A 113160-nucleotide genomic window follows, 5' to 3' on the forward strand; every position below is an offset into this window, starting at 1 on the left:
GTGCGCCACGCCGTAGCGAATCGTGGGCGCCCATCAGTGCCGCACGCGCCGGTGTATCGCATGTGGTGCCAAAGCCTATTAAGAACAAGCTGAAGTCGTCTAAATCAGTAACACCATCAACGTTGATATCTGTAGGGCATATTCCGAGTAGTTCACGCAGGGCATCCAGATCGACGTTATCAATAACACCATCTGCGTTAACATCGCCTACGAGTTGGGTAGGCATCCACACGCTCTTGATCTTTTCAAGAATGTTCATGTCCCCTGAAAAAGGAACTGGAGTCAGCGGATCGATAGTTACTCCGCCTGCAATTGCATCCCAACTGTCCCAACCGCCACAGAGGTTGACAGCTCCATTTACGGTGTAGGAAACATTGCCAATCTGAAATGTGTTCAGACCAAAGTAGTTTTCTGAACCTACTTTCCAGCGGTCATCTACCCACTGGAACCAAGCAATCCCTTTGAAATCAGGACGGTTGTCCAGTAATTCCTCAGAAGCTACAGCTGCACCACCAAGCACTGACTGAATACATGTTTGAACATCACGGTTGGAATTCAGCTGATTTCGTAGGCTTCCGATGTGAAATGCAATTGCCAGTTTGGCGATCGGGACTGTGCCACGTGATGTTGCTGCGTTGAGACTCTCTCAGGGCTCATCCCTATAGAGGATGAAACTGACCATCGGCCTAAATTTCAAGAAACCATCCAGTGATTTGGACACCATCAGTCTTTTATCAGTAGAAACCCCGTGTCAAACCCAATACAAAATAAAACAGAAAGCAAAGTTCTCTTTCACGACAAACCGATGAAGATGGCAACTGAGGCAGCCACTAACAATGCATATGAATGCAATCAACTCCAACCTGAATGGTTTGACCAACACCTGGGCTTCATCGCTGCCCTTTTGGATCATCTTCGCAAGTCTCATCCTATTAAATGTTTGGGCTGTGAATTCGGTCTCGATCAAACCTTTTCCAGACACAGCGAACCACTTAGCAGCGGCCTCAATCATTAGTCAATACACGGAAGCAGGAACACCGTATCAAGAACTATTTGATCTTGATGTAGGCATACGGCCTAACACCCTGCACTTACATATTGTTTCCTCAGGATTTTTGGGCCACCCAATGACTGCCGCCCACATTATTTTCACGCTCTTTGTGATCGTGACGCCCTTGTTGATTTGGAGCATCATTCGAGTCACCGGAGGCAACCAATGGGCTGTTCTTCTTAGCTTTCCGTTTCTCTACAGCTTCACGGTGGCTTATGGCTTCACAGAGTTCATGATGTCTATTCCTTTTTTATTAGCGACCATTCTTGCCCTTTTCATTTGGATCCAGCGACCATCTTGGCTGTCTTGGATCGCTCTGGCACTTTTGTTTTTCTTAGCCTCCTGGGCACACGTCTTCGTTTTTGTTTTTTCCGCAATGATGATCGTTCTTACGATCTTAATACGTTACAGAAAGCAACCCACTCTCTGTTTTCTTGGCTTCGCTTCGATCATTCCAGGGACCATCATGATCGCCATCTGGTATACCAGTCGAGAGTCATCTCCGACCACCTTGATTTCACTGCTTTCGTATTACAAACGGATTTATTGGTCAACACTGGGCACGAGATTTTCTGACTGGCTCTTCCTTGACAATCGAGTGCTCATTAATCCCTCAATCGGACCATACATTGGCCTTTTCTTTAAGGTAGTGGTATTGAGCGTGGCGGCATGGCGAATGATCGTATGGCTTCGCGCTCGCACGAAAGACGCTGGCGATCATTGGCTGAAACGCCTGGCTCAAGCACCAGCTTTGGTCCCGGTATGCGTCACCGCCACTGCCTGCTTCGTAGTGTGTTTTGGACCGTTTAATTTGCCGCCTTCGGCCATGTGGGTTTATCAGAGATTTCCTTTCATGGTGTTCATTGGATTGGTATTACTTTTGGCAATGGGACCTTGGTCACGACGAGATCAGCGCATACTCATCGTCATTGGATGCTTTGTTGCCTACCTCTACACTGGATTATGGATCGAACATTTTGCCGGCTTCCAAAGCGAGCAAGAAGACTTCCTTGCTGTTCTACCAGAAGATCATAATAATCAGGTTGTGGGCTTCTACATCGAAGACCCCACCTACCGCGGAGACCCAGAAGCTCTTATTCACTTCGGTAACTACCTCACAACACTGCATCAAGGTATTAGCGTGAATGCAATGTATGACTATCCTCTGTGGCCAATTCAACGAACAGTTGAGTCAGATGTGCTGCCGATCTTTTGTGAGACAAACGAGCTTGATGCCTATCTTGCGTATCCTCATATTAAACAGATTATTTATCGCGGCAAGAGTCAACCAAGCATCCAATTTCTTTCACAATATGAGCTCGCCAGGCAGTATGGGCAGTGGGAACTCTATCAAGCGATCCAAAACAACACGCCTGAAACAACACACCCTTAGTAGAATCTCTAGGCGCGTAATGATTTGAAGCACTGATCACCATTTCAGCACAGTGGCGAACATGCTTGCGAACAGGCACCAATACCAGATCACAAAGAACAGCTTCCCTATAGACTTCGATGAAGGCTATCAGTTCAGTAGCATTACCATAACCAGACAAGGACTGAGCTTTGTCTTAAACGGCTTACACGACATGTCGTCTAGAACAACAATTCAAAATTACGATGCACACAGCCCCAGCGTTGAAGCCGGGGCTGCGTATTTTGTGCATTCTTTGACCAGTTTAAGATGGCCATCTTAATACAATGAATCAGCTATTTTTATCAGGGACATTCTCCATCAACGCCTTTCATCGCTCCTCCGACCGGACCGGCCGTGACCGGGTTTACTCCAGTCAAACTAATGACTTGGCAAGGCGAAGTTGGAATCCATGAATAGACTGGACTGACTTGGCCGGTCATAAATACACGGTGGGCAGGAAATCCATCATGCGTACCAGTGATACGGTAGGTTGCTGTCAGCATCCCGGCCTGTGGATCACACTGCTGCATGACCTCAATATTGATCTGTCCATCAATATGTGGAATCACTTTAATGTCGATATAAGGCCCCCAGATAAGCACTCCAGGGAGCCAAACGAGAGCTGTAGGTATTCTGATTCGCCTAATATTAAATGGTGCGGAATGTATTTCAAACAGGAATTTAGATGATCGAAACAAGATCCCTTGGTTTAAATGACCTGTGAGTCTACCACTGACGAATGTGACATTGGTATCAGCTGTGTTCGGTCTGACCGGACATCCTGTAAAGATTGGGTAACGAAGCCATTTGGTGATTGGTGTGCAGTACTGCATTCCAGCCGGCATTGGTTTGGCATACCCCAAACCTAATGTCGATGGTGTCACGGAAGCATGCCATTGGCTCATAATGTTAAAGTTGAACCAGGCATTGGCCGCAATTTCTGCACCCACCAACACGCGATCTGTTTGCAACCCAGGCCCATCGCCACCACCACCGATGACGAGGGTCCCGAATGTACTATTGTCAACAAGTGGCTTTGGCATGATAGGCAATCCCAACCATGGAATACCAGCACGGTATCTAAATTCACCACGGCAATACTTCTGCACAGTTACGTCCCATGAGTAGACACAACCGTTGGCATCGGTGGCCTGTACGGTCACCACACCTTCTACATCTTCGAGTGCTTCGATGTAGTAAGCACACTTGCCACTATATGGATTGACGGTGTCAAGATCATTAAACAAAAGATTCTGACCCGAGGTAACTGCCCACTGAATGCTGCTACAGCTCTGACCGCAGGTGAAGTCAATATAAATATCATCTTTATCACCCATGTAGCGTGGCCCATCAAGACAAGGCGCCGGACATTCACAATCGTCGGGTACCCCATTGCCATCTAGATCTTGCTCGCATTCATCGAGAATACCATCTCCATCACAATCATTTTCAGGACCGGTGACTTCACATACATCGAGCACACCGTTGTTATTACAGTCATTGCCTGGAAGTTCACAACTGTCTTTGACACCATTGCCATCGCAATCATCATCTGAACCACCAGTACCACCCTCTTCACATTCGTCAAGTACACCATTGTCATCACAGTCGAGCTCTGGCTGAGATTCATCAGGAATGCCATCTTGATTGCAATCAGGGGCACCATTAAAGATCTCACACGCATCGATGATGCCATCGCCATCGGTATCTTCGATGGGCGTTCCTTCGGGAAGAAAAATATCATTAATACCATCGACACCACAATCAAATGCAAGACCACCAGGTCCACCGCTTCCACCACTGCCGTTACCATTACCACTACCTCCTCCCGCACCACCACCCGGTGGATCGGTCTCATCAGGCTCACCTGAACGAGGCAAGCAGTTGTTGCATGGATCACCTGGATCAAGAAGCAACTGCGAGGGCCAATCCACTAATGCATACATCTGACTTGCAATCTGGTAAACCAAGTCTGCTTGATGAAGATGAGGCCGCTCACCTATTGCATCCATTAATCTATTTATTGATGTGAGACCCAGCAATAGATCATCAGGATCAATGAGGCCATTTTCATTGAGATCGAGCTGCTGTCGATGTTCGATGCCTGACAACACCTCATTATTCATCCAACCAAGTAGCTGCCCATCAACCATATCCCACACAGCAACCACAGGTGCATAGGTCTCAGGTGTTTCTTGATACCAACCACCTACAAGAAGATCATGATGGCCATCTTGGTTGTAGTCTCTTACCACCGACATATGAACACCCAGATTAAACACGAGCGGATGTTCAATGTTGATATGAAACGAAGGCGTTCTGCCAACAATAGATGCTTTGTTTCTTACATCTAAATAGACCATTACATTTCCTGACGTGCCGAGCTGGCCAGGATCTGCCACAAGAAGATCTTGAATACCATCTCGATTGACGTCGGTGATCAGATGGTTTATCGATTGCTGTTGACTTGCATCACGAAGAGATGAAGTTGTCGTTTGCGGCTGGACCACCTGACTAACCACGAACTGAGATAGTGATAATGCAAGCATGCCGGCCATGAGGCCAATTTTGTGCCTTGTCATACAACCATTTTGATGGGATCTGCTAGAGATGCTTTCTTGATAATGATCCATGCCTTTATCTCCATATGCTGACGGCTTTGTTCGTGAGTCGATTGCCGTCTTTCACCATAAAGAGCGAAAACACCTACCTTCGAACGATTGTCTTTTTTTGTAACGATTGTGAAAACACACTGGCCTAGCGCTTTATGGGCCTCAAAAAAAATTTTAGCGCTGCTTTAGGCAATGACGCGAGCGATCAGAGATAAACTTGGCCCATGGCCTCAAAAAAGGCTTCGGCAAATGATCTGATTCTATGACATCAACACTGTGGCTCTTTCAAGTACTGGATGCGCAGAAAACATCTTCACTCCGGAAGGAGTAATAGGTCTTAAGACACAAGCAGTTTTATATTGAAGGTCAACGAACGATGACAGGCCTAGACAGCACTGCCATGCTCATGCCCCAACGCCGTGAGTGATTTTTGTAGGCGATGCCAACACCTCAAAGTCGGTCACTGTCACGTTGGCGAAAGCTGGGTGATTCTCAATTCCATCAAAGAGTTCTGACTTCTTGTAATCCAACATTGACTGCTCGTCTTTCCAGACGTACACGCCGCCATAGGTATTGGTCTCTTCGTTGGCAAGCCAGTATTTAGAGATGAGACCTGAACATTCAGCAAAATCGCCCGCGACTTCGTCACAAACTGCTTCGTACTCGGGGCGACTCACACCATTCAAATTGAAGTTGATGACTAATATATGCATGGGTCAATGTTACGACGACACAGATGACACTGCAACATGCTGCAGCCCTGCGATTGTCGCCCCCCGCTGGCGAATCAAACCACCCATTCCTTCAAAATTTATTGAGGCAAGGTCAGGACAGTCTTACCATTCTTATCTGCCAAGATGAGGCCGCCATCACCACCAGCTGTTGCAGCAATACCACCAATAGCTTTGCCATTTTTATTGAGTATTGACACTGATCCGTCTCCATTGGTATTACATGTCAACGCTGCCACCGTCTGACCTTCATTGTTACGAACCATCACGCCCCCATTGCCTTTGGGCCCAGCGCCTAAACCAACGACGGTTTCCCCATCATCACCGCGAATTTCCAGCCGACCCGTACCTTCGCCTTCTTCTGCCACCTTCAGAGATGCGACGGGCATGCCATGCTTGTTGAAAATGCTAATCATCCCAGTGCCTGAAGCATGCACCCCAATACCCACAGCAATCATGCCTTCCTTATTTCGAATCAGCAGCTCCCGAGCGGTCAAGCGGTCAGAGGAAGAAGTCATGGAGGTGCCCGCCAGTAATAAGGCCAGCAAACCAATACCACAGGCGGCATAGAGGACTCTTTTGAGAATACGAAGCTGAGATTCAAGGGCGATGATTCGGTCTGCAGCGGTGTTCATTTTCGAGGGCTCCTTTAGAGTTGATATGTGGTAACGATACCTCAGACATCCGCATGTGTTGTAACGGCTAGGTAACAGGCTCCCCGAATGGGGGCGATGGCATTATGGATAAAAAACCGCTGGCATGCGTTTTAACATGCGGCGCATGGTTCCACCATTGGACAAAATTAGCCGTTGTTTTCCAATGATCTTCTCGCCGCAGGGTATGAATATACGTGCCAAAACCATCTCAGCAGCATAGGAGACAATTGAACATGAAACGATCTCGGAACATCTTGTTCGCTAGTGGAATAATAGGCATCACAACCTTCACTGCACTGGCTGACTCCAATAATATTGTGGCCTCATTTGATTCATTGGTACTCGATAAATCTTCTCTTCTCGCAAAGGATCTCGACGGCGATTGTAAGATCTCACCTAATGACCTCGCCATCGCACTCGCGATGCGCATTGACCTTAATGCAGAGAGATCCACTGACCTTGATGGGGATGATTTCTATTCAGGTGCAGATGTCTTACTTTTGATTCAGAAGTCAATGCTTACGAGCATCAATGATGTTGATGGAAATGGAACTGTCAATGGACGCGACTTAGTGAGGCTGACTTCAGAATTCTCGAGCACCAATGGTCAGGCTGATGTTAATGGTGACCAAAAAGTTGACGCAAGAGATCTACGACCCATCCTTGAAAACATTGGGCATACCGTAGTATCAGATGTGGAGTTACTGTCCTATGCGGTCTTTGACCGCTTCATGCACTACCAAGAGCAAAAAGCTTCCGGCCAACTGAGGATTGCATCTTGCAAGGACCCCGTACCTACACCCTGGGAGAGCTATGCCAACAGAAGCGCTGCATCTTCTCCTGGTGGTTCTGGCGCATCAGGCAACTCCGCAGGTATCTCTTCTGAAGATAGCGATACTTGGCCAGACAACGATCACTCGATTGGAGTGAGTCGAACTTATCCGCCAAATACACACCATTGGTGGACCAGTTTGTGGACAACAACACACATGTGGTACTCAAGCGGAAACTGGCCAGGAAATCACCTATACACCTTGACGATTAACTGGCAACCGACGCAGGTGGGAAGCCATGGAACGTTGAATTCTGAAAACGAAGCATGGCCATCGAATCACACGTTCTTAGTTTCCAAAGACTGGACACCACAAGTTCCTGTCGGCCATGGACTGACCCATAGTGGTGTACCAATTCACCAAACAGAGGTCAGTGAACGCTGGCCACCTAATCATGACCGCATTGCAAGCAATACTTGGCCACCTCCTGAGCATGCCTCTGGTCCATCGGGTCAGACTGTTCATGACAACGCGGTCTCAGGCCTTTGGCCACCAAGCCACCATTACGAGGAATCTAGACTTGGCATCGGACCTGTGATAGGTGATCACACCCAACTTGTTTCTAATAGCTATGCCCCGCATTTGAAATCTATCAGCCGAAAATACCCGCCGAATCATGGCCAGTTAGTATCGAGCACGTGGAATCCTGGCGCCCACAATGGAAATATTAGTGATAACTGGCCCGCAAATCACTCATCACAAGCGTCAAACTACTGGCCAGATATTTATCCAGGCATTTGGCCACCCAACCATAACGTTGAACAATCAAATAGTTGGGGTGAACCACAGCCTCCTGGGCCAGGCCCCTTCCCGCCGGATCACGCATGGATACCAAGTGCCAATCAGGTTATGGATCTTCTTCCTGACATTCCTGTGATTCCCGATGGCCCCTGATTGAGACTTAATCTGTGGCATGTCCTTCATTTCATGATCTTCATCGAGGTATCAGTCCATGCATTTACTCTCTCTAGTCATCTCGACCTTAGTTATCACCGCGATCGCTGTTGCTCAACCACCCAGTACGGTACTACTGAATCAGGATTTGCTCGAACATTGGTGGGAAGGCACAGAGCGCCAAGATATGACGTTGGATAGCTCTCTTTCCTCTGAAGGCCAAGCCTTACGTGCTGCCTCTACAACTCTGACCCGAACCGTTGATTTCAACGAACCTCGATCTGTCTTACGACTGATCCTGGAAACCACTGGTGCTCAAGCAACGGTTTATCCCACAGAGCGATACTTCTATTACAAGTTCGATCTTGGGCATCGTCGTGTTAGTGGCAACCTTCGCTTTACAGAAATTGAAGATGGCTTTCTGCATATAGGCTACTTCGATGACTTCATGCCGCGAGGTGCCATTCAAATCGGCACCTTCATCGATGGCCAAGACATTTCGATTGAAGATGGACCGCTTCCCAATCAATACATCGTGAGCTTTGAAGACTTGCGTACGGTCTTTACTCTCAACACCCTACCATTTGATAGAGCTGATGAACTTTCCATACTTGAAGGCGAAAACTACATTTCAGGCATTCTCGATGAGTCTGGGCATACATTACACCTTCTCTATAACACCATCGATCACATGTTCTTTTATGTTCGATCAGTCTCTGCTGCTCAACCAGAGAGCTTTACCAACTACAAGACTCCCGGCGGAATGGATCTAAAGATTGGGACGCGATCTCGCTTTGTCTTTTATCTCGATCCAGAGACCCAACGTGAAATCTTGGTTGGTGTCCTCAATGCCAATGTCCAAAGCAATGGCTATTTCGATGGCCCTTTTGATCAAGTACCACCTCGCCTGGATATCAAACCACTTCTAGAGGCAGCGTATCCCTATATAAAACTCGGAAGCGGCATTGATGCCCACGGGAACTTTTTGAATGGTCTCTCGCAGCGAGTAGCCATCTCTCCCTACCAAGCATATGACTCTATTGAAAAGCTCGCGACCACCCTCGATCAACTCTACCGGCCAGCGAGCGATGGTCCATTGCGATGGACATTTCTGTGTTATGAGTGGAAACGAGACTATCACAAGCAGTTGGCAGCTATGGAAGCACAAAACAGAACTGCCGCTGAGAATCGTCAGGCAGGCGACCATATTCACAACCGAGCGACCAGCCAATCCTGGCCGGCAAATCATTGGGGCGATGCGAGCCGGCAATGGGTCGGGCACACGCTCGATTCCAGTCGCTCTTGGACGCCTAATCACAAGGTGGATACGAGCAAGACATCAACTACACCCGATGTTTCCGAAGATCCGGAACAAAAAACTCTTGCTACGGCAGTGGTCCCCTGACCCCAAGGCCATCTGCCATGACCATCGACTTCTTCTCTGAGAGATCATTTGCGAGAATAACGCAGCCAGCCGTCTTTAAATGATCTTCTCACATTGATTGATCACCAAAAAGAAAGCCGCGGCGAACATTGAACCTGTTCGCCGCGGCCTGAAGTAAAGCTCCACGTATCAATCATTCGATGGGTGCTGCTTAGATCATGGGCATGTGCCTGCAACGCCGATCATTCGCCCCGTTCTTGCCGGCGCAATCGGAATATCCAATGTGCCTGCTAAATTGACGATTTCATTAGGCATTGCTGGTATCCATGAGTAGACCGGATTCGCTTGACCTGTCATGAATACGCGATGTGCAGGAAAACCATCATGATTGCCAGTGATGGTATACGTTGCAGGTAGCATCCCGGTGTTTGGATCACAACGCTGGGCGACCCTAATCTTAATTTGCCCATCGATTGCGGGAACAGGCCCCACATCTAATGCCGGAAGAGTGACAGGTATCCCCCAAACCCATATTCTAATCGGAGGCGTCACAAGGTTAGGTATGTTGAATGGTGATCCATGGATCATAAACTCGAAATGTGATGATCTGGCCAAGACACCATTGTTGAGATGGCCTGTGACAAATGGACCAGCCACAAGTGTGACATTCGTATTGACTATCGCCGGTGGGATAACTGGTGCAACATAGACTGGAAACGCAAGCGTGTTGGCAGGCCAAGGACACGCAGCTGAATTCGCTGGCGTAAATGGAACGGCATAAGGCGGCGGACCACCACCCGCAATGTGGCCGAATCCAACCGCAGAGCGACGATAAAAGTGCTGCCCATTTTGCCCCGCGGGGCTGAGTATTGAAAAGTTGAACCAGCCATTGGCGGCAATATCCGAGCCCACCATTAGTCGATCTGTTGTGAGGGCCAGCCCATCACCAGAGACACCGAAGGCATAAGAACCAGATATGGGAATCGTGCCAGGTATGGGATGATCCGCCAGAGCGATCCCCGCAATACCACTCCAGGGAATGCCTGCACGATATTTGAACTGACCTTGACAATACCGCTGTACTGTAATTGTCCAGGTATACACACATCCAATTGAATCCGTTGCTTGAACCGTCACTGAACCTGCAACATCTTCGAGCGCTCGAATGTAATAAGCGCAGTTACCCGAATATGGATTTTGCACTGGTTGATGGGCATCAAGAAGTTCAGCACCACTGATTATTTTCCACTGGATTTTGTCACATGCTTCCCAGCAGGTGAAATCGATATACACATTATCTTTGTCACCCATATACAACGGCCCCTCGAGACAATCTGCAGCACAAGCACAATCGTCAGGGATGCCATCGCGGTCTAAATCCTCTTCACATGAATCCGGCACACCATCGCCATCACAATCTTCGATGGCAATACCAACTGGCCATGAGGTGTCAGGAATTCCATCCCCATCACAGTCAACGAGAATTTCTTCAGGATCCACACCATCGCCATCACCATGCTCATGGTCATCTGGCTCCCCACCATAATCAACATCCTCACCACCAGACTGATCGTTTTCATCGCCAACTTCCCAAGGTTCTGGACAGTCGAAACAATCAGCTAAGGGACTGACCTCAGGCGCTTCGACCACGCTTGAGTACATGTGCATCATGATTTCATTGGCAAACTCGCCATACTCAAGATCCAGCGACGCGCCGATTGCTGTGTTTTCTTGAGTTGCAAGCGTCACAGATCGAACCAAGTCATCTGAATCAATAAATCCATTCTCGTTGAGATCAAGCTGCTGTCGTTTCTGCATACCCGCCAGGCTCTCAGCATCAAACCAACCCAGGAGCTGTCTCTGATGTAGATCCCAGACTGCAGCGACCGGCGCGTATACGTCTACAGCCGTCTGATGCCAGCCGGATACCAGCAGATCGTTGTAACCGTCGTTGTTGTAATCCCTCTCAAAAGAGAGATGAGCCCCGAGGTTCACCACCACTGCATTCTGATTATTTTGGATGACCAGATCAGGCTTGCCTTTCGCGACCGCGTCTCGACCATTGGCCCCGAAATAAACTGACACTTGGCCGATTTCGCCGAACGTGCCGGGATCAGCCAATACCAGGTCCTGTTGACCATCTTCGTTGACATCTACGTGCAACACGGTGCTCGACGATGGCTGCGCAGAGAGACGCTGATTGACTGTCGCATCCCTCTGGCCAAAGGAGGAATGGGACAATGCCAAAACCAGCGAACAACCGATTATTCCGCTGATGACGCTTGAATTTTTCAATTGGATATGTTGGCCATGTGGAATGGCTTCTGAACACTTCAACATTTTCTTTACCTCATTTCTTCAGACTTTTAGCTAGGTATCTTTTGGAACCACTTCAAAAGTTCCTGCGATCTACCTCACAGTCAGAGGACAGAGAAAATGTTTTTTTATTTCTGCTACAAAACAAACCGTTCTTTTTTCTGTGATGAGGCAATGAGCCGTCTTTAAATGATTTTCTCACATTGATTGATCACAAAATACCTGAAAGCCGCGACTTCTTGCGCAAGGCGAGGGCCCCAGGGTCATATCTATAGCTATGATCCAATTCTCTGAATCACGACAGAGGAGCCATTTACGATGCGACGAATTCGAACATTCTTCCGAACCCTGCTACGTGAGTTTTTAAAGCTCTTCTAGCTCACCTGCCGCCATTACACGTCTGCCGTCATGGAACAACCACCATGCGACGCCGGCATTTGCCAGGGCTCTTTGGGCCGCTCAAAAGCGCTCTTTGTTGGTGGCCGGAAAACTCCACCAGCTTTAAACCGCTGGAATCACAATAATGACCGTATTTGGCGCAAGCTCTGACGCCGAATCGCTAAGGGCGACTTGGTGCCATGTTCACAGGAACCAACTGGCGGCGCTGAAGTGCACGCTCAGCGCCAGTCACAGCCGCTCGCACTGGAGCATCGCAACTGTTGCCAAAGTTGATTAAGAACAGCGTGAAGTCATTAAGGTCAACCAAGAGATCGCCATCGAGATCGGCGAGGCACTCCGCTGGACAATTGAGCTCCGCGCAGGTGGTGTCATCACCAGCATAATAGCCTGGCGCTGCGAAGCACTCGGCTAAGGTCACCACGACACATCCACTTCCAATACAACACGCGCCGGTCGCAGGTGGAATGGAACAATCAATCGCCTCACATGGTGAGTCGGCCCCCTGCCACTGACCGAGCAGTGCCAGGCAAGTTTCTTCAGTGAGGCTGGCGCAGTTGCCGCCATAACAACACGCCCCTGTAGGTGGCGGTGGTGTGCAAGAGGTGGTGCCGCAGGTCACAAAGGCGCCTTGGAACGCACCGCCGAGTGCGGTGCAGACTGTTTCCAGAGTAAAGGCGCAGTTGCCATCAAGACAGCAGGCGCCCATTGCATTTTCATCATCACAGTCGATTTCGTCGCACATGGTGTAGGGGCCGGCGAAGACACCACCGAGCAAGGCGCAGTGGTATTGGTTGTCGACATCGACACATCCGGTATCGAGACAGCAGGCACCGCGCGGCCCACTTTCACTGTCGCACTCATCTGAAATCAGGTTGTTCGAGCCGGCGAAGGTGCCAACTATCTGACTTGTTTCATTCCCACAGATCACAGAATTTTCGAGCGTAAAAGGCCAATCTGATCCCAGACCGCCTAAGGTGTTGCAGCCGGCCGTGGAAGTACCTACCACACTGTTGTTGCGTATAAGTAAATTTTCAATTGAACAATATTGACCTTGTATATAAATTCCTAAACCACCACCGCTGCAATCATTGCTGCATGTTTGATTTCCATCGACCGAACATCTAATCAGCTTACAGTGGTCGGCGGAGATAAAAACACCACCGCCTTCGCTAAGCGAACAGTTGTCACATCGATTTCCCTGAATAAGTACATTTTCTAAGAGACTGCTTTCACCACCGACATAAAGACCCCCTCCGTATAGAAAGTTATTCCCACTTTTGTTGCTAACAATACACTTTAAAACTGCAGCATCGTAAAGATGTATGGTGTTCTCTGCATAAACACCTCCACCCAACCAATCAAAATCGATACCTATAGTTCCGAGATACCCCTTCTGAAAAGTGATCCCACTTATGGTGGTCACACCAGTGACATTCTCAATAATTAAACAGCGCCCATCAAACTGGGCATCAACAATGGTGGCGTCTCTTCCAGCAAGACCGACCAGTGTCAGTGTCTTGCCATCAATCGCTAAGTTCTCGAAATAGGTACCCGGCCCAATCTCGATGGTGTCGTTTTCAACTGCTGCATCAATGGCCCCTTGAATGGTGTCATACGTACAGCCACTAGGACAGACATCAAGCGTGTCCGCTTGGGCCATCACCGTCAAAGCCATCACACAGACACCGACTGCTTGCCAAATAACTTTCGACATCGCTCACCCTCTTTTTTAATTGTGTCCCGAGTCTCTCTTCTCGAACGTCTCCGCGAGCGGCCATCAGCAAAGCAGCCAAGGCCACGGCCAATTGTACCATGGCTTTTTGCACGCCTAGCGGGCCTCAGAGGTGCCATGATCCAACTGGCGGCGCTGATTAGTCCATCAACCAATCGCCAATCTCAGATGGAAACACAAAGCGAATCACCACGTAGGCGAAAGCAATATTGGCGACCGCGATGGCCAACACAGTCAGAAAACAACGACCTCGACGTGGCACCTTCGCGATGCCCTTAGAAAGGACAATTAGCATCACGACGGTGGCAAGCACTGCAAACGGTGCGATGATTATCAAGATCATGGTCACCCAATAGCAAAAGGTGACCAAGCCATTATTGATGTACTTGGGATCATCTTGATATGGAACGGGCCAATGCCCCAGCACCAACGCCGCGACACACCACGTCACCAGAATACTGATCATCAACATCGATGGTATCGAAGAAGCAATAATGGTGAGCCATGACAGAGGCCCCAGCAAGCGATCGGTTGATAGGGCATATGTTTTCGCATCATCGCGATTGAAGGCGCGGCCACATTCAGGACATGGCCCTGTGCTCGTCGACCGGAGGTTGTAATGGCACGCCTTACAATACATGAAGCTTTTCCTGGCCAAGACCTGGGAAGAGTTTCATCGGCTTATCATCTATGCACTATTGAACCTTTAGCCTGCCAACACACGTCCCACCTGTCCACGACGTTTCTGCTTCGCTGGGGCCGGCGCCGCCCGCGCTGGAGCATCGCAACTGTTGCCATAGTTGATCAGTAGCTGCGAGAAATCTTGAACGTCAACCGTCAAATCACCGTTGATATCAGCAGACAAGCCACTGCCACTTTGACCGAACTGAATCAACAGCTCACTAAAGTCTGCAAGGTCGACCACCAAGTCGCCGTTGATGTCAGCTGGGCAGATTACTGGACAGTCTTCCAGAAATTCGTTGGCGACATCACTACTAAATAGGCCTTCAATGTCGTTGGGCTGATTCTCACAGAATGTTGAACCATTAATGGTTGGATCACCCAAGAACGTGAAGATGCCACCACCACTTTTGAACCCAGTGCTATTGCGTTTGAACGAGCAGTCTTGGATCAGTGGGCTGCCATCTAAAATGTACATAGCGCCGCCCTGACTTACTGAATGATTCTCAACAAAGTTGCAGTGACGCACCGTTGGGCTACTGCTTTCAGCATACACCCCGGCACCATGAAAGCTTGAACCATTGGTAATGGTAAAACCTTCAATGATGGTCGCTGCGGTTTCGCCTCCGACGCAATTTACGACGCCAAACGTAGCCTCACCATCAAGAATGGTTTGGGCAGCACCATGTGAAGAGCGAATGGTGATTGGCTTGCTACCAGTGGCAATGACTGCGGTGTCGTCGCCAGAGACCGTCCATGTACCTGGTCCAACCAGCACTGTATCTCCATACCCTGCATCAACGATGGCCTCTTGAATGGTGTTGTATTCGCCAGGCACATGAAGAACACCATCACCGGTTGGCGACTGACAGTGATCTGGCACCCCATCACCATCAACATCATTACAGCCAAAGTCAACACACGCCCCGCCACCGTCGATCCAATAGCCTCGAATTTGTGGGCCGACATTTCCACATAAGACCGTATTGATCAGACGGGTCGATCGATTTGTGAACAGTCCACCACTCAGGTTGTTGACGACGCGGCAATCTTCATAGGTGGCCTGGGCAGGACCAATGTCCCAGATACCCCCACCACTATTTTTTTCGATATCACAACGCTCAAACAGAGGCACTTCACTACCGGCGGTAAAAATCGCAAAGCCACCGACCTGATTGGCCACCTGACAGTCTGCAATGCTGCCGGTACAGCTACGGACGTACATCGCCGCGCCATAACTCAAGGCTGTATTCAAAACGAAGTTGGTATTGTCCATCGCAAGGCTGCCACCATCAAAGTAAAGACCGCCACCCTGACCTCCCTGCGATCGATTGTTTTCAAACTGGCATCCAGAGATCGTCACAGCGCTCGATTCACTGCGCAATCCGCCACCATAGAGATTCCCATAGTTGTTTGAAAATACACATTGATTGAGCACCACTTGGCTCACGGTCACATACATGCCACCACCATGATCGGTGGCCGAGTTGTCATTAAAGATGCACCCGTTAAAAGTCGGGCTACTGTCATCGCTGTACACCGCTCCACCAGAATCAGTACTCGATTGATTACCCTCAAAGACACAGTCAGTGAGCGTTGGCGAGCTGCTTTGCCCAATGTATAAAGCCCCGCCAGAAAAGCCGCCCCAGTTTTGTTCAAACTTGCACTGCTCAAGTTGAGCTGAAGAGTTCAACATCTCGACCGCGCCGCCGACAGCGCTGGTGTTTTCAATAAAGCTAACATTTCGAAGTATTGGACTCGAGTTATGGATCAGCATTCCCGCACCTGCAGGCGATACCAAACCATTGGCAATATTGATATGTTCAAGGATGGTTGATGCCGATTCGCCGCTGGTGCATAAGACAACCGTACCATTGTCCTGGCCATCAATTGTAACCAACGAGGCGCCCAGCACATCAACTGCGCCGCGAATGGTGACGGCCCGGCCACTAAGATCAACATTAAACTCGTTATACGTGCCTTCAGCAATGAGAATGAGATCTCCATCAACCGAAGCATCAATGGCGCCCTGAATCGACGTGTGATCAAGGGGCACATGAATAGTGTCTCCAGCAGCAGAGACAGATAAAATGACCGTAAAGATTGAAGCTACAAGATATCGCACGCGGACATACTCCTTCGGTACCTAAGCGTCCAGGCAAACCTCGCCTGCCGCTTTCCCACTGAACAACTCGCTTCATCACCCCACCAAGCCTGAATGACATTGATTCCATCTATAGATGTTCTGTAGGAACAGGTATATTGCAGCAATATTTGAGACAAAGGCAAGCCTAAGCCACTGAGAATCAGGCTTTTCCTTTAGATTCCCAAGAATAAAGATGATCACTAAGCCTTGCTAATCAATAGTATTGCCGCCGTATTTTGTGTTGCCACACTATCTACCCATCACTATCAGAAAATTGTCGAACCATTGATCACAACAACGCAATTCTAAGTCGATCGATCAACCAGAAACTTGTAGCGCGATGAGCTCCAAAAGATTGTTGATTTTCTCATCGATTAGTGTGGCGAGGGATGGTCACAACTTTCCCCAAAGTAGATCAAGAGCCCCGTAAAATCAAAGAGATCAACTATGCCATCTTGATTGAGGTCAGCATTCAAGCTCTTACCCTCTGCCCCATACTCCAGCAGCAGAATCGAAAAATCATCTACATCAACAACGCTGTCATCATTAAAATCACCATGACAAATTGGCCCTGGCTCTTCCGGAACACCTAAGTCTATTTTAGCCAGTTCAGTAGCCATGTATCGCCACACTGAATCAGATGTGTACTGACTATCCCACGCGTCCCGTTGCTGCTTACGCGCTCCTGCCATAAACGAATTGAGTGTAGGCGACTGACCAATCGACGCCTGATACGCCTCGATCGTTAGGCTGTCCCATCGACCGGCAAGGTGAGCTTCATTAACGCTACCAACATCATTCGCAGAGGCCTGCCACTGGCCATAATCTAGCCACTGGTTCCCAATCCAAGCGAAGACCGGAACGGAATCGACATAGTAGGTGTTGTCCTGGAATTCAATCTCGCTTGCAAGCTCAGTCTCATTTAATCGCAGCACAAAGCTCTCGCCAAGGCCCGCCTGGTAATACCCGTCAAAATGATTACGTTTGATTTTTAAATCATAATCACTCTCGCCAATCAAGCTAACTTTCATCGTGGCACCCAGCCAATTAAAGGCATAGTTATCAATAATATTTAAATTGTCACAGGCACTTTCATTACTGATCTCAACACTGATAGCAACGCCATATGGCTGTGTTGTATTATGTGCAATTACATTATCTTGAACGATCGTGTCTTTACAATTTGCAAGTTGAATACCATAGCCACGAGGCGTCGATGAATTGATTGGCTGACTACCAAGAACGATATTGTTTTGAATGGTTGACGTCGCACCAACACCAGAAGATGCACCCGTATAACCACAGAGAAGGGCCAGTGGATTTTCCAAGAAGAGGCAATCCTCTACAGTACCACCACCAAGCAACTTCAGGGAATGACTACCTGCATTTGCGAAGATTGAATCACGAACGACAATATTCTTCGTGTGCAGCTGACAGTACACATTGTGACTATGTATGCCTGAGATATCTAGATTGGGATCCTGCGAACGACCATTGTGATCAAAGACACAGCGCTCAATCAATGCACCATCAATATGATTTAGAAACAGGCCCTGCGTCGTGGTGCCTGTGTCTTGGGTACCATCCTGTAACAATCGCACCGCATCGACACTCACCACGCCTCGTATTCTGAGATTCCTAAACACAAGGCTGTCGTTTACTGCAGACAAGCCAATGTTTGGATCAAATCCCGAGATATAAAGATCTTCGAGCAATAAATCTTCACCATCGCTACCACTTAAGTGCATATATACACCACTGCCATACTGCGAGTATTCCGTTCTCGTAATGCGCAAACTCGTGATCCACAAGTGCCTTGGACTTCCCAGCAAATAGAACCCTTTATTTGGCGGCCGAAGATGGGGCCGCTCGGTTCCAGACCCGTAAGCGCCAACGATCATTGGCTCACTCTCAGACCGACCAGACAATGTCCAAGTACCAAAACCTTCGTCCCAAACATCACCTCGCTTAAGCAACAGCCAATCAGGAAAACCATCACGCATTCGCGACTCCGCTTCCTCAAGCGTACGCACAGGATCGTTTTCACTAAAACCACTGTTTGAGTCACTGCCCTCTGATGAGCTGACATAGATCACTCTGGTGTCTGCACTTAGATCATCCTCAGACCAAACTGGCTCTTGATTGATGACCTGAGCTAAATGACGCGATGGTGACTCTTCATCAATAAGAGACGAACAAGCATCTCGGCTCGCCCCATCGAATGTTACCTGTGCCTCTACGGTTGAACAAAGTGCACCCCCAAGCATTATTTGTATCAAGACTATAGAAACCGACAGAATCGGTGAACTGCTCATTGTTAACCTTATCTAGTTAGATGGATGTCATTGGAGGGGGTAGACGGATTGCGGACTCTCTTTGTGGCTCTCTGTTCTTCTTCTCTGCTGCTTGTGCACCTGTTCGCCCGGTACGCTGACCTAGCGCCACTGCGCTTTAAGCACAACCCCGACCCTCGGCCTCATCGTAGTGTACTAAGCACCTTGAAGCCGATCATCAAGCGAAAACACATCCGTATCCCAAAGGACATTACTGAGTGGTATTTCACCGCATTTCATGTGCACAAGGTGTACGAGCTGTAGCCGACCTATTGGCATTGACCAGCATTCTTTAGGAAACCCCATTGAAATGCTAAAAACTGTCATAAATCACTTCACCTATTAACAAGGCTTCAGCAAAACAGATTTCCGCTGCATCAAGACTCTTCCAGATTTCGGCCTTACTTTTTCAATCAGTTTTCATTTGTGACTTCAATACCGTTAATGAACACTTCTGTTGGTTCACTGGCCTGACCAGCACCTTCAAAACCAATTTGTGCACTTTCACCACTTTGCAATGTGTCATCCCATGTCGGATGAATAACCGTGACCACACCATTGACTTGAGATTGGAACTGAGAGGCCCAAGCATTAACCACGGTGTAGTTGGCATTCCAACTGGCAGTCCAATCTTCAAGTGGCTGATCGGAATTATTGGTGATAAACAAGTCGGCTGTAAATCCGCCCTGCCATACATCATTTTGCACAAAGCGATAAGTGATACCACTGATCTGACATGCATCAGGAACGCCATCACTGTCACTGTCATCTAATCCATTGGTAATGTCACAGCTATCAGGAACACCATTTCCATTACAGTCTGCCACAAGTCCCTGAGCAATCGCGCAGGCATCAGCAGTGCCATCGTTATCACAATCATCGAATGATTGGCAGCCATCTGGAATCGAGTCGCCGTCACAATCGGCGTCTCCGTTCGCTATTTCATAGCTGTCAGGAAGACCATCCCCATCACAGTCTGCTTGACACTCATCAAGCTGGCCGTTGCCATCAATGTCCGCGGCGCCACTGGCAATCTCATCAACATCAGCAATGCCATTGTCATTACAGTCAAGTAGTCCCTGCTCACCATAAATGAGAATACCAGCATCGTAGACAGGTATCATTTCAGTTTTTGCAATGGCTGACTGACCAAAAGGCAAATCAGCCAGTGATGGGTCATTGCTCGAATCCCAAACATCTGCGGCGGCATTACTCAGGCCAATAGTAAATTCAGCATCTCGACGATAGCGATTGCCGAATCCCGGCGTGATGTCTTGCCCAGCGTAGGAGACCTCAACGAAGTAAAGATTGCTTGAGGCATTCGCGATCACCAAGGAACCGAGGCTTCCACCATCAAGGAAGCCACTGTCAATGACGACATCTTCTACGTCATATCCTGCACTAAATACTTCTGAAAGATCAACATAGATGCGATAGGCCAGCGATTCACTGGGTCGCGCCGGAAAATTACTGCGGTTATTAATGCGGCATCGAATGGTTGTTGATGAGTTGCCATCGGAAATGATTGAGGCTTCAACAAACATCTCCTTGCCATAGGGATCTTCCTTGGGAGGAAAGTTCGGTAGCGTTGTGCCATTATATTCTCGCGCCATGCGACCAAGCGCTGCGACGAAGCCGGCGTTGTAATCACACGTTACTTCATTCCGCACATAGTCACTTCGCACATCAGCAAAGTCATAATCGTCTGCAGAGGCAGGGCCACCGACCAAAGCACCCCATAATTCATTGCGGTTGGGATCTGGATCCTCGATCCAATTGTTCCACGATCCATGAGCACTACGGTGGTGAGGCTTCAGGGGCGGATTATTACCAAAACCACACACGTAACTTGAGTTGCGAGGATTGTCACCCAACATGTAGTTGATTTGCTGTTCACCAAACTGCTGGTAACGCCCATCAGGATCTTCAACCGTGTCGGCATAGACAAAGGCAATGAACGCTGTATTGGCAGCATACCTGAGTGATCCCCATTCACTAAGCCAAGCAAGCCCACCAGGTGTGTAAGCCACACTGCCACCTGGCAACCAGTTGCCAAGGTGATCTTCCATATAGTCTTTGTACTCTTGCTTGCCGGTCAGTCCAGCGAGCAGACAAGCAGCGCCGTTGGTCTTGCCATCCCATGAATGTGACCAGTTCGGATCTTCATTGGCTGAGTCAAAATGAGCCTCTGCTTGATCAAGATAGGTTTGCTCGCCGGTTGCTCGGTAGATCCATGCCGCCGACCAAGCAAGTTCATCAAAGTATCCAGTCCAAGAGTCATAGTAGTTGTCAATTTCTGGAATCGAGTCGGTGTAAGTTCCACGATAGGTATCCGCAAACGCGTACAGTTCACGTGCGTGCTGCAAAAGCGTGGCGGCATAGTCAGGATCAGTCTCTTCAAAGAGAATTGATGCCGCCGCAAGAAATGCAGCTGACTCACCGGCTGGTTCAGAGCCTGGATTTTCTGCGTTGAGCCACCAGACCCATTCCAGCGGGTAATAGTAGCCATCCTCTGGCTGAGGCACATCGGGTTCAACTGGTCCCCAGGCAATGTGCGACGGCGCTCCATCACCAATCTGACCACAAAAGACATTGGGCTCTGGATGGGCTGCAATACACCAGTCGGCATGCCATCGCAGCGTTTCGAGAAGTCGATCCATTTGATCAGAGGCGTTGAAGCCATCTCCGAATTCAATACCACCCCACGCCATAATGGTCATCGCTGAACTAATTGGTAAAACAAACGTCGAGGTGTCACCAGCATCCATATAACGATTGATAATCGCTGGATCAAAATCATATTGTCCATTGCGCTGCTGAATAAGTTCAATTTCGTCGTAACAGTCACCGCGCCAGTTCAGTGAATAATCGTCAGGTAGATCACCGGAGCGCTGGGCATCATAAAAGGTAACTGCTTTCTGCAGAGCCTCGTGATAATTAAACGGCCCCTCAACAATCTCTGGGCATTGACCGAATGCGACTAAAAACAGAGAAAAATCGCCGAGATCAACCTGCCCACTATTATCGAGGTCGTAAGTTGAATTTGTCGATCCCCAGGCAACCAAGAACTGACTGAAATCGTTGATATCTACAGCACCACTCTGGTCAAAATCAGCGGGACATGCTGATTGACGACCATCGGCCCTTAAGCCATGTGTCGAAAATGCGATAGCAAAAGCAGCCATGCCACTGGTGCAATACAAGCGATTGAATTTTTTCATCATTGCTCCTGTACCCCACCAACGTCCTTCTGTCTCTCTTCGAGGCTTCCTCATCCTCAGGGATCACTCCATGTCCTTTACGATTCTGGCCTCGGTGTGTTCCTAGAGATTGCCAAAACACCCCTCACACGCTGAAATTGAATATTGAGCCAGCGAGTTGGATCTAGAGAGAATCTACTGAGGGTCGATTTAAAAGCAGCCCAGGCAAGTGGAAAAGCTTTTTATGTTGGTTAGAACGCAACGGTGGTCGATTTCATCGCTGCATAGCATGTAAACAGTCGTTTACTGAAGCGGCAAGATTTGTTGCCAAAACCAACCTCATTGTTGATTTTGGAAACTCAGCTACAGCAGTCATAAAATGCCAACAGCGCTATTGTGACACGCTAGCTCGCTTGTTTCGCTGCTGGTTTTGGGCGTTTGAAAATGAGTTCAAACTCGGAGCCTGCTTTCGCATCCAATCGATACCCCTCAAGATCGAAGCCTGCCAAGTCTTTGACCTTCTTCACACGAGCGATCGACATCCATCTGGCCATGAGACCTCTTGCTCTTTTGGCGAAGAAAGAGATGAACTTGTCTTGCCTTCCATCACGCTGCAAGAATTTGACGTTGACAATGGGCACGCCGAGTTTTTCTTCATCAACTGCTTTGAAATATTCGTCGCTGGCAAGATTAACAAGCGTTGTCGCTTTGACTGCCTTTAGGTCTCGCAACAAGATCTTGGTGATTGCATCACCCCAGAACTCGTAGAGCGATTTTCCAGCGTCTGTCTTAAGGCGCGTCCCCATTTCTAACCGATAGGGTTGAATGACATCCATTGGCCTAAGCATTCCATAAAGCCCACTGAGAATACGGATGTGATCCTGGGCCCAACCAAGGCTACGCTTGTCTAACGACCATGCCTCAAAACCCTGGTATACATCACCGCGAAAACACAACGCTGCTGCCCCACGCTGATTCGCTTTGGCACCAAACTGATCCCATCTTTTAGCATTAAGTTGCGCCAACTTGTCGGAGATCGACATCAGTGAACTGAGACGCTTCGGTGTGTAGCTTTCTAGAACGGCCGCTAACTGCTTGGTCTGACTGCCCAATCGAGGCCGCGATGTTGCTGATACCAATTGTGTTTCACCCATGTCCATTGTCTTGGCGGGCGAGAGAATAGCCATTAGGTTGCTCATGCCGTACAGATTACTGCATTCGCTGCCAGATAAGCGGAAGCAACCAACTCTTTATGATGATGCCTGGTCACGCTCAGCTTGCCGAGCTCTCGCTTGAGCTCTGCGCTTCGATTGAGGCGGAACCACCTTACTCGCCAGGCCAAAAAGCTCTAGAAGTTTGATCTCGTAATAGGTGATATCGAACTCCCACCATCGATGCTGATTGCATGCGCTTGCTGGATCGTGGTGATGATTGTTATGCCAACCTTCACCAACGGTCAACAGAGCGACTAACCAGTTGTTGGTGCTGTGATCATCTGTGTCATGACTCTGGTATCCAAACAGATGCGAAAGAGAGTTCACCGACCACGTAATATGCCAAACAACCACAGTACGGACGAGAACCCCCCATACAAAGAGGCTGACACCAAACTGCAGAGCAGCCATACCGGTGCCATCAATAGCCCAACCGAGACCGTAGCCAACTGCAAAGAACAGAAAGGATTGAACAAGAATAATCCAGGTCCACTTCTTGCTCTTTTCGAGTCTCATATAGAAAGGATCTTTAAGGATATCACTCGCATACTTTTGATAGGTGTGAATATTGTTGGTACGTTTGTTGGTCACGAGCAGCCAGCCAACATGTCCCCAGATAAAATTAACCAGTGGACTGTGAGGATCTTCGTGTTCATCTGAATGCAAGTGATGATAGCGATGAACCGCCACCCATTTTGCTGGCGTGTCCTGAAGACAACACAATGCCATGAGTGCAAATAAGTGCTCAAGCCATTTCGGTAGTACACAACTCCGATGCGTCAGGACTCGGTGGTAGAGCAAATTGATTGCCTGACCAAAGACATGCACACCAACCACCATCACAATTAATCCAGTCCAGCTGAATGTCCATGGCCAAATAGCTGCCAGTGCCAGAATGTGAATGCCAACAATTGAGATTAGATATGGCCAGTTAAGCTCACCCTTAACGACGGTGTCGGGCAGCGGCAGAATTGGCCTACCGCCAGGTTCTTCAATTGGTACGGGTATGGGCACGGCCTCAGAGACTGGAGACGATCTCGCAGGCGGGACATCAATAACAGCCGGTTTATTTGGCAAGAGACTACTCATCTAGCTCCCATCCGTGGAAGTTCGGACGAGTCACACGGTTTCAGAAATTCTTATGCCGGTGCAACTGGTTTATGCCCTATGGCCGTTTCAAACAAATTCGATACGAGCGGTCATTGTAGCGGCTTAAAAGTGCCTAGGCTTATTGATCCCGAACCTCGAGATACCGATTTGACCGATTGCTGATGAGCTGCATTGAGAGCACTCCCGACTGCAGCACGCAGTGGCGCCTCACAGCTTGTCCCAAAACTCACCAGAAAAACAGAGAAATCGCCCAAGTCAACGATTCCGTCTCGGTTGATGTCCCCATCACATATCCCCAGAGTGGCACTCAGAAGAACATGATCCGCGGTATCCACCGTGCCATCCCCGTTCATATCCCCAGTTATACAATTTGTGCTAATTTCAATCATAGCCATCGAGAAGTTCGCCCCGGCACTAATCTGACCGATGCTAGGGAGTCCAGTAGGCACGATCTGCTGGCCATCAGCATTCGCTCCCCAGGCCACTACTGTGCCATCCATTTTCAAAGCAAGAGAATGATTCAGGCCAGCAGCGATCTGTTTCACCGAGCCAATATCAGCTGGAACGTCAGTCTGCCCCGAAGTATTCAGCCCCCAGCTCACAATGGTGCCATCCGACTTTAAAGCCAGTGCGTGTGAGCCACCTGCCGCGACCTGCACCACATCCGTCAAGCCTATCGGCACTAATGACTCACTGTTTAGATTGGAGCCCCAAGCGACCACCGTCCCGTCCCGTTTGAGTGCAATAGTGAAGTTCCCCAAGGCCGAAACACTAGCCACACCATTGAGGCCAACTGGCACATCTCTTTGGTTCGACCCATTCTCACCCCAGGCAACCACAGTTCCATCACTCTTGACTGCAACAGCATGCTGATCACCTGCAGCAATTGCAATCGTGTTACCAAGACCAGCCATTGCTGTCGCCTGGTCAATGTACTCAAGCCCCCAAGCAATGAGATCACCTTCTTTTGTGATTGCAAAAGAACTCAGCGATCCACTTTCAATCGCAACGACGTCAGTCAAATCTGTTGGCACAGCGGTCTGAGCGAAAACCGCCCATCCCCAAGCATCAACCGTGCCATCTGCACGAAGCGCCAGCGTATGCCAGCCTCCAGCAGACATGGCTACATGCCCACTGAGAATGGACTGCTCATTGCTTTGACCATATTCATTATCACCCCAACCAACCACAACACTGAGATCAGCTGCCCAGCTTCCTACAGAAAAACATAACAAGGACAGTGTTGCAATTAAGTAATTTGGCATCAAGCGTGTCAGTGGTGACCTCCCCATCAGCATCCTCCCTCTCTAAAGGCCGCCCCACAGACCATCAAACTTGCGTCTATTGAATCAAACCAAGTGGATTGACACAAGCCCCTACCCTCTAAATAAAAGTGCTCATGAGATCTTCCATAGGAATAAGCCCCCTCAAGGGGCTAGATAGTTCTTTTACCATTCAAGACGTTCAGATAAAAAAGCTCAGAACAAGGTTTTATCTGAGATCGCGCGCCCCATCACAAACTTCTCCATACCTGATGAGAAACAAAGAGAAGTCCTGAAGGTCAACATCAAGGTCTTGATCAAGGTCCGCTTCTAAATCAGCACCAGTCTGGCCGAACTGAATCAGGAAAGTTGAAAAGTCTGCAAGGTCGACCTGTAAATCACCGTTGAGATCACCGGGGCAGTCAACTGGGCATTCGTCCTGCACCGTGTTGCCGCCCCCGTCATCCCAGGTGCCTTCGATCGCTGCGGCATCGTTCTCGCAGAAAAGCGTGTCCGACACCATCACCATGCCTCCAGATCCCCAGGCGGAAATCGCGGCCGTTGCCGTGTTGTTGCGGAACGTGCAGTCCTGGATACCGGCGGTGGTGAATTGGATCTGCGCGATTGCCTGCCCCTGATTGTCCTCGAAGGAGCACTTAAGGACGAGCAGGCCTGGGTTGTCACCGGAGATGGACTTGTTGAAGAGGATGTTGCCGGAATCGCCCGCGTCGTTGCCCACGAAACGGCAGTCCTCGATGAGCGCCTCGCTGTCGCTGCTCCAGATCGCTGCGCCCTCCCACTCGCTGGTGATGCCGGTGAAGGTGCAGTTGCGGATGGTAGGAGCGTAGTGGTAGATCCACAACGCATTGCCTATTGATCCCGTAAAAACGATGTTCTCTACGGTCGTGCCTGACGCATCAACCGCACCGATAGCCAGCAGGATATCGGCGGTACCTTGACCATCGAGTATGACAGCGGGAGAACCGTCTGCATTGGTCGCTCCGCGGAAAGTAAGGTTTGGGGTCGTCGGAAAGAGACTGGATTCATAATAAGTACCCGCCCCAATTTCAATGATGTCACCACTTTGCGCCGCAACCATCGCCGTTTCAATGCTGCTATAGGTACAGCCACTGGAACAGACCTCAAGCGTATCCGCCTGGGCCACGCCGGCTAAAGATATGACACCAATAGCCAGCCATCTACATTGCCAAAAATTCATCCAAAAAGACCTCTTACTTTGACCTGATAACTTATTTACGAGCCCCTACGAAGGCCTTCTGATAACAGTATATGTCCTCGCCATTGTGAAATATTGCACTATCTTTTTTTAAAATAAACGCTGCCTACTGATGCAACTGCGGGGCCTTCCATCAACAAAAGAGGACCACATTATTGCCCTGAAAAATTGTGCCCACAGCGAATAACGATCACCAAAAAAGACTTACTAGTGGATCTAGCTCTCGCGAACGAGCGGATGATGCCAACAGCGGAAACCACCGCCTTGCCAGTGGATCCCGTCAATCGGCATGGTGATGACTTCCGTGCCTTGCTGCCGCAACGCATCGATCAGTTCAGGCATGTCCTCCCCCACGAGCATCGTCTTGTCATCCAAGACGAGACCATTGCAGCCAAGCTTCCCTTCAGCGTCTTGGGCAGAGACATCGATCAATGTCCAGCCTTGGAGGAAGTCCGGAAGACCCTCCCCGAACCCCTCACGACAGATGATCGCTAGTCCCGGACGTGGCGTGGCAAGCACGCAGTCGAGGTGTAGGAAGTGGTTACTAAGCGGAACCGTGTGGACGCGATAATCAGGGCCAAGGAAGCGCTGCAACCACTGAATACCTGCCATGTTTGATGCGTTACCAGTAACACCGACGTAGATGTCCGCCCCCAACACGAAGACGTCGCCTCCCTCAAGGAACGGCCCTGGGCCATAACCTCCATTCTTATCCGCTGGGAACGGCTCAGGCTGCGGCATGGAAACCATCACAGCGTCGCTGTTGGCCACTCGCTCGCCGATCGCACGCCGCACCGCGAAGCGCTCTCTCCGGCGATTGGGTTCATACATGGCGGTCTCGATGACGTTGTTCCCGATGACCAGCATCGGATCACGGGGAAACGTCTGAAACACCGCATCGTTCATTCCTGCAAGAAACGCCTCTTCCGACGGCAGGTGCTTCTTCACCTGGTGGACAACGATGCCACGTTCTTCAAGGAACTTGATGATCGCATCGATCTGGGCGATGAGCTTCTTGTTCAGTTCCGGATTGTAATCCTCAAGTGTTCTGCCGGCGTTGCGCTCGATGATCTCGATCGTTTCCTGCGACAAAAACCTCTTGGGTGCCTCCGCCAGTTTGCTGGGCAGGCGCACGTTGGGAAATCCAACCACGACTTCCTTCAGCGCCCCCCATTCATGACGCACTATGATCGGCTTGTCAGACACGTTCTAATCCTTAGGATCACCTGATGGAGACCGACTTTGTGGTGGAGGCAGGTTGCCAGCAACTACAGCAGCAACCACGGCGGTGGCTGAAGTCTACAAGAATGTGTGGCGCGTTGTTCGCGTATACGTGCCTTTAAAAAACATCTTAGGGCTATATGCAGATGCATCTGAATGTGACTCGAGGACCTCAGATAATCAACATCGGCAAAGGAGACGGAGCTTCAAGATAAGGTTTCCGACCGTTCGCTTTTTTAAGGACGGATCTCCGGGAGCGTTACCAGCTGCTTCACTTCTTTCTCTGTGATCATGACATCCTGCCCTTTCTCGCTATTGATGCTTTGCGACTTCGCTGACGCTGCACAGTGGCTGATCAATCTGAATATGCCCACCGTAGCCCGTCAATCCCCTTTCAGAGAATTTTTGCGAAAAAAACCACCAGATTGAGGGGAAGGTCCGGACCGCTCGTGCACGTTGATATGTGCTCGTCAAACCCTTGTTCGATATGCGGTATGTCGAATCAATGAAAGGGGCGGCCTCAAGGACGTAGTTGGCTGGGCATCTTGATCATTGACTTCTAGTTCTATTCTGAAGAAAGGGGCATCACAATGAACATGTTGAAGTATCGACGTTTCTCGATTGCGTCTATTGGAGCTGTCTTTTGTGCAACATCGTTGATGGCTGGAGAGCTCAGCGTCAGCGCAGATATAGGAGATGGACAATACACCACTATCCAATCCGCAATCAACGCTGCCAACAATGGCGATCGAATTAAAGTCTATCCAGGCACATATCTAGAAAACATCGATTTTCTTGGGAAGCGTATTCTTATCTTCAGTGCCAAAGGTGCGAAGAAGACCAACATCGATGGTCAGTTTCTTGGGCCAACTGTTACATTTTCTTCTGGGGAAAATCGTAACTCCGAACTCAGAGGCTTCACGATCCGCCATGGCTCAGGCCGATGGGCCGCTGCTGATGGCGATTCAGGCTATGCAGGAGGCGGACTCTTCATTTCCGGTGCTCACCCGCAGATCATTGATTGTGATATTCGAGATAACTACGCCGAGTTTGGAGGCGGTGCCGGTGTGGGCTTCGACGCAAAACCACTTTTTGAGGGTTGCACGTTCCGAGACAACTACACCTACAGCAATGGACTTGGCGGTGGCGTATACGCTATTTACAGCAAGCCAGTATTTGTTGACACCGTCTTTAAGGGAAACCACTCCGCCCTCGATGGAGGCGCCATGTATACCAACCAATGCGATGTAGAGGTAGACGGCTGCAAGTTCTTGAAAAATACTGCAGAGCAGGATGGCGGTGCAATAGACAATTACCTGTCCACCCTCTTCGCGGTAAATACTCTGTTCAAGAAAAATCAAGCCGCATCTGCAGGTGGAGGCATCGCTTTAGACGAGTCTGATGGCGTACTAAAGAAGTGCACTCTTCTCAAAAACACTGCAGGCGCCGCTGGCGGCGTGGGCGTCCTCGAAGGCTCCCTAAAGGTCGTTGATTCTAGAGTTAGCAAGAATAAAGCAAATGGTTACTACGTTTATATCCCAGAGTTTTCAAACTTTGCTGGTGGCATCGGAATCTATATGTCCAGGTTTGATCTAGAAGACGTCACCATCGATCGCAATCGTGCCGATCAGGCTGGCGGAGTCGGCATCTACGATAGTGTGGGCGTCATTGATAATTGCGAAGTCAAAGACAACAATAAGACTGGCATCCATGTTCTTGACAACAATGGTAAAGTTGACATAAGAAACACCAAAGCCTGCCAAAACAATGGAAAAGATGTCAAGGGTCCCTTTGCTAACCTCGGCGGCAACAACATCTGTGATCGCTAAACCACACCCTGTCAAGAAGTGATACTTGGCAGTCAAGACAAGTCAACATACAGAGAGACCCCGGCCGTTACTGTCCGGGGTCTCTTGTTGTATGCGAGCAGTTGATCTGCGTTCAATAGCAATGCCATTTCACCAAGATCATTCATAGGGTTTATCACTGTGGCCACCAACATCCATCTCAGCCCAGGAGCATGACGACTCTCTATTTATCCACAAAAACACCCTACGCCTTGCCCTCTCACACCGTCACGCTGGCTCAATGGGGCTTTGATCCTTGTCGTGGCTCTGTGCAATTCACGCTCATCAGGCCGCTCTTGATAAACTTATTAGGCCATGGCTTGTTTGTGGCGTATGAGTTCGGGGTTACAAGCTTCACTTATTAAGGGTGCTGAAATGAGAGATACACTAAATCGAAGACTGTTGTTCGCAGCGATCACACTCGCAATAGCGACGCCAGTGGCACTTGCTAAAACCTACACTGTTAACTTTGACGGTAGCCAGGACTACACAACAATCCAAGCTGCTATCAATGCTGCTGGCAATGGTGATAAGGTCAAGGTCTATCCTGGCACGTATCAGGAAACCATCGATTTCAAGGGAAAGCGCATCACTGTCTTTGGTAAGGACGGCGCCAGTGACACAAAGATAGACGCACAGTTTCAAGGCTCAGCTGTGACCTTTGATTCAAGCGAAGGAAGAAACTCTGAACTGCGCGGGTTTACCATCATTCACGGTAGCGGTACTTGGGGCAGCTACAACGGCGACTCTGGCTACGCAGGCGGAGGGGTTTACATCTCAAGTACTGATCCAACTATTCGTGATTGCGTGTTTCAATACAACCAGGCCAAGTTCGGAGGCGGCGCTGGCATCGGCTTTCAATCGGAGCCACTCTTCAAGAACTGTACGTTTCGGGACAACCAAGCATACGGCGGTGGTCTTGGTGGCGCGGTCTACGCACTTCTAAGCAAACCGACTTTCAAAGACACGTCTTTTAAATTTAACTCCTCAACACTCGATGGAGGCGCCATCTTCACCAACAACTGTGACATCAAGATCGACAAATGCACGTTTTTGAAGAACACGGCCGATCAGGATGGTGGAGGCATGCAAAACTACTATTCCGACGTCGAGATCGATGACAGTAATTTCAAGAAGAACCAGGCAGCTTCTGGTGGTGGTGGCGTGGCCTTAGATGAGTCGGTTGCCGAGATCAGAAAAAGTAAATTCCAGAAGAATATTGCTGGCGCAGCAGGGGGCGTTGGTGTGATTGAAGGCTATCTTGAGATGGTCGACTGTGATGTTAAGAAGAACGAAGCTGATGGCTACTACGTCTACGTACCAGAGCTTTCAAAGTACGCGGGCGGGGTGGGGATTTTTGACTCGGGCTTCAAGCTTCAAGATACGAAGATCACCAAAAATTCAGCAGATCAATGTGGTGGCGTTGGCATCTATGACAGCATCGGAAAAATAAACGACTGCACTGTCGAAGATAACGGCAAACACGGCATCTACATTCTGGACAACGGCGGCAATGTCGACTTAAGAGACAGCAAGGTTTGTGATAACAGTGGCCAAGATGTCAAAGGCCCCTTTGATGACCTTGGCGGCAACAGCATCTGCGACGAGTAAGACAACGACACTGACAATATTGAAACACGCAAGAGCCCTGTAGAGTCACCCCTACTGGGCGGGGGCGTTAGATGTTGAGTTCCGCTGAATCGTCCGCAAAGTCAACGACCGGACTGCGATAGAGCACAAATCGGACCTGGCCATCTTCACAACGTTCGATCAGCCACTCTTCTTGAACTTGGGTTTTGATCCGACCCGGTCGCCCGTCAACAAAAGAAGCATCCCAACTCACAAGGGCCGCCACATGCACACGCTCTGGATCTTTCCAGACCGGTTTAATTTCAATTGTTTTCCAAGCATGCACTTCATCACACAGTTGACGATGCATCTCTTGATGTGGTTCAAGATCCATACGCACGCCACCAGGCACCATCACATGCCCCTGGCCGATAAAGAAATGCTCCATCTCAGCGCCAGGCCGGCCACTGCGAACATCATGCCAGAATGACTCGACTAGCTGCTTCACTTCTTTCTCTGTGATCATGACATCCTGCCCTTTCTCGCTATTGATGCTTTGCGACTTCGCTGACGCTGCACAGTGGCTGATCAATCTGAATATGCCCACCCTGTTGGTACCAAGCAATCGCCTCCACAATGGAGTCCCGACAGCTCCGCATTGGCATCAACTGCAACTTCTCAAACGACTGGCGTCCATCAAAGTGAAAACGACGCTGCGTCAGTCGCACACCCGTCACGGTCGCCATTGGAATACCATTGCGACGCACCCGCATCAGTAACTCTTCAAAATGGGCATAAGCCAAAGCAACTGCATAAGGAACCCGCAACTTTGGCGGCTTTCGATCAAGCAACGCAGCCAGATAATTGATTAACTGCTGAACCGTCCAGTTTTCATTGACAAGCAGATAAGGCTGACCAGGTGTTCCGTGCACAGCGGCCGCCCAAATACCTGCCGCCACATCACCCACATCGATGAGGTTCAGTTCACCAGCCATATATCCTTTAATGCGCCCATTGATATAGTCACACATCATCCGAGAGAGCGGCACCATACCGCGATCGCCAGCGCCAACCGGAATACTTGGCCGAACGACGATGACTGGCTGCCCCGCTTGAGCCGCTTCAAAGGCAGCCTGTTCAGCCTGCCATTTACTGCGGCAGTAGGGACCAATCATTTCATTGAGCGTCGTCACCGTGTCTTCGGTGATGACCCCCTTCAAACCCGGAGGCGCCAAGATTGACTCTGTTGAAACATAAACCGTTCGCCGCGCTCCTTGTTGATGAGCTGCTGCTAAGACATGACGCGTACCTTGATGATTAACCTCTTCAAATGTGCGTGGATTTCGATCCCAAAGATTAGGATTGGCCGCCAAATGCAAGACCACATCACACCCCTTCGTCGCCTGCATCACCCCTTGGGGATCACAAATATCAACGTGGGCAATCTCAACTCGATCAGTTGGCAAGTGACTCACATCGACACCTGGCTTATCCAGTACACGAACCTGTCGCCCCGCTTGAACAAGCTGCTCAACAAGTTGGGTGCCAATAAAGCCAGCGCCACCGGTCACTAAAATAAGACCCGGCTCTTTGGTCATTGAACCCCACCTTCTGATTCAGGTTGTGAGACTGAAGCGACACTTGCCATCTCATCGAGAAAATGAAGTGCCGGAGTTGCTCGCACCGCCGCCATGCGCTCCACAAGATCACAGGCGCGGCGATTAAGCTCACAAGGCTCGTGTCCAGCCACATCAATGAGATGACCATTGAAGTTACGGATTTCTGTTTGTCCACGCTCAATATCGCCAGACATCGAACAATAGGTATTGCGCAGTGAAGCAGAAAATGGCACCGCCATGGCCCTCGCTAAGAATGGCACACTCAAAATACGATTGACGGTCTGCGGATAAAACGGACCAACTTTGCCCAACTCAATACCCGCCGCTTTGAGAATACGGTAGTTCTCACGCAAAAACGCAAAGAACAGACGTCGCGCGGGACCCAGCGTCAAGAGTTTGCTGTTATCGAGACCAGTCACCGCCGCCAATGGACTAATGGCGGCGTTATACATCACTTTGGCATACTTAAAAGGCCGCACGTCATTAACCTCGAGCACGTCAAAAGAACCGTGCTCTGAAAGCACCTGCGCCAGTGCCTCTCGCATTGGATGCATGATTTGCGACTGACAATCACCACTGCGCCCAAGATGAAGTTCACCTTTTCGTGTGATCCGCGTCTGAGTTTGGCCTGCGTGACACTCAGATACAAACGAAGCGATTCCTTCATGATTCACACGATCCATAAGTTGTCGATCAAACCCATTTTGAATCGGAACCACATCAGTCTCTTGGCAAAGACGGCTCAAGACCAACTGATTGTCATAGCATTTCGTGCAAAGCACGACCAAACTATCCTCAGATGACGTTGGCGGTGACCATTGCTCAAATGAAACGATATTGATGGGGAAACATGACTGACCATCGATGCCGACGCCATTGGCCTTGCCCCAACGTACTTTCTCTGCGTCGCTTTCGACCAGCGTGATATCAACATCACCAGCTCTCAGCGCATGAGCAATCGCGCAGCCAATGCCACCTGCTCCAATAACGCTGACATTCTTCAACACTGCGTGCGACATGATTGCTTGCTTTCGTGCTTCACCGAGCCAAGACTTCACTGGATCTCATCCGCCCTTCGATACCTGGCGGCAAGAGAACCTATTTGGCCTCTGGCAATCCAACGAATCCCAGCACGAATTGTACTGAGATGTCGATAAGAGCGGTTACTATCCAGATCCAGCGACTATCATATAGAAGCGTGACGAATGCTTCTTATCGCATGATTTGGAGTCCTTCTCTTAACCATGAAACATACGCAACTCTCTCTTCTGCTGCCCTTTTGGCTGGTGCTGCTGATCACATGCACGGCTCATGGACACCATGCAGCGTTCTATAAGAAAACATTCGAAGCAGTGCGTAGCGCTGACTTTACTGGTGTTGAGAAGCTCTTTGCACCGGAGGTATGGTCCGGCCAGGCTGGCGAGATGACCCCGCAGCAGTTGCAGCAGCGAATAAGATCGGGGACGGTCAGCAAACTCTACGAGACCATGAGCAGGAGCGAACGTGAGCACCGCGTCTTGGTCACTTTTCTCATCACATATCCCGATCAGCGCCCCGATGAGCAGATCCTGCTGCTGGCAAAACGGGTTGGCCAATCGGGCAACACAGATCCCTACGCATGGCAAATCGTTGAAGTATCAACCGATGTCGCCCACGCTGAAACATTTCTGACCCGTGCACTTCCCCGCTTTGCTGAAAAACCAGATCAGGCCCCTCCAACATCATCAGCCCCCAACATCATCATCATTGTCTCAGATGATGCGGGCTTCGCTGACTTCTCTCTGCATGGCAGCAAAGACTTCCCCACACCCAACATCGACCGCATTGCTGAAACGGGCGTCCGTTTTAGTCAGGGTTATGTCTCCGCATCGGTGTGCAGCCCCAGCCGCGCCGGCCTTTTGACTGGTCGCTACCAACAGCGATTTGGACATCACCACAACATTCCACCCAAATATTCTGAAGTCAATGGCCTGCCGGTCGAAGAAGTCACCATCGCCGATGCATTAAAAGCCCAAGGCTATCGCACCATTGCACTGGGTAAGTGGCACCTTGGTTATGCGCCGCATTTCCATCCCTTATCCCGTGGCTTTGATGATTTCTATGGTTTCTTACAAGGCGCGCGCAGCTTCTATCCAACGACTGGAAAGAAGCACACCAAGCTCAACCGACTGCTTCGCGATCGTGAGCCAATTGATGAAGACTTCACTTACATGACTGATGCCCTTGGCCAAGAAGCCGCGGCTTATATTGATCGACATGCTCAAAAACCTTTCTTTATGTACTTGTCCTTTAATGCGGTACACACACCACTACACGCGACCAAAGAGAAGCTTGATAAAACCAATCCCGAGCTCAGCGCCAAGCGGCGCAAGCTAGCGGCCATGACGATGTCGATGGATGATGCGGTTGGCAAAGTACTCCAGGCGCTTGATCGCAACCACATTGCAGACAATACCATCGTTGTCTTCCTCAATGACAATGGTGGACAGACCTTAGCGGGCGCCGACAACACGCCTTTGCGCGGAAAGAAGGGACAAACTTATGAAGGAGGTATTCGGGTTCCATTCGCAGCGCGGTGGCCAGCGACCTGGCCTGCTGGCGTTGTGTACAAGCATCCGGTCAGTGCCTTAGATCTTTTTCCAACCGCGCTGAACGCTGCCTCCGTTGGCTATGCAACCCAAACACCTCGGCTCGATGGTATTGATCTGTCTCCCATGCTCACTGGTGATCGCGAGCTGGCTCCCAATCGCGCCCTCTTCTGGAAACAAAAGAAGAATGCTGCGGTCCGCCAAGGTCACTGGAAGCTGGTCCAATTCAATGGCGGTGATTTCGAGCTCTACAACCTCACTGATGACATCAGCGAAGAACATGATCTTGCCGCAAGTCAGCCCGAAGTTGTCGAATCACTTAAGAAACTCAAAGATGATTGGGCTGAGGATCATGAAGACCCCCGCTGGTAAGTACCAACGGGAGCCATTGAAGTCGTTTCGTTCACTTGAAGACAACTCGTTGATCAGTTGCAGGGATTACCCCAGTTAATCAGGAGATAAGTGAAGTCCTGTACGTCAACCATCAAGTCTCCATTGATATCTGCGGGAGACACACCCTCATGTCCAAAATGAACAAGCAAGACGCTGAAATCATGAACATCGACATAACCATCACGGGTGATATCAGCAGGGCAATCAGTGGCACAGAAGTCTTCAAATGAGTTGCCACCTAAGTCCAACCAGGGGCCTTGCCGTTGTGGCGTTGCATTACCACAAAAGAGCGTGTCCTCTACCGAAGGCAGCGATGTACTGTGGCTGTCAAGTCCTCCACCTGCCATCGCTGTGTTCTTCTTAATTGTGCATTGTTTAATCGTCGGTGACGCATAGTTATCACAATGGATGCCACCACCTGTGGTCCCAGCTTCATTTTCAACGAAGCGTGAAAGCTCGATATCAATAACGTGAGCGAATATATGGCCTAGATCTTCTTCATAGTGTGAGATATACATGCCTCCACCTTCGAGCATTGCACGATTCAAATTAACATCACTGTCATGCACGTATAGAAAGATGCCGTTTATACCAGACTTGGCAAATATCCCACCTCCCTGACTGGCGGTGTTGCGCTCAAACACACAGTGCATGACCAGTACCGGCTGCCAAACAGTTCCATAATACCAGAGGCCTCCACCAGATTCGCCCGCCTCATTGTCGGAAAACAAGCAAGACTTGAAGGTCCCCTCGCTCCGCCCAATCCAAACACCACCACCTTGATGTTCAGCAGTGTTGCCTGTGAATTGACACTCGTAAAAGGTCGGCCCGTTGCCATCTTCACCTGACAGTAGAACCGCTCCACCAGCTCCACCATATCCATCGAGACTCATGGCACGGTTGTCTACGAAAGTACAATTCTCAAACACTGGGGTGCTATACATTCCCCAGTCTGAGAAATAGACGCCGCCGCCGCTCGCCCCTTGGTTGTTTATAAAGTGACAGTTGCGCAGTGTCGGTCCTGCCATGCAATACATGCCACCGCCACGATGTGCATCCCCATCACGAATAATCAGATTCTCTAACACGGTATCTGCACCTACAATCCCACTGCAATGAATAACACCGCCTTCGGAGAAAAACTCCTCTGCAGGGGCCACATCCCAACCACTGATTACCGTCAGTGGCTGACCACTAGCATCTGTTTCACCACGAATCGTAATTGTTTTATTAAAGATTGTAATCACTGCCAATGGAAAATAATTGCCTGCCGCAATTTCGATCACATCACCATCACTGCTTGCATCAATTGCTGATTGAATGGTCCAGTAGCGAGGCGATGGACAAGTTCCACTCGCGCAGACATACCGTGTCTCCGCATGAGCTACACTTACACAAAGACTAATACAGAGTGTGGGGAGAAGGCGTTTCATTGGCTTGCTCCTGAAAAATTGGATCTGCGAGATCCGCTCTACCAGGAAACGCGAAAGTACCGCCTCTCAGAGGCAAAGTTCTACCCCAGTTTTATCAAAACCCTCCCTGGCAACCAAAGCATCAAGAATTTCAATCGTGGGATCTCCTGAATTTTCGATAATTGACCAATAAGAGGTTCCTCAGCTCACCTCTGCCATGATGCGCTTCGGAAAGAGGCGGGCCAATCCCTCACTGACGCGCTCTAGACCTGCCGCAAAATGGTCTGACTCCATACCGATAGCGAAGCGCAGATATTTGTCGAAGCCAAAGCAGTCACCGGCCACCACAAAGACACTCTCGTTGATACGCAGCTCATCCGAAAGCTCTGAAGAACCCATCGGCAAGTCATACTTCACAAAACCCATCCCTCCGGCCTTCGGTGGCAGCCATGAGAAGACACCTGGATAGCGGTCCATCCAGTCCTGGAAGATTTTGATGTTTCTGCCCAACACCGTACGACTGCGATCACAAATGCGCTTGCGCGTCGTTGGCTCAAGTACATACGTCGCAATCGCCTGGCACAACGTCGAGCTGGTAATTGAAGTGTAGTCTTTGTGATGCCAGCATTGATGAATAATGTCTGGCTCTGCAATAACCCAACCAATACGCAGTCCGGGTAGTCCCATGGTTTTCGAGAGTCCACCAGTAGCCAATGTATGCGCACCGAGCTCGCGCACTGATGGTGTGTCTGTGCCACTAAGTTCTGAACCACGGTAAATCTCATCGGCGTGCAAGTAAGCGCCGTGCTTCTGAGCCAAGGCACCCAAAGCTTGCATGATCTCCGGCGGCATAATTTGACCGGTTGGATTATTCGGGTTGCAGATACTAATCATGGCGGTGCGATCAGTGATCAGTTTTTTCGCTTCATCCATATCCGGCAGCCAGTCCAACTCTGGGCGCAACGACAATGTCTTTACATTAATATCTAAACCGCGCGTCAAGCCATCGATTTGCATGTAGTTTGGACCCATTAAGACCAACTCGTCTCCTGGGTCGAGCATGCTGAGCATGATGACCATATTCGCTTCGGCAGAACCGTTACTCACCATCACGTGATCGGCCGTCACATCACTGGGATACCAGTCGGCGATGCGCTGACGCAGATCATGCTTACCGTGGCTGTACCCATAACCCAACTCGAGATCGATCAGGCTCTCAATCACCTCTTCCGGTACCACTTGGCGAATAGAAAGTGGATGCCATCCACTCTCAGTGAGGTTAAAGTCAACGTCATTTTCGTAAAGCGATTGCATTCGCTCCATTACAAACTGTTTGAATCGCATGTCTTGTTATCCCAATGCTTCTACGACTGCTTTGGCAATCTGAATATCCTGATGAGCGACCCCCGTCAGGTCGGCCACTGTTATTTGGTTTTCGGAAGTTCGTCCCAGTTGTGGATCTTGCACAACTTGCCCAAGTTCAACGGCTTTGTCTAGTTCAAAGATGCCAGCCTGCACCGCTTTGGCAATTTCGCCTCGCTCAACGCATTGGGAGCGACTATCGGCGACCACCACATTGGCCCGAGCAATAACATCGGCAGCAAGCTCCTGCTTCCCTGGCGTGTCAGAGCCCATCGCAGTGATATGCGTACCAACTTGTACATCATTGGCGTGCAAGAGCGGTTTTTCAGATGGCGTCGTTGTGACAATAAGTCTGGCTTGCGCTGCGACATCGGCGGGCGTATCGCAGAGCGTCACGTCGTAGCCCTCTCCTTGCATGGCTTCCAGATAGCGCATGGCCCCAGCTGGCGATCGTCCCCAGACTGCGATTCGTTTGCAAGGCCTGACGTCTGTCAGTGCGAGGACTTGCATTCGTGCTTGGACACCCGTACCAAGCACACCTATCACGTCAACTTCTTTTGGCGCCAGGTATTTTGCTGCAATGGCACCCGCCAGTGCGGTACGTACATCAGTGAGATAACCTTCATCAAGCAAGATTGAGCACAGCTGGCCCGTCTCCTGACTCAACACCAGCATGCATCCTGATCCAGACTCAAGTCCGCGGGTTGGATTTTCATAAAATCCTGAAGCAATCTTGATCACAAAGACATCATCATCTTTGATATATCCATATTTGATATGGGTATCACCAGGTGGATCCTGAAAGGTCAACTCACCAACTGGTGGCACGACCACCCGCCCCTGCGCATGTGCAACAAAACCATCTTCAATGGCACCAAGCAAAGGCAGATTGGCGACCACCTTTTCGATCACATCACGTTGGTAAATCGTTGCCATAATTGATTCCTTAGGTGTCCATGGTAACGCGGCGCCAGCCATCTGGTACGCATGTGCGATATACTCAACACCCCAGTGGGCACCCCGAGGGGCATAGACACCATGAGCCATACATTTCACCAAAAAACAGCTTTGATCACTGGCGCCTCTGCTGGCATCGGCGCTGAGTTTGCACGCCAACTCTCAGCCCAAGGAGCCAATCTTATTTTGGTGGCGAGGCGTGCTGATCGGCTCGAAGATCTGGGCAAAGAGCTCACGGAAACACATGGCATCAAGTGCACTGTCTTGGCGATGGATTTGGCTGATACCACATCCTCTGATGCACTCTTTGAAGCCACCCAGAACATCGATGTCGACATTCTTGTCAATAATGCAGGCTATGCGTTGAAATCAACCTTTTCGAGGGTGACCGCCAAGGACGTTGCGGATCAACTCCAAGTCATGCTCGTATCACTGACCGAACTCTGTCACCTTTACTTACCAAGTATGAGACAACGCGAATATGGCCGCATTATCAACGTCGCCTCTCTGGCTGCCTTTACACCTGATTTTTCCGGCAGCCTCTATCCACCGATCAAGGCGTACGCACTGCGACTTTCTCGCTCTCTCTCACTTGAACTACGCGGAACCAATGTGCATGTCACAGCGCTCTGTCCTGGCTATACCTATTCTGAATTCCATGATGTGCAGGGCACGCGCGACAAAATGAATCGAATGCCTCGATTCATGTGGATGGATAGCGACAAAGTTGTTCGCCAAGGTTTGCGAGCTGTTGAACAAGGTAAACCCGTACACATCAACGGCCTGGTCAACCGTTTGATCGCTGGCATGTGCACGGTAATTCCACATGGCATGATGCATGGCATGATGCCAGGCGGATCAACCTCGCGAAAACGGGCCAAGCTCATTAAGCAAAGAAAAAACCAGAAGTCTTCAGGAGAGAACACTTGAGCTCAACTCCACCACCTTATGACGCGATCAAAACAACACGCGACGGCGTTGAGTTATTGGAGCTTGTCTGCAATCACACCAATACATGCGTCTCGATTTGCCCCGCTGCTGGCATGTGTGTTGTTGGCATGACCGTTGCAGAGAAAGAATACGTCCATCTACCTCTACCACTCGGTGAATTTGTGGCCAGCCAGCACACAGGGGGCATCCCCCTGCTCTATCCATGGGCAAACCGCTTGCGCAGTGACCACTACGAAGTAAATGGCCAAGCCGTCAATCTGGCTGACCATGCCTTGGTCCACCGTGACGGCAATGGATTGCCCATGCATGGCCTCCTCGTACGTTTTGATCAATGGAAGATCGACTCACTCACTGCAACTGACAAGTCCGCCGACCTACATTGCCACATCGACTGGGCTGAACATGAAGCGCTCATGGCCGCGTTTCCTTTTGAACATCGTCTTTCATTAGCAATGTCTCTAAAAAAACAAACACTAGCTATTGAGGTCACCGTCACACCAACAAGCAAAAACAGTGTGCCGATTTCATTTGGCTGGCATCCGTACCTCAAGCTCGCTGGTTCAAAACGCGATGATTGGAAGATGACCACCCCTTCACTAAAACAAGTGACCTTGGATGCCCAGAATCTACCTGTTCATCCACTAAGCGAAAAACCGGCTCCAGACTTCTCTGGTGAGTTTGCTCTAAGAGGACATCAGTTCGATGACTTGTTTGCGGGCATGGGTGATGATTCAACGGCCCATATGAGTGGCCCAGACAGTTCAATAATGGTCGCCTTTAAACACCATTACCAGTGGATGCAGATCTTCTCACCAACTGATGCAAGTTACTGCTGCGTTGAACCAATGACTTCACTCACCGCACAACTCAGCGACAATCCCACTGGACTACCCCAAGCTCAACCAGCGGCTCCCTGGTCTGCTCGGTTTGAAATTTCAGTTAATAAAACCGACGTCTGAACACAGTCCGTATTCAGACGCCGGTCATCGCCTTGAGATCTAGAGTGCTGCGTCCCCACCCCATAGAGGAGCCCATTTTTCTACGCGGAACACTCACCACCCCAAGTAATCAAAAGCATCGTAAAGTCAGAGAAGTCGACTATCAAATCACCGTTCAGATCAGCATCACTTACACCGACCTTACCCCAATCTATTAAGAGAATGGTGAAATCTAAGATATTGACAATACCATCACCAGTCATATCAGCATCACATGCATCTGCGGGACATTCATCGCCAACAAGATTACCGCCCAGATCCAGCCAAGCACCACTTATCTGATTTGGCATATTGCCACAAATCACACTGTTCAATACTTTTGGGGTTGCAAATGGACTACTCCACATACCACCGCCAGTACCAACAGCGTCTCCATCAACATCAGCAGTGTTGAACTTGATCGCACAGTCGTCGATGAGCGGATTGCTTGCTTCATTGGCAATACCACCGCCGTTACCTTCTGCAATATTTCGACGAACTCCTGTCTTATAAAACTCGGGATCGGAAAGGTAGTTGTAGATGCCACCGCCTGCATCAGACGCGGAATTAACCCGAAATGCACACTGGAGCAGAATGGCATTACTTTGCACGTAGTTCGCCATGCCACCACCACGAATGGCTTTATTTTCATCAAAGACGCATGATTCTAAATAGGGCGTATCGTTGCGTAAGTTTGCCATGCCGCCACCTTCGGCTGCGGTGTTAGAGAAAAAATTACATTTCATAAAGTGGCCATGACTGGCGCCTTCGTTACCAACACCGCCACCAGCGCTAATCGCCTCATTCAAATCGAACTGACACCCCTCAACCCAAGCCGCATTCGCGATGTTGTGCATACCGCCACCGTTGACGCCAGCTTTATTTTCAAGAAAATCACAGTCATGCACAGATGGCTTGCTGCCCTGATTACTAAAGATGCCTCCACCACTACCATCAGCGAGATTCACTTTAAAGACAGTATTGCTAATCACTGGTGACGCATCAGAATCATTGAACATTGCACCGCCATTAATCTGCGCGAGGTTTTCAGTAAAAAGCGACTCTGTAATCATGGCCGTTGTTGGCATCATGGCATCGCCGCTATTGAACATGCCTCCACCATTTCTCGCTGAGTTGACTGTGAAGTGCACCCGCGCGACAGTAGGACTTCCCTTCTCACTAAACATTCCACCGCCGCTATTGGAAGCCATATTCCAAGCAAAAAGTGAGTCTTTGACGACCGGCGAAGACGTGTCTGCGCTATATACACCAGCACCCGAATTGGATGCCATATTCTGTAAAAATTCAGTGTCGTAAACACTTGATGCACTTGCCAACCACTCGTACATACCCGCGCCATCAGCTGCGGAGTTTCGAATAAAACGACTGCTAATCACGATTGAAGCAGACATGTCACCGGTGAAGAGGCCCCCACCAAGCGTCGCATTATTTTCAGTGAACTCACAGTCATCAATCAATGGATTGGCTGCAAACAAACTCTGCATTCCACCGCCTTCAATCGCCGTGTTCTGCACAAAAAAACATTCTTCAAATTCGCCCATACTGCCTTCGTTATAGACACCGCCACCACCAAAGGCCGCGATATTGCCATGGAATTCACTTCGGTAGACTTGCGGATTAGATGATGTCATAAACGGTACTGCCCACGTATTGGACATGCCGCCGCCAAGTGGCGCCTCATTGGACCAAAAGAAACAACGATCGAGATATGGATCACTCTGCACATTGAGCATGCCGCCGCCCATTTCATAGGCGTAGTTGTAATCGAACTGACAATTGATGAGCCGAGCATTACTTTTTATTTCATTGGCCATACCGCCACCGGTTGGTGCCTGATTATTCATGAACCAACAATCTACAAGTATTGGATTACTTGATTCACTATTGAGCATGCCGCCACCGCGTACTAATGCGATGCAGTTTGTAAACCAACAATTGCGCATCAAAGGGCTTGAATTCCCGTTGTACATCCCCCCACCATTAGCAGACTGGCCCCGATCTATAATTAAGTTAATAAACAGAGTTGTTGACGTCTCAAATGAAACACAACGCAAAACCTGAACATCAGCTGTACCGTTGTTATCTGTATCACCGCTCAAGACAGTCACTGGATGCCCCATTGCATCAACTTCACCAACGATTGCGATCGCTTTTCCAAGCGTGTTGATCGGTGCCGCAAGGTGATAATGCCCTGCCTTAATCTTGACGGTATCTCCTGGAACAGCCGCATCAACGGCGAGCTGAATGTTTGTGAATGCACAGCCAATCGGACAAACTTCGTGCGTTGCGGCAGACGCAGAGACCGCCCCCATTCCAAGCGCACTAAGAACAAACAAAGATTGGGTGATATTCATAAGCATTCCTTTCACTATCAAACGACCCAATCTAGACCGCGGTAATTCCGGGCCAGAGAGGCAAAAAAGTGGCTGATATCTGCTGCTTTGCCAAAAAGCCCATTTTTTGGCCCCTAAACGATCATTTTGGATATAAAAGTGCCTTTTTTGCCTTGCTGAGTCGCATGAAAGCAGGGTCTTTTCATAACGAACATTGAGAGCGCCCCTCAGGGCGGATATCCTCAACGATCAAGATCCTAGATCTGGCCGCGGATGATCCTGAGGACATCACTTATGGGCTTTAAATGGCCAAAAATAAATTCGATATTGAGCATTCTTGCCCTTGGTAACTGCCTGGCACTGACTGCCTGTGATGGCATTGAGCGGACCGATCCAGGCAAGGCAACCACGCGAGCCAATGCTGTCAACGCGTCAGATCTACCACCTATCATGCGCGGCACTGTTGGTGAGCAAACTCGGATCGTTGGCTATTCCCCCGAAGACGCACCAGGCTATCAACCTCTTGTGGTTCGGGGCTATGGGCTTGTGGTTGGCCTCAACGATACCGGCTCGCAAGATTCTCCTGCTCAAGTCCGAGCCCACATGATTGCTGAGATGTCACGATTGGGTGTCGGCCAAACATCAATGGGGCTGGGACATATCTCTCCAGAGAAAATGCTCGATTCCAAGGACACAGCAGTCGTCCTGGTTGAGGGTGTCATCCCTCAGGCTTCAACTGGCCGCCATGATCCAACCACCCCGCTTGATGAGCCACAATACGGAACGCGTTTTGATGTCCGTGTTTCTATCTTGCCTGGAAGCTCGACGACCAGCCTGTCTGGCGGGCGTCTGTATACCACTGAACTTCGCCCAGGTCCGCTTCGCACTGGCAGCCGACAAGCGAGAGCACTGGCACAGGCACATGGCGACCTCTTCGTCAATCCATTTATCGATCCCGATGAATCACGACGTGGCGGAGGCCTCACCGTGGGTACGATTCTCAACGGTGGCGAAGTGCTGACTGACATGCCATTGAAGCTCATACTCAATAACCCCAGTCATGCCAGAGCGACCATGATCCGCGATGCGATCAACCGTCGTTTCCCAATGGAACCTGGCCAATCAGAACCGACATCAAGGGGGATCAGCCAAACTGCACTCCAGTTGACCGTACCACCGTCTCAAAGTGATGACTCGGTACATTTTATTGAACTCGTTCGCCATACCACATTAAGGCATAACCAAACCGACCGCGTCGCCGACTCAACCAAGCGATACCTTGTCGCCAATCCATCGTATACCGATATTGCCGCATGGCGATGGGAAGCACTTGGCGAGCGATCAGTGCCTGCCGTGCGTGAGCTCTATGACCATCCGCAAGAGCCAATTCGGATGACAGCCCTGACCACTGGCGCCAAGCTCCAAGACGCTACCGTCATCGACCATCTCATCGAAGTCACACAGAGTGGCGCTGCTCAAAACCGTCTCGATGCCATATTACTTTTCAAATACCTCCCATTTGATCCCTCGGTCAATCAAGCTCTGTATAAATTATTAGATGATGATGATGTCGATATTCGGCTCGCTGCCTACGAAATTCTTGCTGAACGCAATGACCCCCGTCTTCACCGACGCATCATTGCAGAGAAGTTCATCCTTGATGTCGTCCCCTCAAAGAAGCCCATGATCTACATTGCTCAGACAGGCTTCCCGAGAATCGCGATATTCTCCGATGACCTACAGCTTGTATCGCCCGTGCTTTTCAATACCTGGGCCAATCGACTGATGATCAAGTCACTCTCCCAGAATGCTCAGTCGCCAAGTGAGACCAGTCGGGCCAGTACATTAGTGGGCACCGAGGAGATGAAGGAAGACTCTGATCGCGGCCAGGTCGAGGTCTTTTTTCGTGCATCAGCTGCTCATCTGCCACGCACACAGGCACTCTCAAATAGCGTGGCAGACCTAACCATATTCTTAGGGAGTGGGATGGATGTCACTCAAACCCATCCTGGCCTCGATCTCACCTATGGCCAAACAATCAATGCACTTCATAGCTTATGGCGAGAGCAGGCAGTTCTGTGTGATTTCAAGGCTGAACAGGATCGAATTCTTGCTGAAATACGACGTAATCAACGTGATCCGCTGGTGACCGCGCGGCCTGACTTCAACCAGGCAACCACAAGCCCAGGTGGCCGATGGGTCTCTGATGTCTACCAGCCAACGCCCCTCAATGGCCCGACCAGTGACCAACTGAGCACCACACCGGGGCTTGAAGATCTACAGGCTGAAATCTTGCCACCAACCAATCAGCCAGTAGCTGCACCTATTCGCCCAATCGTAGATGATTCCCTCAGAGGGAATGTGCCACGATAAGTAGGCAAGCAGCTTTGACCAATACCAGTAACGACATCCAGACTATGTCTCAGTTTTCGCAACACACTTGCTCGATTTCACCGATATCATATGTAGTAACCAAACGGAGGGGTTGTGCACCGTGGGTGTTCTTGGGGAGGATAATTTTAGACCGTTACGACCGACCGCTCGTGGGAATAAAAGTCGTGACGAAACAGTTCAGCCGCATCAGCGGGTGGGGGTACCAGGATGGACCCCGAACACGACAGGAGGTCAATGCCGCATGCGCTTGAGCCAGATCTCGATCGCCGGTTTCAAATCGTTCGCCGATCGTACCGATTTTTCTTTTACTGAACCAATCACAGGGATTGTTGGACCAAATGGTTGCGGCAAGTCCAACGTGGTCGATGCTATTAAGTGGGTACTTGGCGAGCGTAGTGCAAAAAGCCTGCGCGGCGAAGCAATGATGGATGTCATTTTTGGTGGCTCCGCAGCTCGCAAGCCACTTGGTGCTGCCTCTGTGACACTGACTTTCGATAACCCAGTTATCAAGACTGATGCCGCAAATCCTTCTGAAAAGAGAGCACTTGGCATTGATGCCGAAACGGTCGCCGTCAGTCGTCGACTCTTTAGAGATGGACGCAGCGAATATATCATCAACGGACAAAAGTGCCGTTTGCGCGATATCAAAGAGCTCTTCATGGACACCGGCATCGGTACACAAGCCTACTCCATCATTGAGCAGGGCCGTGTTGATTCCATGCTTCGAGCCAATCCCCAGGAACGACGCGCCTTGTTTGAAGAGGCCGCTGGCGTCGCCCGCTTCAAGGCACGCCGCGTAGAATCAACACGCAAGCTCGAACGAACTGAGAATAACCTGATACGTGTTCGCGAGCAGTTAGCAAGTACTGAGCGACGACTTCGTATTGTTAAGAATCAAGCCGTCAAAGCCAAACGTTTTATTGAGTTAGACACATCAGCCAGCGAATTGCGAACAGAGCTCACGCTGGACCAGTACCACGAGATGTGCCAGCGACTGGTAGGCCTCACGAGCCAAATTTCCTCACTTGAGGAAGAACGCAATCAATCTCTTAGTAGCGTACAGGAAGCGGAACAACGCAAACAAGATGCAGAGCTCGAACGCCACGAAGGACACCAACGACAGCGAGATTTAGACCGGCGTCACCAAGAACTGCTGGCCAATAGCCAAAACGCCACGCAACGTCGCGAGCTCACGAGTAAGGCACTCGCCCAAATCCAACACCAACTCGATGAAGAACGACAGAGGCAGTCCCAGTTCAAACAACGCGTTGATGAGCTTGAAACTCAAGCAACAAAAGCTCAACAAGAACTGACAACAAGCGAACATCGCCTTGAACAAGCCCAAAAGGAAGTCAACGAACTCACTGAATCTGGAATAGTCCGCAGACAAGAATTGCTCGCCAAAGAAGGCGAGGTCAAGAACGCTCGCGAACATCTAGACCGCGTCGTTCATGACCGAGGGCACTGGCGAGCGCAGGCTGATTCAGCACAAAGTCATATCGACGCCATTGCCGACCAGATTCAGCGACTTGAGGCACGACATAGTGAGATCGAAAGACAACTAAAAGCAACGGCTGCCCAAGAAGAGTCACTGGCAAACCAGCAAGATAGTGCTCGCTCAACAGTCACTCGACTTGAATCAGATCTTGAGAACCACGATCAAGCGGCTGCCAAGCTAAGCGATCGGCATGCAGCTGTTGCATCGCAACTCGCAGACGCAAGACATCAGCGAGCTTCCATCGGATCACGGCTCCATCTCCTACAGGAAATGCATACTGCTCGAGAAGGTCTTGGCGAAGGCGTCAAACATGTTCTTGAAGCGAACCTTGATGGTGTTGAAGGCCTGCTCGCAGATGCCATTGAAATCGACACCCAACATGCCAATATGGTTGAAGCAGCCCTTGGCAGCAACCTTCAACTGCTCGTTGTAAAAGACACCAATACAATTGAATCTGTAAAGAACGCGATTCAAGCGACCGGTCCGGTTGAGATTATTTCACCGATACAAGTCAGATCAGAGGAACTCCCAGAGCCACCTGAGGGCACACGGGCGCTGATGTCATTGATTCACGCTAATTCTATTGCAACTGAACCACTCAGACGCTTGCTTGGTACCACCGCAATTGCGGACTCAATCTCGCACGCACTACGTCTGAGTCACAGCCACCGTCATTGGCGATTCGTCACCCACGATGGTGACTTAGTTGAAGCTGATGGGCGCATTCGCCTGGCCTCACAACAAGGTGGGGAGCAACGAGACGGCTGGCTCGCCCGTAGAATTGAAATGGGTGAGCTCAATCGCAAGTTAACTTCAATCGATGATCACATCGATGAACTTGATCGACGCCTCAGCAACCTTTCCGAGGAATCTACGCAAGCCCAGGATGCGCATCGCCAGGTGATGGCCCAACTTAACCAAGCTCGTGAGGACGTCGTTGACACGCAATATAAACAGCAGCGTCTCACTGATGAACTTGATCGGATACGGCGAGAGTTTTCTTCAACAGCAGGTGAACTCAATGAGCATGCCGTCCGCTGCAATCTGCTCAAGCAGGAACATAGTCAAGCCACAGTGAAATTGGTCGAACTCGACCAAAATCACAAACAGGCCGGACTTGATTTGGAAAAAGCCGAAGAGACGCTTCAAAAAGCTGTTGCCGAAACCCGATCAGCCGAAGACGACCTCACACAATCGCGGATTGATCTTGGCCAGGCTCGCGAAAAACATGAATCGAACCGACGTGAACGCCGCCATTTGCAAAGTGCCAAAGATGAGACCAATCGCCAGCTTGAGCTATGTACTCAGCAAGCCCACACGCGATTAAGCCAGATCGAACAGCACGAAGGCGCCATTCAAGAGGCTGTCGAAGAAGAGGCTGATGTCAAAAGCCAAATTGAGGATCTCGCAGGCAGTTCTGCCCTGCTTCAAACAGAACTCGCGAACTTCAATACGAAAATGGAACAACTCGCTGAGCATCTTGCGTCGATCCGGACAAAGGCCAGTCAGATTGACCGAAACTATCACGCAATTGAGATGAGCCGCCGTGAAGCTGAAATTAAGCGAGAAGGAATTGAGGAGCGTGCCCTAGAAGAGATGGAGATGAACCTTCCAAATGAGTACGCCTCTTATGAAGTCAAGCGAACATCAGAAGATTTCGAACCCCTTGATCGCGAAGCAGCTCAAGTCACACTTGATGAGCTACGCCTGGAACTACGCAAACTCGGAAATGTGAATATTGATGCAATCCAAGAAGAAGATGAACTAGATCGCCGCAATGAAGATCTCATCGGCCAAGTCACTGATCTCGATGATGCTCGAACCCGACTCGAGGAACTGATTGAACACTTTGAAACAGCCAGTCGCGAGCGGTTTGAAGAAAGTTTCAAGGCGATTCGGGAACACTTTGCGAGCAAGGATGGAATGTTCCGCCGACTCTTCGGAGGCGGCAGCGCCGATCTTGTACTCGTCCCAGATGAAGACGGCAAGATTGATATCCTCGAATCTGGTATTGATGTCAAAGCGAAACCACCCGGCAAGGAACCTCGGGTCATCAGCCAATTATCTGGTGGTGAAAAAGCAATGACCGCCGTCGCACTTCTCATGGCAATATTTAAATCAAAGCCATCGCCCTTCTGTATTCTTGACGAAGTTGACGCAGCCCTTGATGACAAGAATGTCGAGAGATTCTGCCGCAACCTCTCGCCCTTCTTAGATAAAAGCCACTTCATCATCATTACGCACCACAAACACACCATGCGATCCTGCGACTCACTTTATGGCGTCACCATGCAAGAACGAGGTATCTCTCGCCGTGTGGCAGTACGAATTGAGGATGTTGGAGCTAATGGGGTGATCGCATCCACCGCTCTTGAGGCCAATGTAAAAGAGGTTGAGGAACGACCTGAGCCGCCGCTGGTTGAGGTGTCCCGAGATATCACAAGCACGACAGATCAGCGACCAACCTTAGCATCATCCTAGACAACAGAAGTCAGTATTTAGAACTGGTATGGCAGTTGATAGCGTTGCGCATCAATGATGGTCAGATCGAGAACATGCTGGCCACTTCGATTAAGAGGCAGCGTCCGCGCCGAACCAAGTGACTCGAAGTAAGGCCCCAGGCGCGTATCCGCATCGTGCATATTGTCCTGCAGCCCAATCAGAACAGCATCTTTCCCTAAAAAATCTTTCTGGTCGTACCGATATAGAAAGTGCTTTGGATGAGGGTGGAACACAAGCACTGGCACGCGACCACGAAGCGCATAGTCAATCTTGCCTGCATCGATCCAGTAAGGCGCCACGATAAATAGGTCGTCGCGATCCAGATACCCCTGTTCATCAAGCACATTGGCCAGCTGCGTCCAATCCAATACATCAACAGTGGGATCTTTCTCAGCAAATATAAATGGAGCAATTTTCACAAACAGTCCTGTTTTCGCATGAACCGCCAAACCGATCATGACAAGCAAAATAGCCGCCACTGAAAAACGGAGCCAGTAGATAACGCCGCGATCAAAGCCGGCGATCTTAAGTGTGGCCCAAGCACCCAGTATTGGCAGGAGAAATAAATAGCCGGGCGCTTGCCAGTGTGGCAATGCTCTGGAACCCCACACAGACACGCTCGTGAATAAGAGGATTGGAATAATTGCGAGGCAGACACAAAACCACTTCTGCGGATGCCGCACTCCCGCTCGCAAACCCAGCCACAACATTCCAATCAGTGGTACCCAAATCCAAGGCAAGATAAATGCCATCTGGCCCAAAATATTGGTCATCAGACGATCTGGACGGATTCCCTGATTTGCAGCACGCCCACCTTGATAGGCAAAGGAAGCACCTTCATTCTGAATATTCCATAGCACCACTGGCATAAACATGAGTAGCGCAATGGCAACACCAACATAGGGCGCGGGGTGACGCAGCCATCGTCGATGAGCTGGCGAAGAAACAACAAATAACAACGCACCAGCGCCAAAAAGAACCGCGTGATACTTAGAGAGCATTGCGAAACCAAGAAAAATCCCTGCCGCAATCCACCATCCCCATATTGCGATCTGTGACAATTGCTGCTTCGGAAGGATGACCACAGCCATACAAAGGGCTGACATCAACAAGAAAAAAATCAATGGGCCATCTGGAAGTACCCAGCCACCACTACTCATTGAAAACACGGCACTACAGTTGAGCAAAAGGGCTGCCCAAGCGCCCGCCCAAGCACCGAAGAGATGACGTGTCAGAAGAAAGATGGCCACTGTACTCATCGCAAAGAGCACAATAAAAGGCAGTCGCACGACAGCGGCTGCCTCTGATCCAAAGAGATACATACTTGCACCCGACAACCAGAAAGAAATTGGCGGATGATCAAAGTAACTAAGACTGAAATGACGAGATGTGCTCACCGCATAAGATTCATCAATGCCAAGGCCAACCATAGCGCCAGTCAAAATGCGTACCGCAAATCCAACCACCACGATCACCCACAGCAACATCCACGGTGATTGAAACCACATCTGCCTTCGTCCAACAGAGCCACCAGAAGGAGGACGTCTTTTTGGGAGCTGAGCATCAAGAAACTGTCCTGCCATCGACAAAAAAGCTGAGAGCTGGGGACTCGGGGCTTCCTCGATCGATGCCGGATTCGGGGTATTGAGGACATGATTTCCATCCCGCAGCAGTACCAATGTTGCGGATTGTCCACCCGATTCAATGGCAAGAGAGAGAACTTCAGCTGCCTCCACCGGCACGGCCTTATCATCCTGGCCATGCACAATCAGTGCAGAACAGGGCAACTGTTGAATCAGTTGCTCAAGGTCGTGACTTTCAGGATCATCAAGCTGCTCCTGAATAAAGGATGCCCCAACTCGAAGTTCCTGTTTGGTACGAGCGGATGGGGATGCCATCCAACCCACCTTAAGTAACTCGTCACAGAATTCTGGCGAATAACTATTACAGACACATGGCGATGCAATCGTGATGACTGCTGAAGGTTGCAATTGCCCTAGATCACGAGTCCCCCGAGCCGCTGCCAAAAGTACTGCAACCCCACCACGAGAATGACCAATCAAAATCAGCGGTAAATCGGCACCTTCTAACTGACTTGTGTCAATCGCATCCATGACGGTCCGCAAATCAAAGACCTGCTTATTCCAAGTATCGGATTCAAATAGATCAGGCCGCTCAAAGGATTCCGTGCCTTCGCGCATACCGCTATGGCTGAGATTAAGACGGTGAACAATAAAACCCGCGTTGCACAAGTGATGCGCAATAACCGGAAACATGCCATAGTCTTTGTAGCCTTTGAAACCGTGCACAAGAACGATAACACCGCGAGGGTCCCCAACAGGGACATGACAATCGCCATGTATAAGCTCGCTATCGGCGCCAGGAAGAGTCCATTGCGTTGGTTCTAACACAGAATTTTCGCCTAAATCCTATCGATTACAGCTTCAGTAAATTGACTGGTTGTGAGTTTTCCACCAAGATCTGCCGTCTTCTGACCCGCCGCAAGACATGCGCTATACGAGTCTCGAACACGGTTTGCCGCATCCTCGCATTGAGCATCACCCGTTTTTTCGTTTAGATATCGAAGCATCATGACACCGGTCATGATTAACGCCAGAGGGTTTGCCTTGTTTTGACCCATAATGTCAGGAGCAGAACCATGAACTGCTTCGAATACTGCACAATTTTTGCCAAAGTTTGCGCCCGGTGTCACCCCGATACCGCCAACAAATCCCGCTGCTAAATCTGAAAGCAAATCTCCATAAAAGTTCTCACAGAGGATCACATCAAAGAGGCTGGGATCTTGCACAATCCTCATACAGGCAGCATCAATAATCATCTCTTCATATTCAACTTGGTCACTAAAATTCTCATGCTCCTCACGCGAACATTTGATGAATAGGCCATCACTGGCCTTCATAATATTGGCCTTATGAAAGACTGTGACCTTTGATCGCTTACGCTTGATCGCATACTCGAAAGCAAAGCGTGCAATCCTACGAGAAGCCTCTTCTGTCACGAGCTTGATGCTGGTCACAATGCCTGCCTTAATAACATTCTCGATACCGGCGTAGAGTCCCTCTGTGTTCTCTCGAACAACAACAATGTCAACATCGGAATAACGTGTTTCCAAGCCTTTCAGATTCCGAATTGGCCGTACAGCTCCATAGAGATCCAGCCCCTTCCGTAACGCCACGTTGACTGAGGAAAAACCATCTCCAATTGGCGTTGTACAAGGACCCTTCAAAGCCACGCCGTGATTTCTTATCGCCTGCATCGTCTCTTGCGGTAATACGGTATCACTGCCTGCATCGATTGCCCCTAGGCCAGCTTGATGCTCAAACCACTCGATATTCACTCCAGTGGCATCAAGGACAGCCTGAGCCGCCTGAGCAACCTCTGGGCCAATACCATCACCTGGAATAAGAACCACTTTGTGACGCATGCAAAATTCCTTTCCCTATCAATGAGCAGGGCCAAGATACCCAAACCAATAGGCCAGTGTCGGCTCACACCCAGAGTTCTTGATTAAAGGCCACAGCGGTTCAAGTTCTGTGAGAGCTTCCATGACCAAATCAACCTATCTTCAGCAATCAAGGGCAAAAAGTCCGACAATGACCAGCCTGATCGACTCGCTTAACGCTAATAAGCAAAAATGGCTTGATATCGTCTTGACGATGATCACAGCGATACCGACGATGCACTCTTATGCCTCCTAAATCTACCACATCAAACATCGACACGGTCATCTTCGGAGGCGGGGTTTCTGGCTTGTGGCTGCTGGCGCATCTTACAAAGCTGGGGCATGCAGCTGTGCTTCTTGAATCTCATGAGCTCGGTCGTGGGCAAACAGTCGCCTCGCAAGGGATTGTTCACGGTGGTTTTAAATACTCCCTCAGTGGTCTGGTGACCCGCTCTGCTCGGCAAGTCTCTAATTTACCTCAAGTCTGGCGGCGGTGTCTGGCAGGAGAACAGCACCCAAAGATCAGCAATACACGCATGCGCGCAGAATTCTGCTATCTCTGGCAAACACAATCACTCAAGAGCCGTCTCAGTATGCTCTCTGCCCGAGCAATGCTAAAAGTATCACCCACGCGTTTGACCCATGAAGCAACGCCTGAAATTCTCAACAATTGCCCTGGTCAGGTTTATCGACTCGACGAGCAGGTACTTGAACCTGCCAGTCTTATCGCTGATCTGGCAGATCAGATGAATGATCGCATACTGCGTATCAATACTAACTCTGGACTTGAAATTGTCTGCTCGGAACCAGGACAGGTTCGTCTGATTCGCCTCATGAATCCAGATACTGGTGAACCATTAGACTTGGAACCGCGAAATGTGATCTTTACAGCTGGCATAGGGAATGCTGCTTTAAGGCGCGTTGTTGGCCTCGATGCAGCAACCTTGCAACGACGACCTCTTCACATGGTGGTGGCAAAGGGGAACCTCCCCCGTCTCAACGGCCACTGTATTGACGGAGGTCGCACCAGAGTCACGATCACTACCACACAGGACTTTCGCCAACAAAATATTTGGCAATTGGGTGGTCAGATCGCAGAACAAGGCGTGAATATGGAAACAGCATCACTTGTTGAACACGCTATACAAGAATTGTCCAAGATACTTCCAGCATTTGATCCCACTGGCACTCAGTGGTCCACCTACCGCGTCGACCGTGCTGAGGAACGCTTTCGTGGCCACAGACCAAGTGACGCATGCGTACACCGACGTGGTAATGTCATCACCGCGTGGCCAACAAAAATGGTTCTAGCGCCACGTTTGGCAGAAAAAGTAGTTACTTCACTGACCAATACCAGTTTATTAACGCCTGCCAACAGTATTAATATTCCTGCCCGTGATAAATGGCCTCGACCTGATATTGCAATGCCACCCTGGGAGACACCACTGCAGTGGATCACCAACGACTAGGATCAACCGGACTTCAGGTAAGCCCTATTGCTTTTGGTGCGTTCAAGATAGGACGCAACCAGGGCATCAAGTATCCAAGTGCCTACCAATTGCCAAATCAAGAGACTGCGAACAAGCTGCTTAATAACGTGCTTGACCTAGGCATCAATCTTATTGACACAGCACCTGCCTATGGCGTTTCTGAACAGCGCATCGGCGATGCTATTGCTCATCGACGTGACCAGTACATTCTTGCGACTAAAATTGGCGAGCAGTTCGCAAACGGTAAATCATCATATGACTTTTCTATGGCAACCCTTGTTTCCAGCATTGAGACAAGTCTTCGACTTTTAAAAACCGAGACTGTCGATCTGCTCCACATTCATTCTGATGGTAATGACATGGCCATACTCAATGAAACCGATGCTGTTGAAGCCATCAACACCTTCAAGACGCAGGGTAAGGCTCGCTTTATTGGCTTCTCCGGAAAAACCATTGAGGGCGCTCTCGCTTCATTGGAATGGGCGGACACGCTGATGGTCGAATACAACCAAGAACAAACTGAGGCCCGCCAATTAATTGACCAGGCGGCCAGTCAAGGGGTCGGCGTTTTGGTTAAGAAGCCCCTTGGAAGCGGGCACTTAGAGCCACAGACTGCGATCGAAGAAGGTCTCTCTGTACCTGGCGTCTCCACTCTGGTTGTGGGAAGCCTCAATGCGGCACACCTAGAGCAAAATCTGCAATGGGCTCGGGCTGCCCATTAACGTACACGCTTCCCTAACGTCGAAGCTTCAGGTGCATACCGACCTTCAAATTGTCAGGATCGCTGCCAATGACATCTCGGTTCATCTCCCAGAGCAGGCGCCATTGCCGCATTGAACCCAACTTATCCTGGGCAATTGTTGTCAGAGAGTCTCCAGATCGAACAGTGTAGATGCCAGGCAAATCCCCCTTGGGTGGGGCGGATGCAACGCGCCGGCCAGGAGAAGCTGGCTGGAGTTTTGCAGGAAGCGTAATCCGATGCCCAACCCGCATCCGCTTCGGATTGAGTCCAGGGTTTGCATCTAAGATGTCCTGCCAGCGCAGTGACGTACCGAACCACGCGAGAGAGATATCCGAGAGCGTGTCCCCTGGATTAATGGTGTAAAGACGCCCCGTGACTGCCGTGTTTGAAATCTCGATCGACGCACCTGGATTAGACACGACCGCTGACACGCGTCCGCCAGTTGTCTCAGAAACGCGACTGGTGGCATAATATTCCAATTCCGAAGCTGGCTCTTCGTCATTTTCAGCTGATGACACGATTTGCCATGTGACATTTGAGGAAGGTCCCCCCACGGTGGCCAACGCCACAGTCGGAGGCATGAGCGTTGCCAAAATCGGCGTTGCTGGCGGTATCACCGCCGCTGCTGGTACTGCCCTAGAATTTTCCAGCAATGTCGCATCGGTGCCGAGAATGGCAGCATCTTGCACTTGCCCTTCCGACATCTGAGGGTCCACTGCTCTGATAGGCAAATCCCCTTGAGGAACAAAGACCAGGAAATAAACCACAGCAAGCAACACAAGTGCTACTGCCAGGATCACGGTGAGCTTGGCGCCAGTCGTCATACATAAACTCCATTGTTGAACTACCCCACCGAAGTACTACATCGACAAGACAACCAAATCAGTCCAAAATAAAATGCTCGCGAGAAAACTCGCGAGCATTTTTGACGTTTCATAAAATGTATCAGACCAACTACCCGCTCGTAGCACTCAGCGCAGGTGGTGCCTCATAACCATCACCATCCACATCACCGTCAGCCTCTGGTGATGATGGGTTGCGGCGTGAAAAGACGATCGGTGATGCAATTGCAATTGAACTATACGTCCCTACCAAGATACCCACGAGCAGACAGAATGCGAATGGTCGAATTCCAGTGCCGCCGGCAACAAAGATAATCATGACTGCAAGCAGCGTTGTAAATGATGTCAACACCGTACGACTGACTGTCTGATTGATTGAGTTATTAACAACTGCAAGTGTTGGCAATGGCAACTTACCACGATTCTCTCGAATACGATCAAGAATCACGATTGTATCATTCAACGAGTAACCAATAACCGTAAGCAATGCAGCAACAACACCAAGATCAATCTGAACTGCCTCGAGCTGCAGGCCGCCGGAAGCGACCGTCTTTGCACCAATATAACCCGTCAAAGCAACTGCTCCGACCGTAATCAGCACGTCATGAACCAAAGCCACAATTGCAGCCAGAGAGTAGCGAAGTGAGCCAAAGCGAATCCAGATATAGAAAAGAATACCCAGGAAGCTAAGCACTACAGCAACAATTGCATTTGCCTTGAGTGTTCGGGCAATCGCTGAGGAGAAACTACTTACTTGCTCGAAGCTCGTCTCACTCTTCAACGCCTCGCGAATAATCTGCCACTCCATCAACGCCAGCTTTTTATCAACGATTTCAGTGCTGGTGTTCTCATAACTCATCTGCGGGTCATAAATCGTCACTGCAACTGATTGATAGCCCTTACCATCTTTTGCCTGATCTAAACCAAACACTTCCACCAACCGGCCTGAAGCAACTTGTGAAAACTCCGGCTGGCGTCGCATTCGATCGAGTCGTTCTTCAAGATCATCGAGCTGGACTGGTGGCGCAATGTCTTCGACAAGAACTGCCACGCCACCAAGCTCACCGCGAACTCGATCAGTTATATCGGGCCGGTTGATATTCTTCCCAAGCATGCGATTCGAAATACGGAATGTATATTCACGCACCGCTTGCTCTGCATCGATATTCTGATCACGAAAACTTAATGACGGTGAAATATCGAGCTCAGATGCAAACTCTTTAACTAAAGCGTTCTTGATCGCATTCGTAATATCTTTTTCGTTACTAATCTGAGGCGGATTCGCAACTTTCACTTGAAAGCTATCTGCCTCGACACCTTGCGGCCCTGATGTTGTCTGACCGACAGTCAGCACCTTTGCATTACGCATCTGTAGCAGAATACGCTGGCGCGTTTGCTCTGCCTCAGCTGTATCCAGCTTGGCTTGAGCTTCGCTCACCATCTGATCAGCCTCTGCCTTAGCCTGCTCCTCAGTTGCCTGAGAGGCCTTCTCTTGAGCCTGCGCAAGGGCTGCCTTGGCTTCCGAAACTGCTTGGTCTTGACTTGCTGGATCAGTGTCGCCTAAGGATTTGACACGCTGATTCACCGAATCAGGTCCGACATGCAGCATCAGGAGTCGATCTGAGGAGGCATCACCGTCTAATGTCGCCAGACGTGTGCGCATCGTAAGTGTGACACCGCCGCGGAATTCGGTGTCAAAAAGCTCGGCCCCACGGCTCACAATCAACACCACCGAGACAACGCCTGCACAAATACTCGCCGTCCAGAAAACGCCTCGAAGACGAACCCAGTTCACATTGGGGTGGAGTGCCCGCGAAAGCGCTGGCACCACCATTGGTAACATTCGAAGAGTCCGTATCCCCAGAGCAAAGGCATACAAAGTAAAGATGACTCGGGTCACGAAGAGCGCGGTAAAGAGCGTTGCACAGATACCAATTGAAAGTGTTGTGGCAAATCCTTGAACTTCAGCAGTCGCTGTTTTCCAAAGTACCAAACACACAATGAGATTCGTAATATTGCCATCGATGATGGTGCTAAAAGCTTTACGGTAACCCTCTCGAATTGCAGCGCGAAGATCATTATCGTTCTCTCTAAGTTCCTCACGAATACGCTCGTAGATCAGCACATTTGCATCCACTGCCATACCGATGGTCAACACAATGCCAGCAAGACCTGGCAATGTGAAGGTTGCATCAATCATCGACATCACGCCAAAGATGATCAGGCCATTACAAATCAGCGCCGCATCAGCAACCAACCCGCAGAAGAAGTAATAGAGAATCATGAAGATGCCGACAGCAATCAACGCAGCAATAAATGCCCAGGCACCGCGGGTCAAGTTATCAGCGCCTAATGAAGGCCCCAGAATATTGATAGAGATAGGCCGATCACTCAGCGCCGCTTCGAGTGAACCTGCGGCAAGAACTCGGGTCAGGTAATTAATCTCTGATTGCGAGAAGCTGCCTTGGATAATACCGCTGCTTGTAATCTGGCTATTGATGTTAGGTGCTGAATAAACGGCACCATCGAGCACGATTGCCATCGGCTCTTTGGTATGAGCACCAGTCAGTCGCCCCATTAACCCGGCACCACTTTGATCAAGGCGGAAAGACACAGCAGGACGACCGAGTTGGTCGCTGGCAGGCCCAGCGCTCAGGATTGACCACTGCTTATCGCCTTGATGGGTGATACTCTCTTGATCAGTGGTATAGAGCAGAAGATAGAACTGCCCATTACGCTCAGCGGCAACGAGTTGCCGCGTGGTTGAAAAATATGTTTCTGGATTCGCGAGCAAGCTCTGAAGCTCAGATGGCTTGTCATACCACTGCTTTAGATCTTCGATGGGGAACCAAGCGGCCACACGCGACTCGGTATTATCCGGCCCGCGTTCTTTGAGCTGTTCCCGCATCTGCTGAATGTTGACGCCCTCAGGCCGGCTCGACATGACAGCAATATAAAACTCCAACACACCTGCACCCTGAAGAAGACGCATCAGATCTTCTGGGTCATCAAATCCAAGTCGCTTCGATTGATAGGTATCAAACGATGAAACAAGATCGTCTAGTGATTGACCACCTTGAGCAGGTTGCTTGTCAGCGTCATCCGCTTTTGGTTTGGCATTGAGATGCGGGTAATCCTCAGAAATCGCCTTAAGTTCTCGTTCTCGTGGCGACGGCGTCATGATGGGCTGGCCAGCATCATCAGTCTGCCCACTATTACCCTTCTTCGTCGAAAGCTGAAGTGCTTTGGTAACCCGACCTCGATCGAGGTGCTGTGACAGCAACTGATCATAGAGATCCTCGAAGGTCACTTCTGCTGCGGCTGCCTGAGCTTGAGTTCGGCGCATTGTTGCAGCGTCAGTGCTGCTATCAGCCTGCATCGCTTGCAAGGATTCGAATGCCTCAGCTCGATCGTTATAGGATTGCTGCAGATTACGAATCAGATTACTTCGCTTAGATCCTGCACTTCCACCAAATTTCTCAACCAGGTTCCCTTGGCGCAATGCTTCATCAATCTCAACGGGATCAACTTCAGCCCGAGACATGAATGCCTCAAGAGCCTCTCGGTACGTATCCCCAAGCGCCTTGACCTCATCAGTCGGCAAGGGCATCACAATTTCAATACGACTACTACCCTGAGGCTGCATCGAGATATCGAACACACCATTGGGATTAATTCTCTTTTTGAGAACGTTAATGGTCTGATCAAGCATCTGTTGTGACTGTTGCTGCGTGACGTCTTCCGGCATCGCAACCGAATACACCAAGCTCACACCACCGCGAAGATCCTTACCTAATCGAATCTTCTCAGATGGTGGCATCAAGGCCCAAAAGCTACCGCCCACTATGACGATAATCAGGATGATCTTCCAACCCATATTCTGCATGATTTATCAACCGCTCACTTGGACGAATTGCCGGACGGTACCGAACCATAAACGCTCAAGAAACCGTCTCCTCCTCCAGGTCTTCGATGCTCTGCTCTTCTGCAATATCACTTGCGTCTAGTACTTGCTGCACAGACGCTCTTGCAAATGAGATTCTTGTATTAGATGACTCATCCACTTTCAATATGACGACTTCAGGTTTAATTTCCATGACAGAACCAATCACACCGCCAATGGTCTGGACGCGATCATGTTTTTGAATACCACGGAGCATGTCATCACGCTGTCGCTTCTGTTTTCGTTGATTCATGATTGAAAAGAAGAACAGCACGCCCAGTCCCAGCAACATAAAGATAAAAATGCCGCCACCGCCAAAGGCGCTTTGCGGCGCCGCGACTGGGGCTCCCGCTACACCTGGAGCTACTGCTGTACCACTCGCCCCACCTGCCGAAGGCGCAGCGCCCGGCGTCGGTACAGCAGCCGACATCACAAGAACGGATGGCATTTGATTTAGCAAACTAATCATAGAGAGGCTCGTTTCTTATCCTTTAGAAGGACAAAGCTATTTCGGGTTAAAACGATGCGCCGCAGGACGCATCCTCAATGCCAGTTAGGCTGGCTCATTCTGACATCCACGCTTCCGATCCAGGACCGGCCATCGCTCATAGAGTAAAGACCAGGAATCTTCCTTGATCGCCTCCCGGATGTCCAGCATGAGGCTCTGAAAGTGATGGATGTTATGCAAGCTGACTAAGATCGGGCCAAGCATCTCCTGGGCCATAAAAAGATGCCTCAAATAAGACCGGCTGAATCCACCCTCCTGATGGCCCGTAGATGGCCGACATGCCACACATTGGCAGCCTGGCTCAATGACCGACTGATCATGCCTACAAGCTGCATTACGGAGCCTAAGTGGGCCTTTACGGGTGAATGCATTGGCATTGCGGCCATTACGAGTCGGCAACACGCAATCAAACATATCAATCCCAGCCCTCACTGCGGCCAACAAATCAGCCTCATAGCCCACGCCCATCAGATAACGGGGCTTATCCGATGGCAATAGAGGTGCCGTGTGCTCAACGACTCTTCTTATCTCAGTTGGCCCCTCACCAACTGCCACGCCACCGATGGCATACCCGGGCAAATCGATATTGCAGATCGCCTCAACGCTCGCTGAGCGAAGATCCAGATCGGTGCCGCCCTGGATGATTCCAAAAAGAGACTGTTCTTCAGCGCGCCGATGAGCCAACACACAGCGCTCAAGCCATGCCACAGTCCGCTGATGGGCAATCTGGAGTCGCTGGGCGTGATTCACCTGATCTCCCCGGCCAACTGAGCCACCCATACGGCGTATGACACCCGCAGATTCCTGAGGGTCGACACTTGGCGGACAGTCGTCGAAGGCCATGATGATGTCTGCTCCCAGATTATTCTGGACGGCCATTGAAGATTCAGGGCCGAGATGAACTGATGCCCCATCAATGATTGACTTGAATGTGACCCCTTCGTCATCGACTGAATTGATATCCGCCATCGAGAAGGCCTGATACCCACCTGAATCCGTCAATATGGGCCCATTCCAGTTCATGAAGCGCTGCACACCGCCGCAGTCTCGAACCAGCTCATCACCAGGCCGCAGCATCATGTGATACGCATTATTTAGGACAATTTCACAACCCGCCTGGCGGAGCTGCTCTGGAAGCAGACCTTTCACCGTCCCACGCGTCCCAACAGCCATAAAAGCCGGCGTCGTAAAGGCCCCATGAAGTGTCTGAACCTGCCCCACGCGAGCATCGCAAGAATGACTTTGATGTTCAACTGAAAATGAAAGTGCCTGGGCCATGGCTCTACCACTCTTACGTGTTATCGCGACGACGATCAGAGGCTTCATGCAGCAAACGCTTCTCTTTGGACGTCAATGCATGAACTCCTTCACGTGAGATTTTGTCGAGGACCCGATCAATCTTGGCTCGATCAACAGTGCGATCTAAGCGACTACGTGACGTTGGATCAACACGCCCCAAGATGTCAAAGAAACCATGCAAGAGATGTGGCCGGCGTATGAAGTAAAAACCTGCAGCTGCGCCTCCAAGGTGAGCCGCTTCACCGCCTGCATTACCTTTGCCCAGCAGGACCCACACAATTGAGAGTATCACAAGGCCCCAGGCCAACTGGGCGAGTTTCATTGGAATGATAAAGAACAGAAGCACCGTCACCTTTGGTGCCAAGAACGCCCCAGCCAGCAAGACTCCAAAGACACCAGCAGACGCACCGATAAGCGGCGTATCTGTTGAATAAAACAAGAGCCCTGGCACATTGAAACCTGGCCACAGCAAGTCAACGATATAACCACCGAGATTAAGAAACAGGTACAAGATGGCGCCGAACATGCCACACAAAATATAGAACGCCAGGTAACGCTTACCTCCGAGGTAGGCTTCCACGATTGAACCGAAAAAGAAAAGTCCAATCATATTGAACAAGAGATGATTGAAGTCAAAATGTAGAAATTGAAATCCAATGAAGCGCCAAAACTCGAAGCCTAAAAAGCCACGACTCGTAGAAAAGTGCCCCCACTCCATCAACGGATTAACGGGCCTATTGCCGAGTACCAATTGGTACCCGAGTACCTGACGGGTCTGCCTTTCAATGATCGGATGTCCGTACCCAAGATTTCCCGGCGCTAACTCGACGGTACTGCTGATCTCATAATCAACATCATTAAGGCTCGGCAGCCCTTGCACCAATAGTATGGATCCCGTTGGGGCCCAACGTTTTAAACCAGCTTCTTCAAGTCCCAGACCAAGCAAATAGACGGCGACACAAATCAGAATCAACCATGTATTGACTGAACGCAAGCCTCTGGGGGAGGCTTGGCCAGGTCCGCGAGAAGTTGCGGACCGCCTTGGCCCAGGACTTCTCAAATAGTCTCGATCGTAGATACCCATACTAATAAACTGCTATTGCCTCAATTGAAGTCGAGTGACCATTCTTCGTAGATCCCATTCTACGCTTAACTGTATAACCCGGTGATCCAATCATCTGCCACCTGTTCTCTCGTCTTTGGCTCGCCGGCGATCCGTATCTTGTTGAAGCAAACGCTGCTCACGCGCGTTGAGTGAATGTAAGCCATCTTTGGCAATTTTATCCAGAATCAGATCGATCTTGTCATTGTGTGCCTTTTTCTTTTTCGCTTCTTGCGCTTGCTGAGCTGCAACACGGCGTAGCTTTCGTTCTGCTCCAGCATCGACGGGCTGCTCATAACCAATATCCAGCATTGCCTCGTCAGCCATCTCTAACTGCTTAAGAGTTTGCCAACTCGTCAGACCACAGAACACGGCAATAATGACAACGGTCCAACCACCGATATCGATGAACACCACGCCAAACACTCCGAGTGCGATTGCTGCTACCAAACCGATGCGGACAGCAAGACGCTTGGCATGAATGGCTGGCATACGTCGAGCAAGAAACAACTCTAGCAGTCGCCCACCATCAAGTGGATAAGCAGGTATCAAATTGAATACCAACAGCATCAGACTGACTAAATTGATTAAATATAAACCAACGTACACCCACGATAGGCTGATCACTGTTTCTAAACCCGTTCCTAAAAACGGGTTTGGCAAGGCCACACCCCACCACTGCCCCGTGATAAAACCGAGCAATGGAATCGTGACAATACAAATGGCAACATTGACCAGTGGACCAGCAATGACTGTCCAAAAACGACTCGACCAGTTGCTTGCTGGCATACATGAAGCCAGCCCACCCAGTGGCCACATCAAAATGTCATCTGCTTGCCCACCAGTCAGTCGGCTTCCCGCGCAGTGCCCAAATTCATGCGCCAAGACGACAACGAACAAACAGGCCAACATGGCCAGCATAATGCCAGTCGGCAATGTAAAACCACTGTCAATTAAAGAACGGATGAGTTCAAGAACAATGTAGATAATAAAGATCAAATGCAGACGTATGCGAATGCCTGCAATCGTTCCGATGCTGAGAGCCCAGCTCCAAATATCGTTAAACCGCGGTGATGAAGAACCACCACTGGCCCATTCACGGCCTTCCCAATTCATGGCGAAGGCTCCATCGACTCAAATCGTTGCAAAAACAAGAGACCCGCGAGCGTTTTGGCATCCTGCACCTGACCTTGGGACAGAAGCTGATCAATTTCATCGCGCCGCAACACCATGACTTCAATATCTTCTCCTGGCTCAAGCGCTGTCGAACCCGCTGTGAGGCCACGGGCAAGAAAGACATGCATCAATTCATCGGCAAAGCCTGGGGAGGTATAAAAGGTGCCCAATCCATCCCATTGCAAGGCCTGGTAACCAGTTTCCTCAGCCAACTCACGCTGAGCTGTTACCAGAGGTGCTTCGCCTGGCTCAAGCTTGCCTGCAGGAAACTCCCAAAGCCGCTGATCAGGGGCAATCCGATAGTTCCGAATCAAAACCAGGCGGCCATCGTCTAACTGCGGCACAATCATGACGGCTCCTGGATGGCGCACCATCTCACGCCGCACCGGCCTGCCCTGCTCATCAGACCATGTCGCCACTTCGACAGAAAAAAGCGTCCCATTGAAAGGACGCTCAATGTGTTTTTCTTGATTCATGGCCATCATCATATGCACGGATGCCGAAACATGAGCGCAACAACAGAAACCATCTCCTACACGGGAATGAAACAAGCACCAAGAGGTGACAGAAGAGGCTTAACCCGCGACGACAATAATGTCGACACGCCTCGATTTCGCCTTCGAGCCCTTGCCGCGATACGGCCCATAGCTCTCTATACCAATGCGGTCTGCAGGCACACCTCTTGATATCAAGTACTCGCTCACAGCAAAGCCGCGCTCGAAACCGAGATGCCAATTGGTCTTATGCCCACTCTTGCGAATGGGATCTGTATCGGTATGACCTGCAACTAGAACGTACTGGCCGTTGTAGTTGCCCTTGAGCAAGGAAGCGACCTGATCCAATGAACTTTTGGCCGCAGATTTTAAACGCGTGCTCCCTGAATCAAAAAGCAAGTCCGATGCGATCGACGCTGTGATCTGCTTATCGGTGACCTGAGTCGTCACACCAGGAATGGCATCAAATGGATTGGCTCCTGCTGCCTGGGGTTCAGCTGCTGGCTGCTGCCTAAGAGCACGAAGCTCTTCACGGAGCTCTGTAACCTCTTGTCGATGCGCCGAGTTCTCATCCTTCAGGGCCGTACGAAGTGTGCTCACCTCGTCCATTAGAAGAGCATTCTCGTCAGTTTTGTTTTGATCGCAACCAGTCAGTGCGCTTGCGCCAACAACAATTGCCAAACATCCAATCTTAGTTCTCCATAACATCCGCATGCGGTCAATTCCTTTTTTTAGCCGCCTGTAAAAAACAACAAGATCACTCCATCGACCCAGTTGTTAGAGATCACTGTCTAAAATCTAACCCCCCTCGTCAAATCATTACTCTGAAAGCCAGTACCCTCAAATTCCACTCGGCCCTGCCCCACCATTTCTGGCGAGTGAACTAGCTCAGCCTTCGGATATGCAATGGTCGGAAACATGACCATCCAAACCCGCTCAATTGGCCCCCGACAGATGATCACCACCAAGGTAGCGACCGCCAAATGTGGGCCATAAGGCAACTCTCGACGTGGTCGTTTAAACACGCCTGCAATCCCCATCGACACAGCCGCCCATGCAATGCCAGAAAACGGGGCGATAAAGAAAATCAGGATGGGATCAAACCAGCCAAGCACCGCTCCAACCGCCGCCAGAAGATGCACATCACCCAACCCAATTGCCTCACGCCCAAAGGCCAGCGTCCCGAAGATTCTTAAGGCCCAAACCACCCCACCGCCAACTAAATAGCCCAGGACGCTGCCGCCAATGGACTGAAGGATGACCGGTGGCACGAGCCCAGGGTTCAGACTGAGACCAACCACCAGACCAATGGCGAGCCCAATAATCACTGGGCAGAGGTAGAGGGTCTCGACACCCATCTCCCGCCTGGCAAAGGGATAATCGCCAAGGGTGTCACCTTCTTCTACATATTCGTGATAGTCCCTGAAGCTGTACTTCGTAATACCCAATCGAAGCAGGCACCAGGCGACAGCAACACCAAAGCAACCTCCCATGGCGATTGCGAACCAGAACCAATCAACCCCTGGCAGCGGCCATTGCTCAAAGTTACTAAAACGCCGTGAAGTCAGCGGCTGAATGAATGCTGCCACAAGACCCACCGCTGTAATAAACAGTGGAATCTGAATGGGAATGGTGTAGGTCCGGGCATCAATCACCGTCATGGCAATAAGCCCGCTGATCAGAAACGCGATGGCTAAAAAAGCTGGCCATGCTCGATAAAACTGATTGTAACTCCACCATGGCCCACCAATTTCACCCCAGAAGGCGGTCGAAGAGTCCACCATAAAGTAGATGACGTAGAGGCCAAGAAAAAGCAGTCCCACAATGAACTCAATGAGTGGGTAAACAGGACTGATCTTAACGTGACAAGTGCGGCATCTTCCCCTCACAATAAACCAGCCCAAGATCGGTAGGTTCTCACGAAAAAACTTCAGTTGAACACCACACACTGGGCAGCGGCTTGATGGCGTTGTCAGTGTGAGGCCTAACGGAAGTCGGTAGATCACAACATTGAGAAAACTTCCAACACAAGCGCCAAACAGAAATACAAAAATCGCCCCTGGAAGGAACATCAACAGTGAGGTTCCGATGGAATAGGCGATCACTTGATTCGTTACTCTCTTTCGACGGTTCAGCGAATGATGCCGCTGAATATTTGTTTACTTGGCTGATGTCGTGTCAGTACCAGGCGTCTCAGGTGTCACCTGCTGCAAACTCTGTTGCGCCTTATCAAGCACGGCCTGGCAACGGACAATCAACGTTTCACCGCGGCGGTGAGCTTCAAGACTTTCCTCAAGTCCAACTTCGCCGCCCTCCATGCGTTCAATAATTGACTCAAGCTCCGCGACAGCTTCTTCGAAAGACAGTGAAGAAGGTGACTTGAGCTTGCTTTTTGTCTTCTTAGATGTGGGCTTTGCACTACTGCCCATGTCAACATTCCTCTTTCTCGCTTTGCTTGACTCTCTTTGTGAGAGAGCAGAATTGTGGACCACGACCGAGAAGACCTTACTTGGATCCGTCAAACAGGTCCATTTGTGGGGGCGATCCCGACCTTCTTGGCTTTCTTGATCCCGCCCCCAAATCCACCGCCGCTGAGGCATCCTCTGCATGCTCGCTGCCAGTTGTTTTTTCAACCCGAGACTCGACTTTGCCCTGAGCCAGCCGAGTGGTCAGACGGGCGCCAACAGACAACCCTGTCGTGCTTCGAAGCACGCGCCCCTGTTCATCCTCGGTCAGTGAATAGCCACGAGCCAAGACGCGATTGGGAGAAAGTGCGTCCAATCGCCCAGAGGCCGCCATAACCCGATACTTACTACCGGCAATTCGCTGAGAAACAGCCTGACGCAGCCGCACCGTCGCGGTGGCCAGTTGCCCTTTCTGATCAGCAATCTGAGTCTTTGGTAAATGCCTGGCGAGCCTTGCCCGATGGTGGTCAAGTTGCCGTTGAGCATTCGCTAAACGGCGCTGCATCGACTGCGTCAGGCGGGATTCACATAAGGAAACACGTGACCGCAATGGCTGGAGTTGCCCCTGAGGATCGCGAAAAAAAGCATGCCTTGTGATTGCTGCCAGTCGCTGCTTACCTCGTTCAATCAATTGTTCAACAAGACGACGCAAACGCTGGGCATTGAATTCAAGCTGCTGCTGCCATGCATCACGCTCTGGCACCATCAACATTACCGCTTGTGTCGGCGTCGCCGCTCGCACATCAGCGACCAGTTCGATGATTGTTGTATCAGATTCATGCCCAATGGCTGCGACAATCGGTAAGTGGCATGCAAAGACCGCATCTGCTACTTGGCGTTCATTGAATGCCCAAAGATCTTCAACTGAACCGCCACCACGTGTCACTAAGATTCCATCGAGCCCACGTGCTTCTGCCTGGGCGTCCATTTGTGAAATCGCAGCAGCAATTGCTGGGGCTGCAGAGGCGCCCTGTACCGGCACATCAACGATGACCAACTCGACGCCCGCAAATCGTTTTGCTGCAGTACTAATGACATCTTGAATGGCGGCACTACCAGCACTGGTAATCACTGCAATTCGAGATGGAAAAGTTGCCAGCGGCTTTTTTATTGACTGTTCAAAATAACCTGACGCCCTCAGTTCTTTACAAAGCGCCTCAAAACGCTTTTGCAATGCACCGACGCCAACAGGCATGATTTTCGACACATATAGTTGAGTGCGACCTTGCGGTCCATAATGTGAAATCTGGCCGGTCGCAATCACCTGATCACCATCCTCAGGCTGTATGGTGAACGACCGTGCCACAGATGCCCAGGCCACACAGGAGAGTGTCGCCTCTTCGTCTTTGAGGGTGAAGAACCAGTGATTCCGACTGCTCAGATTGCTGATCTGGCCCACCACCTCCATTGAGGCAGGCAGACCAGAGGCTAGGGCGGACTGGATCAGCCCAGTGGCCTCTGAGACGGTGAACCTTGTCTCTGGCGGCTGGTTCGTCGTTTCGGATATCGGTCTGGTTGGGAACTTCATCTTTAAGCCATGGTTCTTCACTGGACGCCGGGGTTTACGCACGCGCGCATGATATCGTTATGAGATCTGAATTCGTCGTAGAGAACAATATGTCCATAAACCCACAACAGACAAGCTCCAGCACCCCCACTATTGAGCTGATCACGAGTGTTGAGTCAATTCCAGGGGTCACTGAAAAACAGGCCACTGAGCTGCGCCTGCTGGGCCTACGCTGCGTCGCTGACCTATTGCTTCATATGCCACTGAGATATGAAGATGTCTATGAGCCCTGCACGATTGCCCAGGTCAGTCAGATTGTTGAGCAGTCAGGGGGTGAGGCACCAGGTATCTTGACAACGACGGGCGAAATCGACCAAGTCCAGCTTCGGTTTGGCCGCCGCAAACGAGTCGAAGTCGAAATATCTGATGGTGATGGCAGCATGGTGGCGGTTTGGTTTAACACGCCCTGGATACATCGTCGCCTTCATCCTGCCATGCGCATTGAGGTCACTGGGCGTCCTAAATACCAAAAAGAGACACTCACGATCATTAATCCTCGCCTGCGTATTCTTGATCAGGACAGCGAAGACCAAGAATCTCCATTGACGGCTGAACAAGAAACAGCGCCAGAACATGCAACCCAGAGCATCATGCGCCCGGTGTACCCTGCTTCGGAGCGTCTCAAGTCGAGTGCTATTGCCGAAATCACGGGATCAATTCTCAGTTGTGCAATTGAGCGTATTGAAGATCATCTCCCCGACACATTCCGCAAGCAGCGATCGATGCCTCCACTCGCCGATGCCTATCGGATGGTCCATCAACCCAAAGATCAACTCGAGGTTGACGAGGGACGTCGGCGCCTGATCTATGATGAGTTTCTACTGCTTCAACTTGGCGTTTTTCTTAAACGACATCATCGCCAGCAAACACTTCGGGCCATTAACTTGGGCCGCTCTGAAGCTATTCATGAGCACATCCTGGCAAGATTTCCATTCAAGCTCACTGAAAGTCAAAACGAAGTCATCGAACAACTCTCAAGTGACTGCGGCCAATCAGTACCAATGAACCGATTGGTTCAGGGTGATGTGGGTTCAGGCAAAACCGTCATCGCTTTATACGCACTATTGCTCGCTGTTGCCAACGGTCATCAAGCCGTTTTGATGGCACCCACAGAGCTACTGGCTGAACAGCATAAGAGTCTTCTTAAGAGCTGGCTCGCAGACTCAAAAGTCCGCGTTGAACTGCTCACCAGCTCACTCACAACACGAGATCGAAACCACATTTTGAACGCTATTGAGTCTGGCGAGGTTGATATTGTGGTGGGGACACATGCCGTCCTGACCGATGATGTTGCTTTTCGATCCTTAGCCGTGGTGGTGACAGATGAGCAACATCGTTTCGGTGTCCATCAACGTGCTTCACTTCGAAGCAAAGGTGCTGATTCTGATTTAGTGCCACACTGCCTTGTCATGACGGCAACACCCATTCCTCGAACTTTGTCACTTACTATTTTTGGTGACCTCGATGTTTCAACCATTCGCGGCATGCCTCCAGGGCGGCAACCTGTTCAAACACTCGCCGTACCACCAGAAGCTGCCTCTCGGGTTTACACCCGCGTCGCTGAACATGTTTCTCAGGGCAGACAAGCCTATGTGGTCGTTCCTGTCATTGATGAATCCAACACTGGCCTGAAAGATGTTGCCAGTCATTGTGCTGCACTTCGCGATGGGCCTCTCGCAGGCCGTCGTGTGGAAGCAATGCATGGAAGGCTCAGTTCAATTGATCGCGATGTACTGATGCAAGAATTTCGCCAAGGCGACATCGATGTCCTTGTTGCCACAACAGTGATCGAGGTCGGTGTTGATGTACCCAACGCAACCATGATGATCATTGAACACGCTGAACGTTTTGGGCTCGCTCAGCTTCACCAATTAAGAGGACGCGTGGGACGCTCTGATCAGCAGGGACACTGTGTTTTGATCTCGCAAGCCACCACATCTGAAGCCATATCTCGCATCAATGCTTTAGTGGAAACTGCCGATGGATTTGTGATCGCGCAGCGTGACCTGGACATCCGTGGCCCAGGCGAGCTCTTCGGCGCTAAGCAAAGTGGCTTGGCGCCCTTCCGCATCGCTCAGCTACCCGCTGATACCGAGTTGCTGCAGCTGGCAAGGCGGGATGCCGCTGAGCTCGTCGAACAGGACTCACGCCTGACAGATCCAAGCCATCGCCTGCTCAAAAGACGCCTTCTGAAGGCCCATGGTTCAGCCTTGGGCCTTGGTGACGTCGCCTAACAGGCATCTTTACGATCTTCGGCGACAAGCATCCGGAGAAGTTAAACTCGTTGGTCATGTCAAAGAACCAAGAGATTGCCACGCTGTTTGAAGAGATGGCCGACCTGCTCGAGCTCACAGGCGCCAATGCCTTTCGTGTGAATGCCACGCGCAGAGTGGCGCGTACACTTGAAGAATTGCCCTGCGACATCGCAGAAATGGACAGCGATCCAAAACAGATCACCGCGATCGATGGTATTGGTAGCGGCAGTGCCGGACGTATCATCGAATATCTGGAAGAGAGTCAGATATCAGAACTCGATGCACTTCGTGCCAAAGTGCCAGCTGGCTTGAAGCAGGTTCTTCTTGTACCTGGCTTAGGGCCGAAGACGGTCGCGACGCTTTGGAAAGAGGCAGACGTCACAGATCTTGAATCACTGCGCAAAGCGATTGACAGCGGCGTGCTGGAAACGCTACCGCGCATGGGTAAGAAGACAGTTGAAAATATTCGACAGTCGCTCGACTTTGTTGCAACTGCAAGCACACGCTACCGGTTGGACCAAGGATTAAAAGAAGCAGAGCTAATAGTGGCAACGCTGGCAAGCACGCCCGGGGTTGAAGAGATGACCTATGCTGGTTCTCTGCGAAGAGGGCGCGACACGATTGGTGACGTCGATATTATTGCCACGACTTCAAAACCTGAGCTACTTGCTGATCGCTTTACCGACTTACCTGATATTGCAAAAGTCCAAGCCAAGGGACAAACCAAGTGTTCTATTCGCAAGAGCAATGGGCTCCAGATAGATTTGCGCATGTTTGAAAAGCATCTCTACGGCGCTGCGCTCCTCCACTTTACTGGCTCGAAGGAACACAACGTCGTAATGCGGCAACGGGCCATTGATCGCGGACAGCGACTGAGCGAATACGGCCTCTTTGAGGAGACTGATGACAAGGCGCCTAAACAAATCGCTGCTGCAAGCGAAGAGGCGATCTACCAAGCACTCGATCTTCCTTGGATTCCACCTCAACTTCGAGAAGATCGTGGCGAGTTCATCGAAGAACTTCCCAAGTTGATTGAGCTCGACAATATTCGGGCCGATCTCCATAGCCATACCATTGCCTCTGATGGAAAGCTATCGATCGAAGAAATGGCGAAGGCTGCAAAAAAGCGAGGCCTCAAGGTTCTCGCCATTACAGATCACTCCCGTTCTAGCTTCCAGGCCAATGGTCTGGATGTCGATCGTCTCAAGACACATATCGAGGCAATTCATGAAGCCAATGAAAAGATCAAAGGCATCACACTGCTTGCAGGATCAGAAGTGGACATCCATGCCGAGGGAAATCTTGATTACGATGATGACACCCTCGCCCTACTCGACATTGTTGTTGCCTCACCACATATGCCTGTCAAACAAGAACCAAAGGCAGCAACAAAGCGTTTGATAAGAGCGGTATCCCACCCACTGGTCAATATTCTCGGCCATCCCACAGCCCGAATCATTAACCGCCGCGCGGGGCTTGAGCCAGACATGGCCGCTGTCGCCGCAGCTGCTGTTGAGGGAAACACGGCTCTTGAAATCAACGCCAATCCCATGCGGCTTGACCTTCGAGATATACATGCGAGATTAGCCATGGAGGCGGGCTGTATGATAAGCATTAACACCGATGCCCATGCAGCTGAACAATTCGATCTGCTTCGCTTTGGAATTATGACTGCTCAGCGCGGCTGGGTCACAGCAGATCGATGTATCAATACTTGGACCAACGCAAGACTACTCAAATGGATTGCGGCAGGGCGCTAACAGCAATGACCACAGACCAACCGAACAACACCATGAAACCTAATCAAATTCACCACGGTGACAATCTCAGGGTACTCCCAGAGCTCACTCCTGAATCGATTCGCCTGATCTACATTGACCCTCCTTTTAATACGGGCATCCATCGTCATGGACTGCGAATGAAGGCACAGCGTGATAGTGAAGGCGATCGAATTGGATTCGGTGGAAATCGATATCGGACAGAGACCATGCGGACACATGGATATGCCGATCAATTTGAGGACTATCTTGGTTTCCTCATGCCTCGAATTGAAGCGGCACTGCCACTACTGACCCGTGATGGTTCACTGCTTGTGCACCTCGATCAGAATCAAAGTCACTATGTGAAGGTCGCACTTGACCAGCTCATGGGGCAAACCCATTTCATGAACGAAATCATTTGGGCCTATGACTTCGGCGGCCGCTCTAAGAATCGCTGGCCAGCCAAGCACGACACGATCCTCTGGTATGCCCGCAACCCCAAAGATTATGTCTTCGATCTTGAGGCGGTTGATCGTATTCCTTACATGGCTCCAGGGCTGGTTGGCCAAGAAAAGGCTCAACGCGGGAAGACGCCCACAGATGTCTGGTGGCATACGATTGTGCCGACCAATGGAAAAGAACGCACTGGCTATCCAACCCAGAAGCCTCTGGGTGTCCTCAATCGGTTCATTCAAGTGCATACGCAAAGGGGAGACCGTGTCCTAGACTTCTTTGCTGGCAGTGGTACGACTGGCCAGGCAGCCGGGCAGCTCGATCGCCAATTCGATCTCATTGATCAGAATCCAGACGCCATCGCCATCATGCGTGAACGCCTCAAGGGGTTCAAACCGGACCTGATTGCCCACCATATGCAATCCGATTCCACTGAATCCGCAGCCAGCGTCTGAAGTGATATCATCTCGCCTCTCAGGTGATCATCAAAGAGACACCCCTGACATGGAAACCTATGTTCGACTCACTTTCAGACCGAATTAACGGCGCCTTTCGTAAGATCTCTGGCCGCGGGCGGATTTCCGAATCCAACGTGCGTGAAGCGATGGACGATGTACGTACGGCGCTCCTTGAAGCCGATGTCCATGTTGATGTCGTTCAGGCATTTTGTGACGAGGTCCTCTTAGAGGCGAGTGGGCTCGACGTCACAAAGAGCCTCAAACCTGGCCAAGAGATGATTGGCATCGTCAATCAGCGTCTGATTGAGCTGATGGGGCCAATCGACAGTCATCTTCTGCTGGTTGACCCCCCACCCACCATCATCATGCTCTGCGGTCTTCAGGGTTCAGGCAAGACAACGACTTGCGGCAAACTCGCTGCTTATCTCAAGAAGCGAGGACAGAGCGTGTTGGTCACTGCTGCAGATCTACAACGCCCCGCGGCAGTTGAGCAGCTCCGTGTGGTCACAGATTCGGTGCAAGAGAATTCACCCGGGCAAGCAAAAATTGAGTTCTATGCGGAGCCAGATAAGTGCGACGAATATGGCAAGGCGGTTGGCGTTGCTGTTGATGTCTGCCGGCGAGCCGTCGCCCAAGCAACACGAGATAAAATAGATGTGGTGATTCTTGATACAGCTGGTCGCCTACACGTCAATGACGACCTCATGTCTGAGCTTGGCAGCATCCAGCGCACCGTCAAGCCACATCAGATTTTTCTGATTGTTGATGCCATGGCTGGCCAGGATGCTGTGAACTCTGCTCGCAGCTTCAACGAAAAACTTTCTGTCGACGGTGTCATTCTGACCAAGTTCGACTCAGACACCCGCGGTGGCGCGGCACTGTCCGTGAAACAAGTCACTGGCGCACCGATTAAATTTATTGGCGTCGGTGAAAAATCAGATGCACTAGAGGAGTTTCATCCTGAACGCATCGCTGGCCGCATCTTGGGGATGGGTGATGTCGTCTCACTCGTCGAAAAGGCCCAGGATAATGTTGATGAGGAAGAAGCCGAAGCGCTCGCCGCCAAGATGGCGAAGGGCCGCTTAACAATGGATGATTTCCTGAAGCAGATCCGCAGCATTAGGCGGATGGGGCCAATGAAACAACTTCTTGGCATGCTGCCAGGCGTGGGCTCGGCGTTAAAGAATATCCAGGTTGATGATGATCAATTAGATCGCATTGAGGGCATCGTCCATTCCATGACGAAGCCAGAGCGAGAAGATATCAAGACTCTTAACAAGTCTCGAATCAAGAGAATCAGCCGAGGCTCCGGCACGAGTATTGGCGAGGTCAACAAACTCACCAAGCAATTCGACATGATTCAAAATATGACCAAACAGATGTCTGGAATGGGCGCAGGCGCTAGAGCGCAAGCCATGAAAGATCTCAGTCAGTCAGATGCGGGCATGATGCCCGGCCTTCAGGGCCTTCCCGGAATGGGTGGTCGTGCGTCCACAAAGACGTCAAGCCGCAAGCGTGGTTTTAAACAACGCAAGAAAAAACGGTAGTCACACCTTCTTGCCACGATCGCGTGGATGCTCCAGTGGCAGTGGATCGGTAAGATCCCCTCTTGCCCAAGCCCGCACTCTTGGCAGAAAGACGTCAGCAATAATGATCTTGAGGCAGGCCGCCACTGGAATCGCCAAAAGCATTCCATAAACACCTAATACTGATCCACCTGCTAATACCGCCACAAAGATTGTGACTGGATCAAGCTTGGTTGCTCGGCTACCTAACCATGGTGTGAGAATCCATGCTTCAAGTGTGGCAACAATACACCAGACCACACTTGGCCAGAGCACGATTTGCCACCACTGCATTCGCTGCGCTTCATCCAGACCCACTTGATCTACAAAGAGTAGAGCGATCGCAATTGGTAAGCCAACAACCCCAAGATAAGGAACAACCCAAATGAGACCAATTGCGAGTCCGAGCACGATGGCGTACGGCACACCGCACATCATCCAACCAATCGCCAGCAAAATACCAATGATCAGGGCGATGATCAGGCGAATACGCACAAAGCTGGCAACAGCAAGATCCATCTTGTGAACAAGATCCATGGTGTGATCTCGTCGACTAATCGGAATAAGCTCCGTAAAGAATCGCGTCACGCTTGGATACCACATACTGAAGAAAAAGAAGTAAAAAGGAATCAACACCAACAGAAACCCGATCCAGATAACAATTCGAAGCACGCTCCCAAGTGCCTCGCCGGTTGTTTGAACCCAGGTCACCCAAGCCCATGGCCCCTGGTTCTCAACCTGAGTCGTCACATTGTTTGAAATGGAGGCGTCTCGAATATGAAGATCAATCAAGGCATTAAGTTGCTGGCGGTCCATCTCCTGAACACTGGTGCTATCAGTCAGCCCAGTGGCCGTTGTAGCTTGCTTGGTAGCTTCTGTTTTCTTGCGATCTTGATCCGAGTTATCCGAAGACTGGCTTGCTAATGAACTTGTCTGGGTTGCAGTACTACTTTCTTGATTGCCTTTGTCATCAACCAGACCACGTTTGTCCGGATCGCGTTTGGTCGGCAAGTAATCAACGACATCCTGAAATTCTGGCTCGAGTCCCTCTGGGGCATACTCTTGCACGAGCCGCGACAATCGATCATGGATCGTTCCGCTTTCAATCGCACTGATAAACGACAACGTTTGCCCTAATAACAACGGAATCACCAGAAACATGGCGACGAGAAAAATAATGATGCTAATGACCAGTAGCACCGTAATCGCGGCAATACGATTCAAAGGAATCCAGGCCGTTCGAGCTGCCCAGCGAATGAGGGGCTCAAAGAGGTAAGCAAGTAACAAGGCAACTAATAACGGAACGGTCACGCTCCGCATTTCATAGCCGACCCAGATTGCAATGATGATTAAAGCCAACCAAAGCAGATCTCTGATTGGTTGAATCTGCCAGAGATGCAACATCGCCACTGGTTCAAGGAGCGGCGCATTCTCAGCGTCATTAGAGCCGATGCCAACTTCTGATTGAGGTTGTTCAGGATCAGCCCCAGGAGGCGTCGGCAGGTCAGTCATGGCCAAGAGCCTAATGGGCACTGCCGCTGGCGGCAATAAGGCGATCTCTTAATCAAGCCTGATGCACACCAATTGCGGCACCCAGAGAGAGACGCTACACACTCATTTTGATATTGAAACTGCCCAGAGACCCCGGTACAGAGCATCAACCGGCACTAATCCGATCAAGCAGGGCGTCGCGGCTAAATGCCTCATCAAAGTCATAGACACTGCGAAAATCTTCAAAGTCATCTTCATCAGTATGGCTCATCAGTCCCGCATCGATCATGGCAAATACGATCCGACCGAAGTCATCGGTCCGCTCAATCTTCCAGTGATCCATAACTGCTCGTGCCATCAGCCCATACTTACGTATCGCAAAGTCACGAAGGCCTAAGCACAGCTGCTGCCCACTGACATGGCGTTCCAGCTCTGGCAAGTGTTCATAGTCTTTATGAATTCGAAGTGTGGTGAAGTGAAGACCTTCACGAATGAAGTCAAACGCTTCAAGGGGATAGGGACCAGCTCGTCGCATTACCATTTCCCAGTCAATGTAAGCTTCCTGTTGTGGCATATTGCTAGAGTCGCCTCCGATTCATTCCGACAATCCTATCGGCTGTCGGGCAAGTATTCCCCTAAAAACGTTCAACAAAGTGATTTGTGGGCTGAACTAGCGATTCACAGTCACAGAAACGTTTGGGTTGCCAATGATCGAAAAACGAAGTTTCCTCTTCTTCCATGAACCTACCTGTCCCAGACCGACACGGGCACTGGCAGCAATTAGATGCCCAGGCAAAGCTCGTTGTCTCACTTTCTCTATAAAGAGTATAGGACTGAAATCACCCGCGCGCCTCCTTCCTTTTTGCGGGTTTGTTAACAACAAGCCATCCAACGTCCGATCAATTTTTAGGGCCTGAGACAACTTTCCAGGCCCATTACACAGCTCCAGCAGCAATTTTGACACATTTTTAGGCCTTCCTGGCGTCTCGAGCCCCTCCTGAATCAGGTCAAATTTCCTTCCCCGGGATCGTGCCATCTCCGTAATCCCCTCCTCTGGCTCGAGAGCACGAATGAGCACCGCTGCTGGTTCATCTGGGCCACCACAAACCACATTGACACAGTGATGCATCCCGTATGTGAAGTACACGTAGACATGACCACCTGACAGGTACATTGATTCATTACGGGCCGTTCGACGCCCACCGTATGCATGACTCGCTCGATCTTGAACGCCCACATACGCTTCGGTCTCAACAATGAGGCCGGATCGGCGTACCCCGTCGACAATTCGGACAAGACGTTGTCCTAACAAATTCCGCCCCAACCTGATGGCATCGACTGAACAGTCGATCTCACTAACTGCCAAGACGCAAGCTCCCATCGATGTCAGCATTTTGGGGCGGTAAGACCCAGACTGGTTGTTCATCACCAGCCAACACATCCTGTAAAGCTTCATGCCCAATATGCTTGACACCAGGAATCGCAATCAACCCGGCCACAGGCCCCTTATTTAAGAGGACCAGTGAAGGATCAAGGTGCAATCCCACAGCACCGTTGACGGTTGCCATCTGGAGAAGCCGAACTGGGTCAATCCCATCACGCCTCCAAAGGAAACGCATTTCATCCAGAATGCTAATCCGATTGGGCGTATCAAGACAAAGCAGGCTGTCTGTGCCTAACCCAACACGAATACCACGCTCTACTAATTCGCGATATGGGTGATTCTCCGGCTGGCCATCAGGATGTCCAAAATAAGCACTGGCCCGCGGACAATAAGCAACCGTGACAGGCCAACGGGCTAACAAGTCACAGGCATGCTGATCGAGATAGTTGACATGCGCAACCACACAGGGCGCCCAGGACAAGACCGATGAAAGAGACTCGACGGGATGGCAATTTTGGGGCTCGATCGATTGATCCCACTTCCCCAACCGATGCAGGAGTTCAGCAAATGGCCCCTGGGCCCGCGCCACAAAGTCGAATTCGGCGCGCGTCTCGGACAGATGCGTAGCCATCGGTACCCGAAGCTGGGCGGCCGCTTCATAAACTGACAGCCCACAGGAGTAAGGAGCATGTGGCTGAGCACCCAACTTCATACCAGCGCCGCCAGGTTCTCTCGAATCACTGTCTGAGACATTCGAATTGGTCACCGTTGCAGCAGCGGCCGAGGCGTTGATGCGAGTAGACAGCATATCCACGGCTGCCTGGGCATAAGATCCATGCCCAAAAACCTCCATATAGCTCACCCCCAGCAAGCCACTATTGAGTAACTGCTGAGCCGCCACTGCCCTGCCCAAACCGGCAATATCGCCAACGGCAACAGTGCCGCCGGCAAATGCGTAGCTCACGCCTAGATCAACTGAAGCCGCCAAAGAAGACTCATCTTCAACACGTTGATCCCGAACGAGATCCACCCAAGAGACAAAGTCCCCGTTAAAGGGCACTGGCCCAATATGCGACAAATCCAGATGGGTGTGCAAGTTGACAAGCCCAGGCATCAATAAGCTTGAACCGAAATCCTCTCGCTCAAGACCCTCAAGACTCTCAAAGTCACTGATTGGGCCCACTCCCAACACACGGTGCCCGTCGATCAGTACGCCTCCGGGTGATGCCAAAATGCCACTGGCATCTGCCACTGCGGCTGCGGTAATGAGTCGTCGCATTCCATCACTCCTGATGATATTCAGAGATCAATTGAGATAGCATGTAGCATATCTCTGACAGGCCGTTACACTAGGGGCAGAAGAAATTGTGCTCGCTTTTATCGACCCAAGGATGAACAGAAAGGGCTGAGCTATGCGCCATACATTCATCATCGCATTAACCGGAACAATTGGAAGTGGTTTTCTATTCGCTTCCAGCGGCTGTGTCCAACAGGACAAGTACGATCAGCTGCTCAAATCTTACCGCTCGACGCAGGAGCAACTTGTCGCGTCAGACGAGGAACGTGATGTTTCTCGAGCCAACGCAGAGACGCTGCGTCGACAATTGGCTCTAGCGCTTGATGAGCTTGATCAATCTGGTCAACAAATCGAGTCGCTCCAGTCAACGGTCAACGAACACGCTGTGAGTACAGACCAGGCCCTGGCACGTATTAGCCAGCTTGAGTTTGGGAAGCTGCCAGCAGATGTGAGCGTGGCACTTGAAGCCCTTTCACGGCAATATCCTGATCTCATTCTGTTTGATCCACAGCTAGACATGCTCAGACTCAAGAGTGATGTCACGTTTTCACCTGGCAAAACAGCGCTCACTGAAGAAGCAAGAACAACGCTGATAGAAATAGCGCATATTCTTTCTACTGATGGTGGACAACAACTAGAGGTCACGGTCGTAGGTCATACTGACGATGTGCCGATTAGTGCGTCACGGAATAACCACAAGACAAACACCCATCTGTCTGTACATCGAGCAATCTCAGTACGTGACATCTTGGTAGAAGGTGGCGTCAGCCCACAGAACGTCATGGTTGCCGGGTTTGGCGAAAATCGACCGTTGATTGCCAATGAAGTTGGTGGTACACAGGCAAATCGCCGTGTTGAGATTTTCTTAGCACCAATGGCCGAGCCAATGACCAGCATGGGTACAACCACTGAAGTGGAATTTGCTGCAAATGAGTCAACGGCAATTTCCAGTACTCCACAGGAGAGTGATTCCAGTAACGAACCGATGAAGTAGACTTCAGTCGCAAGGAAAACGTCCATCCGGTGATGGCCGGCCTATGATGTACTTCTAGCTAATCGTTTGACCAAGCTAGATAGGATTATGAGCCCATGCGACGAACGCCCTCTTTTACTTTGTCACTACTGGCTCTCTTTATCACAACAATGATCAACAGCTCCGCTTCTAGCGGAGCTGTTGTTGAATTGGCGATTCACAACAGCGCTCAACCAAATCAGACGGCCCCTGCGACTGCCGCACCCACTCCGGCTGAAGAGATCATCCCAATACCTGTACCTCGGGTGCCTCTGATACTTGAGAATCGACGAACACTACATCTCGACTTCAGTGTCCAACTCAATGCCCTCTACGATACGGCGGCACTGAGACTGCAGAGAAGAGAGATAAACTTCATAATCGCTAACCAATTCAACAATATCACGCTGACCAATGCCCTCATACTGATGCCATTGTTGACAAAAGCACCCACCAGCCAAATCTTGACCGAGACACTGACAACCACATTGAATATTGGGGGCCGTGCTCAGCGTCAGATAAATCAACTGACCAAAGTCACCCCCAACTACCTTTATGGTGATGACCTACTCGAACTATCGATTCCCCAAGCCGATACAACGAACTTGACTTGGAAGTTTTCAATAGATGTTGATACCTACTCGACTTATGTCGATGACGCAGAACTTTACACACTGACCTGGCCAAAGAAGTATCCCACTGATGTAATCGAGGGACTCAAGCCGCAGCTGTATATTGAGTCTGACCGCCAAATCTTCCAAGACGCGGTAACAGAAGTGATGGGAAATGAACTTCGCCTCACCGCTCCATACTTGGTCGTCAAACGTCTACTGCACTACTGCCTCAAACATTCACAAGTAAGCGGCAGCACAACCTTGCGCGGCGTGGCTGCGGATGGGCGAAGTGTCGACAGCATCATTGGCATCAATGTCAAAGGTGCCGTCTCGATGACTGAACACCAGGGCCTGGGCACTGCCCCAGACCTTGTCTGCCTCTGTATCGCTACACTTCGTGCAGCAGGCATTCCTGCAAGACCAGTCATAGGCGTTGAAAAAAAAACCGGCATCAAAGATCGAGTCGTTTTCATTGTCTGGGGCGAGTTTTATCTCAATGGATGTGGGTGGATCCCATTCGACCCTGAACTCATGCGCCGCAGCGGCGTGGTAAGTCATTCCATCCAGTCAAAGTGGAAGGGTCTTGGCTCTATCAAAGAACTTAACACACGCATACCGTTGGGGTACTACTTTCAGCCACCTGGGCGAGCGACCATTCCATTTGCGCCCGCTGTGTGGGGATGGCTACCCTCACCACACAACAAGCTTCAGATGCCTGCGATTATCAATGCCAAGCTCTATACGGCTACACAACGCGGCCCTCGCCCCTAATGGACTATTGATTCAATGATGGACCAAGGCCCTAGCGACCAAGATATTGAACGCTTTAGCGACGAAACTGGCCGCTGCCCAAACTGTGGCATAGAAGTATGGGATCAGGCAGAATTCTGTCCGGAATGCGGCGATCAAATTGGCAGCGACATCTCTCGCCGAGCGCCACTTGATCACGATATGCGAAACCGCATCTTCATTCTCATTATTGTCCTCATCATTGTCGGATTTGCATTGATCACGATCTTCTAAGTGACATCCTGTTATTTCGACTACCGACATCACGCAATAAACCATCAAGTGACTTCATCTGCATCACTAACACGTGCACGACACCATCCCTGCGCTCAATTTTACCCCAAACCAAACCTGCGACTGCATGCCGAGCAGCCAAACGATTGGACTCGTACACATCAGGACGCAACACCAAATTGACGACGCCATACTCATCTTCCAATGTAATAAAAACAACGCCATTGGCTGTCGATGGTCGCTGTCGCAACAATACTAAGCCAGCCACGATCACACATGATCCATCAGCCATTTTTTCTTGACCTGCCCCTTCACTGACAACTCTTGAATCTACACATCCTCGCTCATTTAACCAGTCCCGTATAAATGAAATTGGATGCGATTTCAGTGACAACCCTAATGATCCATAATCATCAATCACCTCATCAAATGCGGAACATTCTGGCAACGAAACCACCGCTGGTTCACGCAAAGATGTATCAGCAAAGATTGTGTTATTGACACTCGAAAAACCAACTCCCAATCCACCAACCTGCCACAACGCCTGCCGTCTGTTCAAACCCATCGAATTAAAAGCATCAGCCTTTGCTAATGGACGAAGTTGTGCCCCACCAAGACCTGCCGCTCTTGCTAAGCCCACAATCCCAAATCTATCTTTTGCCTCATTAGCTCGAATCGCCTCAATGACTGCCTCAGCATCTTTACGTCGCAACCCCTTCACCAATCGCATACCCAAACGAATCGCCTCACAACCATCATCACAAACCTCTAATGTGCAATCCCACTGGCTACGCAAAATATCAACTGAAAGTACTTGGACACCATGCGACTTAGCGTCACGAATAATCTGAGCCGGAGCATAAAATCCCATTGGCTGGCTATTAAGTAATGACACCGCAAAAATTGCTGGCTCATGACACTTCAACCATGCTGACACATACACGAGCAAAGCAAAGCTTGCTGCATGCGATTCTGGAAAACCGTACTCACTAAAACCCTTAAGCTGATCGAAGCAACTATCTGCAAACGATTTCTCATAACCACTTTGCAACATCCCTTCATGAAAACGTTTTGCGAACGCTTCCATTTGATTTCCTCGACGCTTCCATGACGCCATTGCCCTTCGTAATTGATCTGCTTCTCCGGGCGTAAAACCCGCCGCCACAATTGCCAAAGACATCGCCTGCTCTTGAAAAAGCGGCACGCCTAATGTTTTTTCTAATACACGTTGCACCGCCTGGCTTGGGTATACCACTGGCTCCTTCCCCTGCCGGCGCCGTAGGTATGGATGCACCATCTGTCCCTGGATCGGACCTGGACGGACAATTGCCACCTCAATTACCAAATCATAGAAACACGATGGCTTGAGTCTGGGCAACATTGACATCTGCGCTCGGGATTCAATCTGAAATACGCCCACAGTATCGGCTCGACAAATCATGTCGTAAACAGCTTTATCTTCTACTGGCACAGTCGCCAATGACATCGACTGCCCTCGATACTCTTTGACGCTATCAAAACACTTACGAATGCAGGTCAACATCCCCAATCCAAGTACATCAACTTTCAACATTCCCATCGCATCAATGTCATCTTTATCCCATTCAATGACAGTTCGATCGCGCATAGCTGCATTTTCAATTGGAACCAACTCGCACAACGGGCGATCTGTAATAACAAATCCACCTACATGCTGCGACAAATGACGAGGACTTCCGATTAAGGATTTGGCCATCGTGATAAGTCGGCACACGCTAGGATCAGCGGGATCAACACCTGCCTCTGCCAAACGACTCTCAGGTACATTATTCGACTGCCACCAATCACCACTCTTCGCCATTCGATCAATACAGGCTTCTGAAAACCCTAGCACTTTACCCACCTCGCGAACGGCACTCCGCCAACGATAGGTAATAACAACTCCCGTCAGAGCTGCTCGCTCACGTCCATATTTACGATAGATGTACTGAATTACTTCTTCACGGCGTTCATGTTCAAAGTCAATATCAATGTCAGGAGGTTCATCACGCTCCCGACTAATAAAACGCTCAAACAACATGTCAATTCGCTCTGGATCAACTGATGTAACCCCAAGACAAAAGCAAACAGCTGAGTTTGCTGCGGCCCCACGGCCTTGACACAAGATTCCATGCTCTTTTGCAAATAACACCAAATCGTGCACTGTCAAAAAGTATGATGCATAGCGAAGCTCTTCGATAAGACTCAACTCATGAGCCAAACGGTCACGCACCACACCCGTTACACCCTTTGGATAACGATGCTTGGCACCCTGCTCGACCAGATATCGAAGATACCCATGAGGTGTCTGCCCATATGGAACCACCTCTTTTGGGTATTCATATTTTAGTGAATCTAAATTAAATTCTAGAGAGCGATGGGCAATCTCAACCGTTCGAGATACCGCCGCCATGCCATCACGAACTCCCAGAAGCCTTTTATATAAAGAAACCATCATCTCAGCCGACTTCAAATGACGCTCAGAATGCGCCCGCAAACGAAAACCAGCCTGCTCCAACGTACAACCATAACGAATACATGTCACTACATCTTGCAAAGCCTTTCGCTCAGGAACATGATGCACCACATCATTAATTGCTACTAAACGAATACCAGCATGCGAACTTAATGATCGCAACTGGCTCATCCACTGACGATCATTGCCATTCCAGCCAACACAAGCACCCAACGACAATCGATCATCAACAAACGTTCGCTTCAGGCCTTCTAGCAATTCAAGAAAACGCTCACCTAAGACTGGAGGCGGCAAAATAACTGCCAACAACCCTTCATTAAAAGCGATGAGATCGTGGGTCCATAACAGGCACCCCCCTTTAACCGTGCGGCGTTTACCTAACGTCAACAAACGACACATTCGGCCATATGATTGAACATCCGTGGGATACAAAAGAATTGAACAACCACTTGCCTCTGGGCTTATTCCTTGAATAGTTTCTCCATCAAAAGAAGGACCAACACTATCTAGCAACGAAATACGTGTACCTACCACAAACGGAATGCCTGCACGCTTTGCTGCAATGTGACCACGGACCACACCAGATACGGTGTGCATATCAGTTAATGCGATGGCATCATGACCCAGCAACGCCGAGCGATCGACTAACTCATCAGGATGACTTGATCCTACGAGAAACGAGAAATTACTGGTGACCTGAAGCTCAGCCCATTTGGATGACACGTCACGCCCACCATCCATGCAAGTACCACAAACCATCTTCAATGAGATTGGACCCATTTGTTTGAGTCCAAAATATCCATAGCCAACAACCTGACGCATCTTGAACGCGAAAATAAAAACGCCCGCGAGGATTACCAAAACCTTGCCACCAAGCCTCTGAAATGACTTCAGGGCCATCGCTTAAAATGCATTTTGTTTCAATGCCACGCCAACGCCAATGCTGAGGAACACCACCATCGCTGAACTTTAGAACCTCAAGCAATTCAGGAGATTCAAGCATTAATGAAGGGCGGAATAGCTTGTTATCAAAAATGTCACCTTCAACATCTACACTTCCTGAAGCATCAAACCATGACACATTCTCAGGAAGATGAGTTGCAACCGACTTCATTGACCACACGCAATCATCGCCCACGCGACTACGCAGACTGTCAGCAAGAAATCCAACATCACCTTTTAAAAGACTGCCACTAATACAAGAGCTACCGAAACCATCTGCGCCACCTACCAACGAATCCTTTTCTAAAAAGGCTCCTTGCTCGTAGGCCATTAGTTCCCATGACAATACTTGAATGATGATTTCTTCAACACCACCAGAGCCTCCTCCAAAATTATTTTCCTTACAAAAAAATTCTAATGCCTCAAGCTCTAATCGCAGCAAAGACCACCAATGCTCACCATCACAAACTGGCTGGCTCACACATAATTCACGGCGGATTTCTAATTCATCTGAACCAAGGCATAACAACAACAAGCGAACTGCTCCACGTGAACGCTCATGCAATACACACGACAGCTCTTTACATAAATTGTGCACCACGCAACTCATTGTTTCCAAAGACGAAACTGGACCAGAAAAACGCTGCGACACATATGGCAAGGCATCGTCATCAAGCCATGTCACGACCTCAGCACCGATACCTAATGCCTGATCTAAACGCCGAACCAACGTCAAACCAAATCGATCTGCCAGCTCAGCTTTAGGAATACCCCACAACATTCCTATGTCATATAGTCCGACCTCATGCAATGAAGCAACACACGTCAAATCTAAACGCAAAGAAGTCACTGGACATGAACTCAAAAAAGAACGCTCACCACCAGGCTCAACACACTGCCCACCTTTATATCTCGACGCGGCCCACGCACAACCAATTGTTCCCGCACAGCCAACAAACGAACGCACGCAAAATCTTTCAAGTGATGTAGCTATTTGCTCAACCATCACCGACATTCCTCCAAACAGATGCGTACAACCTGTCACGTCCAAAATAAGACCTTCACCACATGAGGGACTCTGGTCAATCATGACTCGTGGCGAATAACGTTTGGCCCACCGCGCCAAACGAACCATCGCAAGCGCATCTTGCCGCTCGTCCAAGGTGTTTATAAATAGTTCTTTGTCGCGATCGCCAATCAAAGTCCGAGCATGAGAAACTGACATCCCTGGAACAATGCCCAACTGACAAGCTTTTTGGCAACATCGCACCACTTCATCTTCTAAACCAGCGATGACTAACAGCACGATTGTTTCATTTGACAACCGTTTCCGGCGACGCATTACATCAACTGACCAGTCAGGCAACCACACGCAAACCATGCGTTTCATTGCAAAACCCCTCAACAATACACCCTTCTGTATTTATCATCGAACGAAAACCAACACCACAACCTTTCATACGCATTAACTCAATACGCCACCGCGGGCAATATTCCTGACTTTGGCACCATGAAACACGCCAACGTGTTGATGCTGCAGATAAAACTCCATATTCATTTGGCGAACGAGCCAATAAACATAATCCCCCACCTTCCTCGGCCGCGAGCTGTAAACGACGACTTGCGGCCATACTTAAACCACGACCATCAGCGATCACAACTGAAGCTGAATGACATCGCAATGCCATCTCAACAGCCCAGACAAAAACGCCTTTGCTGAGACTGGCTTGATTTCCTAAATCGACAAACAATGACAATCTTCGCACTCGATTTGATAGCAGCCGTGCATATGGCCACACACTGCGACCAAACCAAATTGCAACCCCTTTTCCTAAGGCGCGCTCAACACAATGACTCAATACAGCCAATGGTGGTGCCCAAGGTTTCACTTGCGATGTACTACTACCAAAAACCCCAAACCACTCATGCAATCGGCCCCGACACAATCCACCACCTAAAAGCTGGTCAAAGACATCCCAGCCAGTACTCACCCGCGCAAGACCATCATGATCTTCACGCCCGACACCACAGCAAGAAACACCGGCTTCAATAGACTGCACCCGCTCAACCAACCGATCCAAAACTACGGATCGACCACGCACACCAGCCATATCGCCTGTCATCACAGCCATCTTTTTATGTTAGGGTTTTATTCGGTATCCTGCAAGGGCTCTAAAACCCCCGGCCCCTCAAAACCTACATGGTTCATCTGTGGACTGACCGGGTATGCCTCCATCGCTAATTCATCAAATGGCTGGGCAACCCTATCAATTAATGCCTCAACATCAGATACCTCAGTTATTTCTGGATCAAGCCACTGACTAAAATCTGAGTCATTGAGAATCACAGGCATTCGATCATGAATTGCCCCCATCAACCTATTTGGACGTGTTGTCAAAATTGAGAAGGACTCAACCACATCTCCTGAAAGATCTGCCCCAGCTTCCTCAAATAGCCCCCCAACTTGCCCTAAATCACCCTGCCAGCGCTCCCAAATACCGGCAAATGCAAACAACGAACCGCCATGCATGCGAATGCAATAGGGCTTTTTGATACCACTCGACAATTTCTTCCACTCAAAAAATCCATCAGCAGGAACTAAACAACGCCTATGACGAACCGCCGAGCGAAAGGCTGGCTTCTCACAGACTGTTTCAGAGCGAGCGTTAATCATCCTTGCGCCAGCCTTCACATCCTTTGACCAAGATGGAATCAAACCCCACCTTAAGCAATCTAAATGTGGCCCAACTCCATCCTCTAGGGGCATCTGGGACGCACGAACGACTGGCATCATCTGTGTTGGCGCTACGTTATATCGCGACGTCCAAATAAAACCCGCCCCAAGCCCAAAGAGGCTTAGGAGAGCCGAACTATCAACTGTCAAGCAATACCTACCGCACATAACCATCACCATAACGACTCAGTAATTTGATCCAACGAACATTCCTTTAGATCCTTTTGACCTGAGATTGCGTATTACTCTTCAGAGCCCTCTTGACCGAACCGAAAGAGACTCTGAACCTGGCTTGAAATGGCACTCAGAGATGCCTGTCTATTGAATCCTAGACCTCAAACGAACGAAACAACTACGACTCCTAAATCTGACATCAATACAAACCTGTCAGACGACATCTCAAATCAACATCCACCCGTCTGACTGCCCTGCTTCCCATTGGGCAATTAGACATGGCCGGCCGGCAAGATGCCGGCCGGCTGTATAAAATCTAATCATGGCAAATGAAACAGAGACACGACGCCCCCCCACGAGCGTCGTGCCTCTCCTCGCTACTACCTTCATAAAAATGAGGTAGTCCCCTAAAACGGCCCCAAAGGCACCCCAACCAACTTCCCTGCAATGTCAGCTAGGGTGCCAGTGTTCCTTCTTATTCATTCTCAATACTCATCGCCGCCGTACATCTCATCATCACGGTCTGGTCGCGGTGCGTCCTCACGCGAGCTTTGCTCAAGCAACTTTCGCAAATAACCGTTCTCTCGACGTGTCGCCTCAAGGTCAAAGACCAAGTACTTCACACTTAGCCGTAAGTAATCCATTGAGTCCTGCAACTCAGAAACAGCGCCATGGAGCCGACGTCTTCGATCTGCCGTATGGGCTGCCAATTGTTCCAAAGACTTCCGATGCTCCTTTGGCAAGGTCTCAATCTTGTCTAGAAGCGATTGCAATTTCACTTGAAAGTTCTGCTCGTCCATTTTTCTCTTCTCCAATCGGATGGGCATTCGATGCCTCTACTAGAAAGAGAAACAATCACCGCGCCGCGCGCCAGCTCGAAGGACGCTCCGCCGTGCCAATATCAACAAAAAGTGAGATAAACCGTCCTCAGTAGACGCTCAAGCCGAAAACTCTCGGACGTACATGAAATACGCAATGATCAGGCGGCTGAATCAAGCGATGACCTGGGAGGGATGTTGCACAAAAGCAACATCGCTGTCGCAGCAATTCAACACTTGATGCAACAGCACGCAACCAGCTGCGATCGCTCTATCCCAACGCTCAGATTATTTAACACCCCATCGAAGGATCAGCGGATCGCAAGGTCTTTCCGCACACGCTTCTGAGCCGCGGCTGGAGCACTATCCAATATGCTCTGCAGCTGACTTGACGTGATTCCACCTTCTCGAAGTAACTGGCGAAGATGCTCATTTCGCACCTCCTGCCAACGCTCATAGAAATGTTCAAGCTCATGACGCTGGAATCGATCCATTGGATCGTCAAGTTGTGATTGGGCGGTCGCCCAGTCCAGCAAGCCATGACCATTTTGCTCAAAGCGATATAAACCTAAGGTGGCAGTCAATCGCTTCGCTGGCTGAGAAAGAGGATCAACAGCCTCTTCAGGCAGTGCAATCATCAATTCCTCAATACGACGCTTGGCATCCCCACCCAGCCAGCCATTCTCAGCCAACTGGTCAAGCTCTGCCAATTGCGTAGCCACACCCTGATCATCCAATCCACTACCTGGCAAAGAGTCAACATGAGCTTGCTCTAATTCGGCATGAGGCGAAACCATGGTTTTCAATCCAGCATTTGCAAAGCGAATTGCCAACCGCCTCGCTCCTGGCCCAGCCTCTGGGCAAGGCTCAGCCTTAACGACACGGCCTGTTCCCCATTCGGGACGTTTTCGATGTCGCAGCTCATCACCAAAATCAAAGTTGGTCATTCAGAATCTCTTCTCTTAGAACACCAGAACCATGAGATGTTCAATCACATCGGATGGACCGCAGAGCAGCACATCTGGAACAAAATTCAATCACGTGTCGTGCAATACTCACGAGTCTGCCGAAAATCAGTCCGCACCCTTTTACCAACAGGCGAGGAGATGACCGAGCAGGCCTCGGAGCACCAGAAGTATACCAAAATACCTATTCAAACAATCAAAAAACAGTGCTTTCTGACCCAACCCCTATCGCACACTCCCCATCAAACGCGATGCGTAGAGTGCCAACAAAATGGTGTCCTGGCTGGATACTGCGTAACTAGACAACACCTTGTGCCAACATCGCCTTTGCGACCTTCAAATATCCAGCAATGTTTGCACCATGCCGCGTATCGCCTGAACATCCATAAGTCTCAGCTGCATCAACACACTGATTATGAATATTCTTCATGATGTCCTTTAGTTTGCTATCGACTTCAGCACGACTCCACGACATTCGCTGAGAACCCTGAGCCATTTCAAGTGCTGACACTGCGACACCACCAGCGTTTGCCGCTTTTGCTGGCCCATACAGCATTCCACTTTCAATACAGAGGTGTTGACCACCTGCGTTGGTGGGCATATTGGCGCCTTCAGCAATCAAGATTGTGCCGTTCTCAATCATATTTGTGACATCTTTTTCATTGATCTCATTTTGCGTCGCACATGGCAATGCACATTGAGAAGGAACGCTCCATAGTGGGTTGTGGTCTAAAGCGCGATCTGTCTCTGTGTAAACCGCCTTCGGATAAGCATCAACGTATTCACGAATACGACCTCTGCGATTATTTTTAAGGTCCATGACAAAGTCGAGCTTCTCGCGATCAATACCAGCCTCGTCATAGATAAACCCACCGGAGTCAGACAAGGTCACGACCTTGCCACCAAGCTCAATGATCTTCTCTGTGGCATATTGAGCAACATTACCAGAGCCTGAAACCACGCATGTCTTACCTTTTATCTGTTCACCACGTGTATTGAGTTGCTCAGCAACAAAGTAAACCAAACCGTAGCCAGTGGCTTCAGGACGTATCAGGCTTCCGCCCCATTCCAGGGATCGCCCAGTGAGAACGGCTGTAAATTCATTCCGAATACGCTTGTACTGGCCGAACATGTATCCGATCTCACGACCACCAACACCGATATCACCGGCAGGCACGTCGGTATCTGGACCAATGTGACGACAAAGCTCTGTCATAAAGCTCTGACAAAAACGCATCACCTCATTATCAGAGCGTCCCTTTGGATCAAAGTTACTACCACCCTTACCGCCGCCAATGGGCTGGCCGGTCAGCGCGTTCTTAAAGATCTGCTCAAAACCGAGGAACTTAAGAATGCTCAAGTTCACCGAAGGGTGAAAACGTAAGCCACCCTTATATGGGCCAATGGCGGAGTTAAACTGCACCCGATAGCCACGGTTGACCTGGATCTCACCTTTATCATCAAGCCATGGCACGCGGAACATAATGACCCGTTCAGGTTCAACAATTCGCTCCATGATCCTGGCCTTGGAAAACTCTGGATGACGATCAACCGTTAGCTCCAACGATTCCAATATCTCTTCAACAGCCTGGTGAAATTCAGGCTCCTGTGGAGATCTCAGACGTACTTCAGTCATTTTTGCTTCGACAAAGGCACTTTCATGTGTCTGGGTATTCGTACGTTCTTGGGCTAGTTCTTCCACCACCATGGGTCACAATCCTTCTTATGCAACATCGATATTCGCCCTTCCAGCACCACGCTGGGGGACGGTGTAAGTCGGTATCATACAGAACCAAAGGTCCAAAGGTTCACTAGTTCGGCTCAATTCAAAACCCCTCTAGTTGCCCCCCAAATAGACGCCCTGGCCCAGTGCCATCTATACCGAAGAAAAGTCCCTTTTTTGAACCTACCCGCTGAAAATCACCGTAGATAGTTCCCATGAAACCTGAATCAAAAGATGACGCTCGCCAACCTCGGCCACTGCCGGTCCTTCGGGAAATGATTGATGCTGTGGATCATCAGATTCTGGAGCTCATGGCTCAACGCAACAAAATTGTCAATGAGGTCGCCCGTTTCAAGCGTACCAATGCCGTGCGGATTCGCGACTTTAGACGTGAACGGGAACTGCTTTCCGACCGCCGCAACCGCGCCACCGACCTGGGTATCAATCCTGATGTCGCAGAGAGTTTATGGCGACTTGTGCTTTGGGCCAGTCGTGATCGCCAAGCAGCGCTAAGAGCAGAGGTTCCACCCAATTTGGAAGGGCGCACTATTGCAGTCATCGGTGGGAACGGCGCTATGGGGCGGTGCTTTGCTGGCCTCTTCCAAGATCTTGGCAGCAAAGTCATGGTTGTCGATCAAGATACAAAGCTCAAGGCCGCAGAAGCTGCGGCCTGCGCTGATGCGGTACTGATTAGCGTCCCTATTGATGCCACACTTGACGTCATTGCAGAAGTGGGCCCACACCTACGAAAAGAGTCATTGCTCTTTGATCTGACCTCTATCAAGAAGGCGCCTGTCGAAGCAATGCTTGCATCTTCGTCAGCAAACATTATTGGCACCCACCCACTGTTTGGACCGAGTGTTCACTCACTACAGGGACAGCGTATTGCGCTCACACCAGCTCGACTTCATCCTGATTCAGATTGGCTGCAATGGCTCACACAGGTCCTTGAAGCTCGTGGCATGCAGATTATTAATACGACGCCAGAGCGTCATGATCATGTGATGGCCATCGTGCAAGTGCTCACACACTTCTCAACCGAGGTACTGGGCGCCACTATGTCCAAACTGGGCTTTGACCTCAAAGAGACGGTCGCATTTACCTCACCTGTCTATCTCATGGATTTGTATCTCACCGCTCGACACTTTGCGCAAGACGCAAGTTTGTATGCAAGCATTCAGCATTCCAATAGCTCAACAGAGGAAATTACTGGTGTCTTTGCAAAGGTCGCAACTGATCTCAACAACATTGCATCGAATCGTGACGAAGTAGCATTCAACGCTATGTTCGACCAGGTGCGCAGCTTCTTTGGTGATTTCACAGACGAAGCGCTTGAACAATCAAGTTTCTTAATCGATCGACTTGTCGAACGAACCTAAGGCGACTCCTTTGGATTCCCCCATCCGCCGCCGCCTGGAGTCTGCAACACAAGCACATCGCCAGTATCGACCTCGGCACCATCCACCGAGTTAAGATCAACGCGGCCCCCCGCAGCGCGTTCAATCCACTGTTGCCCCACGGCGCCATCGCCTCCACCTTTGAGTCCAAAGGGAGATACGATCCGATGTTGCGTCACCATTGAGACACTCAACGGGCTCAAGAAACGTATCCGACGCTCTACGCCATCACCACCACGCCAATGCCCAGCGCCACCCGAGCCAGTTCGAATAGCAAACCGCTCTAGTTGCACCGGATATCGCAACTCAAAAATCTCTGGGTCAGTCATTTGTGTATTGGTCATATGAGAGTGCACACCAGAGGCCCCATCGAAACCACTGTTCGCACCTGTCCCCCCGCAAATCGTCTCGTAGTAACCAAATTCTTCGTTACCGAATAAAAGATTGTTACACGTTCCTTGACTACAAGCAGACAACTCCAAAGCCTTCAGAATCGTGTCCACCAAACGTTGAGATGTTTCAACATTGCCGCCGACCACAGCGGGCGCCTTTGCAGGATCCATATCAAAGCTTGGATTCAGCATGCCTTCTGGAATGATCATTTCCACTGGACGCATAAGACCGTCATTCAAAGGGATTCTTCGGTCAACCAACAATCGCAACGCATAGATGACTGTGGCTCGAACAATCGCAGGCGTTGCATTAAGGTTCCCGGGATGAACTGCTCCAGAACCCGTGAAGTCAAATCTTGCCTCGCTACCAGTAATATCAATGGTGACTTGCAGCGGCGTCCCATCATCCAACTGCTCACATGCAGTTCGCCTCCCATCGGGCAGTGCCCCAATCGCTTCCCTCGCTAGACGCTCAGCATAAGATTGAAGCTGTGACATCTGATTGGCAATCTGCTCAGCACCATGGTCTTGTATTAATCGCTCCAGTCCAATGCGACCTCGTTCATTCGCTGCAATCATGGCTTCTAGATCAGCAATATTGTCACCAAGACCGCGCGTTGGCCATGGCCCGCTGGTGAGCTGGGTGACGACTTTGGCCCGGTCAAAGGCACCACCTTGAACAATCAGCTGCGGCGGAAAAACCACGCCCTCCTCAATAAGACTTGTTGCATCAGGCGGCATCGAACCAGGGCGAGAACCGCCAATCTCGGCATGATGGGCACGACTTGCCACAAATCCACATGTGTTGCCATGTTCATCGAAGACACCCGTAATCACCGTCAAATCAGGTAAGTGTGAACCACCAAAGGCAGGATGATTGGTAAGGGCCACATCACCTGGCTTGAGTTCAAGCTCTTCCAAAACACGTTGCACACATACACCGAGCGAGCCCAGGTGCACTGGCAGATGCGGCGCATTGACGACAAGTTGTCCTTCTTGGTCAAGCACTGTGCAAGAGTAGTCCAGTCTTTCCTTCACATTGACAGAAATGGCGCAGCGTTGCAGCACCTGCCCCATCTCAAGCGCCACTGCTGCAAATGCATCCGCAAAAAGCTCTACCTCACCAGCACTCGCTTGCACGAAAGCAGTGGTATTTTCCTGCCCATTTTTGAACACTGCCCGAATCGTCCCATCACTCCCCAAGACTGCATCCCAGTGCTGTTCTACGATAAAAGTGGTTTGTCCCTCACAGATCATCGCTGGGCCAACAACACAATCGCCTGTGCTCAAATGACTGCGTAGATAGACAGGCATATCTAACCACGAGCCTTCAGAACGAACACGCCTTGTTTCTGTTTGGCACACCGCCTTACGAAGCACTTCGAATGAGACTGGATCAGCTGCTTCTGCAATGGTCCCGACTGAAACCCTCAGAGACTCAACTTCAAGCTGTCGATCTGGCGGTTGATAACCATACAACTCCTTAAAGCGATCGGCGAAGCCCTGAACAACATCCATATCACTGGTGTATTCAACCGCAATCGTGGTCTCTTGACCAGACAAACGCATGCCAAGAATCTGTCGCCTCACTTTTGTAACAACATTGGCACCCTCTTCGCTCTCAATCTGTTGACGGGCGTCATTTTCCAAAGCCGTCAAATAAGACTCCAGTTTCGGTTCTACATCAGCCCACGGCTGGATCACCTGCCGATGACCAAACCGCTCGATCACGCTGGAAGAAAGCCCCTGCGCGCTCAATACTGAAGCAGCACCAGGCACGAATACAGTTGTCATGCCCAGTCGCCGAGCCACAGCGCAAGCATGTTGAGGCCCAGCGCCACCAAAAGCGATCAACGCATAGTTCGCAGGATCATATCCTTGCCGTGCAGATACTTGTGAGATGGCATCTGCCACACGCTGATCCGCAATCGCCAGCAATGCATCTAACATTGCTTCTTGTGAGTTCGATTCAAGACGAGTGCCAATCTGTGCTTGCAACCCTGCCAACTCCACCACGGCAGGCTCTGAAACAACCGGAATCTCCATTGCATCAATGTCGAGTCGACCGGACAAGAGATTGACATCAGTCAACGTCAACGGACCACCTCGTCCATAGCATGCCGGGCCAGGATCACTACCACTACTGCGCGGGCCAACAGTCAGGCGCTGATCAACCACATCACAAATAGAACCACCACCAGCAGCCACCGTTTCAATATCAATTGCAGTTGTCGCTAACGAAATGCCGCCAATATTTTGCTCGTATCGGTAAGAATAACCCCCATCAAATCGAGCCACGTCAGTACTCGTACCGCCCATATCAAATCCGATGAAGCGATCACAACCACATCGCCTTCCAATAGCGGCTGCACCAGCAACACCAGCGGCAGGGCCACTAAGCAAACTATCACGAGCGTTGTAGTGTGACGCTGCCACAAGACCACCAGCACTGGTCATGGCCTTGAGACTAGTCTCCTTACCAGATGGACTCATTAATGTCCGCCCGACATCATCGAGGTATTGGCTGACGATCGGTGTCAAACATGCATCCACAACAGCGCCTTGGGCCCGAGGCACTATTTTGATTGATGGCGATAGCACGCTTGAAAGTGTGACGGAACGAAAACCAATTTCATACAAGATGTCAGATACCGCTCGCTCATGCGCATCATTACGATAAGCATGAAGAAATGCCACCGCAGCAACTTCAATACCACGATCGAGTACCTGCTGCGCATCAATGCGAAGTTGCTGCTCATCTAAGGGACAAAGTTCATTGCCTTGTGCATCCATCCGCTGATTAACTTCTACAGTGGACTGATGAACAGGCTTGGGTTTACGAACCACTCGCGCAAAGATATCTGGACGCTGCTGTGTTCCAATTTCAAGTAGATCACCGAACCCCCTGGTCACAAAGAGAGCGACAGGCGCTACCGCTCGCTCAAGTAGCGCATTGGTACCACGTGTTGTTGCTATTCGCATCGCAATTGATGGAAGTTGCTCTTGAAGCCCAGTGCCAGTGGCTAAGCGAGCTGCTAAAATAGGGGCTGGCTCCCCACCGCTGAGCTCTATTGGTTGGGGAAACGTCAACTCAGAAGGCCAGGGCGCGTCTAGGGTGAGTTCGCCATGGACAAGATCATGCCCAACAACACGTGACTCTACTCGTTGACCAAGAATACTCAACGTATATCCAACCAGAGAAGCATTACTCATCCAGGTTGACTTGACGACAATGCAGTTGGGGTGCTTTTGTTGAGTCGCCACCCCACGCAGCACACCAGAACTCAGTACCTTGATCACACGCTGGCTGCCGTCAGAGCCATTCGCAACACAATCAGTGAAAGTGCCCCCAGTATCGACCGAGATTTCCCAAGAATCTGCGATCATTACAACGCCTCCCCGCCACTAAGAACGATGCCAAGCAACGCGCTTAAAACGCTCCGCTGTATCCTGCCCATAGTAAACACGCATGACGTCGTATAAATCTGAATGCTGGCTCTGCATCGCAATTGGATTAAAGAAAAACGCTTCTGTGCATACCGCAAAAAACTCGCCCACATTCGTAGCGCCATAGGGCCGCAAGACTGTCTGGCGCCCCTGTTCTACTGCTCTGCATAATTGTTGGAACGCTTCAGTCATGACTTGATGCCAACGCTGATAATCTTCTTTTTTTCGCTGCGGCGGTGTTCCATCAACATACCCAGACAGCATATCAAGCTTATGCGCAAACTCATGGATCACCAAATTATGACCCGTGCCTAAATGCTGGCCATTCTGTTTCGCATCTGCCCATGACAAAACCACGGGACCACGAAACCAAGCCTCACCTAAATTACTTGAGGAATCTGATGTTGGGCCTTGCGACCACATATCACGCTGTTGCTGGACATAAGCGCCGGGATAAACCAAAATTGACTGAACGTTGGGAAAAAAGTCGTGTTCCATTCCAAGTAACAAAAGAGCCGCTTGAGCTGCAATCGTGACTTGAACTTCTTCATTGATGGCCTGCCCTCCGCAAGCTTCCCAATACTTTTCAGCGATAATCACTTGCGCCATGCCTCTCAAACGCTGGCGTTCATCAGCATCCAGAAGACGATCGTAGATAAAGTTGTGTCGAATAATTCGCTCAAACGAATCTGAGACGGGCTGAGAAGCCTGCTTGCGGCGACGTGATTTTTGAGAGAAGAAAGGCATACTGAATCAGATTGAAGAGTTGGCTTAGTCAGTGTCATCCATCGCAGTGACAGTGTAGGCATCACCTTCCAAACGCAATCTCACACGCTGCCCGATTTTCTGATCAGCCATCCAATCACCCCAGACTGGCCACATTCGAGTTTGTCCATCCTCACCAACGACATGGGCCGTGATGACGGGAGGATTGATGTCCTCCGCAATGGTTGTCTCGGATTCCTTGACCTTCGGCCACTGAAGTCGCTGGAGGGTACCTGTCATTTCTTCTGGTGTTTCTGCCATGATCTCAGTGTATCTCGATCATGGCTTGGACGGGAAGGCCTGTTTGCCATTACTGCCTCCAATATGGACATTTATGGATCAAAAATGCTCCTTTTCTGCCCATAAAAGGTCTGCAACGGCAATACAGAACTCGTTGTCTGAACCGATAATGGATAGGCTGCGTAACGAGCGAAGGGTTCCTATGCCAAGTCATGAGCATCACCCCAAGCCAACACTGATTTTTAGTCCATCAGGCCACTAATTAGAGAGCACCGATCGATGACCGCAACTTCCTCCGACATCCAACAAATATCACAGCAAGTCCAAGCTGCCAGCCAGCCTTTTCAACAACTTAGAAACCACATCCACCAAGTGGTTGTGGGCCAGGATGATCTCCTGACGAAGATGATGATTGGCATGCTTGCGAATGGTCACCTATTAATTGAAGGCGTTCCTGGCTTGGCAAAAACGCTTGCCGTTTCATGCTTAGCTAAGGGTGTTGATACAGGATTTCAACGCATTCAATTTACGCCAGATCTTCTGCCAGCCGACCTCATTGGCACGCTCATCTATCGACCAAACGATTCAGAGTTTGTTGTCAACAAGGGACCAATTTTTTCAAATATCATCCTGGCCGACGAAATCAACCGCGCCCCAGCAAAAGTCCAAAGTGCTTTGCTGGAAGCAATGCAAGAGCGACAGGTGACCATCGGGAAAGACACTTTTCCTCTACCTGATCCATTTCTTGTGCTTGCGACTCAGAATCCAATTGAGCAAGAAGGCACCTATCCGCTCCCAGAAGCTCAGGTAGACCGCTTCATGCTCAAAGTTGTTGTTGACTATCCGACTCAAGATCAGGAACGCAAGATCTTAGACCGCATGGCTTCAACAGAACCAGCCACTGATATCACGCCGGTCATGGAACCATCCACGATTGCTTCGGCCCGTCGTATCGTTGATCAGATCTATATGGACAAACAAGTCGGCGACTACATTGTCAGCTTGATTATGGCCACGAGAAACCCCGAGACAATCAATGCCGAACTCGCCGAATTGATTGACTACGGTGCTTCTCCCCGTGCAACAATTTGTCTGGCCCTCTGTGCCAAAGCCAATGCCTTCCTCGATGGACGTGGCTACGTGGTACCTCAAGATGTCAAAGACATCGCCATGGATGTCTTACGTCACCGCGTACTGCCCACCTATGAAGCTGAGGCCGAAAACAAGACCTCCGTCGAATTAGTCCAGACCATTCTCGATCACGTCCCAGTTCCCTAAACCGCTAATACCCCACGAGTTTTCTGATGATTCCTGCTGAGCTCATCAAGAAAGTACGCCGGATCGAAATCCGGACCTCTCATATTGTCAACGATGCCCTGGCGGGTAAGTACCACTCTGCCTTTAAGGGTCGTGGCATGGAATTCGAAGAGGTCCGGCAGTACCAGATCGGCGACGACATACGCACCATTGACTGGAATGTCTCTGCGCGCATGAATGACCCTCATGTGAAAGTCTTCCATGAGGAAAGAGAGCTGACTGTGATGCTACTGGTTGATCTCAGCCGCTCTCAACAGTTTGGAACAGAGGAGCAGTTCAAACGTGAACTTGTTGCGGAACTATCTGCGACGCTCGCATTCAGCGCTATCAAAAACAACGACAAAGTAGGCCTGATCTGCTTCACTGATCAGATCGAGAAGTTCGTGCCACCTCGCAAGGGTCCAAAGCATGTCCTACGTGTCATTCGCGAACTACTCGCCATTGAGCCCAAAGGCCGTGGCACAGACCTCAGCCTGGCACTGGACTATCTCAATCGCATTCAAAAACGAAAGGCCGTCGTCTTTCTGATCAGCGACTTCCAAGACGTCGCATATGAAACACCTTTAAAAATCGCTCGGCGGCGCCACGATCTTATTCCTGTCATTATCTCAGATCGACATGAACAAGAACTCCCAAATGTGGGCCTGATTGAACTCAAGGACAATGAAACTGGCCAACAAATTCTTGTCGACACTTCGAGCAAGACTGTTCGCGATAGGTTTCAGGAGATGGCCAGAAAACACAAAGAACACCGCGACCACTGGCTGCGTTCCAATCGCATGGATGGAATCCACTTGCATACCGGGGAACAATTAGTGGAACCTTTAGCTCGATATTTCAAACGCAGAGAAGCACGACTCGAACGATGACTTTTTCTAGACAAACAAAACAACTTGAGATGCCTTGTTATGTGCTTTGCGCCATCACTTTTGTCATTTTATCAATCGTTGTTTCGTCTGGATTTGCTTCCAATCGACAGGTTGTCACACAAACTCAGACCACAACATCGCAGGACGACACTGGCAAGATCACATTGTCATTGCTCACACCCAGCGTACCTGTTTCTGCAGGCCAGCCTTTTAACGTCATTGTCACAGCGATCGCGCCACCAAACACACGCCTCTTGTTTCCTGAACTTGGCGAACAGGTGGGCGCCTTCAATCTATTGGAGATAGAACGCCAACCCGACATACCCACTGACAATGGCCGACAATTTCGATGGAAACTCCTTCTCGACAGTCTGGAGCCAGGCCAACAAGAATTACCGGCGTTCGCGATAGAAATCCGCACCGTTGAAGGTGAGGAGGATGGATCTGTCTCAACCTCCCCCGTCACACTGACAGTCAATACAAGCCTTAGCACAATACCAGAAGAAGCTGAACTTCAAGATATTAGAGGACCAATCGACATCTCGTTGAGCAAGCCGTGGCCCTGGTGGGCCTGGCTCATCATTGGCTGCAGTGTTGCGATCGCAATCATTGCATTCCTGTTGATTCTGGCAAATCGCCGAACCGAGGAAGCAGCACTTCCAGTTGCTCAACTTTTACCCGCTGACATTGAAGCAATGGCAGCTATAGACAAGCTTGAATCAGAACAACTACTGAACAGCGCCAGATTTCACATTTTCTATACACGCCTAAGCACCATCGTGCGCCGTTACATCGAACGACGATTCAGTGTCATGGCACCAGAGCGCACCACAGATGAGTTTCTACGCGAGATTCGCCATCAAGCCATTTTATCCGGCGCTCAAAAAGATGCTCTTGAAAGTTTCTTAAGAGCCGCTGATATGGTGAAATTTGCAAAGCACGAGCCACTTCCACAAGAAGGAAACGCAGCACTCTTGGGGGCTCGTCAATTTGTGGAACAGACCAGACCACATGAGCTTGATGAATCCGATCAGATTCAGGAGGTGGCATAATGTCTGACCTCGGCTTTGATGCCTACTCAGTTTGGTATCTCCTTCTGCTGCTGCTGATTCCAGTACTTTGGTGGTGGTGGCTGCAGCCTCGCAAGCGAACAACAATCAGCTATTCATCAATCTCTATTCTGAGCAAGATGCCGCGAACCTGGGTTGTCAAAACGCGGTGGATTATTCCCACGCTTCGCACTGCCGTGTTGGTGCTTCTCATTGTGGCCCTGGCTCGTCCTCAAAAAGCAGATGCCCATCGTGCAGTCCATGCTGAAGGCGTGGCCATCGAGATGGTCATCGACCGTTCAGGCTCGATGCGTGCGGATGACTTTGTCATCAATCGGCAACGCGTCACACGACTGGAAGCAGCCAAAGCAGTCGCCGAAGACTTTATTCTTGGCGTTGATGAACTCCAGGGCCGCCCTCATGATCTGATAGGAATTATTACCTTTGCCAAGTACGCAGATTCACTGGCTGCAATGACCTTTGACCATCGTTTCTTGAGTGAAAAACTGGTGGCCTTGAAACCACTGGCACCGCGCGATGAAGAAAGCGCAACAGCCATCGGTGATGCCGTTGCTCTTGCCGTCGAAAGACTTGCGAGCCTTGAAACAAGCCGCGAGATGAACACTGACAAAAAAGTCACCTCCAAGGTCATCATTCTGTTGACAGACGGCGAAGACAATGCCAGTGAGATTGGACCACTCAAAGCTGCAGAAATGGCGGCAGCGTATGACATCAAGCTCTACACCATCGGCATTGGCACTGATCGTGGAGAAGTTCCGGTCGTTGAGCGTGATGCCTTTGGACGCACAAGAGAGGTCCGTATGCGTGTGGAGCCCGTAGACGAAAAGCTTCTCACTGAGATGTCTGAAATGACAGGTGGACAGTATTTTCGAGCATTCAACACTGATTCTCTTGTCGAAATCTACTCGACGATCGATGACCTCGAAAAGAGCGAGCTCTTTGAAGAGCAGTTTGTTGAACAAAGTGAGCTCGCAGTTGAGCATGTTCGTTTTGGCTCACTGTCAATTCCACCCCTCATACTGGCCGCACTGATTCTACTCCTTATCGAAACAACCCTTGCAACAACACGCTATCGAATCCTTCCTTAATCAAGATCTATCTATCCTATGTTTGACGGCATCGAATTCATTTCCTTGGCAAAACTGAACTGGCTCTGGGCTGTACTTTTTGCGTTGATCCTGATCATCATTGCATTCAAGCAACGCCATCGAGCCCTTTCTCGCTTCGCGTCACGCCGCTTAGAGCGACCATTAACTGCTTTCACGAGTCTTGGCCGCCGTCGCTGGAAGGCGGGACTCCTCATTGCCAGTATGGTTTTTCTGGTTGCCGCACTTATTGACCCACGCTGGGGCACGCGTTATCAAGAGGTGGAACAGCGTGGCATCGACTTATATGTGCTGCTAGATATATCCAAATCGATGCTTGCCGAAGACGTCAAACCCAATCGCCTCGATCGAGCCAAACACTACATTTCAGATCTTCTTGAATCAACTCATGGCGATCGCGTGGGTTTGATTACATTTGCGGGCGTTTCCCAAATTAAGACACCCCTGACCATTGACTATCGTGCCATTCGAACGGCGCTTGAAGATGTCAGGCCGCAATCGGTGACGCAAGGTGGCTCCAAGCTGGGAGATGCCATTCGCTTGGCTGCAGATTCATTCACCGATGACATCCAAGACTTCAAGGCCATACTCGTACTTTCCGATGGTGAAGACATGGATAGCTTCCCTGTGGAAGCAGCTGCCTCAGCATTTCAGGACCAAGGCGTCCGTGTGTTTACGGTCGGCCTTGGCGATCAGGCACAAGGATCGCGAATCCCAATCTCTATGGGCGGGAATACGATCTACCTGACCTATCAGGGAGAAGAGGTCTGGTCACGGATGGATCCCAACATGCTGACCCAAGTCGCCATGGCCGCTGACGGACGTTTCTATGATGTTGGTGTCAGCAATGTTGATCTCGGCGAGGTCTACAAAACTTCTTTGGCCCCCACTGCAGGCCGCGTCTATCAATCTGAACGGCTCGAGCGGGCTATTCCTCGCTACCAGTGGTTCGTTGGCATTGGCCTGCTGCTCCTGTTCATCCAGTCTTTTCTTGGCGAGCGACGAAGCAAACCATCAAAGCATGCGGAGCTCATGGCATGATCACCCATCTTTCCATACCAGTCTTGGCAACTTACTTGGCGCTGGCGGCACCGGTAGCGCCAATCTCTTCGGAATCAGCTTCAACGACGCAAGAACTTCCTTCACCGAGCGCGTTAGTGGCTGAGGCTCAGGCGGCAATGGATTCAGAAGACTTTGCCCGAGCTGCCGACGCTTATCAACAAGCACAAAATCAACTGACGAATGAGCTCGATGCACCGCTCGCTGAACTCGCATATGACCAAGCTGTTGCGGCTTATCGCATGGGTGACTTCGAACGTGCGGCTCGTGCATTTGGACAGGCAATGGGACTGACGCAACAACCCGAACTACTTGCTGATGCCGCCTACAATCTGGGCAATGCCCGCTACCAAGAAGCAATACAGACGCTTCAGGCTCCGCAGCAAGGCGATGAACCTATTTCCGACCAGCGCCCAATCAAACAGATTGATATGGCAGTAAAGCAGCTTAACGAAGCGATGAATCGCTACCGACAAACACTGCGGACCGACCCCAAACAAGCTGACGCATTAGCAAACACAGAGCTGACCTGGCGCACCATTCAAGAACTGGAAAAAATCAAGGAACAGCTCAAGCAACAACAGCAGCAGAATCAAGATCAACAGCAGAATCAAGATCAACAGCAGAATCAAGACCAACAGCAGAATCAAGATCAGCAGCAGAACCAAGATCAGCAGCAGAATCTTGATGAACTCATGGATCAGCTCGAAGAACAGCTTGAGCAAGATGAGCAGCAGCAAGATCAGCAGCAGCAAGATCAGCAGCAGCAAGATCAGCAGCAGCAAGGCGAGCAGCAGCAAGATCAACAACAGCAAGGCGAGCAGCAGCAAGATCAACAACAGCAAGGCGAGCAGCAGCAAGATCAACAACAGCAAGGCGAGCAGCAGCAAGATCAACAACAGCAAGGCGAGCAGCAGCAAGATCAGCAGCAGCAAGGCGAGCAACAGCAAGATCAGCAGCAGCAAGGCGAGCAACAGCAAGGCGAGCAGCAGCAAGATCAGCAACAGCAAGGCGAGCAGCAGCAAGATCAACAGCAGCAAGATCAGCAACAGCAAGATCAGCAACAGCAAGGCGAGCAGCAGCAAGATCAACAGCAGCAAGATCAGCAACAGCAAGGCGAGCAGCAGCAAGATCAACAACAGCAAGATGAGCAGCAGCAAGATGAGCAGCAGCAAGGCGAGCAGCAGCAAGATCAGCAGCAACTAGATCTCGATCGACTGGAAGAGTTACTAGACCAATTGAAGTCACAATTGGAGCAGCAGCAACAAGAAGAACAGACATCGGAACAACAACAGACCAACCAAAATGCTGAGAATCTGCTTAACCAAATGCTCGATGCATTGGAAAACCAGCAGACGCCGCAGTCCAAAGAACTTCAAGACAAGATCCGTGACCTCCTTGAGCAATTGCAAGATCTCAATCAAGAACCGGAAGAGCAACCAGAACAACCACAAGAGCAGACCGAGCAGCAAGATCAGCAGGAGCAACAAGAACCATCAGAATCCGAGGCAGAGCCTTCGGGTACTGAGGGAGAAATGACAGAGGAAGAAGCATCTCGACTCTTGCAACAGGTCAGAGATCAGCAAAAGCAACGGCGAGAAGAGATGGAACGCCGACGAGCCAGAGACTATGTACCAACATCCAAGGACTGGTAGCAATGAAACAAGCAACTAGAAACAACAACTTACGCGCCGGCTCACTCCTTGCCTTGATCGCTGCGCTTTTCGTCAGTGCTGTCTCACAAGCGCAGCCGATGACGATTGATGTACTTCCACGTGGCTATGTGGGAGTTCCCTTGCCGGTCAAAGTTCGATTGGATTACACACAGAGCTATCAAAGACCAATCGCACCCACTGATATCAAGGGGGCCACCCTCACAGAGCAAGCTGGCACCAGCCAAGGCTTCGAGATGATGTTCGGACAATCAAGTCGTTGGATTGAGTACAGGTGGCTCCTCACGCCTGAAAAGGAAGGCCTCTTGATTGTCCCCTCCTTTGTCGCGACCGTGGACTCAAAAGAAGTTAAGACCAAAATGACTTCGATTCAGATCGTATCGCCAGGCATTAGTGACATTGCGGTGATGGAAGTGACTGCTGATCCCGAAACAGCTTATGTTGGACAACCAATAAAACTCACATTGAATTTGCTGATCGCACCTTTTGAATACCAGACCCGACGTGGCTTGCAGCAATTGTCTTCAACTGCCACTTTCAATCAAATACAAAATTCCAGTCAATGGGGCATCTTTACAGCGTCTATTGAACGCCTTCTTTCAGCTGGACGGGTACCAAGTGATTGGGGCCGACTTATCAAACGCACCAACGACAAAGGTGAATTCGAGACGTTCTACCGCTACCCCTTCGAAACCACCTTTATTCCAGACAAACAGGGGCAACTTGATATTGGTGAACTACGACTGGTGATCAATTACCCCCGTGGCGTAACCCAAGACTTTTGGGGCGCGATCGTACCATCATCAACCACTCCAGAAATCATTACGGCAGATGTACCTTCTATCGACATAAAGTCGCCTCCGCGGGAAGGGCGAGTTCCTGGTTACACCGGCGCTGTTGGGCAATATGCCTTTCGCATGAGTGCACAACCTCTTGATGTGGCAGTCGGCGATCCAATTACACTCACAATGAAAATCACTGACCTCTCTGCCTCGCAGAGTGATCTAGATAGATTGCAACCACCAGATCTAGCGAGCATTCAATCACTGACAAAAAACTTCAAGGTGCCAGACGAACTTCCCGCTGGAACGATCCAGGGCCAAAGCAAAATTTTCACCCAGACGATTCGCGCCACATCAAAGAATGTCACTGAGATTCCTGCGATCCCTTTTACGTACTTCGATCCTGCGGAAGAGCAGTATGAATCATCTCGATCAACGCCGATAGCAATTTCTGTCAAACCGGCCACTTCACTGACACTTCAGGATATTGTCGGTAACAACGCTAATGATATGACGCCTTTACAAAGTCTCAGCGAGCAGTCAGAGGGCATTGGGCACAACTATACCGGGCCAGATTTATTGACCGTTCAATCAACACCCATTGCATGGATTTTCTACCTCGCACTGTTGTGCCCACCATTGCTCTTTGCGGTCGCTGCCAGCACACAGGCCCATCGCAGTCGACTTGCCAAGGATCCATCGCTTGCTCGCCGTCGCACTGCACTTCGCCGCGCCATGGCTGCCCTCAATGAGGCGAAGCGACTTGACGACCAACATCGCCCCGAAGCTATTGCCATCGCATTGCGTATCTACATCGCCGATCGGCTTGGTATTCCCGAAGGTGGCCTCACTGGAAATGAGGCAGCCGCACAACTTCTCGCGGCCGGAGCAACGCCTCAGAGCGTCACGATGGTCACCAATGTCTTTGCGGCAACTGAACAAAGTCGTTACGCAGGACAGACATCAACCCATTCTTCTGATCTCATCACCGATGCAAAATCAGCAATCAATGCGATTGAACAGGAGTCTCTCAAATGAAGATTCCACAACTTTTCAACACATCACGTAAGTGCACCACTCTTGTATTGGTGTTTCTATTTTCTCTTGGCATGGGGCACACCAGATTAGATGCTGCTGATGTAGAGCGACTCGACACGAAGCAGATGCTCACTGTGCTCAACGAGGCTGAGGCTGCCTATAGCAAAGCGATCGCAGAGAAGCGAACGGACCCGACAGCTGCTGCAGATTCATTTACTCGAGCAGCTGATCGCTTTGAGCTGCTTATTGATGCTGGCGTTGTCAATGGCAAATTGCTCTACGATCTTGGAAACACCTATTTTCAAATGGACGATCTTGGAAAAGCAATCTTAAACTATCGCCGTGCAGAACTACTACTTGGCAACGATGCCAATCTTGAATACAACCTGGAACAAGCCCGAAATGCGGTGACGAGCCAACTGCCGCGCCACGATGCTGATGTACTTTACGAGCGGCTACTTTTCTGGCACCACAACTTTTCATTCTCACTCAGGCTCACAATCTTTGCCATTTGCTGGATTGCCTTATGGGCGGTGCTCTATGTATGCCTCAGACGACCAGTCGCTTATTGGAATTATTGGGCCGGCTGCTGCTTTACAATTGCACTGCTGTTTGGAGCCTCGCTCGCCTACGATCTTTACGCCACACCAGGCAGCGACCAAGGGGTCATTCTCAGCGACGATATCGTGGTTCGAAAAGGTGACTCCGAGGGATATGAGCCCAAATTCAATGAACAGCTCAATGCAGGTGTTGAGTTCGATCTCCTGGAGAGCCGGCCCAATTGGCTGCATATTGAATTGACCGATGGACAGTCTGGATGGATTCCTGCGACTGATGCCGCCATGATCTCGATGGTTTTTCCGAGCAACCAAAAAACAACCTAACCATGCAGTCTCGCCCAGGCAGTGCTACACTGACTCACCATGGAATGGACGCACGCGCGGCTAGGGTATGACGAAGCATTTGACGCCAAAGGCCAGGTACGCCCTGCTTACCATGACCTCATCGCAACCCTAGAGACACTACCTCCCGACGAGCTGCGTCGCCGCGAGCAATTGCAACGCGTCAGCCTGATCAATCAGGGAATCACTTTCACGGTGTACGGGCAAGAGGAAGGCGTTGAACGGATTTTTCCGTTCGACTTTGTCCCACGTATCGTTACTTCTTCAGAATGGAAACATGTCGAACGTGGACTGATTCAGCGCGTCACGGCGCTCAATCTCTTCCTCACAGATATCTACGGCGACCAGAAGTGCCTTCGTGATGGCATTGTTCCATACGAACTCATATTCCGATCAGGCGAGTACTGCCGGCAACTTGTTGGCACACGACCAAGGCATGATGTCTTCACGCACATCATTGGTACCGATTTACTGCGCGATGAAAAAGGCACTTTCACTGTGCTTGAGGACAACTGCCGCTGCCCCAGTGGTGTCTCGTATGTGCTCGAAAATCGCAACTTGCTCTCTCGCGTATTCCCCGAGTTCTTCGAGAAACACGCCGTTCTTCCGGTAGATCGCTACCCTCAATTACTTCGAGAAGCCTTGACGCATGCCGCACCTCGCGGCAGACAAGATCCTGTGGTCGCCATTCTGACACCTGGGCTACACAACTCAGCCTACTTTGAACACTCTTTTTTAGCACGAGAAATGGGTGTCGCCCTGGTTGAAGGCCGTGACCTGATTGTTGAAGACGACCAAGTCTTCATGCGTACAACACGAGGGAAACAGAGAGTTGATGTCATCTATCGTCGTATTGATGACGCCTTCATCGACCCTGTGGTATTTGATCGCAAAAGTATCCTGGGTGTGCCAGGCCTTGTCCATGCATATCAAACCGGAAATGTAACAATCGTCAACGCGCCCGGATCGGGCATTGCCGACAACAAAGCAATCTATCCATATATTCCAGACATTGTCCGTTACTACATGGACGAGGAAATCATTCTTCCACAGGTTAAAACCTGGGTCGGAAATCGCCGCCATGAAGCCGATTACATTCGGCAGAACATGAAAGATCTTGTTGTCAAACTCACCGACGGCGCAGGCGGCTATGGCATGCTGGTTGGCCCCGCTGCAACCAAAGAGGAAATTAGTCTATTCAAGGAAAGCTTTGATGCTCGACCTGAGCACTACATCGCGCAGCCTCTGATCGAGTTTTCACAACATCCAACCCACATCAATGACAACTTTGAACCACGGCGCGTCGATTTGCGACCTTTCATTTTGTATGGCGAGACAATAAAAGTCTTACCAGGAGGCCTCACGCGCGTGGCTATGGAAGCTGGTTCTTATGTCGTCAACTCATCACAAGGTGGCGGCAGTAAAGATACTTGGGTCCTTGCGGAGCAGCCATCATGAGAGGCATGCTTGCACGGGCAGCAGAGAATATCTACTGGCTTGGACGATACCTGGAACGTGCTGGAAACATGACCCGCTTCCTGCTGGTCACTGAGCAACTGAGTGTCGAACTAAGAGGCCTGGCCCCGGGCTTAGCTCGAAGCTTGTGGATGGATCTACCGAAGGTATACCCAGGCGCTATCGTCATTGTTGATCCTGAATCCGCGACAGAAGAAGTCGCGAAAGCCCATCTACGTTCTTTTCTGCTGGCAACTGATAATCAACTATCGATTGCTGCTTCCCTTCGAAGTGCACGTGAAAATGCCCGCGTCGTGCGAGAAAATCTCACTCGCGAATCATTTGAACAACTGAATCAGACCTACCATCGCATCCAGACACTGACCAACCAGCCACTCGATACAACAATGGCTCTCTGTGATGTCATCAAAGAGGTCCAGATGCAGATCTTCGGCGTAAGTGGTGCTGTCGATCGCACCTTTGCCCGCAATGAGGGTTGGTCTTTTTTTAATCTGGGAACAATGGTTGAGCGGGCCTACCGAACACTCAAGCTACTCGAGACCAAAATTCCCAAGCTCATTGATGAGCCCGCAGCTATTGAACTCCCAATCTACTACGCTCACCTACGTAGCATGCTTCGAACCGTTGCATCATGGGAAAACTACCGACATGTCTTTGGACTTGATCTCGATGCACTGCAAGTTCTTCGATTTCTCTTGTTTGATCAGTACACTCCCTCTTCCGTTCGAGCCTGTGTTCATGCACTACAACAAAATCTCATCTCTCTGAGCGATTCTGAGCTGATGACTGTTCCATCCCGTATGCTCGGAAAACTTTCTGCCAAACTCATGTATGAAGAGCACGAGATCATGGCTGAAGAAAAGCTCGACCACACCTGCCGTGATCTTGCCTCTAGCTTGATGGAAGTTCACGAGTCCATTTCACGACTCTACTTTTCTGTTTAAAAAGGAATCTTTCAATCCGTGTTGCTTGAGATTGAACATCACATGTGCTTCAGTTATGACCGATTCGTACGTGAATCTCATATGGAGCTTCGCATTGAACCGCGATCACAGGCTCAGCAAACCTTGCACGAGTTCAGCCTCGCAGTCGGCCCACCTACCAGAATTACCCGCCATGAAGACTGGATGGGTAATACCGTGCACTGGTTTTCGATCACTGATTACCACAAGCGAATTGAGTTACTCATTCGTTCTGTCGTTGAAGTTCATCCGGCAAACATATTCGCAGATATCAACGATCCGCTGCCCATGGAAGAGCTTCATAACCGCGAACAGATGACGCTCTATGACTTCACGCTTTTTTCCGGACCAATTATTGATACACCAGCATTACGAGATTTTCATAAACAGCTCAAATTACCTGAATGCAAGACGCTTGGCACACTCGTCACGCAACTCGGCAACGGCCTACACAGCCAATTGACTTATCAACAAAATGTAAGCAACTATGCATCTACAACTCAAGATCTTTTGGATACCGGCGCCGGCGTTTGCCAGGACTTTGCCCATCTTGCCTTAGCGCTCTTTCGACTTAGTGGTGTGCCATGTCGATATGTCAGTGGTTATTTGCATATAGACCAACAATCTGAAACACCATCCCAGTCACATGCTTGGATGGAGTTCTTTTCGCCATCAAAAGGATGGATCGCTTTTGATCCAACCCATAATGTATTCCCCAATGACTGCTATGCCACCGTTGCTTATGGCCGCAACTACAATGACGTGCCGCCAAACAAGGGCATCTTCCAGGGCAATGCTAGTGAAACTCTTGAGGCTCATGTCGTCACCCGACCCGCAGTTAGAACTGAATCAGTTCAGCTCCGCCAAGAGACCTATCTAGATCTCCCTGTCTATCAAGAGATCCCTGAAAGTGATCGATCGAAAAACCAACATAGCGCTGGTGAATCAGCCGCTTCGCAACAACAGCAACAACAATAAATGCCGAGGCGTTCACGTTATTTGATAATCGACTAATCAGCACATCCTAAGAGCTGGAAAAAATGCTCACCATGTCCTACTGGGACTCACCAAGGACACAAAAAAACGCCACTCCGTTCGGAGTGGCGTTTTCATTTTGTTTTGATCTCATCAGAATGCCGGATGGCACCCTGAAAAGTAAACAGCCAAATTGCTTTCCCTACATTTTGCAATGTAAGTATCCATCAAAGATGGACTCGGTTGTGCTGACTTGCCCGGTGCAGATTGCTCTGCCATCGATCGGGGTTGCCTTCCATTCCCAATTGAATGGTCGGATCCGATTGACAACCGGGTCTAAGGAAATCCCTTAGAAAGGAGGTGATCCAGCCGCAGGTTCCCCTACGGCTACCTTGTTACGACTTAGTCCCAGTCACCAGTCTTGCCGTGGGCACCACTGAATTGTGGCGACTTCGGGCACTACCAGCTTCCATGACTTGACGGGCGGTGTGTACAAGGCTCAGGAACGTATTCACCGGGGCGTAGCTGATCCCCGATTACTAGCGATTCCAACTTCATGCAGGCGAGTTGCAGCCTGCAATCCGAACT

The 113160-nt window shown here is 50.2% G+C and carries 81 protein-coding genes and 1 rRNA gene; 31 read left to right on the forward strand and 51 right to left on the reverse strand.

The window, feature by feature from the left end; genetic code table 11:
- Window positions 1–520, reverse strand: a 520-nt coding sequence (locus P8J86_12825) for a hypothetical protein (GenBank protein ID MDG2055573.1), incomplete at its 3' end; no start/stop codon positions are given.
- Between the two features lie 316 nt (window positions 521–836).
- On the opposite strand from P8J86_12825, the gene P8J86_12830 reads away from it, so the two are divergent.
- Entirely contained in the window at window positions 837–2444 is a 1608-nt protein-coding gene (locus tag P8J86_12830) for a hypothetical protein (GenBank protein MDG2055574.1), read from the forward strand.
- Window positions 2445–2767: 323 nt separating this feature from the next.
- Here P8J86_12830 and P8J86_12835 read toward each other — a convergent pair whose 3' ends face one another.
- The 3 genes from P8J86_12835 to P8J86_12845 all read right to left on the reverse strand — a co-directional run bounded on the left by P8J86_12835 (window position 2768) and on the right by P8J86_12845 (window position 6443).
- Complete coding sequence (locus P8J86_12835) at window positions 2768–5047, reverse strand: hypothetical protein (protein ID MDG2055575.1); 2280 nt, start codon at window positions 5045–5047, stop codon at window positions 2768–2770.
- 434 nt (window positions 5048–5481) lie between these two features.
- Entirely contained in the window at window positions 5482–5790 is a 309-nt protein-coding gene (locus P8J86_12840) for a YdhR family protein (protein MDG2055576.1), read from the reverse strand.
- 98 nt (window positions 5791–5888) lie between these two features.
- Window positions 5889–6443 carry a hypothetical protein gene (locus tag P8J86_12845; GenBank protein ID MDG2055577.1) on the reverse strand — a complete coding sequence of 185 codons (555 nt, stop codon included), beginning with the start codon at window positions 6441–6443 and terminating at the stop codon, window positions 5889–5891.
- Between the two features lie 254 nt (window positions 6444–6697).
- Between P8J86_12845 and P8J86_12850 the strand changes: the two genes are divergently transcribed.
- Both P8J86_12850 and P8J86_12855 read left to right on the forward strand, forming a co-directional pair.
- Window positions 6698–8191, forward strand: coding sequence for a dockerin type I domain-containing protein (locus P8J86_12850; protein MDG2055578.1), 1494 nt, complete (start codon window positions 6698–6700; stop codon window positions 8189–8191).
- Window positions 8192–8249: 58 nt separating this feature from the next.
- Complete coding sequence (locus P8J86_12855) at window positions 8250–9596, forward strand: hypothetical protein (GenBank protein ID MDG2055579.1); 1347 nt, start codon at window positions 8250–8252, stop codon at window positions 9594–9596.
- Window positions 9597–9791: 195 nt separating this feature from the next.
- On the opposite strand, the gene P8J86_12860 is transcribed toward P8J86_12855, so the two are convergent.
- The 12 genes from P8J86_12860 to P8J86_12915 all read right to left on the reverse strand — a co-directional run bounded on the left by P8J86_12860 (window position 9792) and on the right by P8J86_12915 (window position 28411).
- A complete protein-coding gene (locus tag P8J86_12860) occupies window positions 9792–11915 on the reverse strand; it encodes a hypothetical protein (GenBank protein MDG2055580.1) in 2124 nt (707 codons plus the stop codon).
- Between the two features lie 535 nt (window positions 11916–12450).
- Window positions 12451–14004 carry a hypothetical protein gene (locus P8J86_12865; GenBank protein MDG2055581.1) on the reverse strand — a complete coding sequence of 518 codons (1554 nt, stop codon included), beginning with the start codon at window positions 14002–14004 and terminating at the stop codon, window positions 12451–12453.
- Between the two features lie 157 nt (window positions 14005–14161).
- A complete protein-coding gene (locus P8J86_12870) occupies window positions 14162–14662 on the reverse strand; it encodes a hypothetical protein (GenBank protein MDG2055582.1) in 501 nt (166 codons plus the stop codon).
- A gap of 66 nt (window positions 14663–14728) precedes the next feature.
- A complete protein-coding gene (locus P8J86_12875; protein MDG2055583.1) occupies window positions 14729–16828 on the reverse strand; it encodes a right-handed parallel beta-helix repeat-containing protein in 2100 nt (699 codons plus the stop codon).
- Between the two features lie 395 nt (window positions 16829–17223).
- The gene (locus P8J86_12880; protein MDG2055584.1) at window positions 17224–19164 is read right to left on the reverse strand and encodes a right-handed parallel beta-helix repeat-containing protein; all 1941 of its coding nucleotides are present in this window, start codon (window positions 19162–19164) and stop codon (window positions 17224–17226) included.
- Window positions 19165–19338: 174 nt separating this feature from the next.
- Window positions 19339–19509, reverse strand: coding sequence for a hypothetical protein (locus P8J86_12885; GenBank protein MDG2055585.1), 171 nt, complete (start codon window positions 19507–19509; stop codon window positions 19339–19341).
- A gap of 86 nt (window positions 19510–19595) precedes the next feature.
- Window positions 19596–22406, reverse strand: a complete 2811-nt coding sequence (locus P8J86_12890; GenBank protein ID MDG2055586.1) for a glycoside hydrolase family 9 protein — start codon at window positions 22404–22406, stop codon at window positions 19596–19598.
- Window positions 22407–22786: 380 nt separating this feature from the next.
- On the reverse strand, window positions 22787–23581 hold the full coding sequence (gene yaaA, locus P8J86_12895) for a peroxide stress protein YaaA (protein ID MDG2055587.1): 795 nt from the start codon (window positions 23579–23581) through the stop codon (window positions 22787–22789).
- A 51-nt stretch (window positions 23582–23632) separates the two neighbouring features.
- Window positions 23633–24685 carry a fatty acid desaturase gene (locus P8J86_12900; GenBank protein MDG2055588.1) on the reverse strand — a complete coding sequence of 351 codons (1053 nt, stop codon included), beginning with the start codon at window positions 24683–24685 and terminating at the stop codon, window positions 23633–23635.
- Window positions 24686–24795: 110 nt separating this feature from the next.
- Entirely contained in the window at window positions 24796–25998 is a 1203-nt protein-coding gene (locus tag P8J86_12905) for a hypothetical protein (GenBank protein MDG2055589.1), read from the reverse strand.
- 199 nt (window positions 25999–26197) lie between these two features.
- Complete coding sequence (locus tag P8J86_12910) at window positions 26198–27187, reverse strand: right-handed parallel beta-helix repeat-containing protein (GenBank protein MDG2055590.1); 990 nt, start codon at window positions 27185–27187, stop codon at window positions 26198–26200.
- A 234-nt stretch (window positions 27188–27421) separates the two neighbouring features.
- Entirely contained in the window at window positions 27422–28411 is a 990-nt protein-coding gene (locus P8J86_12915) for an arginine deiminase family protein (GenBank protein ID MDG2055591.1), read from the reverse strand.
- Window positions 28412–29016: 605 nt separating this feature from the next.
- Between P8J86_12915 and P8J86_12920 the strand changes: the two genes are divergently transcribed.
- Window positions 29017–30255 carry a right-handed parallel beta-helix repeat-containing protein gene (locus P8J86_12920; GenBank protein MDG2055592.1) on the forward strand — a complete coding sequence of 413 codons (1239 nt, stop codon included), beginning with the start codon at window positions 29017–29019 and terminating at the stop codon, window positions 30253–30255.
- A gap of 393 nt (window positions 30256–30648) precedes the next feature.
- Complete coding sequence (locus P8J86_12925) at window positions 30649–31884, forward strand: right-handed parallel beta-helix repeat-containing protein (protein MDG2055593.1); 1236 nt, start codon at window positions 30649–30651, stop codon at window positions 31882–31884.
- Between the two features lie 67 nt (window positions 31885–31951).
- On the opposite strand, the gene P8J86_12930 is transcribed toward P8J86_12925, so the two are convergent.
- The 3 genes from P8J86_12930 to P8J86_12940 are packed head-to-tail and all read right to left on the reverse strand — an operon-like array spanning window position 31952 to window position 34519.
- Window positions 31952–32368: a hypothetical protein gene (locus P8J86_12930; GenBank protein MDG2055594.1), complete on the reverse strand. Its 417-nt coding sequence runs from the start codon at window positions 32366–32368 to the stop codon at window positions 31952–31954.
- A gap of 19 nt (window positions 32369–32387) precedes the next feature.
- Window positions 32388–33440: an NAD-dependent epimerase/dehydratase family protein gene (locus tag P8J86_12935; protein ID MDG2055595.1), complete on the reverse strand. Its 1053-nt coding sequence runs from the start codon at window positions 33438–33440 to the stop codon at window positions 32388–32390.
- The gene (locus P8J86_12940; GenBank protein MDG2055596.1) at window positions 33437–34519 is read right to left on the reverse strand and encodes a ketopantoate reductase C-terminal domain-containing protein; all 1083 of its coding nucleotides are present in this window, start codon (window positions 34517–34519) and stop codon (window positions 33437–33439) included. Before P8J86_12940 ends, P8J86_12935 begins: the two co-directional genes overlap by 4 nt.
- Before the next feature lie 186 nt (window positions 34520–34705).
- Between P8J86_12940 and P8J86_12945 the strand changes: the two genes are divergently transcribed.
- On the forward strand, window positions 34706–36421 hold the full coding sequence (locus P8J86_12945; GenBank protein MDG2055597.1) for a sulfatase: 1716 nt from the start codon (window positions 34706–34708) through the stop codon (window positions 36419–36421).
- 53 nt (window positions 36422–36474) lie between these two features.
- On the opposite strand, the gene P8J86_12950 is transcribed toward P8J86_12945, so the two are convergent.
- The 3 genes from P8J86_12950 to P8J86_12960 form a co-directional block, all read right to left on the reverse strand.
- Window positions 36475–37875, reverse strand: coding sequence for a right-handed parallel beta-helix repeat-containing protein (locus P8J86_12950; GenBank protein MDG2055598.1), 1401 nt, complete (start codon window positions 37873–37875; stop codon window positions 36475–36477).
- 180 nt (window positions 37876–38055) lie between these two features.
- On the reverse strand, window positions 38056–39198 hold the full coding sequence (locus tag P8J86_12955) for an aminotransferase class I/II-fold pyridoxal phosphate-dependent enzyme (protein MDG2055599.1): 1143 nt from the start codon (window positions 39196–39198) through the stop codon (window positions 38056–38058).
- A gap of 6 nt (window positions 39199–39204) precedes the next feature.
- The gene (locus P8J86_12960) at window positions 39205–40263 is read right to left on the reverse strand and encodes a hypothetical protein (GenBank protein ID MDG2055600.1); all 1059 of its coding nucleotides are present in this window, start codon (window positions 40261–40263) and stop codon (window positions 39205–39207) included.
- Here P8J86_12960 and P8J86_12965 point away from each other — a divergent pair.
- Both P8J86_12965 and P8J86_12970 read left to right on the forward strand, forming a co-directional pair.
- The gene (locus tag P8J86_12965; GenBank protein ID MDG2055601.1) at window positions 40255–41103 is read left to right on the forward strand and encodes an SDR family oxidoreductase; all 849 of its coding nucleotides are present in this window, start codon (window positions 40255–40257) and stop codon (window positions 41101–41103) included. The two genes, P8J86_12960 and P8J86_12965, sit on opposite strands and share 9 nt — an antisense overlap.
- Window positions 41100–42083 (forward strand): aldose 1-epimerase, encoded by a 984-nt coding sequence (locus P8J86_12970; protein ID MDG2055602.1) that lies wholly within the window; start codon window positions 41100–41102, stop codon window positions 42081–42083. The genes P8J86_12965 and P8J86_12970 overlap by 4 nt, the downstream gene beginning before the upstream one ends.
- Before the next feature lie 80 nt (window positions 42084–42163).
- On the opposite strand, the gene P8J86_12975 is transcribed toward P8J86_12970, so the two are convergent.
- On the reverse strand, window positions 42164–44476 hold the full coding sequence (locus P8J86_12975; protein ID MDG2055603.1) for a hypothetical protein: 2313 nt from the start codon (window positions 44474–44476) through the stop codon (window positions 42164–42166).
- Between the two features lie 273 nt (window positions 44477–44749).
- On the opposite strand from P8J86_12975, the gene P8J86_12980 reads away from it, so the two are divergent.
- Both P8J86_12980 and smc read left to right on the forward strand, forming a co-directional pair.
- Window positions 44750–46828 (forward strand): flagellar basal body P-ring protein FlgI, encoded by a 2079-nt coding sequence (locus P8J86_12980; protein ID MDG2055604.1) that lies wholly within the window; start codon window positions 44750–44752, stop codon window positions 46826–46828.
- A gap of 262 nt (window positions 46829–47090) precedes the next feature.
- Window positions 47091–50828, forward strand: a complete 3738-nt coding sequence (gene smc / locus P8J86_12985) for a chromosome segregation protein SMC (GenBank protein MDG2055605.1) — start codon at window positions 47091–47093, stop codon at window positions 50826–50828.
- Between the two features lie 17 nt (window positions 50829–50845).
- On the opposite strand, the gene P8J86_12990 is transcribed toward smc, so the two are convergent.
- Window positions 50846–53260, reverse strand: a complete 2415-nt coding sequence (locus P8J86_12990; GenBank protein MDG2055606.1) for an alpha/beta fold hydrolase — start codon at window positions 53258–53260, stop codon at window positions 50846–50848.
- A gap of 11 nt (window positions 53261–53271) precedes the next feature.
- Window positions 53272–54294: an isocitrate/isopropylmalate dehydrogenase family protein gene (locus tag P8J86_12995; GenBank protein MDG2055607.1), complete on the reverse strand. Its 1023-nt coding sequence runs from the start codon at window positions 54292–54294 to the stop codon at window positions 53272–53274.
- 263 nt (window positions 54295–54557) lie between these two features.
- Here P8J86_12995 and P8J86_13000 point away from each other — a divergent pair, with 263 nt between their 5' ends.
- On the forward strand, window positions 54558–55781 hold the full coding sequence (locus P8J86_13000) for an FAD-dependent oxidoreductase (GenBank protein ID MDG2055608.1): 1224 nt from the start codon (window positions 54558–54560) through the stop codon (window positions 55779–55781).
- Entirely contained in the window at window positions 55763–56524 is a 762-nt protein-coding gene (locus P8J86_13005) for an aldo/keto reductase (protein MDG2055609.1), read from the forward strand. Before P8J86_13000 ends, P8J86_13005 begins: the two co-directional genes overlap by 19 nt.
- Before the next feature lie 13 nt (window positions 56525–56537).
- On the opposite strand, the gene P8J86_13010 is transcribed toward P8J86_13005, so the two are convergent.
- The 11 genes from P8J86_13010 to xseA all read right to left on the reverse strand — a co-directional run bounded on the left by P8J86_13010 (window position 56538) and on the right by xseA (window position 69901).
- Complete coding sequence (locus P8J86_13010) at window positions 56538–57368, reverse strand: LysM domain-containing protein (protein MDG2055610.1); 831 nt, start codon at window positions 57366–57368, stop codon at window positions 56538–56540.
- Between the two features lie 130 nt (window positions 57369–57498).
- The gene (gene secD, locus P8J86_13015; protein MDG2055611.1) at window positions 57499–61272 is read right to left on the reverse strand and encodes a protein translocase subunit SecD; all 3774 of its coding nucleotides are present in this window, start codon (window positions 61270–61272) and stop codon (window positions 57499–57501) included.
- Window positions 61273–61327: 55 nt separating this feature from the next.
- Entirely contained in the window at window positions 61328–61798 is a 471-nt protein-coding gene (gene yajC, locus P8J86_13020) for a preprotein translocase subunit YajC (protein ID MDG2055612.1), read from the reverse strand.
- An 84-nt stretch (window positions 61799–61882) separates the two neighbouring features.
- Window positions 61883–63163 (reverse strand): tRNA guanosine(34) transglycosylase Tgt, encoded by a 1281-nt coding sequence (locus tag P8J86_13025; GenBank protein MDG2055613.1) that lies wholly within the window; start codon window positions 63161–63163, stop codon window positions 61883–61885.
- Window positions 63129–64220: a rhomboid family intramembrane serine protease gene (locus P8J86_13030; protein MDG2055614.1), complete on the reverse strand. Its 1092-nt coding sequence runs from the start codon at window positions 64218–64220 to the stop codon at window positions 63129–63131. Before P8J86_13030 ends, P8J86_13025 begins: the two co-directional genes overlap by 35 nt.
- A gap of 90 nt (window positions 64221–64310) precedes the next feature.
- On the reverse strand, window positions 64311–65354 hold the full coding sequence (locus tag P8J86_13035) for a site-2 protease family protein (protein MDG2055615.1): 1044 nt from the start codon (window positions 65352–65354) through the stop codon (window positions 64311–64313).
- Complete coding sequence (locus P8J86_13040) at window positions 65351–65890, reverse strand: NUDIX hydrolase (GenBank protein MDG2055616.1); 540 nt, start codon at window positions 65888–65890, stop codon at window positions 65351–65353. The genes P8J86_13035 and P8J86_13040 overlap by 4 nt, the downstream gene beginning before the upstream one ends.
- Window positions 65891–65989: 99 nt before the next feature.
- The gene (locus P8J86_13045) at window positions 65990–66616 is read right to left on the reverse strand and encodes an OmpA family protein (GenBank protein MDG2055617.1); all 627 of its coding nucleotides are present in this window, start codon (window positions 66614–66616) and stop codon (window positions 65990–65992) included.
- 83 nt (window positions 66617–66699) lie between these two features.
- Complete coding sequence (locus tag P8J86_13050; protein ID MDG2055618.1) at window positions 66700–68013, reverse strand: prepilin peptidase; 1314 nt, start codon at window positions 68011–68013, stop codon at window positions 66700–66702.
- A gap of 54 nt (window positions 68014–68067) precedes the next feature.
- Complete coding sequence (xseB, locus tag P8J86_13055; GenBank protein MDG2055619.1) at window positions 68068–68337, reverse strand: exodeoxyribonuclease VII small subunit; 270 nt, start codon at window positions 68335–68337, stop codon at window positions 68068–68070.
- A 76-nt stretch (window positions 68338–68413) separates the two neighbouring features.
- Entirely contained in the window at window positions 68414–69901 is a 1488-nt protein-coding gene (gene xseA, locus P8J86_13060; protein ID MDG2055620.1) for an exodeoxyribonuclease VII large subunit, read from the reverse strand.
- A gap of 89 nt (window positions 69902–69990) precedes the next feature.
- Here xseA and recG point away from each other — a divergent pair, with 89 nt between their 5' ends.
- From recG to ffh, 4 genes are read left to right on the forward strand one after another with little or no spacing between them, the layout of a single operon-like run.
- Entirely contained in the window at window positions 69991–72174 is a 2184-nt protein-coding gene (gene recG, locus P8J86_13065; GenBank protein ID MDG2055621.1) for an ATP-dependent DNA helicase RecG, read from the forward strand.
- Window positions 72175–72230: 56 nt separating this feature from the next.
- Entirely contained in the window at window positions 72231–73955 is a 1725-nt protein-coding gene (polX, locus tag P8J86_13070; protein ID MDG2055622.1) for a DNA polymerase/3'-5' exonuclease PolX, read from the forward strand.
- Between the two features lie 5 nt (window positions 73956–73960).
- On the forward strand, window positions 73961–74863 hold the full coding sequence (locus P8J86_13075) for a DNA methyltransferase (protein MDG2055623.1): 903 nt from the start codon (window positions 73961–73963) through the stop codon (window positions 74861–74863).
- Window positions 74864–74922: 59 nt separating this feature from the next.
- Window positions 74923–76413: a signal recognition particle protein gene (gene ffh, locus P8J86_13080; protein ID MDG2055624.1), complete on the forward strand. Its 1491-nt coding sequence runs from the start codon at window positions 74923–74925 to the stop codon at window positions 76411–76413.
- Here ffh and P8J86_13085 read toward each other — a convergent pair whose 3' ends face one another.
- From P8J86_13085 to P8J86_13100, 4 genes are all read right to left on the reverse strand, one after another.
- The gene (locus P8J86_13085) at window positions 76414–77943 is read right to left on the reverse strand and encodes an AI-2E family transporter (protein MDG2055625.1); all 1530 of its coding nucleotides are present in this window, start codon (window positions 77941–77943) and stop codon (window positions 76414–76416) included. It abuts the gene before it with no gap.
- Between the two features lie 145 nt (window positions 77944–78088).
- A complete protein-coding gene (locus P8J86_13090; protein ID MDG2055626.1) occupies window positions 78089–78496 on the reverse strand; it encodes a hypothetical protein in 408 nt (135 codons plus the stop codon).
- 96 nt (window positions 78497–78592) lie between these two features.
- Complete coding sequence (locus tag P8J86_13095) at window positions 78593–79288, reverse strand: DNA-3-methyladenine glycosylase (protein ID MDG2055627.1); 696 nt, start codon at window positions 79286–79288, stop codon at window positions 78593–78595.
- Window positions 79278–80585, reverse strand: coding sequence for an amidohydrolase family protein (locus tag P8J86_13100; GenBank protein ID MDG2055628.1), 1308 nt, complete (start codon window positions 80583–80585; stop codon window positions 79278–79280). The genes P8J86_13095 and P8J86_13100 overlap by 11 nt, the downstream gene beginning before the upstream one ends.
- A 133-nt stretch (window positions 80586–80718) precedes the next feature.
- On the opposite strand from P8J86_13100, the gene P8J86_13105 reads away from it, so the two are divergent.
- The 3 genes from P8J86_13105 (at window position 80719) to P8J86_13115 (ending at window position 83252) form a co-directional block, all read left to right on the forward strand.
- The gene (locus P8J86_13105; GenBank protein MDG2055629.1) at window positions 80719–81597 is read left to right on the forward strand and encodes an OmpA family protein; all 879 of its coding nucleotides are present in this window, start codon (window positions 80719–80721) and stop codon (window positions 81595–81597) included.
- A gap of 95 nt (window positions 81598–81692) precedes the next feature.
- Window positions 81693–83000, forward strand: coding sequence for a transglutaminase-like domain-containing protein (locus P8J86_13110; protein MDG2055630.1), 1308 nt, complete (start codon window positions 81693–81695; stop codon window positions 82998–83000).
- Window positions 83001–83015: 15 nt separating this feature from the next.
- The gene (locus P8J86_13115; protein ID MDG2055631.1) at window positions 83016–83252 is read left to right on the forward strand and encodes a zinc ribbon domain-containing protein; all 237 of its coding nucleotides are present in this window, start codon (window positions 83016–83018) and stop codon (window positions 83250–83252) included.
- Here the strand turns inward: P8J86_13115 and P8J86_13120 are convergent.
- The 7 genes from P8J86_13120 to gdhA form a co-directional block, all read right to left on the reverse strand.
- Window positions 83239–86526 carry an error-prone DNA polymerase gene (locus P8J86_13120; protein ID MDG2055632.1) on the reverse strand — a complete coding sequence of 1096 codons (3288 nt, stop codon included), beginning with the start codon at window positions 86524–86526 and terminating at the stop codon, window positions 83239–83241. The genes P8J86_13115 and P8J86_13120 overlap by 14 nt on opposite strands.
- Entirely contained in the window at window positions 86471–88078 is a 1608-nt protein-coding gene (locus P8J86_13125) for a DNA polymerase Y family protein (GenBank protein MDG2055633.1), read from the reverse strand. Before P8J86_13125 ends, P8J86_13120 begins: the two co-directional genes overlap by 56 nt.
- Complete coding sequence (locus P8J86_13130; GenBank protein MDG2055634.1) at window positions 88047–88811, reverse strand: hypothetical protein; 765 nt, start codon at window positions 88809–88811, stop codon at window positions 88047–88049. The genes P8J86_13125 and P8J86_13130 overlap by 32 nt, the downstream gene beginning before the upstream one ends.
- A gap of 26 nt (window positions 88812–88837) precedes the next feature.
- Window positions 88838–89590: an SOS response-associated peptidase gene (locus P8J86_13135; GenBank protein MDG2055635.1), complete on the reverse strand. Its 753-nt coding sequence runs from the start codon at window positions 89588–89590 to the stop codon at window positions 88838–88840.
- A 491-nt stretch (window positions 89591–90081) separates the two neighbouring features.
- Entirely contained in the window at window positions 90082–90396 is a 315-nt protein-coding gene (locus tag P8J86_13140; protein ID MDG2055636.1) for a hypothetical protein, read from the reverse strand.
- A 329-nt stretch (window positions 90397–90725) separates the two neighbouring features.
- The gene (locus P8J86_13145; GenBank protein ID MDG2055637.1) at window positions 90726–91361 is read right to left on the reverse strand and encodes a DUF3553 domain-containing protein; all 636 of its coding nucleotides are present in this window, start codon (window positions 91359–91361) and stop codon (window positions 90726–90728) included.
- Between the two features lie 316 nt (window positions 91362–91677).
- Entirely contained in the window at window positions 91678–93087 is a 1410-nt protein-coding gene (gene gdhA / locus P8J86_13150; protein MDG2055638.1) for an NADP-specific glutamate dehydrogenase, read from the reverse strand.
- Between the two features lie 230 nt (window positions 93088–93317).
- Here gdhA and tyrA point away from each other — a divergent pair, with 230 nt between their 5' ends.
- On the forward strand, window positions 93318–94481 hold the full coding sequence (tyrA, locus tag P8J86_13155; protein ID MDG2055639.1) for a bifunctional chorismate mutase/prephenate dehydrogenase: 1164 nt from the start codon (window positions 93318–93320) through the stop codon (window positions 94479–94481).
- On the opposite strand, the gene P8J86_13160 is transcribed toward tyrA, so the two are convergent.
- The 3 genes from P8J86_13160 to P8J86_13170 are packed head-to-tail and all read right to left on the reverse strand — an operon-like array spanning window position 94478 to window position 99364.
- Window positions 94478–98278, reverse strand: coding sequence for a hydantoinase B/oxoprolinase family protein (locus P8J86_13160; protein ID MDG2055640.1), 3801 nt, complete (start codon window positions 98276–98278; stop codon window positions 94478–94480). The two genes, tyrA and P8J86_13160, sit on opposite strands and share 4 nt — an antisense overlap.
- An 18-nt stretch (window positions 98279–98296) precedes the next feature.
- Window positions 98297–99085 carry a M90 family metallopeptidase gene (locus tag P8J86_13165; protein ID MDG2055641.1) on the reverse strand — a complete coding sequence of 263 codons (789 nt, stop codon included), beginning with the start codon at window positions 99083–99085 and terminating at the stop codon, window positions 98297–98299.
- A gap of 24 nt (window positions 99086–99109) precedes the next feature.
- On the reverse strand, window positions 99110–99364 hold the full coding sequence (locus tag P8J86_13170) for a hypothetical protein (GenBank protein MDG2055642.1): 255 nt from the start codon (window positions 99362–99364) through the stop codon (window positions 99110–99112).
- Window positions 99365–99622: 258 nt separating this feature from the next.
- On the opposite strand from P8J86_13170, the gene P8J86_13175 reads away from it, so the two are divergent.
- Genes P8J86_13175 through P8J86_13225 form a run of 11 tightly spaced genes read left to right on the forward strand, consistent with a single transcriptional unit; the run spans window position 99623 to window position 112575 of the window.
- A complete protein-coding gene (locus P8J86_13175; GenBank protein ID MDG2055643.1) occupies window positions 99623–100621 on the forward strand; it encodes a MoxR family ATPase in 999 nt (332 codons plus the stop codon).
- Between the two features lie 26 nt (window positions 100622–100647).
- Window positions 100648–101529, forward strand: a complete 882-nt coding sequence (locus tag P8J86_13180) for a DUF58 domain-containing protein (protein MDG2055644.1) — start codon at window positions 100648–100650, stop codon at window positions 101527–101529.
- On the forward strand, window positions 101526–102581 hold the full coding sequence (locus tag P8J86_13185; protein MDG2055645.1) for a hypothetical protein: 1056 nt from the start codon (window positions 101526–101528) through the stop codon (window positions 102579–102581). Before P8J86_13180 ends, P8J86_13185 begins: the two co-directional genes overlap by 4 nt.
- Entirely contained in the window at window positions 102581–103687 is a 1107-nt protein-coding gene (locus P8J86_13190) for a VWA domain-containing protein (GenBank protein MDG2055646.1), read from the forward strand. The genes P8J86_13185 and P8J86_13190 overlap by 1 nt, the downstream gene beginning before the upstream one ends.
- 18 nt (window positions 103688–103705) lie before the next feature.
- Window positions 103706–104746 (forward strand): VWA domain-containing protein, encoded by a 1041-nt coding sequence (locus P8J86_13195; GenBank protein ID MDG2055647.1) that lies wholly within the window; start codon window positions 103706–103708, stop codon window positions 104744–104746.
- Window positions 104743–106419, forward strand: a complete 1677-nt coding sequence (locus tag P8J86_13200; protein ID MDG2055648.1) for a hypothetical protein — start codon at window positions 104743–104745, stop codon at window positions 106417–106419. The genes P8J86_13195 and P8J86_13200 overlap by 4 nt, the downstream gene beginning before the upstream one ends.
- A 2-nt stretch (window positions 106420–106421) precedes the next feature.
- Window positions 106422–108257, forward strand: coding sequence for a BatD family protein (locus tag P8J86_13205; GenBank protein ID MDG2055649.1), 1836 nt, complete (start codon window positions 106422–106424; stop codon window positions 108255–108257).
- Window positions 108254–109141 (forward strand): hypothetical protein, encoded by an 888-nt coding sequence (locus P8J86_13210; GenBank protein MDG2055650.1) that lies wholly within the window; start codon window positions 108254–108256, stop codon window positions 109139–109141. Before P8J86_13205 ends, P8J86_13210 begins: the two co-directional genes overlap by 4 nt.
- 39 nt (window positions 109142–109180) lie before the next feature.
- Window positions 109181–110617, forward strand: coding sequence for a circularly permuted type 2 ATP-grasp protein (locus tag P8J86_13215; protein MDG2055651.1), 1437 nt, complete (start codon window positions 109181–109183; stop codon window positions 110615–110617).
- Entirely contained in the window at window positions 110614–111579 is a 966-nt protein-coding gene (locus tag P8J86_13220) for an alpha-E domain-containing protein (protein ID MDG2055652.1), read from the forward strand. Before P8J86_13215 ends, P8J86_13220 begins: the two co-directional genes overlap by 4 nt.
- A gap of 18 nt (window positions 111580–111597) precedes the next feature.
- Entirely contained in the window at window positions 111598–112575 is a 978-nt protein-coding gene (locus tag P8J86_13225) for a transglutaminase family protein (GenBank protein MDG2055653.1), read from the forward strand.
- A gap of 350 nt (window positions 112576–112925) precedes the next feature.
- On the opposite strand, the gene P8J86_13230 is transcribed toward P8J86_13225, so the two are convergent.
- A 16S ribosomal RNA gene (locus tag P8J86_13230) occupies window positions 112926–113160 on the reverse strand; the annotation flags it as partial.

This window comes from Phycisphaerales bacterium (assembly GCA_029268515.1).
GTDB lineage: Bacteria > Planctomycetota > Phycisphaerae > Phycisphaerales > SM1A02 > JAQWNP01.

What these genes read in the sequence shown, in the direction of transcription:
- P8J86_12830 (MDG2055574.1), top strand. Translation starts at nt 837, where the DNA reads ATGCATATGAATGCAATCAACTCCAACCTGAATGGTTTGACCAACACC.
- P8J86_12835 (MDG2055575.1), bottom strand. Translation starts at nt 5,047, where the DNA reads ATGACAAGGCACAAAATTGGCCTCATGGCCGGCATGCTTGCATTATCA.
- P8J86_12840 (MDG2055576.1), bottom strand. Translation starts at nt 5,790, where the DNA reads ATGCATATATTAGTCATCAACTTCAATTTGAATGGTGTGAGTCGCCCC.
- P8J86_12845 (MDG2055577.1), bottom strand. Translation starts at nt 6,443, where the DNA reads ATGAACACCGCTGCAGACCGAATCATCGCCCTTGAATCTCAGCTTCGT.
- P8J86_12850 (MDG2055578.1), top strand. Translation starts at nt 6,698, where the DNA reads ATGAAACGATCTCGGAACATCTTGTTCGCTAGTGGAATAATAGGCATC.
- P8J86_12855 (MDG2055579.1), top strand. Translation starts at nt 8,250, where the DNA reads ATGCATTTACTCTCTCTAGTCATCTCGACCTTAGTTATCACCGCGATC.
- P8J86_12860 (MDG2055580.1), bottom strand. Translation starts at nt 11,915, where the DNA reads ATGTTGAAGTGTTCAGAAGCCATTCCACATGGCCAACATATCCAATTG.
- P8J86_12865 (MDG2055581.1), bottom strand. Translation starts at nt 14,004, where the DNA reads ATGTCGAAAGTTATTTGGCAAGCAGTCGGTGTCTGTGTGATGGCTTTG.
- P8J86_12870 (MDG2055582.1), bottom strand. Translation starts at nt 14,662, where the DNA reads ATGTATTGTAAGGCGTGCCATTACAACCTCCGGTCGACGAGCACAGGG.
- P8J86_12880 (MDG2055584.1), bottom strand. Translation starts at nt 19,164, where the DNA reads ATGAGCAGTTCACCGATTCTGTCGGTTTCTATAGTCTTGATACAAATA.
- P8J86_12885 (MDG2055585.1), bottom strand. Translation starts at nt 19,509, where the DNA reads ATGACAGTTTTTAGCATTTCAATGGGGTTTCCTAAAGAATGCTGGTCA.
- P8J86_12890 (MDG2055586.1), bottom strand. Translation starts at nt 22,406, where the DNA reads ATGATGAAAAAATTCAATCGCTTGTATTGCACCAGTGGCATGGCTGCT.
- yaaA (MDG2055587.1), bottom strand. Translation starts at nt 23,581, where the DNA reads ATGAGCAACCTAATGGCTATTCTCTCGCCCGCCAAGACAATGGACATG.
- P8J86_12900 (MDG2055588.1), bottom strand. Translation starts at nt 24,685, where the DNA reads ATGAGTAGTCTCTTGCCAAATAAACCGGCTGTTATTGATGTCCCGCCT.
- P8J86_12905 (MDG2055589.1), bottom strand. Translation starts at nt 25,998, where the DNA reads ATGGGGAGGTCACCACTGACACGCTTGATGCCAAATTACTTAATTGCA.
- P8J86_12910 (MDG2055590.1), bottom strand. Translation starts at nt 27,187, where the DNA reads ATGAATTTTTGGCAATGTAGATGGCTGGCTATTGGTGTCATATCTTTA.
- P8J86_12920 (MDG2055592.1), top strand. Translation starts at nt 29,017, where the DNA reads ATGAACATGTTGAAGTATCGACGTTTCTCGATTGCGTCTATTGGAGCT.
- P8J86_12925 (MDG2055593.1), top strand. Translation starts at nt 30,649, where the DNA reads ATGAGAGATACACTAAATCGAAGACTGTTGTTCGCAGCGATCACACTC.
- P8J86_12930 (MDG2055594.1), bottom strand. Translation starts at nt 32,368, where the DNA reads ATGATCACAGAGAAAGAAGTGAAGCAGCTAGTCGAGTCATTCTGGCAT.
- P8J86_12935 (MDG2055595.1), bottom strand. Translation starts at nt 33,440, where the DNA reads ATGACCAAAGAGCCGGGTCTTATTTTAGTGACCGGTGGCGCTGGCTTT.
- P8J86_12945 (MDG2055597.1), top strand. Translation starts at nt 34,706, where the DNA reads ATGAAACATACGCAACTCTCTCTTCTGCTGCCCTTTTGGCTGGTGCTG.
- P8J86_12950 (MDG2055598.1), bottom strand. Translation starts at nt 37,875, where the DNA reads ATGAAACGCCTTCTCCCCACACTCTGTATTAGTCTTTGTGTAAGTGTA.
- P8J86_12955 (MDG2055599.1), bottom strand. Translation starts at nt 39,198, where the DNA reads ATGCGATTCAAACAGTTTGTAATGGAGCGAATGCAATCGCTTTACGAA.
- P8J86_12965 (MDG2055601.1), top strand. Translation starts at nt 40,255, where the DNA reads ATGAGCCATACATTTCACCAAAAAACAGCTTTGATCACTGGCGCCTCT.
- P8J86_12960 (MDG2055600.1), bottom strand. Translation starts at nt 40,263, where the DNA reads ATGGCTCATGGTGTCTATGCCCCTCGGGGTGCCCACTGGGGTGTTGAG.
- P8J86_12975 (MDG2055603.1), bottom strand. Translation starts at nt 44,476, where the DNA reads ATGAATATCACCCAATCTTTGTTTGTTCTTAGTGCGCTTGGAATGGGG.
- P8J86_12980 (MDG2055604.1), top strand. Translation starts at nt 44,750, where the DNA reads ATGGGCTTTAAATGGCCAAAAATAAATTCGATATTGAGCATTCTTGCC.
- smc (MDG2055605.1), top strand. Translation starts at nt 47,091, where the DNA reads ATGCGCTTGAGCCAGATCTCGATCGCCGGTTTCAAATCGTTCGCCGAT.
- P8J86_12995 (MDG2055607.1), bottom strand. Translation starts at nt 54,294, where the DNA reads ATGCGTCACAAAGTGGTTCTTATTCCAGGTGATGGTATTGGCCCAGAG.
- P8J86_13000 (MDG2055608.1), top strand. Translation starts at nt 54,558, where the DNA reads ATGCCTCCTAAATCTACCACATCAAACATCGACACGGTCATCTTCGGA.
- P8J86_13010 (MDG2055610.1), bottom strand. Translation starts at nt 57,368, where the DNA reads ATGACGACTGGCGCCAAGCTCACCGTGATCCTGGCAGTAGCACTTGTG.
- secD (MDG2055611.1), bottom strand. Translation starts at nt 61,272, where the DNA reads ATGCAGAATATGGGTTGGAAGATCATCCTGATTATCGTCATAGTGGGC.
- yajC (MDG2055612.1), bottom strand. Translation starts at nt 61,798, where the DNA reads ATGATTAGTTTGCTAAATCAAATGCCATCCGTTCTTGTGATGTCGGCT.
- P8J86_13025 (MDG2055613.1), bottom strand. Translation starts at nt 63,163, where the DNA reads ATGAAGCCTCTGATCGTCGTCGCGATAACACGTAAGAGTGGTAGAGCC.
- P8J86_13030 (MDG2055614.1), bottom strand. Translation starts at nt 64,220, where the DNA reads ATGGGTATCTACGATCGAGACTATTTGAGAAGTCCTGGGCCAAGGCGG.
- P8J86_13035 (MDG2055615.1), bottom strand. Translation starts at nt 65,354, where the DNA reads ATGAATTGGGAAGGCCGTGAATGGGCCAGTGGTGGTTCTTCATCACCG.
- P8J86_13040 (MDG2055616.1), bottom strand. Translation starts at nt 65,890, where the DNA reads ATGAATCAAGAAAAACACATTGAGCGTCCTTTCAATGGGACGCTTTTT.
- P8J86_13045 (MDG2055617.1), bottom strand. Translation starts at nt 66,616, where the DNA reads ATGTTATGGAGAACTAAGATTGGATGTTTGGCAATTGTTGTTGGCGCA.
- xseB (MDG2055619.1), bottom strand. Translation starts at nt 68,337, where the DNA reads ATGGGCAGTAGTGCAAAGCCCACATCTAAGAAGACAAAAAGCAAGCTC.
- xseA (MDG2055620.1), bottom strand. Translation starts at nt 69,901, where the DNA reads ATGAAGTTCCCAACCAGACCGATATCCGAAACGACGAACCAGCCGCCA.
- recG (MDG2055621.1), top strand. Translation starts at nt 69,991, where the DNA reads ATGTCCATAAACCCACAACAGACAAGCTCCAGCACCCCCACTATTGAG.
- polX (MDG2055622.1), top strand. Translation starts at nt 72,231, where the DNA reads ATGTCAAAGAACCAAGAGATTGCCACGCTGTTTGAAGAGATGGCCGAC.
- P8J86_13075 (MDG2055623.1), top strand. Translation starts at nt 73,961, where the DNA reads ATGACCACAGACCAACCGAACAACACCATGAAACCTAATCAAATTCAC.
- ffh (MDG2055624.1), top strand. Translation starts at nt 74,923, where the DNA reads ATGTTCGACTCACTTTCAGACCGAATTAACGGCGCCTTTCGTAAGATC.
- P8J86_13085 (MDG2055625.1), bottom strand. Translation starts at nt 77,943, where the DNA reads ATGACTGACCTGCCGACGCCTCCTGGGGCTGATCCTGAACAACCTCAA.
- P8J86_13090 (MDG2055626.1), bottom strand. Translation starts at nt 78,496, where the DNA reads ATGCCACAACAGGAAGCTTACATTGACTGGGAAATGGTAATGCGACGA.
- P8J86_13100 (MDG2055628.1), bottom strand. Translation starts at nt 80,585, where the DNA reads ATGCGACGACTCATTACCGCAGCCGCAGTGGCAGATGCCAGTGGCATT.
- P8J86_13105 (MDG2055629.1), top strand. Translation starts at nt 80,719, where the DNA reads ATGCGCCATACATTCATCATCGCATTAACCGGAACAATTGGAAGTGGT.
- P8J86_13110 (MDG2055630.1), top strand. Translation starts at nt 81,693, where the DNA reads ATGCGACGAACGCCCTCTTTTACTTTGTCACTACTGGCTCTCTTTATC.
- P8J86_13115 (MDG2055631.1), top strand. Translation starts at nt 83,016, where the DNA reads ATGATGGACCAAGGCCCTAGCGACCAAGATATTGAACGCTTTAGCGAC.
- P8J86_13120 (MDG2055632.1), bottom strand. Translation starts at nt 86,526, where the DNA reads ATGGGTCCAATCTCATTGAAGATGGTTTGTGGTACTTGCATGGATGGT.
- P8J86_13125 (MDG2055633.1), bottom strand. Translation starts at nt 88,078, where the DNA reads ATGAAACGCATGGTTTGCGTGTGGTTGCCTGACTGGTCAGTTGATGTA.
- P8J86_13130 (MDG2055634.1), bottom strand. Translation starts at nt 88,811, where the DNA reads ATGACAGGCGATATGGCTGGTGTGCGTGGTCGATCCGTAGTTTTGGAT.
- P8J86_13135 (MDG2055635.1), bottom strand. Translation starts at nt 89,590, where the DNA reads ATGTGCGGTAGGTATTGCTTGACAGTTGATAGTTCGGCTCTCCTAAGC.
- P8J86_13140 (MDG2055636.1), bottom strand. Translation starts at nt 90,396, where the DNA reads ATGGACGAGCAGAACTTTCAAGTGAAATTGCAATCGCTTCTAGACAAG.
- P8J86_13145 (MDG2055637.1), bottom strand. Translation starts at nt 91,361, where the DNA reads ATGACCAACTTTGATTTTGGTGATGAGCTGCGACATCGAAAACGTCCC.
- gdhA (MDG2055638.1), bottom strand. Translation starts at nt 93,087, where the DNA reads ATGGTGGTGGAAGAACTAGCCCAAGAACGTACGAATACCCAGACACAT.
- tyrA (MDG2055639.1), top strand. Translation starts at nt 93,318, where the DNA reads ATGAAACCTGAATCAAAAGATGACGCTCGCCAACCTCGGCCACTGCCG.
- P8J86_13160 (MDG2055640.1), bottom strand. Translation starts at nt 98,278, where the DNA reads ATGATCGCAGATTCTTGGGAAATCTCGGTCGATACTGGGGGCACTTTC.
- P8J86_13165 (MDG2055641.1), bottom strand. Translation starts at nt 99,085, where the DNA reads ATGCCTTTCTTCTCTCAAAAATCACGTCGCCGCAAGCAGGCTTCTCAG.
- P8J86_13170 (MDG2055642.1), bottom strand. Translation starts at nt 99,364, where the DNA reads ATGGCAGAAACACCAGAAGAAATGACAGGTACCCTCCAGCGACTTCAG.
- P8J86_13175 (MDG2055643.1), top strand. Translation starts at nt 99,623, where the DNA reads ATGACCGCAACTTCCTCCGACATCCAACAAATATCACAGCAAGTCCAA.
- P8J86_13180 (MDG2055644.1), top strand. Translation starts at nt 100,648, where the DNA reads ATGATTCCTGCTGAGCTCATCAAGAAAGTACGCCGGATCGAAATCCGG.
- P8J86_13185 (MDG2055645.1), top strand. Translation starts at nt 101,526, where the DNA reads ATGACTTTTTCTAGACAAACAAAACAACTTGAGATGCCTTGTTATGTG.
- P8J86_13190 (MDG2055646.1), top strand. Translation starts at nt 102,581, where the DNA reads ATGTCTGACCTCGGCTTTGATGCCTACTCAGTTTGGTATCTCCTTCTG.
- P8J86_13195 (MDG2055647.1), top strand. Translation starts at nt 103,706, where the DNA reads ATGTTTGACGGCATCGAATTCATTTCCTTGGCAAAACTGAACTGGCTC.
- P8J86_13200 (MDG2055648.1), top strand. Translation starts at nt 104,743, where the DNA reads ATGATCACCCATCTTTCCATACCAGTCTTGGCAACTTACTTGGCGCTG.
- P8J86_13205 (MDG2055649.1), top strand. Translation starts at nt 106,422, where the DNA reads ATGAAACAAGCAACTAGAAACAACAACTTACGCGCCGGCTCACTCCTT.
- P8J86_13210 (MDG2055650.1), top strand. Translation starts at nt 108,254, where the DNA reads ATGAAGATTCCACAACTTTTCAACACATCACGTAAGTGCACCACTCTT.
- P8J86_13215 (MDG2055651.1), top strand. Translation starts at nt 109,181, where the DNA reads ATGGAATGGACGCACGCGCGGCTAGGGTATGACGAAGCATTTGACGCC.
- P8J86_13220 (MDG2055652.1), top strand. Translation starts at nt 110,614, where the DNA reads ATGAGAGGCATGCTTGCACGGGCAGCAGAGAATATCTACTGGCTTGGA.